This is a genomic window from Rhizobium mesoamericanum STM3625 (assembly GCF_000312665.1).
Classification (GTDB): Bacteria; Pseudomonadota; Alphaproteobacteria; order Rhizobiales; family Rhizobiaceae; genus Rhizobium; species Rhizobium mesoamericanum.
The window spans coordinates 579,668-695,010 of the sequence record NZ_HF536773.1; the positions used below are offsets into that span (position 1 = coordinate 579,668).

The 115,343-nt window shown below is 58.7% G+C and carries 96 protein-coding genes and 2 pseudogenes (2 of these 98 running past the window's edge); 52 read left to right on the forward strand and 46 right to left on the reverse strand.

The features are described from left to right. The 6 genes from BN77_RS22995 to BN77_RS23020 form a co-directional block, all read left to right on the forward strand. On the forward strand, positions 1-1,104 hold the 3' portion of the coding sequence (locus BN77_RS22995; protein ID WP_007536552.1) for an ABC transporter substrate-binding protein. Its footprint begins 69 nt before the window's first position; 1,104 of the gene's 1,173 nt are visible here — the last part of the coding sequence; the start codon falls outside the window, past its left edge; the stop codon is at positions 1,102-1,104. Between the two features lie 103 nt (positions 1,105-1,207). Then, a complete protein-coding gene (locus BN77_RS23000; RefSeq protein ID WP_007536553.1) occupies positions 1,208-2,071 on the forward strand; it encodes a branched-chain amino acid ABC transporter permease in 864 nt (287 codons plus the stop codon). Between the two features lies 1 nt (position 2,072). Further along, positions 2,073-3,083, forward strand: a complete 1,011-nt coding sequence (locus BN77_RS23005) for a branched-chain amino acid ABC transporter permease (RefSeq protein WP_007536554.1) — start codon at positions 2,073-2,075, stop codon at positions 3,081-3,083. After that, positions 3,080-3,844 carry an ABC transporter ATP-binding protein gene (locus BN77_RS23010; RefSeq protein ID WP_007536555.1) on the forward strand — a complete coding sequence of 255 codons (765 nt, stop codon included), beginning with the start codon at positions 3,080-3,082 and terminating at the stop codon, positions 3,842-3,844. The genes BN77_RS23005 and BN77_RS23010 overlap by 4 nt, the downstream gene beginning before the upstream one ends. Further along, positions 3,825-4,541 (forward strand): ABC transporter ATP-binding protein, encoded by a 717-nt coding sequence (locus tag BN77_RS23015; RefSeq protein WP_007536556.1) that lies wholly within the window; start codon positions 3,825-3,827, stop codon positions 4,539-4,541. Before BN77_RS23010 ends, BN77_RS23015 begins: the two co-directional genes overlap by 20 nt. A 337-nt stretch (positions 4,542-4,878) precedes the next feature. Beyond that, the gene (locus BN77_RS23020) at positions 4,879-5,709 is read left to right on the forward strand and encodes an MBL fold metallo-hydrolase (RefSeq protein ID WP_007536557.1); all 831 of its coding nucleotides are present in this window, start codon (positions 4,879-4,881) and stop codon (positions 5,707-5,709) included. Here the strand turns inward: BN77_RS23020 and BN77_RS23025 are convergent. Both BN77_RS23025 and BN77_RS23030 read right to left on the reverse strand, forming a co-directional pair. Further along, positions 5,706-6,452, reverse strand: a complete 747-nt coding sequence (locus tag BN77_RS23025; protein WP_007536558.1) for a polysaccharide deacetylase family protein — start codon at positions 6,450-6,452, stop codon at positions 5,706-5,708. The two genes, BN77_RS23020 and BN77_RS23025, sit on opposite strands and share 4 nt — an antisense overlap. Then, positions 6,449-7,537, reverse strand: coding sequence for a glycosyltransferase family 4 protein (locus tag BN77_RS23030; protein WP_007536560.1), 1,089 nt, complete (start codon positions 7,535-7,537; stop codon positions 6,449-6,451). The genes BN77_RS23025 and BN77_RS23030 overlap by 4 nt, the downstream gene beginning before the upstream one ends. Before the next feature lie 193 nt (positions 7,538-7,730). Between BN77_RS23030 and BN77_RS23035 the strand changes: the two genes are divergently transcribed. Together BN77_RS23035 and BN77_RS23040 are read left to right on the forward strand one after the other, a co-directional pair. Beyond that, positions 7,731-9,452: an adenylate/guanylate cyclase domain-containing protein gene (locus tag BN77_RS23035; RefSeq protein WP_007536562.1), complete on the forward strand. Its 1,722-nt coding sequence runs from the start codon at positions 7,731-7,733 to the stop codon at positions 9,450-9,452. Next, positions 9,449-10,327 carry an FkbM family methyltransferase gene (locus tag BN77_RS23040; protein ID WP_007536564.1) on the forward strand — a complete coding sequence of 293 codons (879 nt, stop codon included), beginning with the start codon at positions 9,449-9,451 and terminating at the stop codon, positions 10,325-10,327. The genes BN77_RS23035 and BN77_RS23040 overlap by 4 nt, the downstream gene beginning before the upstream one ends. On the opposite strand, the gene BN77_RS23045 is transcribed toward BN77_RS23040, so the two are convergent. Further along, positions 10,328-10,807: a class I SAM-dependent methyltransferase gene (locus BN77_RS23045; RefSeq protein ID WP_007536566.1), complete on the reverse strand. Its 480-nt coding sequence runs from the start codon at positions 10,805-10,807 to the stop codon at positions 10,328-10,330. It lies immediately after the preceding gene. Positions 10,808-10,931: 124 nt separating this feature from the next. Here BN77_RS23045 and BN77_RS23050 point away from each other — a divergent pair, with 124 nt between their 5' ends. Next, entirely contained in the window at positions 10,932-12,110 is a 1,179-nt protein-coding gene (locus BN77_RS23050; protein ID WP_007536568.1) for a DUF3095 domain-containing protein, read from the forward strand. Here BN77_RS23050 and BN77_RS23055 read toward each other — a convergent pair. After that, positions 12,100-13,440: a nucleotide sugar dehydrogenase gene (locus BN77_RS23055; RefSeq protein WP_007536570.1), complete on the reverse strand. Its 1,341-nt coding sequence runs from the start codon at positions 13,438-13,440 to the stop codon at positions 12,100-12,102. The genes BN77_RS23050 and BN77_RS23055 overlap by 11 nt on opposite strands. 448 nt (positions 13,441-13,888) lie before the next feature. On the opposite strand from BN77_RS23055, the gene BN77_RS23060 reads away from it, so the two are divergent. From BN77_RS23060 to BN77_RS23105, 10 genes are all read left to right on the forward strand, one after another. Continuing rightward, the gene (locus BN77_RS23060; RefSeq protein ID WP_007536571.1) at positions 13,889-15,235 is read left to right on the forward strand and encodes an adenylate/guanylate cyclase domain-containing protein; all 1,347 of its coding nucleotides are present in this window, start codon (positions 13,889-13,891) and stop codon (positions 15,233-15,235) included. A 150-nt stretch (positions 15,236-15,385) separates the two neighbouring features. Further along, a complete protein-coding gene (locus BN77_RS23065) occupies positions 15,386-17,278 on the forward strand; it encodes an ABC transporter ATP-binding protein (RefSeq protein ID WP_007536573.1) in 1,893 nt (630 codons plus the stop codon). After that, positions 17,272-19,182 (forward strand): ABC transporter substrate-binding protein, encoded by a 1,911-nt coding sequence (locus BN77_RS23070; protein WP_007536574.1) that lies wholly within the window; start codon positions 17,272-17,274, stop codon positions 19,180-19,182. The genes BN77_RS23065 and BN77_RS23070 overlap by 7 nt, the downstream gene beginning before the upstream one ends. Positions 19,183-19,185: 3 nt before the next feature. Continuing rightward, entirely contained in the window at positions 19,186-20,184 is a 999-nt protein-coding gene (locus BN77_RS23075; RefSeq protein ID WP_007536575.1) for an ABC transporter permease, read from the forward strand. Beyond that, positions 20,185-21,357 (forward strand): ABC transporter permease, encoded by a 1,173-nt coding sequence (locus tag BN77_RS23080; RefSeq protein ID WP_007536576.1) that lies wholly within the window; start codon positions 20,185-20,187, stop codon positions 21,355-21,357. It begins immediately after the preceding gene. Positions 21,358-21,445: 88 nt separating this feature from the next. Next, positions 21,446-22,654, forward strand: coding sequence for a glycosyltransferase family protein (locus tag BN77_RS23085; protein ID WP_007536577.1), 1,209 nt, complete (start codon positions 21,446-21,448; stop codon positions 22,652-22,654). A gap of 11 nt (positions 22,655-22,665) precedes the next feature. Next, complete coding sequence (locus BN77_RS23090) at positions 22,666-23,913, forward strand: glycosyltransferase (protein ID WP_085989871.1); 1,248 nt, start codon at positions 22,666-22,668, stop codon at positions 23,911-23,913. Further along, positions 23,910-25,043 carry a glycosyltransferase family protein gene (locus BN77_RS23095; protein ID WP_007536579.1) on the forward strand — a complete coding sequence of 378 codons (1,134 nt, stop codon included), beginning with the start codon at positions 23,910-23,912 and terminating at the stop codon, positions 25,041-25,043. Before BN77_RS23090 ends, BN77_RS23095 begins: the two co-directional genes overlap by 4 nt. Before the next feature lie 196 nt (positions 25,044-25,239). After that, positions 25,240-27,954: an ABC transporter ATP-binding protein gene (locus BN77_RS23100; RefSeq protein ID WP_007536580.1), complete on the forward strand. Its 2,715-nt coding sequence runs from the start codon at positions 25,240-25,242 to the stop codon at positions 27,952-27,954. A 93-nt stretch (positions 27,955-28,047) separates the two neighbouring features. After that, positions 28,048-28,518, forward strand: a complete 471-nt coding sequence (locus BN77_RS23105; RefSeq protein WP_007536581.1) for a cyclic nucleotide-binding domain-containing protein — start codon at positions 28,048-28,050, stop codon at positions 28,516-28,518. Positions 28,519-28,791: 273 nt separating this feature from the next. Here the strand turns inward: BN77_RS23105 and BN77_RS23110 are convergent, their stop codons facing one another. From BN77_RS23110 to BN77_RS23120, 3 genes are all read right to left on the reverse strand, one after another. Further along, on the reverse strand, positions 28,792-29,154 hold the full coding sequence (locus BN77_RS23110; RefSeq protein ID WP_007536582.1) for an SPW repeat protein: 363 nt from the start codon (positions 29,152-29,154) through the stop codon (positions 28,792-28,794). Positions 29,155-29,377: 223 nt separating this feature from the next. Further along, positions 29,378-29,680 (reverse strand): DUF982 domain-containing protein, encoded by a 303-nt coding sequence (locus tag BN77_RS23115; RefSeq protein ID WP_007536583.1) that lies wholly within the window; start codon positions 29,678-29,680, stop codon positions 29,378-29,380. A 292-nt stretch (positions 29,681-29,972) separates the two neighbouring features. Next, positions 29,973-31,304, reverse strand: coding sequence for an MFS transporter (locus tag BN77_RS23120; protein ID WP_007536585.1), 1,332 nt, complete (start codon positions 31,302-31,304; stop codon positions 29,973-29,975). Between the two features lie 380 nt (positions 31,305-31,684). Here BN77_RS23120 and cyoA point away from each other — a divergent pair, with 380 nt between their 5' ends. The 5 genes from cyoA to BN77_RS23150 are packed head-to-tail and all read left to right on the forward strand — an operon-like array spanning position 31,685 to position 36,730. Continuing rightward, positions 31,685-32,860, forward strand: a complete 1,176-nt coding sequence (gene cyoA / locus BN77_RS23130; protein WP_007536589.1) for a ubiquinol oxidase subunit II — start codon at positions 31,685-31,687, stop codon at positions 32,858-32,860. Between the two features lie 45 nt (positions 32,861-32,905). Next, on the forward strand, positions 32,906-34,909 hold the full coding sequence (cyoB, locus tag BN77_RS23135) for a cytochrome o ubiquinol oxidase subunit I (RefSeq protein ID WP_007536591.1): 2,004 nt from the start codon (positions 32,906-32,908) through the stop codon (positions 34,907-34,909). A 4-nt stretch (positions 34,910-34,913) separates the two neighbouring features. Further along, positions 34,914-35,534 carry a cytochrome o ubiquinol oxidase subunit III gene (gene cyoC / locus BN77_RS23140; RefSeq protein ID WP_007536593.1) on the forward strand — a complete coding sequence of 207 codons (621 nt, stop codon included), beginning with the start codon at positions 34,914-34,916 and terminating at the stop codon, positions 35,532-35,534. Next, the gene (gene cyoD, locus BN77_RS23145) at positions 35,531-35,932 is read left to right on the forward strand and encodes a cytochrome o ubiquinol oxidase subunit IV (RefSeq protein WP_007536595.1); all 402 of its coding nucleotides are present in this window, start codon (positions 35,531-35,533) and stop codon (positions 35,930-35,932) included. The genes cyoC and cyoD overlap by 4 nt, the downstream gene beginning before the upstream one ends. 45 nt (positions 35,933-35,977) lie before the next feature. Next, on the forward strand, positions 35,978-36,730 hold the full coding sequence (locus tag BN77_RS23150) for an SURF1 family protein (protein WP_007536597.1): 753 nt from the start codon (positions 35,978-35,980) through the stop codon (positions 36,728-36,730). Here BN77_RS23150 and BN77_RS23155 read toward each other — a convergent pair whose 3' ends face one another. After that, complete coding sequence (locus BN77_RS23155) at positions 36,731-38,137, reverse strand: FAD/NAD(P)-binding protein (RefSeq protein WP_007536599.1); 1,407 nt, start codon at positions 38,135-38,137, stop codon at positions 36,731-36,733. Between the two features lie 448 nt (positions 38,138-38,585). Between BN77_RS23155 and BN77_RS23160 the strand changes: the two genes are divergently transcribed. The 3 genes from BN77_RS23160 to BN77_RS23170 all read left to right on the forward strand — a co-directional run bounded on the left by BN77_RS23160 (position 38,586) and on the right by BN77_RS23170 (position 43,774). Beyond that, complete coding sequence (locus tag BN77_RS23160) at positions 38,586-40,394, forward strand: ABC transporter ATP-binding protein (protein ID WP_007536602.1); 1,809 nt, start codon at positions 38,586-38,588, stop codon at positions 40,392-40,394. Positions 40,395-40,533: 139 nt separating this feature from the next. Next, positions 40,534-41,604, forward strand: coding sequence for an IS110 family RNA-guided transposase (locus tag BN77_RS23165; RefSeq protein ID WP_007536604.1), 1,071 nt, complete (start codon positions 40,534-40,536; stop codon positions 41,602-41,604). Between the two features lie 277 nt (positions 41,605-41,881). Beyond that, on the forward strand, positions 41,882-43,774 hold the full coding sequence (locus BN77_RS23170; protein ID WP_007536606.1) for an ABC transporter ATP-binding protein: 1,893 nt from the start codon (positions 41,882-41,884) through the stop codon (positions 43,772-43,774). 233 nt (positions 43,775-44,007) lie between these two features. On the opposite strand, the gene BN77_RS23175 is transcribed toward BN77_RS23170, so the two are convergent. Genes BN77_RS23175 through BN77_RS23185 form a run of 3 tightly spaced genes read right to left on the reverse strand, consistent with a single transcriptional unit; the run spans position 44,008 to position 46,176 of the window. Beyond that, complete coding sequence (locus tag BN77_RS23175; protein ID WP_007536608.1) at positions 44,008-44,877, reverse strand: hypothetical protein; 870 nt, start codon at positions 44,875-44,877, stop codon at positions 44,008-44,010. 24 nt (positions 44,878-44,901) lie between these two features. Next, on the reverse strand, positions 44,902-45,474 hold the full coding sequence (locus BN77_RS23180) for an acyltransferase (RefSeq protein WP_007536610.1): 573 nt from the start codon (positions 45,472-45,474) through the stop codon (positions 44,902-44,904). 3 nt (positions 45,475-45,477) lie between these two features. Then, positions 45,478-46,176: a hypothetical protein gene (locus BN77_RS23185; RefSeq protein WP_007536612.1), complete on the reverse strand. Its 699-nt coding sequence runs from the start codon at positions 46,174-46,176 to the stop codon at positions 45,478-45,480. Between the two features lie 438 nt (positions 46,177-46,614). On the opposite strand from BN77_RS23185, the gene BN77_RS23190 reads away from it, so the two are divergent. Both BN77_RS23190 and BN77_RS23195 read left to right on the forward strand, forming a co-directional pair. Next, positions 46,615-47,352, forward strand: coding sequence for a hypothetical protein (locus BN77_RS23190; protein WP_007536616.1), 738 nt, complete (start codon positions 46,615-46,617; stop codon positions 47,350-47,352). A 370-nt stretch (positions 47,353-47,722) separates the two neighbouring features. Beyond that, on the forward strand, positions 47,723-48,718 hold the full coding sequence (locus BN77_RS23195) for a KpsF/GutQ family sugar-phosphate isomerase (RefSeq protein ID WP_007536618.1): 996 nt from the start codon (positions 47,723-47,725) through the stop codon (positions 48,716-48,718). 160 nt (positions 48,719-48,878) lie between these two features. Here the strand turns inward: BN77_RS23195 and BN77_RS34425 are convergent, their stop codons facing one another. Then, positions 48,879-49,400, reverse strand: a complete 522-nt coding sequence (locus BN77_RS34425) for a 2OG-Fe(II) oxygenase (RefSeq protein WP_208856472.1) — start codon at positions 49,398-49,400, stop codon at positions 48,879-48,881. 792 nt (positions 49,401-50,192) lie between these two features. Here BN77_RS34425 and BN77_RS23205 point away from each other — a divergent pair. Then, positions 50,193-51,224: an aldo/keto reductase gene (locus BN77_RS23205; protein WP_007536622.1), complete on the forward strand. Its 1,032-nt coding sequence runs from the start codon at positions 50,193-50,195 to the stop codon at positions 51,222-51,224. Positions 51,225-51,356: 132 nt separating this feature from the next. On the opposite strand, the pseudogene BN77_RS35700 reads toward BN77_RS23205, so the two are convergent. From BN77_RS35700 to BN77_RS23310, 21 genes and pseudogenes are all read right to left on the reverse strand, one after another. Next, positions 51,357-51,500 (reverse strand): annotated as a pseudogene (locus tag BN77_RS35700) (ATP-binding cassette domain-containing protein); the annotation flags it as partial. 130 nt (positions 51,501-51,630) lie between these two features. Continuing rightward, positions 51,631-52,539 (reverse strand): hypothetical protein, encoded by a 909-nt coding sequence (locus BN77_RS23215; RefSeq protein WP_007536625.1) that lies wholly within the window; start codon positions 52,537-52,539, stop codon positions 51,631-51,633. 625 nt (positions 52,540-53,164) lie between these two features. After that, entirely contained in the window at positions 53,165-54,235 is a 1,071-nt protein-coding gene (locus BN77_RS23220) for an ABC transporter ATP-binding protein (protein WP_007536627.1), read from the reverse strand. Next, positions 54,232-55,059: a carbohydrate ABC transporter permease gene (locus BN77_RS23225; RefSeq protein ID WP_007536629.1), complete on the reverse strand. Its 828-nt coding sequence runs from the start codon at positions 55,057-55,059 to the stop codon at positions 54,232-54,234. Before BN77_RS23225 ends, BN77_RS23220 begins: the two co-directional genes overlap by 4 nt. Further along, positions 55,056-55,958, reverse strand: a complete 903-nt coding sequence (locus BN77_RS23230; RefSeq protein ID WP_007536631.1) for a carbohydrate ABC transporter permease — start codon at positions 55,956-55,958, stop codon at positions 55,056-55,058. The genes BN77_RS23225 and BN77_RS23230 overlap by 4 nt, the downstream gene beginning before the upstream one ends. A gap of 285 nt (positions 55,959-56,243) precedes the next feature. After that, positions 56,244-57,482 (reverse strand): ABC transporter substrate-binding protein, encoded by a 1,239-nt coding sequence (locus tag BN77_RS23235; protein WP_007536633.1) that lies wholly within the window; start codon positions 57,480-57,482, stop codon positions 56,244-56,246. Positions 57,483-57,549: 67 nt separating this feature from the next. Continuing rightward, positions 57,550-58,452 carry a sugar phosphate isomerase/epimerase family protein gene (locus BN77_RS23240; RefSeq protein ID WP_007536635.1) on the reverse strand — a complete coding sequence of 301 codons (903 nt, stop codon included), beginning with the start codon at positions 58,450-58,452 and terminating at the stop codon, positions 57,550-57,552. Positions 58,453-58,463: 11 nt separating this feature from the next. After that, positions 58,464-59,543 carry a Gfo/Idh/MocA family protein gene (locus BN77_RS23245; protein WP_081593594.1) on the reverse strand — a complete coding sequence of 360 codons (1,080 nt, stop codon included), beginning with the start codon at positions 59,541-59,543 and terminating at the stop codon, positions 58,464-58,466. 287 nt (positions 59,544-59,830) lie between these two features. Next, on the reverse strand, positions 59,831-60,823 hold the full coding sequence (locus BN77_RS23250; protein ID WP_007536639.1) for a dihydroxyacetone kinase subunit DhaK: 993 nt from the start codon (positions 60,821-60,823) through the stop codon (positions 59,831-59,833). 54 nt (positions 60,824-60,877) lie between these two features. Next, positions 60,878-61,288: a hypothetical protein gene (locus BN77_RS23255; RefSeq protein ID WP_007536641.1), complete on the reverse strand. Its 411-nt coding sequence runs from the start codon at positions 61,286-61,288 to the stop codon at positions 60,878-60,880. 1 nt (position 61,289) lies between these two features. Next, positions 61,290-62,867 carry a putative PEP-binding protein gene (locus tag BN77_RS23260; protein ID WP_040678349.1) on the reverse strand — a complete coding sequence of 526 codons (1,578 nt, stop codon included), beginning with the start codon at positions 62,865-62,867 and terminating at the stop codon, positions 61,290-61,292. Further along, a complete protein-coding gene (locus BN77_RS23265) occupies positions 62,851-63,195 on the reverse strand; it encodes an HPr family phosphocarrier protein (RefSeq protein WP_007536645.1) in 345 nt (114 codons plus the stop codon). Before BN77_RS23265 ends, BN77_RS23260 begins: the two co-directional genes overlap by 17 nt. Then, positions 63,195-63,590, reverse strand: a complete 396-nt coding sequence (gene dhaM, locus BN77_RS23270) for a dihydroxyacetone kinase phosphoryl donor subunit DhaM (RefSeq protein WP_007536648.1) — start codon at positions 63,588-63,590, stop codon at positions 63,195-63,197. The genes BN77_RS23265 and dhaM overlap by 1 nt, the downstream gene beginning before the upstream one ends. After that, on the reverse strand, positions 63,587-64,201 hold the full coding sequence (gene dhaL / locus BN77_RS23275) for a dihydroxyacetone kinase subunit DhaL (RefSeq protein ID WP_007536650.1): 615 nt from the start codon (positions 64,199-64,201) through the stop codon (positions 63,587-63,589). The genes dhaM and dhaL overlap by 4 nt, the downstream gene beginning before the upstream one ends. Before the next feature lie 27 nt (positions 64,202-64,228). After that, positions 64,229-65,866, reverse strand: coding sequence for a dihydroxyacetone kinase subunit DhaK (locus BN77_RS23280; protein ID WP_007536652.1), 1,638 nt, complete (start codon positions 65,864-65,866; stop codon positions 64,229-64,231). A gap of 47 nt (positions 65,867-65,913) precedes the next feature. Beyond that, on the reverse strand, positions 65,914-66,921 hold the full coding sequence (locus tag BN77_RS23285) for an ABC transporter ATP-binding protein (protein WP_007536654.1): 1,008 nt from the start codon (positions 66,919-66,921) through the stop codon (positions 65,914-65,916). Continuing rightward, on the reverse strand, positions 66,914-68,011 hold the full coding sequence (locus BN77_RS23290) for an ABC transporter ATP-binding protein (RefSeq protein ID WP_007536657.1): 1,098 nt from the start codon (positions 68,009-68,011) through the stop codon (positions 66,914-66,916). The genes BN77_RS23285 and BN77_RS23290 overlap by 8 nt, the downstream gene beginning before the upstream one ends. A 3-nt stretch (positions 68,012-68,014) precedes the next feature. Then, a complete protein-coding gene (locus BN77_RS23295; RefSeq protein WP_007536658.1) occupies positions 68,015-68,227 on the reverse strand; it encodes a hypothetical protein in 213 nt (70 codons plus the stop codon). Then, positions 68,224-69,177 carry a carbohydrate ABC transporter permease gene (locus BN77_RS23300; RefSeq protein ID WP_007536661.1) on the reverse strand — a complete coding sequence of 318 codons (954 nt, stop codon included), beginning with the start codon at positions 69,175-69,177 and terminating at the stop codon, positions 68,224-68,226. The genes BN77_RS23295 and BN77_RS23300 overlap by 4 nt, the downstream gene beginning before the upstream one ends. Further along, positions 69,174-70,142 (reverse strand): carbohydrate ABC transporter permease, encoded by a 969-nt coding sequence (locus BN77_RS23305; protein ID WP_208856473.1) that lies wholly within the window; start codon positions 70,140-70,142, stop codon positions 69,174-69,176. Before BN77_RS23305 ends, BN77_RS23300 begins: the two co-directional genes overlap by 4 nt. A 101-nt stretch (positions 70,143-70,243) precedes the next feature. After that, the gene (locus BN77_RS23310) at positions 70,244-71,569 is read right to left on the reverse strand and encodes an ABC transporter substrate-binding protein (protein WP_007536666.1); all 1,326 of its coding nucleotides are present in this window, start codon (positions 71,567-71,569) and stop codon (positions 70,244-70,246) included. Positions 71,570-72,077: 508 nt separating this feature from the next. Between BN77_RS23310 and BN77_RS23315 the strand changes: the two genes are divergently transcribed. The 5 genes from BN77_RS23315 (at position 72,078) to yghU (ending at position 78,561) form a co-directional block, all read left to right on the forward strand. Next, positions 72,078-73,058, forward strand: a complete 981-nt coding sequence (locus BN77_RS23315) for an HlyD family secretion protein (RefSeq protein ID WP_007536668.1) — start codon at positions 72,078-72,080, stop codon at positions 73,056-73,058. A 1-nt stretch (position 73,059) separates the two neighbouring features. After that, on the forward strand, positions 73,060-74,277 hold the full coding sequence (locus BN77_RS23320) for an ABC transporter permease (RefSeq protein ID WP_007536670.1): 1,218 nt from the start codon (positions 73,060-73,062) through the stop codon (positions 74,275-74,277). Further along, the gene (locus BN77_RS23325) at positions 74,274-75,425 is read left to right on the forward strand and encodes an ABC transporter permease (protein ID WP_007536672.1); all 1,152 of its coding nucleotides are present in this window, start codon (positions 74,274-74,276) and stop codon (positions 75,423-75,425) included. Before BN77_RS23320 ends, BN77_RS23325 begins: the two co-directional genes overlap by 4 nt. Positions 75,426-75,492: 67 nt before the next feature. Beyond that, entirely contained in the window at positions 75,493-76,974 is a 1,482-nt protein-coding gene (locus BN77_RS23330; protein WP_007536674.1) for a cyclic nucleotide-binding domain-containing protein, read from the forward strand. Positions 76,975-77,640: 666 nt separating this feature from the next. Beyond that, the gene (gene yghU / locus BN77_RS23335) at positions 77,641-78,561 is read left to right on the forward strand and encodes a glutathione-dependent disulfide-bond oxidoreductase (RefSeq protein WP_007536676.1); all 921 of its coding nucleotides are present in this window, start codon (positions 77,641-77,643) and stop codon (positions 78,559-78,561) included. A 202-nt stretch (positions 78,562-78,763) separates the two neighbouring features. On the opposite strand, the gene BN77_RS23340 is transcribed toward yghU, so the two are convergent. Beyond that, the gene (locus BN77_RS23340; RefSeq protein ID WP_007536678.1) at positions 78,764-79,660 is read right to left on the reverse strand and encodes a DMT family transporter; all 897 of its coding nucleotides are present in this window, start codon (positions 79,658-79,660) and stop codon (positions 78,764-78,766) included. A gap of 84 nt (positions 79,661-79,744) precedes the next feature. On the opposite strand from BN77_RS23340, the gene BN77_RS23345 reads away from it, so the two are divergent. The 8 genes from BN77_RS23345 (at position 79,745) to BN77_RS33670 (ending at position 89,511) form a co-directional block, all read left to right on the forward strand. Then, positions 79,745-80,674, forward strand: a complete 930-nt coding sequence (locus tag BN77_RS23345; RefSeq protein WP_007536680.1) for a LysR family transcriptional regulator — start codon at positions 79,745-79,747, stop codon at positions 80,672-80,674. Between the two features lie 668 nt (positions 80,675-81,342). Then, positions 81,343-82,296, forward strand: a complete 954-nt coding sequence (locus tag BN77_RS23350; RefSeq protein WP_007536685.1) for a sulfonate ABC transporter substrate-binding protein — start codon at positions 81,343-81,345, stop codon at positions 82,294-82,296. A gap of 817 nt (positions 82,297-83,113) precedes the next feature. Beyond that, positions 83,114-84,043 carry a TauD/TfdA dioxygenase family protein gene (locus tag BN77_RS23355; RefSeq protein ID WP_007536687.1) on the forward strand — a complete coding sequence of 310 codons (930 nt, stop codon included), beginning with the start codon at positions 83,114-83,116 and terminating at the stop codon, positions 84,041-84,043. Positions 84,044-84,175: 132 nt separating this feature from the next. After that, on the forward strand, positions 84,176-84,727 hold the full coding sequence (locus BN77_RS23360) for an OsmC family protein (RefSeq protein WP_007536689.1): 552 nt from the start codon (positions 84,176-84,178) through the stop codon (positions 84,725-84,727). Positions 84,728-84,931: 204 nt separating this feature from the next. Continuing rightward, a complete protein-coding gene (locus tag BN77_RS23365; RefSeq protein ID WP_007536691.1) occupies positions 84,932-85,867 on the forward strand; it encodes a cyclase family protein in 936 nt (311 codons plus the stop codon). A gap of 291 nt (positions 85,868-86,158) precedes the next feature. Then, positions 86,159-87,187 (forward strand): NADP-dependent oxidoreductase, encoded by a 1,029-nt coding sequence (locus BN77_RS23370; protein ID WP_007536694.1) that lies wholly within the window; start codon positions 86,159-86,161, stop codon positions 87,185-87,187. 183 nt (positions 87,188-87,370) lie between these two features. Beyond that, complete coding sequence (locus BN77_RS23375; RefSeq protein ID WP_007536696.1) at positions 87,371-88,576, forward strand: MFS transporter; 1,206 nt, start codon at positions 87,371-87,373, stop codon at positions 88,574-88,576. Between the two features lie 725 nt (positions 88,577-89,301). Next, positions 89,302-89,511, forward strand: coding sequence for a CYTH domain-containing protein (locus tag BN77_RS33670; RefSeq protein WP_157224501.1), 210 nt, complete (start codon positions 89,302-89,304; stop codon positions 89,509-89,511). 304 nt (positions 89,512-89,815) lie between these two features. On the opposite strand, the gene BN77_RS23385 is transcribed toward BN77_RS33670, so the two are convergent. Next, positions 89,816-90,190: a hypothetical protein gene (locus tag BN77_RS23385; protein ID WP_007536700.1), complete on the reverse strand. Its 375-nt coding sequence runs from the start codon at positions 90,188-90,190 to the stop codon at positions 89,816-89,818. A gap of 686 nt (positions 90,191-90,876) precedes the next feature. Here BN77_RS23385 and BN77_RS23390 point away from each other — a divergent pair. Then, positions 90,877-92,124: an arsenic transporter gene (locus tag BN77_RS23390; protein WP_007536703.1), complete on the forward strand. Its 1,248-nt coding sequence runs from the start codon at positions 90,877-90,879 to the stop codon at positions 92,122-92,124. Between the two features lie 61 nt (positions 92,125-92,185). Here the strand turns inward: BN77_RS23390 and BN77_RS23395 are convergent, their stop codons facing one another. Both BN77_RS23395 and BN77_RS23400 read right to left on the reverse strand, forming a co-directional pair. Beyond that, a complete protein-coding gene (locus tag BN77_RS23395; RefSeq protein ID WP_007536706.1) occupies positions 92,186-92,578 on the reverse strand; it encodes a response regulator in 393 nt (130 codons plus the stop codon). Continuing rightward, on the reverse strand, positions 92,565-96,491 hold the full coding sequence (locus BN77_RS23400) for a chemotaxis protein CheB (protein WP_007536708.1): 3,927 nt from the start codon (positions 96,489-96,491) through the stop codon (positions 92,565-92,567). Before BN77_RS23400 ends, BN77_RS23395 begins: the two co-directional genes overlap by 14 nt. 245 nt (positions 96,492-96,736) lie before the next feature. Between BN77_RS23400 and BN77_RS23405 the strand changes: the two genes are divergently transcribed. Together BN77_RS23405 and BN77_RS35705 are read left to right on the forward strand one after the other, a co-directional pair. Further along, a complete protein-coding gene (locus BN77_RS23405; protein ID WP_007536710.1) occupies positions 96,737-97,246 on the forward strand; it encodes a ferritin-like domain-containing protein in 510 nt (169 codons plus the stop codon). A 51-nt stretch (positions 97,247-97,297) separates the two neighbouring features. After that, positions 97,298-99,952, forward strand: coding sequence for an erythromycin esterase family protein (locus tag BN77_RS35705; RefSeq protein WP_007536712.1), 2,655 nt, complete (start codon positions 97,298-97,300; stop codon positions 99,950-99,952). A gap of 339 nt (positions 99,953-100,291) precedes the next feature. On the opposite strand, the gene ggt is transcribed toward BN77_RS35705, so the two are convergent. Continuing rightward, complete coding sequence (gene ggt / locus BN77_RS23415) at positions 100,292-101,899, reverse strand: gamma-glutamyltransferase (protein WP_007536716.1); 1,608 nt, start codon at positions 101,897-101,899, stop codon at positions 100,292-100,294. Positions 101,900-101,952: 53 nt separating this feature from the next. Between ggt and BN77_RS23420 the strand changes: the two are divergent. After that, positions 101,953-102,195, forward strand: a pseudogene (locus BN77_RS23420) (histidine/lysine/arginine/ornithine ABC transporter ATP-binding protein); the annotation flags it as partial. Between the two features lie 174 nt (positions 102,196-102,369). Here the strand turns inward: BN77_RS23420 and BN77_RS23425 are convergent. The 4 genes from BN77_RS23425 to BN77_RS23435 form a co-directional block, all read right to left on the reverse strand. After that, on the reverse strand, positions 102,370-102,861 hold the full coding sequence (locus tag BN77_RS23425; protein WP_007536721.1) for an SRPBCC family protein: 492 nt from the start codon (positions 102,859-102,861) through the stop codon (positions 102,370-102,372). After that, positions 102,854-103,204, reverse strand: coding sequence for an ArsR/SmtB family transcription factor (locus BN77_RS23430; RefSeq protein ID WP_007536723.1), 351 nt, complete (start codon positions 103,202-103,204; stop codon positions 102,854-102,856). The genes BN77_RS23425 and BN77_RS23430 overlap by 8 nt, the downstream gene beginning before the upstream one ends. A gap of 232 nt (positions 103,205-103,436) precedes the next feature. Next, positions 103,437-103,727, reverse strand: a complete 291-nt coding sequence (locus BN77_RS34980; RefSeq protein ID WP_007536725.1) for a hypothetical protein — start codon at positions 103,725-103,727, stop codon at positions 103,437-103,439. Positions 103,728-103,987: 260 nt separating this feature from the next. Then, entirely contained in the window at positions 103,988-105,424 is a 1,437-nt protein-coding gene (locus tag BN77_RS23435; protein WP_007536727.1) for a basic amino acid/polyamine antiporter, read from the reverse strand. Positions 105,425-105,960: 536 nt separating this feature from the next. Here BN77_RS23435 and BN77_RS23445 point away from each other — a divergent pair. Beyond that, positions 105,961-106,272 (forward strand): DUF736 domain-containing protein, encoded by a 312-nt coding sequence (locus tag BN77_RS23445; RefSeq protein ID WP_007536729.1) that lies wholly within the window; start codon positions 105,961-105,963, stop codon positions 106,270-106,272. Positions 106,273-106,548: 276 nt separating this feature from the next. On the opposite strand, the gene traG is transcribed toward BN77_RS23445, so the two are convergent. The 3 genes from traG to traC are packed head-to-tail and all read right to left on the reverse strand — an operon-like array spanning position 106,549 to position 109,058. Then, positions 106,549-108,555: a Ti-type conjugative transfer system protein TraG gene (gene traG, locus BN77_RS23450; RefSeq protein ID WP_007536732.1), complete on the reverse strand. Its 2,007-nt coding sequence runs from the start codon at positions 108,553-108,555 to the stop codon at positions 106,549-106,551. Beyond that, entirely contained in the window at positions 108,542-108,757 is a 216-nt protein-coding gene (traD, locus tag BN77_RS23455) for a type IV conjugative transfer system coupling protein TraD (protein ID WP_007536734.1), read from the reverse strand. Before traD ends, traG begins: the two co-directional genes overlap by 14 nt. 4 nt (positions 108,758-108,761) lie before the next feature. Then, positions 108,762-109,058, reverse strand: coding sequence for a conjugal transfer protein TraC (gene traC / locus BN77_RS23460; RefSeq protein WP_007536736.1), 297 nt, complete (start codon positions 109,056-109,058; stop codon positions 108,762-108,764). Positions 109,059-109,312: 254 nt separating this feature from the next. On the opposite strand from traC, the gene traA reads away from it, so the two are divergent. The 4 genes from traA to BN77_RS23480 are packed head-to-tail and all read left to right on the forward strand — an operon-like array spanning position 109,313 to position 114,983. Beyond that, positions 109,313-112,636 carry a Ti-type conjugative transfer relaxase TraA gene (traA, locus tag BN77_RS23465; RefSeq protein ID WP_007536738.1) on the forward strand — a complete coding sequence of 1,108 codons (3,324 nt, stop codon included), beginning with the start codon at positions 109,313-109,315 and terminating at the stop codon, positions 112,634-112,636. Continuing rightward, positions 112,633-113,199 (forward strand): conjugative transfer signal peptidase TraF, encoded by a 567-nt coding sequence (gene traF, locus BN77_RS23470; RefSeq protein WP_007536740.1) that lies wholly within the window; start codon positions 112,633-112,635, stop codon positions 113,197-113,199. Before traA ends, traF begins: the two co-directional genes overlap by 4 nt. Then, complete coding sequence (locus tag BN77_RS23475; RefSeq protein ID WP_007536741.1) at positions 113,189-114,352, forward strand: conjugal transfer protein TraB; 1,164 nt, start codon at positions 113,189-113,191, stop codon at positions 114,350-114,352. The genes traF and BN77_RS23475 overlap by 11 nt, the downstream gene beginning before the upstream one ends. Before the next feature lie 16 nt (positions 114,353-114,368). Further along, positions 114,369-114,983: a TraH family protein gene (locus BN77_RS23480; protein WP_007536743.1), complete on the forward strand. Its 615-nt coding sequence runs from the start codon at positions 114,369-114,371 to the stop codon at positions 114,981-114,983. Positions 114,984-115,268: 285 nt separating this feature from the next. On the opposite strand, the gene BN77_RS23485 is transcribed toward BN77_RS23480, so the two are convergent. Next, positions 115,269-115,343, reverse strand: partial view of an alpha/beta fold hydrolase gene (locus BN77_RS23485; protein WP_007536745.1) — the 3' portion only. It continues 744 nt past the right edge of the window; 75 of the gene's 819 nt are visible here — the last part of the coding sequence; its start codon lies beyond the right edge, outside the window — the gene reads right to left on this strand; it ends in the stop codon at positions 115,269-115,271.

Here is a 115,343-nt window from a genome sequence, read left to right on the forward strand (position 1 = left end):
AAGGTGGGTGTCGTCGGACCGTTCTCGGGTCCATTTGCCCTACAAGGTAAGAACTTCAAGGCCGGCATCGACGCCTATATGGCGATCAACGGCAACAAGGTCGGCGACAATACCGTTGAGGTGATCTACCGCGACCTTCCGGCCGCCGATCCGGCAAAGTCCAAGGCACTGGCGCAGGAGCTGGTTGTCAAGGAAAAGGTGCAGTACCTCGCCGGCTTTTATTTCACGCCTGACGCGATGGCCGTGACGCCGATCCTGCAGCAGGCCAACACCCCGCTCGTCATTATGAACGCCGCCACATCGGCGATCGTTACCAAGAGCCCCCTGGTTGTGCGCACGTCGTTCACCACCTGGCAAACCTCGACGCCCATCGCAAAGGTTGCTCATGATGCCGGCGTCGGCAAGGTGATTTCCGTCGTCAGCGACTACGGGCCGGGCGTCGATGCCGAAAATGCCTTCAAAGCGGCCTTCGAGAAGGAAGGCGGTCAAGTTGTCGAAGCAATCCGCATGCCGCTCTCGACCAACGATTTCAGCCCGATCATGCAGCGCATCAAGGATTCCGGTGCGCAGGGCGTCTTCGCCTTCCTGCCGTCCGGTCCGACCACGCTTGGCTTTGTCAAGGCTTACAATGAGAACGGTCTCAAGGCTGCCGGCATCAAGTTCTTCGCGCCAGGCGACCTGACCCAGGAATCCGACCTTCCGGCGTTGGGCGATGCAGCGCTCGGCATCCAGACGACCTTCCACTATGCCGTCTCGCATGACTCGCCAGAAAATAAGGCATTCGTCGAAGCCGCGGCCAAGGCAATCGGCAACAAGGCAGAGCTGTCTTTCCCAGCCGTCGGCGCTTACGACGGCATGCATGTCATCTACAAGATGATCGAGGCCACCGGCGGCAAACAGGACGCTGCCAAGGCAGTCGAGGCCGTCAAGGGTCTGACGTGGGTTAGCCCGCGCGGCCCGGTCTTGATCGATCCGGAAAGCCGCCACATTACGCAGAACATCTACCTGCGCGAGGTCACCAAGGCTGATGATGGCACCTATTACAACAAGGAAGTCCAGACATTCGAAAAGCAGGGCGACCCTGGCCTTAAAGCTGCGAAGTAAGGGCGTCTGATACCGGCGGCAGACCAGATATGGGTTGCAGCGCGCAACGCGCGCTGCAAGCACCAAATATGCCGGCCCGCTCCAACAGCATCGGGATAGCCTCATGCAAACAGTCTTCAGCATAGCCGTCGATGCGCTTGCCTATGGCATGGTGCTGTTCGTCATCTCGATCGGTCTGTCCGTGACGATGGGACTGATGCGTGTCGTCAATCTTGCGCACGGTGCATTTGCCATGATCGGGGGATACATTGCATCCTATGCGGCACATGACCTCGGGCTCGGCTACGGCGCTGCCGTGATTGCCGCTGTCGTTGGTACAGTCGTCATCGCAATTCCTGTCGAACGCTTCCTCTATCGGCGCATCTACGGGGCGCCGGAACTGACGCAGGTGTTGATGACGATCGGCATCACGTTCTGCATCATCGGTATTGCGAACTACGTCTTCGGCCCGACCCTGAAGACAATCCCCTTACCGTCAGGCCTTCAGGGCTCGGCTGATCTTGGCTTCAGAACAATCCCCGTCCACCGCTTGTTTGCGATCCTATGCGGTCTCGCTGTCGCAGGCGGGCTTTGGTACGCGATCGAACGAACAGGCTTCGGGGTAAAGCTGCGTGCCTCCGTTGACAACGCCGCGATGGCGGCAGCACTTGGGGTGCGTACCGAGATCATCTACGCGCTAAGCTTTGCCGTGGCCGTTGGGCTTGCGGCTTTTGGCGGCGTTGTCGGCGCCGAACTGCTGCCGGTCGAGCCATACTATGCGCTGCGGTACATGGTGACCTTCCTCGTCGTCGTCTCTGTCGGCGGCGCGGGGTCGATCCCGGGCGCATTGATCGCCTGCCTCGTGCTCGGCGGCATCGACACGACAGGGCGTTACCTGATGCCGGAGTTCGGCGAATTCTTCTTCTACCTCGCGGTCATTGCCATCATCTGTGTCTTCCCGCGCGGTCTTGCGGGAAGGACAAAATAGAATGGCTATCGTCATGGACACCGAAGCAGCGCTTTCCACCTCCGCCCGGCCCCGGCGCTCATTTGGGCGCGACGTGGCAGGCGTCGCCACCATAATCCTCGTTGCTGTCATCGGCTATCTCCTGTTTCCGGACAATCTTGCACTGCTCACACGCATCGTCGCGGTAGCCTTGCTTGTCCTCTCACTCGATCTCGTCACCGGCTATTGCGGTGTTGCCACCCTCGGCCACGCGGCCCTCTTCGGATCAGGTGCCTATGCGGCCGGCATCCTCTCGGCTCACTACGGCATCAATGATCCGCTGCTGATGACGCTTGCAGGCGTGGTGGGCGGGGCAGCAGCCGGATTGGTCAGCGGCGCCATTATCCTGCGTGGCCATGGCCTGCCGCAGCTCGTCCTGTCGATCGCGCTGATCAACCTCTTCCACGAGTTCGCCAACAAGGCGTCCAGCTGGACCGGCGGCAGTGATGGCCTTTCGGGCATCTCAGCTGATCCGATCTTCGGCTACTTCGAATTCGATCTCTACGGCCATACCGCCTATGTCTTTGCGCTCATTCTGTTGCTGATCGTCTTCGTCATCCTGCGCCTGCTCGTACGCTCGCCCTTCGGCATGCTGTGTCGCGGCATCAAGGAGGATCCGATACGTATTCGCGCGATGGGAGCCTCGCCAAAGGCCGCCCTGATGAAGATGTATGTGATCTCGGGTGCGGTCGCCGGCGTCGGTGGGGCGCTTAACGCCATCACCACACAGGTCGTCGGCCTCGACAGTCTGTCCTTCACGCTATCGGCCGAAAGCTTGGTCATGCTTGTCCTCGGTGGCACGGGTTCACTGTTCGGCGCGCTTTCGGGAACCGTCATCTTTATGCTGTTTGAGGACTATGTCTCAGCGGCAAATCCGTTCCATTGGCTGACGATGGTCGGTGCGCTTTTGATCGGCGTCGTCCTGTTTGCGCCCAAAGGGCTCTATGGTTCCACTGCCGGCTTCTTCCGCCGCAAGAGGGAGTCTGGACGATGAGCGCCGTCTTCGAAGTTATCAACCTGAAGAAATCCTTCGGGGGCCTTGCCGTGACGAATGACGTCTCGCTGACAATGGCGCCAGGCGATCGCGTTGCACTGATCGGGCCGAACGGTGCGGGCAAGACGACATTCGTCAACCTGGTGACGGGCAACCTGCAGCCGGATTCCGGTGATGTCCGTCTTGCCGGCGAAACAGTCACGAAGGTCGGGGCCAATGGCCGCGTCAAACGCGGACTGGTGCGATCTTTCCAGGTTACCCGGCTCTTCCTTGAGATGACGCCGGCCGAGCATGTGGCCCTTGCCATCCTTGAGCGTCAGGGACGCACGGGTCGCATGTTCGGAAATTATCTTGCCATGCCCGACGTCATGGACGAGGTGAACGATCTGCTAGGCACACTGGGGATCGCTCAGCTCATGCATCGCAGGGTGAACGAGATCGCCTACGGCCAGCAGCGTCTCCTGGAGATCGCCGTTGCCATGGCGTTGCGCCCGAAAGTCCTCTTGCTTGATGAACCAGCCGCGGGCGTTCCCCAAAGCGATACTGGCCGCATCGAGCAGGCGCTTGCCGATCTACCCGCCGATCTCGCCGTCCTGATGATCGAGCACGACATGGATCTTGTCTTCCGTTTCGCCAAGCGCGTCGTCGTTCTCGCCGCGGGCGCAATCATCTTCGATGGATCGCCCGCCGATGTCACCAAGGATGCCCGCGTTCGCGAGGCCTATCTCGGGAGCTATGCCAATGCCAGCCACGCCGCTTGAGGTCGAAAACCTGTCCGCCGGTTACGGACCGACACGCGTTCTCGAAGGCGTGTCGTTCTCCGTTCCCGCCGGCGCGCGCCTCGCCGTTCTCGGTCGTAACGGCATGGGCAAGACCACGTTGCTTGCAACACTTGCCGGACAGACCAAACGCTACGACGGCAGGATCCGAATTGGAGCTGCTGACGTAACCGCAATGCCGAGTGCGGCACGCGCACACAAGGGACTGGGCTATGTGCCGCAGGCGCGTTGCATCTTTCCGACACTGACTGTCGAGGAGAACCTCTTCGTCGGTTTGAAGGACCGGCCGAGGAGCGCGATCGAGGAAGCCTACGGCATGTTCCCGCGTCTGAAGGAGCGCCGCCGCAACCTCGGTAACCAGCTTTCGGGTGGCGAGCAGCAGATGCTCTCGACCGCGCGCACGATCCTCGGGCGTCCGTCGGTCCTTCTGCTCGACGAGCCGCTCGAGGGGTTGGCGCCCGTCATCTGCGAGGAGTTGATGGCCGCCTTCGCCGAGCTCGCAAAGACCGGTGACATGACCATTTTGCTGGTCGAGCAGCGTATTCAGAGCGCGCTGGATTTTGCCGACCACGTGATCGTCCTGGAGCGTGGCCGCCTTGCCTGGGCTGGTGCGCCGAAGGAACTGTCTGACGATCACGACGTCGTGGAGCGTCTGCTGGGTGTTGGCGGGCTTCACTGAACGCAGGCGATCGATCCTCCAGCGTCCCGGCACCTCATACTATTGGTGAAGGAGGCGACAATTGTATTTGAGGGACCGAGCAACCATCTATTAGACAGAAATGCGGAACATGCAGCTTCTGTACTGCCCAAATGTCATGATCCGTTTACCGAAAACAAACCATAGGCAGTTGCTTTCCGAAGCAAAAATCGATTGCTTAGGAAAATCTACCAGTTGACCTGATAGCCGATAGAAACGGCACCAACGATATGGGGTCGCCCATGGAATTCCACGCTTCGCTTGCTAATCATTATATGATTACGGTAGCGTTGTGGGGTCGGCCCAATTTGAAGACGCGATGAGTAAAGATCTGTTTCAGGTAAAGTTTTGGGGCGTTCGCGGCAGCATCCCGGTCTCGGGCCCCGAATTCGATCGCTATGGCGGTAACACCTCGTGTATCGAAATCCGCTGCGGTGAACACCGGATGATCTTCGACGCCGGATCAGGCGTACGCGAAGCCGGGCTTGCCATGCTTAACGAGGATGTCCGGGACGTCGACCTCTTTTTCAGCCATTGTCACTATGACCACATCATCGGTCTGCCCTTCTTCAAGGCGATCTACTACCCCACGATCGATCTTACGATCTGGTCCGGTCATCTCGATGGCAAGATGAGTACGAAAGAGATGATCGAGCAGTTCATCAGTCCGCCATGGTTCCCTGTCAAAACCGACATCTGCCAGGCGACGATGAGCTTCCGCGACTTTCACGCCGGCCAGACGCTGGAGCCGCGGCCCGGTGTCAAGATCAAGACCTTTATGCTGAACCATCCGGGCGGCGCGATCGGCTATCGCATTGAATGGAAGGGACGCTCGGTGGCCCTGATCTACGATATCGAGCATATCCCCGGCGTCTATGACCCGGTTGCGCTCGAGATGATGAAGGACGTCGATCTCGCCGTCTACGACTGCACCTATAACGAAGACGAAATGCAGCGTTTCAAGGGCTTCGGCCACTCCACCTGGCAGCATGGCGTCGAGCTCGCAAAAATGGCCGGCACCAAGCAGTTTGCCCTCTTCCACCATGCGCCCTCGCGAACGGATACGCAGCTGGAGCAGATGGAAAAGGAGGCCCAGGCGGCATTCCCAGGAGCGTTTGCCGCAAGGGACAATCAGGCCCTGGAGATCTAGCTCGATAGATCGCGCGCCGACATCCAGACGGCGCCCGGATGATGCATCGTTTCCGCGAAGAGACGGGTGAGGAATTCCCACTCCGATGCGCCATGCACCAGATGGTGGGTGAGTATGCCGACAGCCTCATCATCCGAACCAAAGCGTGCCTGCAACTGCGCCACCAATTCTGCGACCAGATCCGCATGCGGACGGTCCCCACGCTTTCCGCGGGTATTGACGACATCAACATGCGTATTCAGCAGGCGCATCGGGCTGCCAGCCTTGGCTTTGCCGAACACCGACAGCACATCGAAACCCTGCGCGCTGAGCTGCGGAACCAACTCTTCGCTAATCCTGTTCCAAGGCGGCACCAGCATCGGGATAAGCGTTTTGCCGTACAGTCTTTCAAGAGCGACAAGACCATCGCGCAACTCGGCAAGCACGACTTGCGCTTGCCGATGGCGGCCGAGCTCCTGTTTCTTCTCGTCCGAGCCGGCATGGTTTGCGTGCGACCAGCCATGAACGGCGACAAGCGCGTGATCTTCAAGGGACAGTCGTGTTGCTAGCGCTTCGCCGGTGAAGGCCGGGATGACCGCAATGGTCAGCGGGACAGACGACTGACGCGTGATCCTGAGCAGGGTCTCGAGCTCCTCAGTCGGCTCAATCGCGTCATCGTCGCGCAACCAAAGCCGTGCCTGTCGACCCGCCAACCGCCAGCGTTCCAGTTCCTGCCGCAGAGGTACCCATTCATCGTCGGTCATGCTTTTCGTCTCACATAGGTTTGCAGGATGGCATCGAGCGCTTTTGCTGCGACCTCTAGCGAACGCTCCTTAAGAACGAACTGACGCGCGCTTGCGCCCATCGTCGAGCGCCTGACGGGATCGTCAAGCAAGGCCGCGACTGCTGCTGCAAACGCCCTTGTATCGCCCGACGGTGTCAGGTAGCCGCTCACTCCGTCGATCACGACCTCGGGAACCCCCGCAGTCTTTTGCGCGATGACAGGGAGTCGCGCTGCCTGTGCCTCCAGATAGGCAAGCCCGTAGGCCTCCCCGCAACCCGGCCACACGTAAATGCCCGAGCGGCCAAGCTCATGAGCGATTTCTCCGGCGTTGAGTTCTCCGAGCCATTCGATGCGATGGGCTTCAATGGTGCTAAACAACCGCTCCACGTCGGCCCGCATTGGTCCATCCCCAGCAATTGCCAATGTCCAGGGACGATCGCCAATGAGCCGGAGCGCCTCTGCGAGCATCGTGTAGCTCTGCATCTTGTCGCCGCTGCGCATCATCGCAGCGGTGATCAGGCGCTGCGGCTTCGCCTGCGAAAGGGCGGTCGCAAAAAGTGTTGTGTCGATGAAGGGCTTCAGGGTGGCGAATGTAGCTGTCGGCAGGGCTTGTGCGAGCCCTGTTCGGTCACGCTCGGTCAAAACGATATTGACGGCTGCCTGGCCAGCGCCATCCACGACCAGTCGTTGTTGCTCGCCCCATTCCGTCGTATCTCTTTTGGCGGAGTAGGATGCCTCGGCTGTGACGTACGGAATTGCAAATTCCCGGCAGAGTGCAGGTCCGAACATGTCAGGCGATTTATAGTAGGGATGATAACAGAACCAGACATCGGGGCGCGGCTTGATCGACCAGTCCTGGCGCAGGCGCGAAAGCTCTGCTTGTGCGGCAGAGCGCCGGGCATTCGCCTCTTCCGGGGTCGCCGCGAAACTGCGAAATTCCGAGACTATTTCGACGCAATGCCCGCCGAGTTCGAGAGCCCGCATGATAAGACGCGCCATCAGTCTATCGCCCGACGGCACGGGGTGGTTCGGCGATTTCAAGGGTGCGTAGAACGCAATCCGCATTTCCGCACCTCCATCGACACACACTGTTCACAATCGTTGTATGGGTGTGCCACTAGAATTTCCGCTATTATCGGCTTTCGTAAGTTCTGCTGATAAACATGTGAAAGGCGATCGCAATCGGAGTGGCGGCAATTCCACCTCATTTCCGTCCTCTCTATTGTATTTGTCATTTGGTATTCAAGAACGGGAATGAATGGCGACGGTCGCTGCCACCAGTATTTTTTCAGAGCGTTCGATCAGAAGAGCCAGGCTTGGTTCCGGGCTCGTCATGTTCCTGTTCGTTCTCTTGCATCTCTCCAACCACGCGCTCGGCCTGATTTCAGTCGCCGCAGCCGACGATGGGCGAAGGTTTTTCCTGTCAATCTGGCGCAACCCCGTCGGAACGGTGGTGTTCTACGGTGCTGTCCTTGTTCACATCACACTGGTTTTGCGTTCTGTCTACGGGCGCCGGAGCCTGGTGATGCCAGCCGCAGAGATGGCGCAGATTGTGCTCGGGCTCGCGATTCCGCTTTTGCTGATCGATCACGTCATCGGCACGCGGATTGCTCACACGCTCTTCCAGCTTCGGGATGACTACGAGACAATCGTTCGCCTGCTCTGGATCACCTCCCCCGGCAATGGTTGGCGCCAGGTCATTGCGCTTCTTGCCGTCTGGATCCACGGCTGCATCGGCCTGCACTTCTGGCTGCGCTACCGCCCCTGGTACGACAAGGTCGCCCCAATGCTTTTAGCCGTTGCGATCCTCTTGCCGGTGCTTGGCATACTCGGCTTCATCGAAATGGGTCGAACGATTGCGGAACCTGCCTACGAAGGCATGGTCGATACCCATCGCTATCAGGAAAACCTCAACATCCGCTACTATTCGGACCCGCAAGCGCAGCGGCAGATCGCGATCATCCGGGCGGGCCTGTACGGGTCGTTTTCCGGTGCGCTGTTGATTGTCGTCGGTGCACGGACTTTTCGGCGATGGAGGGAGCGGGTCAATCAAATCACCGTGCGATATCCAGGCGGAGAGGCAATCAGCGTGCCGCGCGGCTTCACGGTTCTGGAGGCAAGCAGGCTCGGTGGCGTGCCGCACTATTCCGTCTGTGGCGGCAAGGGGCAATGTTCGACTTGCCGTGTCCAGATTCTTAGCCCCCATGACGATCTGCCACCCCCCGACAAGCTGGAGCAATCGACGCTGAAAAGGATCAAGGCCGCGTCCGACGTGCGCCTTGCATGCCAGCTGCGACCAACCCATGACGTGACGGTCGCGCCGCTGCTCGTTGCGGCATCGGAGACGACATTGCCACCCAACACCCAGGAGACGAGCCCTGGACGTGAACGCGAGATCACCGTCCTCTTCTGCGATATCCGTCATTTCACATCACTGACGGAAACTCGGCTTCCATTCGACATCGTATTTCTGCTCAACCGCTATTTTGCGCTCGTCGGCAATGCCGTCGAAAAGGCCGGCGGACGCATAGACAAGTTCATCGGCGATGGCGCCATGGCGCTCTTCGGCATTGGCAGCTCTCCGCAGGAGGCCTGCCGTCAGGCGCTTGTCGCGGCGGCGACCATCGTGCGTGACATCGAGAAGCTCGGAGCCGAGCTTTCGGACGAACTCTCCATGCCGCTTCACATTGCCATTGGCATTCATGCCGGCCCCGCAGTCGTCGGAACGCTTGGCTACGGCCGGGTGCGCAGCGTGACCGCGATCGGCGACACGGTCAACGTTGCAAGCCGATTGGAGACAGCTGCCAAGGAATTCGATGCAGCCATTGTCATTTCCGAAACCGTCGCGAGCCTTTCGGGTGCGGATACGGCGGGCGTGGAAAGCCGTGAAATCAGTGTGCGCGGTCGTGCTTTGCCCTTGAAAGTCTATGTCATTCCGAGTGACAAAGCCGTCGAACTGGTCGAAGGAAAAGATGTATGACGAGCCGCGGCTGGCTCAAGCCCAAATTCTGGCAGAAACGCCTGCGCAAGGCGCGCAATGCTGTCGCAAGCAGGTTCTTCAATACCCGCACCGGCAGGCGGTTGCTGATTGAGAACATCGGGCCGCGGGTCGTATCGATGACGGTCGATGCGGGTGATCATCTGATGACTTTTTCGCCCTCCGACTACATCGGCCGCAAGGTCTTTCGAAAGGGGCACTTCGAGCGCGACAAGGTTGACCGGCTGATCACGGTGCTGCGCGAGCGCGGCCTGATGCGCAAGAACGGCTATCTTCTGGAAATTGGCGGCAACATCGGAACGCAGACCGTCTACTTCGCGCTGAGCGGCGCCTATGCCCACATCGTCAGCATCGAACCCGATCCGCGTAACTTCGCGTTGCTGCAGAAGAATATTCGCCAGAACAAGCTCGATGGAACGGTGACGCTTGTCAATTGCGCTGCCGGGGCAACCGCAGGCGAGATCGACTTCTTCATGAACGCCCATAATCATGGAAAAAGCAGCGCGTACCGAAAGAGCGCCAGCGATGAGAAGACGAGGGTCGCAGTCAAGCCGGTGACAGAGGTTCTCGACGAGCTTTCTATCAATCCTGCCGATATAGGCCTGGTCTGGATGGATATCGAAGGCTATGAGCCCGTCGCCTGCCGCTCCATGCTGCCGCTCCTGTCGCGCCGCGTTCCTCTCTACATGGAGTTCACACCGCTCTTCTATGGTCCTGAACAGACCCGCGAATTCATCAAGACCCTTGCCGGATTCTATGAGAATTGCCTGGTCTTCTTCGAGGAGGAAGAGCAGGAGATGAAGGTCGCCGACCTGCCTGGCAGCATCGAACAGTATGACGTTTTGTTTCTTCCCTGATTATTTCCGGCGATAAAGAAAGTAGCGGCCTTCCTTTACGCCCGCAGGAAGCGCCAATGGTTGAAGCTCCGGGCGATCCAGCGGCAGACCGCTGACCGCTATTCCGTCTTTTGCAAGAACGCCGACCATCAGTTGCGGCAGCCATGTCAGTGTAACGGCGTCAATATCGTCATGGCCGGTACCGATATCGGCATGTGCGAGCGCTGCCCCGATCCCGACGAAAGACTGGCCGGATTGGCGGATATCGCCTGTTACCATATTTTCTGCCGGCGGCGTTGAGGACGAATACGAGCGGACCTCACGGTCGAAGGCAATAATGCGGCGCTCTGGAAAGAGCTCACGCAGATGATCGTAGGTGCGGCCGTTGCCAAGGCCAAATTCCAGCACCGGGCCTTCGGTGCCGTTCACAAGCTCGACGATAGCATTGAGGATATCGCGCTGAGCCGCCAAACGGCGGATGAAGCTGTCCAGACGGCTCATCTATGTTCTTGTCCATTCAACCATTTTTCGACAGCGGTGCTAGCACACGAAACTATATGAAGTCGATTGCCGTAGTTGCAAAATGACGTTGCAGTCACAGCATGGGTGTGTCTAGGCTCCTCAAATGAACGACGTTTCGAATGAAAGATTCTTTGCTGACGTGCCTGTCTTCACCGACTTCGAGCGGGTGACGGATACGAGCAACTATCACCCGCTTCCGGACGGCTGGTTCCTGGCGTTGGCTGACATCGTCAGTTCGACACAGGCGATCGCGGCCGGCCGTTATAAGGACGTGAACATGGCGGGCGTCAGTGTCATCTCAGCCATCCTGAATGCGGTTGACAAGGGCGATTACCCCTTTGTGTTCGGGGGCGACGGCGCCGTCGTCGCGCTGCCAGGGAACCTGGAAAGTGCCGCGCGCGGGGCATTGGCAGCGGCGCAGCGCTGGGTTGAGGAGGAAATGGGCCTGAGCCTGCGCATTGCGGTCGTACCGATCGCGGATATTCACAAGGAAGGTCTCGACGTTCGCGTCGCACGCCATGCAGCCAGCCCGTTTGTCAGCTACGCAATGTTTGCCGGAGGCGGAGCAAGTTGGGCCGAGCGCCAGATGAAAAATGGACGCTACAATGTCGAGCCGGCGCCGCCGGGTACGCGGCCGGACCTGACCGGTCTGTCATGCCGCTGGAGCCCGATTGCGGCACGCAACGGCGAAATCGTCTCAATCATCGCGGTACCGGCCGAGGGCGGCCGTCCGACTGCCGAGTTTCGCAAGCTCGTGATGGATGTCGTGGCAGTCTCCGCCGAACAGGGACGTGGCGGCCACCCCATCCCCCCGGATGGCCCCGACTTTGCCTTTTCGATGAAGGGTGTCGATCGCGAGGCGCGGGCGACCGCGCCGCCGAAAAGGCGCCTGAGACAGAAGCTGTTCATCCTCCTTCAGATTGCCCTTGTGGTCGTCCTGCACCAGTTGGGTGCGAAGCTCGGCCGCTTTGATGCCCGGCGTTACACTCAGGATGTTTCCGGCAATTCCGATTTCCGCAAGTTCGACGACGGCCTGAAGATGACGATCGACGTCGACGCGGATCATCTCGGCCGCATTCAGACGCTCCTCGAGGAGGCGAAAGCAAAGGGCGTTGCCCGCTACGGCCTGCACCGGCAGTCCTCTGCGCTCATGACCTGTTTCGTTCCGACGCCGCTTTCGCGTGATCACGCCCACTTCATCGACGGCGCCAGCGGCGGCTATGCCGTGGCGGCCAGCCAGATCACGGGAAAGCAGCTATCGGGCGTAGAAATCACGCCTTGACGATGTGGTCGGCGGATAATCGAAGACGCGCAAAGACATTGCGAGTGTCGACGATCAGCCGTGCACTGTTTGCGATCAGCGCGTAGTCGAGATTATCGTGATCAGTCGCCACCAGAACGGCGTCACAGGCGTCCAGCAGCTCTTGTGTGAGGTCGACCGATTTGCGGCCTTTCAAGTGCTGGTACTCGCGTGTCGAGGGGATCTCGCCGACATGAGGATCGTGGTAGTCGGCCTTGCCGCCCCGCTCTTCGATGATCTCCATCAGGCGCAGCGAGGGGCTCTCGCGTATGTCGGCGACATTCTTCTTGTAGGCCAGACCAAGAACCAGCACGCGTGAGCGACTAAGCGCCTTTCCGGAACGCATGTCGAGTGCCTCGGCAAGTTTGCCGACGACGTAGCGCGGCATTGCCGAGTTGATCTCGCCAGCGAGCTCGATGAAGCGCGTCGGCAGCTCGTATTCGCGGGACTTCCAGGTAAGGTAGAAGGGATCGATCGGGATGCAGTGACCACCGAGCCCCGGCCCGGGATAGAAGGGCATATAGCCGAACGGCTTGGTCTTTGCCGCCTCAATCACTTCCCAGACATCGACGCCCATGGCGGCATAGACTGTCTTCAACTCGTTGACGAGCGCGATGTTGACCGACCGGAAGATGTTCTCCGTCAGCTTGACGGCCTCAGCCGTTGCGTTGGACGACACCGGAACGACGGTCTTGACCACCGCTCCGTAGAAGCCTTTCATGAGCGCCAACGCCTGCGGACCGTCGCCAGCGACAACCTTGGGGATCGTCGCCGTATGATAATGCTGGTTGCCCGGGTCCTCACGCTCGGGGGAAAAGCCGACGAAGAAATCCGTGCCGGACTTGAGGCCGGTTTTCTCCAGAATAACCTTGACGACATCGTCCGTGGTGCCCGGATAGGTCGTAGACTCCAGAACCACAAGCTGACCGGCCCGCAGATGCTCGGCAATCGATCGGGACGTCGCCTCCACAAAGGACAGATCGGGGTCGCGGTGTTTGGTGAGCGGTGTCGGAACACAAATGACGATGACATCGCAAGCCGCGAGCCCGGCAAAATCCGTGGTGGCGGAGAAGCGCCCGCCGTCCATCTCAGTGGCGAGATCATCGTTTGCGACGGCATCGATATAGGAGTGCTGCGCATCCAGGGAGACGATTTTCTTCGGGTCGATGTCGAAGCCGGTGACAGCAAAACCGCTGCGGGCAATGGCAATTGCCAAGGGCAAGCCGACATAGCCGAGCCCTATGACGCCGGCTTTGGCGCTTCGTGTTTCAATCTTGTTTGAAAGGATGTCGTAGGCGAAGGAGCTGGCCAAGGCAGGTCTCATCTGAGTGCTGAAGGTATTCCTGATCTAATGGAAGACCGAGGCAATTGAAACCGCGAAGAGCTCACTGAGGAGTGACGGGATCGTGAAATTTCACGCCGTGGCTGTGCCTCGATCTCCCCACAGGTCCCGCCAGTGTGACCAAAAAGACTCGGGTACGCCAAGAGATTGCATCGCAATGGCAGAAAATGCGCGGATGCCATTGTTTGAGGTCGGGGCGATGCTTACTTATGTTTAATAACGAACCACGAGAAAGGATTGCCTGTTCCGCCCGCTTTAACAAGGGTTTGACAGGTGCCGCTGCCGGGCTCCCGGCAGATCGTTGACACAATATTACCGCTCGTCCATCCTCTTTCCCCGCCCTGCGCACGGCGTTGCTGCAGGCAGGGGTGCCGATGTCTTTCGGGAATGGACGTGCTTTATGAGGATACTACCGAGAATGGGCACGATTGAATCCACCGTCTCCACTATCTTGCTGGATCGGGTCGCGGAATGGCTGACAAATTCTTCGTTGGCTGGCGATGACCTCGAGACCATCGTTCGCGGATTTTGCGAGCGTATCGCGGCAGCGGGCTTGCCGATCGTGCGCGTGCACCTGACGTTTTCGATGCTGCACCCGCTCTACGACGCGCTGGGCTTCACGTGGCGACGCGCAAGCGGCGTTACGATCGAGGGGTTTCGCCATAGCGCGGCGGGACAGAAGCCCGACCGCTTCCTGCAGAGCCCCTACTACTACCTGTTGGACAACAATCTGCAGCATATTCGCCGCCGGATTCCGGCCGATGGACCGGCTGAGTTTCCGGTCTTCATCGATCTGCGGCAGGAACGCATCACCGACTATCTGGCTTTCGTTCAGCCGTTCGGCGACGGCTCTGTTCAGGGCATGATGGGGTCGTGGTCAACCGATAGCCCTACCGGTTTCTCTGATGACATGATCGATGCGCTGCTGCGCATGCAGAACCACCTCGCCGTGGCCGCCAAGATGGCGGTTCTCGGAAAGCTCGCCAACAACATGCTGACCACCTATCTGGGCGGCGATGCTGGCAAGCGGGTGCTTAACGGCCAGATCCGTCGTGGTGACGGCGAGACGATCCGTGCCGCGCTCGTCATGGGCGATATGCGTCAGTCGACCATGTATGCCGAGAAGGAGGGCAGGCAGGCCTACATCGAGACGCTGAACCAGTTCTTCGATGCGATCGCTGCGCCGTTCAATCGCAATGGTGGCGAGATCCTGAGTTTCCTCGGGGATGGGTTTTTGGCGGTCTATCCCTGCGGCCGACACAAGGACCCCTCCAAGATTGCCTGTCAGGCCGCACTTTCGGCCGTCCATCAGGCGCAAGCGCGCGTTGCGGAATTGAACCGGGAACGAATGGATGCGGGCCTGAGCAAGGTTTCCTACGGGATCGGCCTGCACGTCGGCAACGTGATGTTCGGCAATGTCGGCCTGAAGGACCGGCTCACCTTCTCCGCGTTCGGCTCGGCTGTCAACGAGGTCCAGCGCCTGCAATCGCTGACAAAGAAATATTCGAGCGAGGTTGTCGCAAGCCAGGCATTTGCCGGCTACTGCGGTGGCGAGTGGCGCACCTTGGGCGAGGAAAAGCTGCGCGGCGTCCGCCAAAAGGTCACCGTCCTGCAACCACATGTGCCAGCCCCCGTCCTGCATGTCGAAGAGAAATTCCGCGAGGTTGCGCCGACTGGCCTTTCAGAGGCGGAGCAGGTCATCATGCTTCATCGCGATGCTCGCAAGCAGGCCAATAAGCCAACAGTCGAGAAGTTCATGCAGTAGCGGCACCGCTCCTCAAGACGGGTCCAGATTTCATCTTGCACTGCGCAAGACATACGCCGGTTTTTCCGTGTCCGTCATCAACTGGACACCCCGATTGCGGTACGGTAGTGTGCCTTAACGGGAACATAAAAACTGGGGAATTTCATTGGTATGGCGTCCGCCTCGGATCTGTTGCGCATCGAGAATCTTGACGTTTCTTTCTCGGTCTTCGGCGATCGTCTGCGCGTCGTAAAGAACGCGAACATCCGTATTTTGCCGGGCAAGGTCACTGCGCTTGTCGGAGAATCCGGCTCAGGTAAATCGGTGATTAGCCAAAGCATAATGGGTATTCTCCCGAACCCGGCTGCTGCCGAGGGGCGTATCCTTTTTACCGACCCGTTGAACGGCAAGACGACGGACATTCTTCGCTACTCGCGCGACAGTGAGGAGATGCGCGACCTGCGTGGCCGCCGCATGGCGACGATTTTTCAGGAGCCGATGACCTCGCTGTCACCGATCCACACGGTCGGCAATCAGATCAGCGAAGCGCTCCTCATCCACACCGATGCCGACAAGAAGCAAGCGCGCGAGAAAACCGAGGAGATGCTGGGTCTCGTCGGCTTTGCCAATCCGAAGCGCACGTTTGACATGTACCCGTTCGAGCTGTCGGGTGGCATGCGCCAGCGCGCGATGATCGCAATGGCGCTGATCTGCAATCCGGCGCTCTTGATCGCCGATGAGCCAACAACTGCGCTCGACGTGACGATCCAGGCGCAGATCCTGGAACTGCTGCGCGATCTCCAGCACAAGCTCGGAATGGCGATGCTGTTGATCACCCATGATCTTGGCGTCGTCGCCAACATGGCCGACGAGGTCGTGGTGATTTATCACGGCGAGATCATGGAGGCGGGGCCGGTCGAGTCGATCTTCCGCAATCCTCAGCATCCATATCTCAAGGGCCTGATGGCGGCCGTTCCGCACTTCGACATGAAGCCTGGTGAGCGCCTCAAGGCGCTGCGCGACGTGCCGGTCAATCTCGAATCCCTGATCGGCAAGAAGAAGGTGAAGGCGGAGGGGCCGGAAATCCTGCTTTCGGTTAACAACCTGTCGAAGACGTTCAAGACGCGTAATCGCGGGCTGTTCGGAACACGCGAGGCCGCGCTGGTTCACGCCGTCGATGACGTCAGTTTTGATATCCGGCGCGGTGAATGTCTTGGACTTGTTGGCGAATCCGGATGTGGCAAGACGACCGTCAGCAAGATATTGATGCGTGCCGTAACTCCGGACGGTGGCACTGTTATCTTCAACGACGGCAAGGATGTCATCGACGTCTTGTCCGTCTCGGGTGACGATCTGCAGGAATTGCGCACCAAGATACAAATGGTCTTCCAGGATCCGGTCTCTTCGCTGTCGCCGCGCATGACGGTACGCAACATCCTCAGCGAGCCTCTGGAGATCCATGATCGCGGAGATGGCGCCGAGCGCAAACAGCGCGTGGAGGCGCTGATGGGCGCAATCGGCCTCGACCGACGCTATCTGAACCGTTATCCGCACAGTTTCTCTGGCGGACAGCGCCAGCGTATCGGTATTGCGCGTGCATTGGCACTCGGGCCGAAGCTTATCATTCTCGACGAGCCAGTGTCGGCGCTCGACGTTTCCGTCCAGGCCCAGATCCTCAACCTGCTCAAGGACCTGCAAAAGGATCTCGGGCTCACCTATCTCTTCATCTCGCACAATCTTGCAGTCGTCGACTACATGGCCGACCGTATCGCAGTCATGTGCAAGGGGCGCATCGTCGAGATCGCACCGCGCGAGATCATTCTTCGCGATCCCGTGCATCCTTATACGAAGTCCCTGTTGGCGGCTGTGCCCTTCCCCGACCTGAACCGGCCGCTCGATTTCGAGGCGCTGAGAAGGAATGGCGCCGCAGACAAGCAGAATTGGGGTATCACCTTTACTGCGGAGCATGATGAGGCTTCCGAACTGGCCTATGCAGATCTCGGCAATGGCCATTTCGTTCGAGCCCGCAAGGGTGCGGACGCAAAGGAGCTTCGCTCATGGTAACGCGACGCACGTTTCTCGGTGGCCTTGTTGGTTCGGCGGTGCTGCCTTCGCTCGCCAAGGCGGCGGCCGATCGCGACATCGAGCCCGAATTCCTCAGGGATTGGCTACGAGCGGGCCGTATTCCCGCCATGGTCGATCGCCTGCCGACCCATCCCCGCATCGTCAACATGAAGGAGACGGGGCGCCAGCCCGGCGTTTATGGCGGCACGGTGCGCACGATCATCGGCAGCCAGAAGGACATTCGCTACATGACCGTCTACGGCTATTCTCGCCTGATCGGTTATGACAAGCACCTGATGTTCCAGCCGGATATTCTGCTTGGTTTCGAATCCAAGGACGACACGGTCTTCACCTTCCATCTTCGCGAGGGACACCGCTGGTCTGACGGCGCACCCTTCACGGTCGACGACTTCCGTTACTGGTGGGAAGATGTGATCCTCAACAAGAACCTGACGCCGGGTGGCGGTGCGCTCGAACTCAGACCGCACGGCAGTTTGCCGAAGTTCGAAGTCATCGACGCCTTGACTGTTCGCTATACCTGGGAACGGCCCAATCCGATGTTCATGCCGGCCCTCGCCGGTCCGCTACCGCTGGTGATCTGTGGACCCGGACACTACCTCAGGCAATTCCACAAGAAATATCAGGACGATTTCCGTCTTTCGGCGCTGATGAAAGAAAACCGCGTCAAGAAGTGGGCGGACTTGCACATCAAGATGTCGCGGGCCTCGCGCCCCGAAAACCCGGAATTGCCCACACTCGATCCGTGGCGCAACACCACGCCGTTGCCAGCCGAACAATTCGTCTTCGTCCGCAACCCATTCTTCCATCGGGTTGACGAGAACGGGGTGCAACTTCCCTATATCGATCAGTTCGTCCTCAACGTCAGCTCGTCTTCAATCATTGCCGCCAAGGCGGGCGCCGGTGAATCGGACTTGCAGGCGACTGGTGTTGACTTTAGCGACTACACCTTCCTTAAGGACGCAGAAAAGCGGTTCCCGGTGAAAGTCAACCTGTGGAAGCAGGTGCGCGGATCGCGTGTTGCGCTGCTGCCGAACCTCAACTGTGCCGATGAAGTCTGGCGCAACCTCTTTCGCGAGGCACGGTTTCGCCGCGCGCTGTCGATGGCGATCGATCGGCATGAGATCAACATGGTTGCCTTCTATGGTCTCGGCACGCCAAGCGCTGACACCGTTTTGCCCGATAGTCCGCTCTTCAGGCCCGAATATGCGGACGCCTTCATTGCCCACGATCTGGATCAGGCAAACGCCCTTCTTGACGAGCTCGGACTGACGAACCGTGGCTCTGACGGCATCCGTTTGTTGCCGGACGGTCGCCGCGCCGAGATCACGGTGGAAACGGCCGGCGAAAGCAATCTCGACACCGACGTCTTGGAGCTGGTGCGCGACCATTGGCTTGAGGTCGGTCTCGCTCTCTACACCCGCACCTCGCAACGCGACGTTTTCCGCAGCCGTGCCATGAGCGGCACCATCATGATGTCGATCTGGTACGGCATCGAGAACGGAGTCGCAACCGCAGACATGTCTCCGGGGCAGCTTGCGCCAACGCTTGACGATCAACTGCAATGGCCGCTTTGGGGGATGTACCACCTGTCTGCCGGCCAGGAAGGCAGCGCACCCGACCTGGAGGAAGTGCAGCAGCTGGTCGATCTCCTCAAACAGTGGGGCGATACCACGCGGTTCGAGGAGCGCGAGGTGATCTGGCACAAGATGCTGGCGCTCTATACTCAACAGGTCTTCTCGATCGGCCTCATCAACAGCACGCTGCAACCGATCCTCAGATCGGCCAAATTGCAGAATGTCCCTGAGCAGGCCCTCTACGGTTTTGATCCAACGTCCTATCTCGGCCTCTATATGCCGGATACCTTCTGGTTCAAGGAGGCTTGAGGGATGCTGAAATACATCCTTTGGCGCATTGCTGCGATGGTGCCGACGCTGTTCATCATCTCGGCACTGGTCTTCACGATCATCGAACTTCCACCAGGCGACTTCTTCGAGAGCCAGATCGCCGAGCTGCGGGCTCAGGGCGAGAGCGCCAATCTTCAGGAAATCGAAGAGCTGCGAAAGCAATACGGTTTCGACAAGCCTGAGATCGTCCGCTACTTCTTCTGGGTCGGCGGCATGCTGCGCGGCGACTTCGGCTATTCGTTCGAATATCAACTGCCGGTCTCCGAAGTCGTTGGCGATCGTCTCTGGCTGACGATCCTCGTCTCCTTTTCCACGATCCTGCTGACCTGGTTGATCGCGTTTCCGATCGGTATCTATTCGGCAACCCACCAGTACAGTTGGGGCGACTACGGGTTGACCTTTCTGGGATTGCTCGGCATCGCCATCCCGAACTTCATGCTGGCTTTGATCCTGATGTACTTTGCAAACATCTGGTTCGGTGTCTCTATCGGGCACTTGATGGACCAGAAGTTCCTCAACGAACCGATGAGCTGGGAAAAGGCTCGCTCGATCCTCTCGCATCTCTGGATTCCGGTCATTATCGTCGGAACAGCCGGAACGGCCGGCATGATCCGGCGGCTTCGGGCCAATCTGCTCGACGAGATGCAGAAGCAGTACGTCGTCACCGCCCGCGCCAAGGGGCTCCATCCGCTTCGCGCGCTCGTGAAATATCCCTTGCGCATGGCGCTTAACTTTTTCGTCGCCGACATCGGCTCGATCCTGCCGTCGATCATCTCGGGGGCCGAAATCGTCGCGATCGTATTGTCGCTTGAAACGACCGGTCCAATGCTCATCAAGGCTCTGCAGAGCCAGGACATGTATCTCGCGGGGTCATTCCTGATGTTCCTCGCCTTCCTCAACGTGATCGGGGTACTCGTTTCCGATATCGCCCTCGGTTTCCTTGATCCGCGTATCCGCCTGCAAGGCAGGAGCACCAAATAAATGTCGCCCTTGCCACCGCCCGGCGCACCGATGCCGCACTACGTTTCAACCGCACCCTTCGATCCGATGGCGACGGAAGGGATGACGGCTGCGCAATCGCGTATCCACCTTGCCTCGCAAAAGCAGTTGATGTGGTGGAAGTTCAAGCAGCACCGGCTCGCGCTTGTCTCCGGCATTTTCCTGCTTGCCCTCTATCTCATGATCATCATTGTCGAATTCATTGCGCCCTATGGGCTGCATACCAAGAACGTCGACTTCATCCATTCGCCGCCACAACGTGTCCACTTCTTCAGCAACGGCAGGTTCATCGGCCCCTTCGTCTATGGACGCAGCATGTCACTCGACATCGATACGCTTCATCGACTCTACGCCGACAAGCCAAACGATGTGCAGCCGATCCGCTTCTTCTGTCGCGGCGATCCCTACAAGTTCTGGGGATTGATATCGTCTGACCTGCACCTGGTTTGCCCGGCGGTCGGCGGCCAGATGTTCCTGCTTGGCACCGACCGTCTCGGCCGCGACGTGCTTTCCCGCATTCTCTATGGTGCGCGCATTTCGCTGACGATTGGCTTGATCGGTATCGCCATCAGCTTCTGCCTCGGCATCGTCATCGGCGGTCTTGCGGGCTATTGGGGAGGCGTCTTCGATCTGATTGTCCAGCGCCTCATAGAGGTGCTGCAGTCGCTGCCAAGCCTGCCGCTCTGGATGGCGCTGGCAGCGATCATGCCGGTGACGTGGAGCCCGATCGTCATTTATTTCGGGATCACGGTCATTCTCGGGATCATCGATTGGACGGGACTTGCGCGTGCCGTGCGATCGAAACTCTTGGCGTTGCGCGAAGAGGACTACGTTCAGGCAGCCCAGCTAATGGGTGCCAGCACGCCCCGCATCATCGGCCGACATCTTGTGCCCGGCTTCATGTCCCACCTGATCGCCTCGGCCACGATTTCGATACCAGGCATGATTCTTGGCGAGACGGCGCTGAGCTTCCTTGGCCTCGGCCTACGCCCGCCGATCACCAGCTGGGGCATTCTGCTGACAGAAGCAAAGAGCGTAAGTGTCATCGCGTTCTATCCTTGGTTGCTTTTTCCAATTATACCGGTGGTTCTAGTTATTTTGGCGTTCAACTTTCTGGGAGACGGCTTGCGCGATGCGGCAGATCCCTACAAATAGCGGCCAGCCCGGCGGAGCGTTGCTCTGTTGCGTGACGGCCAACAAAACCGGCGGTGCTAGTATGAACGACAGCGCAGAAGGAGTGCCCATGGCACGGCGCCTGGAAGATGCCCGCATCCTCATGTACAGCCACGACACGTTCGGCCTCGGTCATCTGCGCCGCTGTCGCGCGATCGCGCATGCTTTGGTCGAGGACTATCGCGGCCTCAACATTCTGATTATCTCCGGCGCCACGATTGCAGGCGCTTTCGATTACCGCGCGCGCGTCGACTTCGTGAAGATCCCAAGCGTGATCAAGCTTCGCAATGGCGAGTACACGTCGATGGCAGGCCATATCGACCTGCATGAAACCCTGAAGATGCGCGAGGCGAGCATTCGCCACACCGCCGAGACCTTTCAGCCCGACATCTTCATCGTCGACAAAGAACCGATGGGACTGAAGGGCGAGGTCGAGGACACGTTGGCCTATCTCAAGGCACGCGGCACCGTTCTCGTGCTTGGCCTGCGCGAAATCATGGACGCGCCGCACCTGCTTGATGCCGAATGGAAGCGCAACGGCATCATGCAGAAGATCGACCAATATTACGATTCCGTCTGGGTCTACGGTCCGCCGGATTTCTACGATCCGCTGGTCGGCCTTGATGTTCCGCCAAGCGTGCGCAGGAAAATGGATTTCGTCGGCTTCCTGCAACGCAATGTCTCCACGAGCAAGACCTCGATCAATGCGCGGTCGGACAACTACATCTTGGTCACGACCGGGGGTGGTGGCGACGGGTCAGATCTCGTACACGACGTCATGAACGCCTACGAATATGATCCGACCTTGCAACAAAAGGCCCTGGTGGTTCTCGGGCCCTACATGCCCGCGGCCGAGCGCGCCAAGCTGGTCGCCAAGGGATCCCGCATCCCCTACATCGAGGTGATCGAGTTCGACAATCACATGGAAGAGTTGATTTCAGGGGCAACGGGTGTGGTCGCCATGGGTGGATACAATACCTACTGCGAGATACTCTCTTTCGACAAGCCTGCCCTTATCGTTCCCAGGGTAAAGCCGCGTGAAGAGCAGCTGTTGCGTGCAAAGCGGGCAAGCGAGCTCGGCCTTGTCGATATGTTGCTGCCAGATCAGTCCGCAAATCCGACGGTGATGTCTGAAGCTTTGAAGCGGCTGCCGGAGCGCCTGCCGCCATCCAAGAGTGGCTGTACCCTGCAACTGAAAGGCCTTGACCATATCTCGCAGACCGTCGCTCACTGGCTCGACGGCCGCAGCCCTCATTTGTCTGTCGTCGGAGCCGAGTGAAGGCCAGGACGTTGTTGCACCGCCGTAAGATTCTCGTCGTGCTGAAAGGCTACCCGCGCCTTTCGGAAACCTTCATCGCCCAGGAGCTGCTCGGCCTGGAGAAGGCCGGCTTTGACCTGACCTTGATCTCGATGCGTCGCCCGACCGACAAGAAGCGGCATCCGGTCCATGACGAGATCAGGGCACGCGTCATCTATCTGCCGGAGTATCTCCACGAGGAACCGATCCGCGTCCTCAAGGGGTTTTTTGCAAGCTTTCGCAAGCCGGGAATCAAGGCGCTGTGGAAACGCTTCCTAAAAGACCTGGCGCGTGACCTCTCTCGCAATCGCTTCAGACGCTTGGGACAAGCGCTGGTGCTTGGCCGCGAGTGGCCGGACAATGGCGAATGGTTGCACGCGCACTTCATCCATACGCCTGCCTCGGTGACCGAGTATGCGAGCATCCTGACAGGCGTACCCTGGACTTGCTCTGCCCATGCCAAGGACATCTGGACATCGCCCGATTGGGATCTGCACGAAAAACTTGGCAGCGCACGCTGGACCGTGACCTGCACACGAACCGGTTATGAGCACATGCGTACGCTGACAGCTCGCAAGGAAGCCGTGCATCTGAGCTACCATGGCCTCGACCTTGCGCGTTTTGCCCATTTTGGCGGCCAGCGATCTCACCGTGACGGCAGCGATCCGGCCGACCCAGTGCTCATTCTCAGCGTTGGGCGAGCGGTGGAGAAGAAAGGCTACGAGACGCTTTTGAGGGCACTTGCACTCCTGCCCCGCGAGCTTAACTGGCGGTTCGAGCATATTGGTGGCGGCGACAAATTGCCGAAGCTTAGGGCTCTTGCTGCGGAACTTAACATTTCAGATCGGATCAGTTGGAAGGGCGCGCTCGCGCAGGAAGACGTGCTCGACCACTATCGCCGGGCAGATGCTTTCGCGCTTGCCTGCCGTATTGCGTCAAATGGCGATCGCGACGGCCTGCCGAATGTGCTGGTGGAGGCATCGAGCCAGCGCTTGCCTTGCGTCTCGACCGCAGTCTCAGGGGTGCCTGAACTCCTTGTCGACGGCGAGAATGGAATGGTGGTTCCACCGCAGGATCCTGTGGCGTTCGCCGGCGCACTTGAGACTATGATCCGGGACCCAGCCTTGCGCCTGCGGCTCGGTGATGCCGCCGAACGGCGCGTGCGAGAGCATTTCGATCACGAGGCAAGTATCGGTCAACTTGGCCGGCTATTTGAAGAGGAATGGCAGAAAGCCTCATGAGCATGCCCCGCGTTTTCTTTTACGTTCAGCATTTGCTCGGCATCGGGCATATCGCGCGCGCAAGCCGCGTCGCTGGTGCACTCGTCCGCGACGGGTTCGAAGTGACCGTCGTCACCGGCGGTCTACCAGTGCCTGGCTTTCCCGAAGAAGGCATCCAGACAGTGGCGCTGCCGCCAGTCGTGGCGAGCAATAAAGGTTTTTCGGGACTTGCTGACCAAAACGGCATAGCCGCCGACGAGGCTTTTTTGAGCCGGCGGCGCGATCTCCTGCTTTCCGCCTTTTTCAATTCTGCGCCCGATGTCGTCATCATCGAAGCGTTTCCGTTTGGTCGCCGGCAAATGCGCTTCGAGCTGCTTCCGCTTCTCGATGCTATCAAGAAGGCGCATCCAAGGCCGAAGCTTTTCAGCTCCGTGCGCGATATCCTGCAGCAAAACCGCAAGCCCGGACGCGACGAAGAGACGGTCGCACTGGTCCGCGAGCATTTCGATGGCGTCCTCGTCCACGGGGACCCAAACTTCGTTCGTTTGGAGGATACCTTTCCTCTGACATCCGATATTGCATCCAAGATCCGCTACACCGGTATGGTGGCTACAAGGCGTGCGGCTGAGCCGGAGGAAACCTTCGACATCATAGCATCCGCAGGTGGCGGAGCCGTCGGTCTCGATCTGCTTCGAGCCGCCAATGCAGCTGCCGCCATGCTGCCGGCGAAGCTGCGGTGGCTACTGATCAGCGGGCCGAACCTTCCGGAGGCTGATTTCGCCAGTCTCGCGAATGAAAGGCCGTCGAACGTAACCCTTGTCCGCTTTCGCAAGGATTTTCCCTCGCTTTTGCGCGGCGCGCGCGTTTCCATCTCGCAAGCGGGTTACAATACCGTTGGCGACCTTTTGCAAACAGACTGCAGGGCGATCCTCATCCCATTCGTGGCTGGTGGAGAGACGGAGCAGTCGGTTCGCGCCGAGCGGCTCAAGGCGCTCGGCCTTGCAGACATCCTGCCGGAGGCTGATTTAACGCCCACGCTCGTTGCAGATGCCGTCAGGGCCGCACTTGCAGCGCCGCAGACAGCCCCGGTGTTGCTGGATCTCGGCGGCGCGGAGAAAACCGCGGCGATCATTCGGTCAATGATTGCCTGAAACCCTCGCACTTTGCGAAAATCATGTGATATAAACAACATCCCGGCGAGAATCGGCATGACGACGGCAAGCCGATTCGCCTTGTTTTCATTACGAGATCCGGTGCTCCGGTTGCATGGTCCTGTTTTCGGCATCCCTCTTTGACTTGCCGCAGGTCACTGCCCCCCGAGATCTCCCAGGCAACTGACGGTTAGCAATGGAAAAAAGCCTCGCGCGTTACATCTGGTCGAACACGCGGCTGCAGCAGCTTTGGATCCTAACGGTCGTTGCAGTCTCGATGATCCCCTATTTTCTGTCCTTCGATCTGCCCAAGCAGATCGTCAACGGGCCGATTCAGGGTTCGGGCTTCGAGGGAGAAGGGGCAACGCAGACCTTCATGCGGTTGGCCTACAAGTTTCCGATCATTGGCGAGGTTGAATTCTTCAAGGGCCTCCAGCTTGACCGACTGCAAATGCTGATGGGGCTGAGCCTCGTCTTCCTTGCGCTGGTCGTCCTGAACGGCCTCTTCAAATTCTACATCAACACTTACAAGGGCCGGCTTGGCGAGCGAATGCTGAGGCGCATCCGCTTCGAGCTGATCGACCGCGTGCTGCGCTTTCCGCCGGCACACTTCAAGCGCGTCAAGTCGGCTGAGATCGCGACGATGATCAAAGACGAGGTGGAGCCAATGGGCGGCTTTACCGGCGACGCCTTTGTCTCGCCGGCTTTGCTCGGCGGCCAGGCTCTTACGGCGCTAGCCTTCATCATCGTTCAGAATTTCTGGCTCGGCATGATCGCAGCGGCGATCGTCGGCGTACAGGCGGTGGTGATCCCTCGCATGAGAAAGCGCCTGCTTGAACTTGGTCGCGCGCGACAGCTCACTGCTCGCGAGCTGTCAGGTCGTGTCGGCGAGATTGTCGATGGTATCGGCACAATTCACGGCAACGACACGTCGAATTTCGAACGCGCAGACATCGCCACGCGGCTTGGGCTGATCTTCTCGATCCGCTATGACCTCTACCAGTGGAAGTTCCTGGTCAAGTTCCTGAACAACTTCCTGGCCCAGGTTACCCCTTTCCTCTTCTACGCGATCGGCGGCTATCTGGCGCTGCAGGGACGGCTGGATATCGGCCAGCTTGTCGCCGTCATCAGCGCCTACAAGGACCTGCCAGGGCCGCTCAAGGAGCTGATCGACTGGGATCAGATGCGCCAGGATGTCCAGGTCAAGTATCAGCAGGTCTACGAACAGTTCAATGTGGAACCGCTAATCGACGGCAAGATCCAGGAAATTCCGGCAGAGGCGATTGGAACATTGTCCGCTCCGCTCGTGGTCACCAATCTGACGGTAAGCGACGATAGCGGCGCGCGGCTTGTCGATCACGTCTCCGTCGAGATCAACCCGAACGAAACGGTTGCCGTCGTCGGCCCGAATTCCAGCGGCGCTGAAGCTTTTGCCGAAGCGCTCGGGCGGTTGGTGTGGCCGGACTCCGGTCGCGTGACGATCGACGGCAAAGACCTTCTAGACCTGCCCGAATCCATTACCGGCCGTCGTATTTCCTACGCATCCGCCGACACCTATTTCTTTCACGGGACGTTGCGAGACAATCTTCTCTACGGCTTGAAACATGCTCCCCTGCGGGAGCCTGAGTACGACGGCAACCAGGCTCAGGAAGCCAAGTGGCATGCCGAGGAGGCTGCCAAAGCCGGCAACCCGACGATGGATATCAACAGCGACTGGGTTGATTATCAGGCAGCCGGTGCGACTGGCCCCGGGGACATTCTGACGGTGATCCGTCCGGTCCTCGATGCCGTGCTCATTTCGCAGGATATTCTCGATCTGGCACTTCGATCGACGGTCAACACGAGTGTGCATGTCACGCTCGCAGGCCACATTGTCGACCTGCGAACGGCGCTTCGCAAGCGCATGCAGGAGTCCGATCTCGGCAATATTGTCGTTCCATTTGATTTCGATGCTTTCAATCCGCAGGCCACCGTCGGCGAAAACTTGCTCTTCGGTTCGATGAAGCGACCGCTGATGACCAATCGCCGGTTGGCGGCACACCCCTATTTCCAGACGCTCTTCCGCGACACCGGCCTCAGCAACGAACTCTATGCTATGGGGCTTGAGATCGCAGAAAACACGGTCGAACTATTCCATGATCTGCCGCCGGATCACCCGTTCTTCCAGCAGCTGACTTTCATGACGGCCGACGATATCCCGACCTATCAGGCGCTACTGCAAAAACTGCAGAGCCGACATTTCGATGATGCGACGCCCGAAGAGCGTTCCGCAATTATCCGCCTCAGTTTTGCTTACATCGAGCCGCGCCACCGTTTCGGTCTCCTGACCGACGAACTGATGGCGAGGATCGTCAGTGCGCGAAAACAGTTCCATAAGAATATTCCGGATGATCTCGCCGCTGTGATCGAGCGATACGATCCGGAGCGCGTCGTCTCTTCGGCAAGCCTGATGGACAATGTCTTGTTCGGTCGTATTGCCTATCAGCAGGCCGACGCGTCCGACCGCATTCGGGCCATCATGGGCGAGCTGTTCGATTCGCTCGAACTCTTCGACGACGTCTTGGCGATCGGGCTAGAATTCGACGTCGGGTCCGGCGGAAAGCGCTTGACGATGGTGCAGCGGCAGAAGCTGAACCTCGCCCGTGCGCTTCTCAAACGTTCCGACTATTTCATTTTCAACAGGCCGCTGTCGGCACTCGACCAGCGCATTCAGGACCAGATCACCCACAACATCGTGCAAGGGCTGCACAAGGAAGGTGAACGTCCGACGATCATTTGGGTGCTATCTAACGCTCGGCTTGCAGAAATCTTCGATCGCATCCTGCTCTTCGACCGCGGCGCCTTGGCTGAAGCAGGCAACTTTCCGCAGCTTTCCGAACAAAACGGGATGTTCAAGGAACTGTTATCGTAATACTCTATTAGAGGGACAATAAGATGGCGCCCCTTGAGAGGTGCCACGATCTAACGCCGCGCACCGAACAGCGCGGCAGGGGGTATGACGTTTATGCTGTTGAGAGACGAAGTCGAAATGCTGCGGCGGGTGCCGATCTTCTCGAGGATTGCACCTGCAAAACTCAAGCTGTTGGCGTTCACTTCTGATCGAATGACATACAATGTGGGTCAGGACCTTTTCCGTCAGGGGGATCCCGGCGATGCCGCCTACGTGGTCCTTTCCGGCACTGCCGATATTCTCGTCCACTCCTCTGCCGGCGACATCAAGGTCGCAGAAGTAGAACTTAACTCCATCGTCGGCGAGATTGCCATTCTGTGCGATGTCTCCCGTACAGCGACCGTTCGCGCCACGTCGCCCCTTGAAGTTCTGCGCATCAGCAAGGAACACTTCCTGAAACTGCTCAGCGATTTCCCTGAAATGGCCGTCGAGATCATGCGCGTGCTGGCCGATCGCCTGAATCACACAACGGCGGAGCTGACCGCCGCCCGCGCCGCCAAGCAGCCGCAAGCGGCAGCGATGTAATATTTCCATGTCTGAAGCAAAAGGCCTGCCCCGCTAACGGGGGAGTGACACGCCGAACGGAGTCGATCTGTATTTCCCGTCCCGCGCTGACCGCCAGAGCTGCGCGGAAACGACATCAACTGAAATACACCGTCGTAAAGCCGGCTTATCCCCGTTGCCTTGCTATCGACGCTCTGCTGGCAAGCTCAACTCTTCACGTGACCCACACATCAAGACCCATAACCGGGGATGGCCCGCCGCCGAAGTGGCAGGCCATACCTTACTTTTTCTCGATCATACATGAGCATGCGGGTTCTGATGTTCGTCCCACAACGCCCAAGCCGATATTGCCGCAACGAGCAGGCCCAAAACCACGTGTGTCCACATCGCATTCATATTCGCGGCAAAATTGAGCAGCCAGGGCGAGACGAGCAGCCAGATCCCGATTATCATGTTCGCCCATTCCTCCCATTCCGAGAACGCGGTCAAAGTGGCGAGCGCCAAAGCACCTATGACGATGCCAACGATCCACGCGTTCCAGGCGGCCATGAACTCACCAGCGAAGCCCATCACCCAAGGCGAGACGAATAAGGCGACTGCGAGAGCCAGGTTGAGCCAATCCTGTGCTTTCTTGCCTTCCATCATTCCATTTGCCATGACAACCTCCACGAATGAAGCTTGATCAACGGTGTGCGTGCTACGCACGCTGTAAACGATTTAATTTTGCGCATATTGATTCTTCAAGATCCCGATTGTCTCCGTGATGGGGGAGAACAACCATGACCGCGAGACCCCTGCTCCCTTGCCGATGGTTGGCCAACAGCGCGGGGGAATGCGCGAAAGTCGGAGGGGCACTATCGAGTGCCCCAGCCCAGTCATTCTAGGCAAGCGAGTGTTGGCCTCCTGCCCCAGTCTTCGCCCCTTGCAGTTCATCCGCGACCGCCGACATGCCCGCATCCTGGCAGGCGTCAATGAACGCCTCGCGCGCGATGGCGACTGGCGTCATTCGGTTTAGGGCGCGGCGGCACGTTTGAACCGCCCGGTTATAGTTTCTGCCGCGATAGATGGCCCAATCGCCTTCCAGAAAATCGAGCGCATCGTTGACAGAAGCGAAAACCTGGTGCGCCCCATCCTTCATACGGACCGTGACGGGCGACATCCAAAGCAGTTCCGGATTGAGCATGATGTCCTCCTTTCGCATTCAAGCCGGATGAAAAAGAAGTGAAAAAAATATCGGCGCCGGCAGAGTGAATTTCAAGACTTTCCGCTTTGCCGATCCGAGCGAGAAGACCGCCGCCTGCCCTCTCAATACACACCGGCTTCACAGCGGGCCCAGGGTACCCCTTCCCCGCCATGACAGTCGACGGTTTGCGCAAAGAAGGACGGTGTCGGGGCGAACCCCGACACAACAGGATTTCCCTTAGGGGGTCATTTCGCCCCGAAACCAACCCCCGTATTTCGGGGCGGGGACCAAATTAGTCGCGCTGTTCGAGTGCCCTGCTGAACGCCAGCGCAGCAAGCGTGCACAAGGCGCCAGAAAGCAGGTAATAGCCGACGAAGGGCAAGCCGAACCGGCTGGACAGGGTCAGCGCAACGAGCGGCGCAAAGCCTGCGCCGACGAGCCATGCAAGGTCGGACGTAAAGGCCGCGCCGGTGTAACGATAGCCCCTGCCGAATCGCGACGAAATCGAGCCGGTCGCCTGGCCGAAAGACAGGCCAAGCACGCCGAAGCCGATGATCACGAAGGCACTCTGTCCCCCGGAGCCGGCTGCCATCAGGAGCGGGCCGATAAAGCTGAAGATCGCAATCAGCACGGCACAGATGGCAAGCTGGGCACGCCTGCCGATTAAGTCTGCGATCATGCCGGATACGACGATGGCGACGAGACCAACCGCGGCGCCAATGATCTGCACAACCATGAAACCGCCGATCGGCTGGGTTCCGTAGAGATACACCCAGCCTAGCGGGAAGATGGTCACCAGGTGGAACATGGCAAAGGTTGCGAGCGGCACGAAAGCGCCAAGCAGGATGTCGCGTCCATGGACACGCAGAACATCGCGGATCGGTGCCGCTTCGAGTTCATGCTGTTCGAGCGCCGAGCCGAACTCCGGCGTCATGACAAGACGCAAACGGGCAAAGAGCGCAACCACGTTGATCGCGAAGGCGACAAAGAACGGATAACGCCAGCCCCAGCTCAGGAAGTCTTCGCTGGACAGGTTGGCAATGAAAAAGCCGAACAGCACGCTTGCCAACGCAAATCCGATCGGAGCGCCGACCTGTGGGACCATCGCGTACCATCCGCGGTGGTTTGGTGGTGCATTGAGCGCCAGAAGCGAGGCAAGACCATCCCATGCCCCGCCAAGGGCAAAGCCCTGGCCCAGTCGGAATAGGGCAAGCAAGGCGATCGACCAGGCACCGATCTCATTATAGCCGGGCAGGAACGCGATCGACGCGGTCGACCCGCCAAGCAGGAACAGTGCGATGGTCAGCTTGACGCCGCGGCCGTAGACGCGGTCGATGGTCATGAACACGACAGATCCGACCGGGCGCGCCAGAAATGCGAGCGAAAAGATCGCAAAGGAATAAAGCGTTGCCGTCAGTCGGTCGGGAGCAAAAGGAAAGACAAGTTGAGGGAAGACCAGCACCGATGCCAGGCCATAGACGAAGAAATCAAAAAATTCGGACATGCGCCCGATGACGACGCCGATCGCGATGCTGCCGGGTGATACCGGCTTGTCGGCGTGAATTCGCCGCGCGTCCTCTTCCATCGATGTGGACGATGGTCCGTAGTGTGTTGTACTTGCCATTAAACGCCTCCCTCGTTGAGGCACCCTGTGGCAAAGCGCCTCACTAGCGATCTTGATCAAACCACTGCGCTTATCAAGTCCGATCGACGTAAATAGTTCATCATCCTCCTTGAAAATTAGATGTGGACGAAAAATCGGAGTCCGCACTGTCAAATCGGGCTGCAAAAGGCTGGCATGATCGGCCTTCGCGGTTATATTAGCCCTTCAAAAAAGGTTGGGCGCGAAAATCCTTCGCATTGCCATCAGGATTTTGACATCCTGCGCCACGTGTTTTATCCCGCAGTGCGGCATTTCTGCTGCACTGCGACCAAACACCTCATGTTGCTATCAGGTACGGTGCTTTAGTCGCGGTTTGGACGAAACAACAAGAGCATAGAGACGTGCAAAAACTGCCAAAGTTTTCCCGCCATCTCCTCGTTCTGCCACTGCTTCTGGCGCTGGCAGGATGCAATATGGTGGTCATGTCGCCCTCAGGCGACATCGCCATGCAGCAACGCGACCTGATCATCGTATCGACCGTTTTGATGCTGCTGATCATCGTTCCGGTGATCTTCCTGACGCTGCTGTTTGCCTGGCGCTATCGCCGTTCAAACACGGCTGCCACTTATGATCCCGAATGGCATCATTCCACGCGCCTGGAAGTGGTCATCTGGTCTGCGCCACTGGCGATCATCATCGCGCTCGGCGCCATCACCTGGATCAGCACGCACAAACTCGACCCGTTTCGTCCTCTCGATCGGATTGACGCTGAGCGCGCCATTCCGGCCGATACAAAGCCGCTAACCGTCGAAGTCGTCGCACTCGACTGGAAATGGCTGTTCTTCTATCCCGAACTCGGCATTGCGAGCCTCAACGAAATGGCAGCACCAGTCGACGTTCCGATCAGTTTCAGGATCACCTCGTCGTCGGTCATGAACTCCTTCTACGTGCCGGCGCTCGCCGGCCAGATCTATGCAATGCCCGGCATGGAAACCAGACTGCATGCCGTCATCAACCAGGAAGGCGCCTTTGACGGCTTTTCGGCAAACTACAGTGGTGCCGGCTTCTCGCACATGCGCTTCAAGTTCCACGGCGTCGACCAGAAGGGCTTCGATCAATGGGTGGCGCAGGTAAAGGAAAAGGGCACCGCACTGAACCGGGACACTTATCTGAAGCTCGAGCGCCCAAGCGTGAGAGAGCCCGTGCGTTACTTCTCCTCGGTCGAAAAGGGTCTCTTTGACGCGATCCTCAACATGTGCGCAGCACCTGGCAAGATGTGCATGAACGAAATGATGCACATCGACAGGATGGGTGGCGGCGGCAAGGAAAGCGCCGAAAATCGTGAAAAGCTGCGCTACGACGACCGTCATGCCGACCAGACCGGTGGCGAACACGGGGCTCTGGCGGGCGAAGGCAACGATGGCATCGAAACCAAGCCGTCAAACGCTGCGAATGGCGGTGGCGAGACCGATGACATGCAGAACATGCCGGGAATGCAACATGACGGGCATGCAATGCCCGGCATGGACCACGGCACCGGCGACGGCACGGCGCCTGCGCAATCAAACAGCAATTAGACCTGGCGCTTTGCGTCGATACGACATCAATGAACGGGTTCATCCATGTTTTCCAATCCTGACCTCCTGAAGTTCATCTTCGGTCGGTTGACCCTAGAATCGATCCCCTATCACGAGCCGATCCTGGTCGTGACCTTCGCGGCGGTCGCCCTCGGTGGCATCGCGCTTCTAGGTGTCGTTACCTATTTCAAGCTCTGGGGTTACCTCTGGCGTGAGTGGCTGACGAGCGTCGATCACAAGAAGATCGGCATCATGTACGTCATCCTTGCGCTGATCATGCTGCTGCGCGGCTTCTCAGACGCCATCATGATGCGCCTCCAGCAGGCGATCGCCTTCAATGGATCGGCCGGTTACCTGCCGCCGCATCACTATGACCAGGTCTTCACTGCCCATGGCGTCATCATGATCTTCTTCATGGCGATGCCGTTCGTGACGGGCCTGATGAACCTTGTCGTGCCGCTGCAGATTGGTGCACGCGACGTCTCCTTCCCGTTCCTGAACAATTTCTCATTCTGGATGACGACTGCAGGCGCGATCATCATCATGATCTCGCTGTTCGTTGGGGAATTCGCCCAGACCGGCTGGCTTGCCTATCCGCCGCTGTCGGGATCCGCCTACAGCCCGGGCGTCGGTGTCGACTATTACATCTGGGGTCTGCAGGTGGCCGGCGTCGGCACGACGCTCTCGGGCATCAACCTGATCGCGACGATCGTGAAGATGCGTGCGCCCGGCATGAGCTTCATGAAGATGCCGGTCTTCACCTGGACGTCGCTCTGCACGAACATCCTGATCGTCGCGACCTTCCCGATCCTGACGGCAACGCTGGCGCTCCTTTCGCTCGACCGTTACGCCGGCACGAACTTCTTCACGAATGACCTTGGCGGCAATCCGATGATGTATGTCAACCTCATCTGGATTTGGGGTCACCCGGAAGTCTATATTCTGGTGCTGCCCGCTTTCGGCATCTTCTCGGAAGTTGTCGCTACCTTCTGCGGCAAGCGTCTCTTCGGTTACGCGTCGATGGTCTATGCCACCTGCGTGATCATGATCCTGTCCTACCTCGTGTGGCTCCACCACTTCTTCACGATGGGTTCGGGCGCCAGCGTCAACTCCTTCTTCGGAATCACGACGATGATCATTTCGATCCCGACCGGAGCAAAGATGTTCAACTGGCTGTTCACCATGTACCGGGGACGCATCCGCTACGAAGTGCCGATGCTGTGGACGCTCGGCTTCATGGTCACCTTCGTCATCGGCGGCATGACGGGCGTTCTGCTCGCCGTTCCGCCAGCCGACTTCGTGCTGCACAATTCGCTCTTCCTCATCGCTCACTTCCACAACGTCATTATCGGCGGCGTTGTGTTCGGGCTGATGGCGGGCGTCACCTACTGGTTCCCGAAGGCGTTCGGCTACAAGCTCGATCCGTTCTGGGGCAAGATGTCCTTCTGGTTCTGGCTGATCGGCTTCTACTTCGCCTTCATGCCACTCTACGTGCTCGGCCTCATGGGCGTGACACGGCGCGTGTCGCAGTTCGAGGATCCGTCCTTGCAGATCTGGTTCATCATCGCCGCCTTTGGCGCCGTCCTGATCGCGATCGGAATTGCGAGCTTCATCATCCAGCTCGTCGTCAGCTTCTTCAAGCGCGAAGAGCTGCGCGATACCACTGGCGATCCGTGGGATGGGCGTACGCTGGAATGGTCGACGTCTTCGCCGCCGCCGGACTACAACTTTGCCTTCACGCCCGTCGTCCACGATCATGATTCCTGGTACGACATGAAGGCGCGCGGCTATGCCCGCCCGCTGGAGGGCTTCAAGCCGATCCACATGCCAAAGAACACCGGAACCGGCGTTATCCTTGGCGCGATCAGCGTCGTACTGGCCTTCGCCCTTATCTGGTACATGTGGTGGCTCGCCGCCTTGTCATTCGCCGCCATGCTGGCCGTCGCGATCGGTCATACCTTCAATTATAAGCGCGACTTCTACATCCCCGCCGAGGAAGTCACGGAAACGGAAGGCAAGCGCACGGCGCTGCTTGCTGAGCAGGTGTAAGACCATGAGCGGTACAGTGATCGACAAGGCCAACAAGCCCGAATTCTATGTCACCGAGGAGCACCATCCGGAAGGCAGCACCATGCTGGGCTTCTGGCTCTACCTGATGAGCGACTGCCTCATCTTCGCGGTGCTGTTTGCAACCTTTGCCGTTCTTGGCCGCAACTTTGCGGCCGGGCCATCACCAGCCGATCTCTTCGATCTGCCGCTGGTCGCCGTCAACACGTCGATGCTTCTTTTGTCTTCCATAACCTACGGCTTTGCCATGCTGCAAATGGAACGGAAGGAGAAGGGTGCGACGCTGTTCTGGCTCGCCATCACCGGCATCTTCGGTCTCACCTTCCTTGGGATCGAACTTTACGAGTTCGCACATCTGATCCAAGAGGGCGCTGGCCCGACGCGCAGCGCCTTCCTGTCGTCCTTCTTCACTTTGGTCGGCACGCACGGCCTGCACGTCACGTTCGGTATCGTTTGGCTCGTCACGCTAATGGTGCAGGTGTCGATGCGTGGTCTCATCGTGGAAAACCGTCGCCGCCTGATGTGCCTGTCGATGTTCTGGCACTTCCTCGACGTCGTCTGGATCGGCGTCTTCTCCTTCGTCTATCTTATGGGAGTTCTCAGATGACCGCTAACGCACCCGCGACCGAGGACGCGCACGAAGCCCATCATGGTCACAGCCACGGACACGAGGCGGCCCATGGTACCTTCAAGAGCTACATGATCGGCTTTGTACTGTCGGTCATTCTGACGGCGATCCCATTCTGGCTAGTCATAGCCGGCGTGTTCGAAAGCTCGACCGTCACCGCCGCCTGGATCATGGGGCTCGGTGCCGTGCAGATCCTCGTTCATATGATCTTCTTCCTGCATATGAACCCGCGTTCGGAAGGCGGCTGGACAATGATGGCACTGATCTTCACGCTGCTGCTCGTGGCTATCGCGCTCGCCGGCTCCCTCTGGGTCATGCATCATCTCAACACAAACATGATGCCGATGAGCCCGGAAATGATGAAGACGATGCCTTAAAGGCAAAGCGGGCGGCGTCAGCGCCGCCCGTAAGGGTATCTGGCCATGGCCGACATTGCCTCCGACAGACAAAAGCAGCGCAGCGCTGCTTGGCTCGCGACATTCTGCACCCTGATGGTGCTGCTGATTGCTGCCCTGGTTTTCCTTGGTATCTGGCAGATCCAACGCCTGTCATGGAAAGAAGACCTGATTGCCCGTATCGATCAGCGCATCCATGCGCAGCCAGTTCCCGCTCCGCCGCGTGCCGCATGGGGTCAGGTCAGCCGCGCTGGCGACGAATATCGTCAGGTGACGGCCGAGGGCACGCTTCGAAACGACAAGGAAACGCTGATCTACGCGTCGACCGCCCTTGGCCCTGGTTACTGGGTGATCACCCCGCTCACGCTGCCCGACGGGACATCGATCCTGATCAATCGCGGCTTCGTGCCGACGGACAAGCGTGATCAAACGACACGCAGCGAAGGACAGCTTGCTACCCCGGTGACGATTACGGGGCTCCTGCGGATCACCGAGCCGAGGGGCACGCTGATCAAGTCCAACGATCCGGCCAATGATCGCTGGTATTCGCGCGATGTGAGCGCGATCGCCGAACGTCGCGATGTCACGGATGCCGCTCCCTACTTTATCGATGCTGATGCGACGCCCAATCCGGGCGGCCTGCCTGTTGGCGGGCTGACGCAGATCGCCTTTCCCAACAACCACCTGGTTTACGCCATTACCTGGTTCGCATTGGCGATCATGGTTGCCGGACTGCTCGGCTTCATCATCCGCAGCGAGTTCCGCGCTCGCCGGGCCTGATCAAACAGCCTTGCTCTGCGGATAGAATTGCATCGCGATACGCTCGCCGACTGCATAAGCCTGGTTAACGATCTCGGGCACGAGATCGATGTCAGGCAGACTGCCGAGGCCAAGCGGCCCGACGGCAAACAGGCCCTCGACCACCGATCCATCATCGAGGCAAGGCTGACCGCACTGATTGACCGCCAAACCAAGCGACAATTCGTCTGGCAGGGCCAGTCCCTCGTTGAGCAAGCTGGCAAGCAGTGGTGATGTCAATTGCGGTCCGCGGCAACGGCAATCCAAGATTCGCTCGGCATGCACGATTTCGTCCGACTGCGAGCCGGCGGGCCGGAAAAAGAGACCGCCCAAGCCCTGTCGGCCGCTGGTGCCACGGCGAAGGATCGTATTGCCACTGGCGAGTTCTGTCTGAAGGCGCGCATAGATAGCCTCCGGCAGGCGGTTGCGATGGCTGTCGTAGATGGCCCGCAAATGCCGATTGAACTGGCGCTTCTGATGGGCCGGCAGCCCACGCCATAAAGAGCGGGCATGCCTGCGCAATCCATTCATGACCGATTGCCAACTTCTGCCCTCCCTCTCTGCCTCGTGGCAGGCCGTGCGGATGAAACGCAGGATCTCGGGAAGGTTCGAAGGCAGAGCCTCCGCCGGGAAAACCGGATCGGCCGAGTTCGGCGTGTGGCTCTGCGGCAGAAAACCGTGCCGGGAAAGGATGGTGATCTGTCCCGCGTAGCCGGCATCGCGAAGCTGCAGGAGTTGATCAACCACCCTGATGCCGCTGCCAAGGAGAACCGTGTGGGGGCGCGCAATCAGGCGCTGGGCCCTGACTGGAGACAGATCCTGTCCGGGCTCTTCAGTCCCTGGCAGACCGTAGCCAGTCGCAAGTACGACCATGTCGAACAGCGGATTGGCGCAACTGCCACTCTCGAGAAGGAAGCGGCTGCCGTGGCTCCTTCGGATCGCCACAACCGGTTCGGGACAGACCTGGACGGTGATATCCTTGCGGGCAGACAGGGCTTCGGAAAACCGTTTGTAGACGTAGTCGCTGAAGATCTCTTTCGGCACGAAAATTTGGCGGAAGCCCGGGATAGCCGCAGGTACGGCAGCGCGGAATTCCGCGTTGCTACAGAGCCAGTCGTTGAAATCGTCGGCATCGCCAGCGGAAACGGAAAGGTCGCGAACGCGCGTGTTCAGGATCGTCGAGGCCGGCGCCGAAGAGAGCGCCTGCCCACCGCTCACCGAAGAGTTGGGATCGAAGAGCTGCAGATGAAAAGGCGTGCGCACGGTCTTCATTAGCGCGATCGCCGTCATCATTCCGGAGAAGCCACGGCCGACTATGGCAAAACGCGGCTTGGCGGAGATCTGTGCCGCCGCCGCCGACTTGGAAGAAAACAGGCCTTGAACCGTCATCTCAACTCCCCTGCGACTCCTGCGCATCGTGTCTCGATTGATTTCAACGCGGCAAAACTCGCTGGCGCGTTGGGTTGGTTCACATGGTTTTGAACCGCCTATAGTCTATAAAACTGGTCGTGTATGAAAGCCCGAAAAGACGATTTAGGCAAGCCCTTTGTCCCACCCCCACCAGCTCCAGGAGATAAGTGTAGGAAACCGCGTCGATATTTTGAGCGTGGACCGCGCCGTTTTTGGGGCCATTCTTGTCGTTTTCCAGCTCACGATAAAATAACCAGTTGGTGAATTCTTGACTTGAAGGGCCGAAGGGAATCGGCAAAAGTAAGGGCGCTAATCAATCCTTTCACGGATTCGCCGTCTGCGGACCAGCGTCCGACCACACTTCTGTTTTGGGAACATGACCGTGAGCAGCGATGCTTTAACACGCGCGACGTCGCCATCGGCTTCGATGGCGAAAGTGACTGCGGCAGGCTGGGGCAAAGGCCTCTTCACGCTCGTCCGAATTACCGTCATGGCGTTTCGCCATCCCTGGCAGTCCGGTTTCGCAATTGGCGCAACCCTGGTGGCCTCGACCTTTCAGCTGATGATCCCTCGCCTGCTCGGCCGCGCAGTCGACCACACGCAGGTGGCGATGGAAGGCGGCCAGGCGGGACAGATCGCGCAGGATGCCCTTTTGACCACGGCGCTGATGCTGCTTGGCGCCAGCGTCTTGCGAGGCATCTTTACGATGGTCCAGAACTACTACAGCGAGAGCGTCGGCCACCATATCGGCTATGAGCTGCGCCTTGCCTGTTACGAGAAGATCCAGCGCCTGTCCTTCAGCTTTCATGACAGCGTCCACTCCGGCGACCTGATCACCGTCGGTCTGCTCGACCTTGAAGGCGTGCGCATGTATTTCTCGACGGCGCTGGTGCGCATGGTGCTGTTGACCATGCTGATCGGGATCGGCGCCTACATGCTGCTTTCGACCGATCTCGTCCTCGGCCTGCTTGCCTTAAGCTTCGTGCCTTTCGTCGCCTGGCGTTCATCGGCCACACAGCTAAGGTTGCGCGCGACCTGGCTCGACCTGCAGGAGCGGCTGTCGGTGCTGACACGCATCATGGAAGAGAATTTAGGCGGCATCCGCGTGGTGCGTGCCTTTGCCGCGCAGGCCCATGAGATGATGAAGTTCGAGGACGCTTCCAAGAACGCCCTTTCGCTCGCTCACCAGCGCGTCGGCATCCGCGTCGTCAATACCAGCGCGATGACTTTCTCCTTCTTCGCAGCCATGGGCCTCGTGCTCTGGATTGGCGGCGGCAAGGTGATGTCCGGCGAGATCACTGTCGGCACGCTGGCATCGTTCCTGACCTTCATGACGATCCTGCAGATGCCGGTCCGCCAGCTTGGTCTGATGGTCAACGCTTTTGCGCGTGCGTCGACCTGCGGCACCCGGCTCTTCAACCTGCTCGATCTCGAAATAGCCGTGCGCGATGCGCCTGACGCTACGGATCTGGCGCTCACCGAAGGCACGCTTCGCTTCGAGAACGTAAGCTTTGCCTATCCGAGCACGCCCATGCACGAGGTTCTCTCCAATGTCTCCTTCGAAGCAAAACGCGGTGAGACAATTGGCATTGTCGGACCACCCGGTAGCGGCAAGTCGACGCTTGCCCACTTGATCCCGCGCTTCTACGACGTCACGAAGGGCAAGATCACGATTGACGGGCAGGATGTGCGCAGCGCAACGCTGCAGTCGCTTCGTCGGGCGGTCGCGGTTGTCCAGCAGGATGCCTTCCTGTTCACCACCTCGATCGAAAACAACATTGCCTATGGCGATCCTTGGGCAAAGGAGAGCCGCATCGAGCGGGCGAGCGAAAGTGCCCAATTGCATAACTACGTGCTTGGCCTGCCGACCGGCTACGGGACGGTGGTCGGCGAACGCGGCGTATCGCTATCGGGTGGGCAACGCCAGCGCCTGTCGATCGCCCGTGCACTGATGCTGAAACCCGCGGTGATGGTCTTTGACGATTCAACGGCGGCGATCGATGCGGCAACAGAACAGCGCATCCGCGCGGCAATGCGCAAATACGCCGCCGATCGCGTGACGATCATTGTCGCACACCGCTTGAGCTCGCTGATGCATGCCGACCAGATCCTGTTCGTCGAGAACGGGCAAATCGTCGAACGTGGCACGCACGACGAATTGCTGGCTTACGGCAGACGCTACAAGGCGCTCTACGATCTGCAGGTGCGGCCAGGCGACGATGCGCTCAGCGCCTAAGGAGGTGGCATGAAAGAGGCCGCGCCCAGCATTGAGAGAACGGATTTCTGAGATGCAGATGATCTTGGGGCAGTCACGCCTTGCGCCGATTGGCTTACCTTTTGTGGGTTTCCGCAAACTCATCAAAGGAGAGCAAAGCGTGACTGCACCTTATGATTATCACATCGGCGTGGATTACCACAAAAGCTACAGCCACCTGGTCGTGCAGGATTCTGCCGGGAAGACACTGCGATCCGGGCGTGTGAAGAACGATCGTCAATCGCTCGGCTCGTTTCTGGAGCGGTATCGGGAGAACAGCCACGCTGTTGTCGAAGCGACGCGCAACTGGATGGTGATGTACGACTGGCTCGACGACATTTGTGATGATGTCGTTCTCGCCCATCCCTTGAAAGTGAAAGCGATCGCCGACGCCAAGATCAAGACGGACAAGATCGACGCGACGGTGCTGGCACATCTTCTTCGGGCCGACCTGGTGCCGGAGGCGTGGGCTCCCGGAGAGAAGGCGCGAGAGCTTCGCATCGCCCTTCGCGAACGGATGTTCTACGTGCGGCTGCGCACGATGACGAAGAACCGGATCGTAACGGTATTCGACCGCTATCCGGAACAGACGGCGCAGTTGAAGAAGCTGGGCGATCTGTTCGGCAAGACCGGCCGCCAGCAACTCGCCACGATCAAGGTGTCGGATATCGACCGCATCCAGATCGACCGAGGGCTCGACTTCATCGGTGACATTGACGGGCGGATCAAGCAGTCGGAAGTGACGATCCGGGCGATGACGAAGACCAACCGCAATGTGAAGCTGCTGAAGACCATCCCCGGCATCGGAGAGTTCTTCGCTCGGCTGATCGACGCGGAGGTCGACGACATCTCTCGCTTCCGCAATCCGAAGAAGCTGGCCGCTTATGCCGGACTTGTTCCCTCGACCTATTCGAGCGGCGGCAAGACCTACCATGGCAAGATCATCAAGCAGGGCAACAAGTGGCTGCGCTGGGCTTTTGTGGAGGCTGTCGCACCGGCTATCGTCACCGACCCGCAGCTCCGTTCTCAGTATGAGCATCTCAAGTTCAGAGGAACAAACAAGGCGCGTGTTGCGATCGCGCGCAAACTTTTGACGATCGCCTTCCAGATCCTGAGTGAACAGCGCGCTTACGAGCGGCGCGGCTCAATTGGAGAGGAAAGCGTCTCGTCTACGATATCCCGGCCGTCCTGATAGCATTCTAGCGAGCCCGGCAGGACTGGGCTGCGCTCTTTAAGGAGAATGGGAAGCCGGGAGCCGAACGCCACTCTGTGACCGAAGCCGAAAGCAGATCGGCGTTAGGGTCACGAATTGGAGAATGGTTCAGCGCCGCAGGACGGAAAAGCTTCGTCCTGCGAACAAAGAGGATTTAGTCGATCGGCTGAAGGGCCGGTCAAAACATAACCGAACCCAGGGAAAGCCACGCAAAACAAGCGTTTTTGCCCTTGAGTTCTTTCATTGGAGGAATGATATGGCCGAGGAACTGGAAACCGAGCGCTCCGACGTTCGCGACGATGGACGTCGGCCGCCGCGCGCAGTCGTCGGCTCCCACCGCGTCGAGGAAGAGATGTTCGGGAAGGCCTTCGACGGCAACATCATCAAGCGCATATGGACGTTCGTGCATCCGTATCGCCGCCAGGTTCTATTGTCGGTGGCCGCGGTTTTGACGTTCACGGCCATGCAACTGCTGATCCCGCTGATCATCCGCTACGCGATCGATCACGGCATGCAGCCGGGAGGAAGCCGTTCAGCGCTGACATGGGCGATGATCGCCTTTCTCGCTGCGATCCTGATCAACTACATCGCGAGCTACTGGCAGGAGACACTGGTCGGAAACGTCGCGGAGGAGGTGCTCTTCGACATCCGTAAGGCGATGTTTTCGCATCTGCAGCGGGTCTCGCTATCCTTCATGGACAAGACCGAGGTCGGACGCCTCATGTCGCGCCTGCAGGGCGACGTGAATTCGATGCAGGAGTTTCTGGAAACCTCAGTCCTGTCGGTTGGCGATATTGCGCTGTTGTTCGGCATCGTCTTCGTGATGCTTTATCTCGACTTCAAGCTCGGTCTTCTGACGCTCTCGGTCCTGCCGATCCTGTTTGTCGTCCGTCTCTTCTGGCTGCCCTTGGCACGCAAGTCGTTCATGGCGGCGCATGAGACCAATTCCGTGGCCAACGGCGCATTGGCGGAAGCGATCCATGGGGTGCGCGCAGTCCAGAGCATGGACCGCCAGGGCGTCAACTTCATGCTCTACGACGACAAGGCAAAGGCGAACCTGAAGACGCACCTGAGCGCAGCACGCTATGCGCAGGTCATGGTGCCGATCGTGGATTCGTTGACCGGTGTTGCCATGGCGCTCGTCATCGTCGTCGGCGGTGCGCGTGTTCTCAACCAGGCGCTCGATGTCGGCGTGCTCGTCGCCTTCCTGTTCTACATCCAACGCTTCTTCGACCCGATCCGCTCGCTGACGCTGCAATATTCAGTGATGCAGCGCGCCATGGCCTCTGGTCAGCGGCTGACCGAAGTTCTGGATGTTCCCGTCGAGATCAAGGACGCGCCAAATGCCAGGGAACTGACCGCCGACATGGACGGATCCGTGGAGTTTCGCGACGTCGTCTTCGGCTACCATCCGAAGCATCCGGTTTTGAAGCACGTCAGCTTCAAGGTGAACCCCGGCGAAACGGTTGCCCTTGTCGGGCCAACAGGTTCCGGCAAGTCGAGCTGTATGTCGCTAATCCATCGCTTCTACGATGCCCAGCAGGGGCAGGTTCTGGTCGGCGGGCATGATGTGCGTGATCTGACCCAGGATTCGCTCGGCAACCAGATCGCCATGGTTCTGCAGGAGCCGTTCCTGTTTACCGGCACGGTGTTCGAGAATATCAGGTATCATAAGGCGCAAGCGACCCGCGAGCAGGTCATCGAGGCGGCCAGGGCGGTTGGTGCTCACGACTTCATCATCCGTTTGCCGCATGGCTACGACAGCATGCTCGGTGAGCGCGGCGGCAATCTCTCGCTCGGCCAGCGCCAGCTTCTAAGCTTTGCCCGTGCGCTGGTTGCCGACGCGAAAATCCTGGTGCTCGACGAGGCGACGGCCAATATCGACAGCTATACGGAGATGCTGATCCAGAAAGCGCTCGTCAAACTGCTCGAAAACCGCACGGGCCTGGTCATCGCTCACCGCCTTGCCACCATCAGGGAAGCGGATCGTATTATCGTCCTGCAGAACGGCGAGCTTATCGAGAGCGGCAACCATCAGGAGCTGATGAACAACCGCAAGCTCTATTCGCGCCTCTATAATCTGAACTACGCGTCCTTCGACGACATTCCAGACGCGATGCTCTCCAGGGAGCCACCGATAACGTCCTAAAGTCAAAAACATGCCAAATATTAAACAGGTGGCCTCCACCTCTAGCTGCAAAGGAACACTGGGGACGCAGGATCAACGGCCGCTCGCTTGGCGGGAGCCCTCCAGCTAGGCGAAGTCGAGGTCCCCATGATGACGAGATTCCGCACCGTATTACTGAGTACCGCTGGCCTGGCTGGTTTCAAAATAACCTGTCAGCTCACAGGTGCCGACGCCTGGTGGCGAGGCGTGAGCACCTATTTGCCTTCCATCGCATCCCAACGCCGCTGCTTCCCCGTCTTCGGCTTTAGTTTCTTGTAGGTTCTGTCGATGAAACGCAGAAACCTCGTGACATGCATCAGCCGGTCAACGATCGAGCTCAGATTGACGAGGCGCTCCGACAGCACCTCGTTCGCTGTCAGGGCTATTTCGCCTGGAGAATATTCCGGAAAGTGTTTTGCCAGATCGGCATAAGGATTGGTTCGTTCGCGGCCGATGATGTCAATCTTCCCGCGCCGATACATCAGCCGCAACACCACCTGCTCAAACGTCCAGTCGTGAACGTCGAGAACCTGGTAGCGTTCACTTCGCTTGGAGGAGAAGCCAGCCAGGGTGATCGTCGCTGGCAGTTGAAGGTTGGCGAGCCAGAAGGCCAGCGCAAATCCGCTCGTAGGAAGACTGGTCTTCGGATAAAAAGGAGCAAACAGGGCCGTCAAATCGAGATGCCTGACCGCCACACCTCCAAATTCAGATTCTGCGCTAAACTTTTCGCGATCACCGATTGCCAAATTGATGATGCCGAGGAAGCTTTTTGTGTCGAAGTACTGGAGGACTCTCGACACTTTGTCGCTCTTGACGAGGTTTGCTCCCAACGTGCCGCTTCGCGACACCAGTACGGCATTGCGCGTAAACGGTTCGCTCAGGACCTTGTACACCTTGTTGAAGAAGATAAAGAGCGTCGTCTCGGGAAACCGCGTGACAAGTTCGTTGATATCGACCTCATCGCTGTTTGCAACCAAGACGATGTGACTATAGCCGAGAAAAAACGAGTTCCATTCCTCCGAGTTGATTTCCCTCGGAGGAACTGCCTTCGCCGCTTGTAAATCGTTGGAGTTAGGTCCTGTCATCGTTCAACCGTATGTCTTGCCTTCCTAGCCAAACGCTTGCGCCGGAACGGGACGATCGACGGTCACTGATCTCGCATGTTTGCCCGCCCTTGTTTTTACAAGACGCGCAGGCGCTCCCACATACACACCATAAGGAACCGTTCTCCCCTTTACCACACTGTTTGCCCCAATGACGGTGCCACGAGCGATCTCGGAGCCTGCAAGTACCTTCGCACCCGCTCCGATCCATACATCGTCGCCGATCACAACAGCCCCTTTTCTGATGGATTGCTGGCGTATCGGGATCACCGGATCCTCGTAGTTGTGCTCGAATGCAGCTACGACGACGTGCCCGGCAATGCGCACGTTGTCGCCGATGCTAATGCCGCCATGTCCGAGTAGGATGGAATAGTCATTTAAGGAGACGTCATTGCCTATTTTGATGTGCCCGCTTTGTGAATCGATAATCGCACCGCAACGCGTAGTAAACCTGTCGCCGATTTCAATCCGACCTCTGCCTCGGAAGCGAGGCCAATAACGCATGTTCGGCGCCTTTCCGATCTTTACGAATCGGCGCGAGAGCATCCAGCGGAGCTTGACCAGATAGCCGAGATTCAAGCGTCACACCGGAGCGAACCGAGGATCGATGGAGAGCGCCTTGTCGAGCCACTTCTCAGCGTATTCAACCTCCTGCCAGTTCTTGAACCACGGGCCTCCATTGGTGTAGTGGACCCCCTTGGGATAGCCGGCGGATGGCTTTGAACTCCAGCCTTCCAGCCAGTTCCACTCTTCCGGAATTTCTCCGATCTCGCGGTCATCTGCCCATTGAAGGCGGTGCAGAAACGCTCCCGTCTCAGCATTGATGAGTGCCGGCGTCAGCTTGCGAGTTGATGGATGGTCACAATTGAAGAGCATGAACGACGACCAGTTCTTACGCGGATATGTCGTCTGGATCTTGCCATCCATCTTTACGCCTTCCTTTGGCGTGTAGTCATGATGTACGCATGCAACGGCCTGATCCTCATTCCGATACTGCAGCAGGTCAGCGACGTCTCCAAAGAACAGGAAATCGCAATCGCAGAAAAGCGCCCAGCCCTTGTAACCGGCAAGCCACGGTGTGAAAAAGCGCGAATAGGTGAACTCGGTCGAGGCCAGGGGATCAACCGGTCGCGTATAAACACCGCGATCAACGAGCTCCTGCAACTTGATCGGGTGTACATCTACGTCGATCGACGCATGCTCCAGCAGTGATTCCTTCGCGACCTGGTAGGCAATATCTTCTCGCGAATCCCAACCAATATAGACCGACAGTTCCGCCACACGAGTTCTCCTTGGATTAGGTTCTGTGAAGATAGACGATGAGGGGTTGCGAAAGTCATAGACGAGTACATGGGCGCCGTGAAGGCTTGTTTGGGAGTAAGTCACCGAAATAGTCCGTGCGGTGACGTTCGAGTCCCGTGGCGCAGGGGGGCGGATCCTCCTTGTTCCAGGCAATGCTAAGCCCGATCCTGAAGCGATCCCGCTTACCTGCTTCAGTTCAAAGGAACGATTGGCAGCGACGCCCTCTAACCGCCACCCCTACCCCAAGGTCGTCTTCATTGTGTCGCGCCTCGACCTGATGGCTTCTGCGGCGAAAGACTGGCATGCGAAGCTAAATCACCTTAAATCGGGGCAAGTCAGCTTGTCTTTGCACCCGGTTTGTTCAACGATCGCACCATTCGCGGAATCAGGATGTTTCGAATTGAAGGAATTCTGAGCATGTTGGACGTTGATGGACTGACGCGAACCAGGCGCTATTTTACGCGCTGGGTGCGGTATCGGCTGGCGGCACCACGAGTTCCTAACCTGGAGCGCCTCCTTCTTGGAAAGAACGTTGTCGTTGTCGGCTCTGCGCCTTTCTCTACCAAGCCTCTGGGCTGGGACGATTCGTTTCGCGTATTGACCATCAACGCCTCCCAGATTGCAGCTCAGGGCTGGCTGCCTCACCCGCCGGATGTGACATTGATGCAGTTCAATCAGATTGAAGGGCTCAATCCCGCTGCCGTCGAGGTTCGCCGGGTGCTACAGCATCAGAAAACCGGACTTCTTTGCCTTCTCAATTGGCGACATGAGCGGGAGCGACTCGTTAGAGGACTTGAGGCGTTCGACTACCGTTACAACGAACTGACACTGATCAGCCGCCATGAACGCATTGCCCTGATGCATCGGGTGACAGGAAGATTGAATCTGGAACTCGAAGGCGAAGCCAAGTGGTCAAACGGCATTGTCGGAGCGGCTCTTGCGCTGGCGAGCGGGGCAGCAAACGTGGTTCTCACCGGTATCGACCCTCTCTCCAAGGGACACAAATACAACTCATTAGATCTCTCTCGCATGCATCAAGAAACGGATTTACAGGCTCTGCAGATATTTCGGGACCAGAGATTACCCGTCTTCACGGCTGATCCGAACGTTGCCCAGACGGTCGGGTTACCCCTATGGGATCCGCGAGCGACCTAAGCTTCTTCGATGGAACGCATCCTGCCCGGTCGCGCCGGTGCGCCAATTTCGTTGTCATCTCGGGTAGTTCAACCCAATCCCGCAGCCACGACAGATAGTCTTCCGCCAGGGCTTCAGCCAGCTTCAACGCGCCTCGCCAATCACGACTGGAGCGTTCCCGCCTATCCCCGGGCGACGGCCACCGCAGGAACTCCAATGAGATGAATCGATAGCGCAGCGGCCGCCTTGGGCGTGACCACTTCCTGTTCGTTGTGCTCCAACAACGAAGCATTGCACCAGCAGCGGACAATTTTGCAGCTCATCTATTTAGAAAGCAGAGTGCGTCGCTCGCGAAATAGACTTGGCGGATGAAAACCGCTAACACCGCACCATGAACAAGACAGCAATAAATGTCATCGAGGATAGTGTTCTGGGGTCTGCGAAGCGGACGGTTAGGACCGAGAGACAGGCTCTTGAGGCCCTGGAGCGTGCTTTTGAAGATGGTCTCGCTGCTCCGTTTACGCGTGCCGTCGAAACCATCAACGGGATTGCCGGTCGTGTAATCGTCACCGGTGTCGGCAAGAGCGGACATATCGGGGTGAAGATCGCGGCCACTCTGGCTTCGACCGGCACGCAAGCGTTCTTTGTCCACGCTGCGGAAGCAAACCATGGCGATCTCGGGATGATCAGCACCACCGACGTGGTTCTTGCATTTTCGAAGGGCGGGGAAAGTGCCGAAATTCGCAGCATCGTTGCCTATACGCGCCGCTTCTCGATTCCTCTGATCGCCGTCACCTGCTCGGAAAAGTCGTCGCTTGCAACAGCGGCCGACATCATTCTCCTGATGCCGAACGAGGCGGAAGCTTGCCCGCACGGACTTGCTCCGACGACGTCAACATTGATGCAGCTCGCTTTGGGCGACGCGCTGGCAATTGCGCTTTTGGAAGCGCGAGGTTTCTCCGCACGCGATTTTCATGTTTTCCACCCGGGGGGCAAACTCGGTGCAAGCCTCAGCCATGTCGCTGATATCATGCATACGGGCGATCGCGTGCCGTTGGTGCGCAGGGGGACGTCAGTCCCGGAAGCCATTTCGACGCTCTCACGCAAGCACTTCGGTTGCGTCGGGATCATGGAGGATGACGGTCGTCTCTGCGGTATTGTCACGGAAGGCGACCTGGCTCGAAATCTGACGCGCAATCTCTCCGAATTGCTGGTTGACGATATCATGACCCGAACGCCGAAGACTGTGAAGCCGACCGTGCTGGCAACCGCGGCGCTGGCGAAGCTCAATCAGCACAGCATCGGGGCACTGATTGTCATCGACGACGAGAACCGACCGATCGGCCTCGTGCATTTCCACGACCTCCTGCGGATTGGCGTAGCCTGATCAATTCGAGGGAAACGCGGCTCGTTTAAATTGGATAAGAGCGTGTCGCACCTATTCGGCCTCAGCGTCTTGACCCCGATCAACGGCGAAAGATCGGATGGAAAAGGCTCCTGATTGCGTGCTCCGGTGCGACCCGCGTGAAGTGCCGGTGTGGCGGCTACTAACTTGGCAGCGCGAACATCGCGCGTGCGCGATCGACTAGCTTGCGCCCGACGGAGCGTCTTGAGGTTTCAAAAATGATGTTGAAGAGGCGGCGGTAGCTGCCGTCGGGAGAGGTAAGGGCTGTAGCGCCGTGCCAGGCCGACGACGTGTTCTTGAAGAGAAAACTGTGGTTGTCGGTGATGCGAGCCGCAGCGCTCGTCTCGAAATCCGCAAAATCCGGATTCATAGCTTCGATCTTCTTGCCGCCGAGTACCAGAGTGGAACCACCCCACTCGGGGTTCCAATCAACGCTCGTATTAAAATAGAGAATGTGCGTCCCGATCTTTGAAGGGCTGTCGAGATGTGGCGAAACCTCGGATCCCTTCGAGCCAACGTGCCAGGCATAGCGCGGGATGAAATCGGAAATTCCGAGCGCACGGCGAATGAAACGACGGTATTCGTCGCTCGTCTCAAGTTCGTCCATGAAACCCTGCCAAGCCGTTGGTAGTTGCTCGCGACGGACGAGGCCGCCGGCGTCCATGGGCGGCCCATCCTTGTGATAGATCGAGTTCTCGTAGGCCAAGTAGTGTCGGTTGTGCGGGCGCTGATCGTGGGTCCGTCGCCTATTGCTGTGGTATTCGAAAAGATCAAGCGATGGGAAATTTGTATAAAGGGAATGAAATCCCTCTTGGGTTAAAAAGCCTCCAATGTCCTCCCAAGGAAAGGGTGACCTTTTCTTAAACGCATCAATGTCGAACCGCCGCAGCAGTTCGTAGTCAATAAAAGTCCCCTTCATAGAACACCTCGCGTTGTTTCGTCCCCAAACTTGTACTCAAAAATTGCGTAAATTGCTGACCCGAACCTGAAGGCGGCAGGGGGTTGACGTAATTACCGGATGTCCTTTCGCCTTCGCTGAGTTATCGCGACAAATGCCTCACCATTGAGCGGGCGCCCTTGTGCCCACACTTGCACCGCATGATGCTGGCGAGCTGGCCGAGCGTCAATCCTTCACAACCTTCTTCCCCCAGCGATCGATCCGCTTCCCGACAATACGCCAGGAGCATGCGGCCGGCGACAGGCCCTGCCGTCACAACGGCTTAATAATGCAAACTTGGCACATGAAAATTCATCAATGTTTTCAGTATCATGGTTGATTTGGACTGTTGCTATTGCTATTTGGGTCGTCAGCACATGGTTTGAAATACCGATTCCAAGGGTTAATTGGGTCATAATTGTTGGCTCCGTCTATGCTCGAAGCGACCACGACGCACAGTTCATCGACATAAGATCAAGCTTTCCAAAGAACGCCACTATTCGACGAGGAGGATCTTCCATGGATTACCGCAAGCTTGGCCATAGCGGAGCAGTCGTGACCGCCTACTGCCTCGGCACGATGACGTTCGGCGCGGAGGCCGACGAAGCTGCATCGCACAAGCTGCTCGATGATTACTTCGCCTGGGGTGGAAACTTCATCGACACAGCCGACGTCTATAGTGCCGGCACGTCAGAAGAGATCATCGGGCGATGGCTGAAGTCGCGACCGACCGAGGCAAAGCAAGCCGTAATCGCGACCAAGGGGCGGTTTCCGATGGGACCTGGTCCGAACGACGTCGGCCTTTCGCGCCGGCACCTGAATCAAGCGCTTGATGCCTCCCTTGCTCGGCTCGGCATCGAACATATCGATCTCTATCAGATGCATGCCTGGGACGCACTGACCCCGATCGAGGAGACGCTGCGCTTCCTTGATGATGCCGTTTGCGCCGGCAAGATCGGCTACTACGGCTTTTCCAACTATGTCGGATGGCAGATCGCCAAGGCAGCCGAGATCGCCAAGGCACGCGGCTACACTCGTCCGGTGACGCTACAACCGCAGTATAACCTGCTGGTGCGCGACATTGAACTCGAGATCGTCGCTGCATGCCAGGATGCCGGCATGGGTCTCCTGCCATGGTCGCCGCTTGGCGGCGGCTGGCTGACGGGCAAGTATCGGCGCGACCACATGCCGACGGGTGCCACCCGTCTCGGGGAGAATCCGAACCGCGGCATGGAATCTTATGCTCAACGGAATGCGCAGGAGCGGACATGGTCGATCATCGAGACGGTGGAGGCCATCGCAAGCGCCCGCGGCGTCAGCATGGCGCAGGTGGCGCTTGCCTGGACGGCAGCGCGGCCGGCTGTGACTTCGGTCATTCTCGGAGCGAGAACGAGTGAACAGCTCGCCGACAACCTTGCCGCGGCAAGTCTTATCCTTTCAGAAGAAGAGATAACGAAGCTTAGCGATGTCAGTCAGCCTCATCTGTCCGACTATCCGTATGGGGCTAGCGGCACAAACCAGCGTCATCGCAAGATCGAAGGCGGACGGTAGCCGGAATTTTTCGGCCGCTTTGTTCTTCAGAGACGCACGCCTCTGTTTCGTCGAAGAGCTGGAGTTGCGACGGATCGACGGTTACGCAGACCGTCTCGCCCGCCCTCGCGGTGCCGCGACCCAATCTCGACGATCGAGGTTGGAGAGGGGCTCGTCGAACACTAATGCTTTCGGATGGCGGATGATGGCACGGCTCATTGCGACGCGCTGGCGCTGGCCGCCAGGAAGCTCGCGCGGGTAACGCTTCTCCGCCCTTGCTTCGATTAGGGGTGGTAGTTGCCGATGTAATCCGAGCCGAAAGAGATCAACGTTCTCCACCATCATCAGAAGCTGCGATGCTGATCGCAGCATGCGCTCATAATACCGGCCGGAATGTTTCAAATCCGCATTCTGGCATCCAGTTCGTCTACCTCACGCTCGCTCGATAGTTCTTCCTGTGAATGCCACGTTCGATGCGAAGAGCTTCGTTGAACAGGCGCGACGGAAACGGGGCAGGATTGACGGCCGGCCCCATGGGTTCGAGCCAGGTGCAAAGTTGCGGGTGCGCCTCACGAAGGTCAGAGATGAAGGACGGCCAATATGTCGGGCTCATGGAATTATGCAGATGAATGACCTTGGCCGATCGCAATCCTTTGATGTCCATCTTGATCGATTCGATCACTGGATAATTATAACTCAGAGGAAGATCTCTGTAGGTAAGGCCGCGTTTGATCACCATGATACCCAACAAGACCTGGTCGATAAAATGCTCTCCGCCGCCGCAAGTGGAGCCGACATGCTCGCCGAGGACGCTCTCCGCAAGCTCCAAAAACGTTCTTCCAAGTTTTGTTTCGCGCCGATAGGAGAAAACACCCGAATTCCAGTACAGTCGAATCCTGGCGCCTTCCATCAAGGTCGTTACCCACGGCAGCTCGTCTAAGTCGAGCCCGACGACATCGCACATCCGCGACCAGAAATGATCATGTTGGCTGTCGCGGCCTGTCGAGCCAACTACGCCGAGGTCAACCGGGCAGGCCACAAAATCGCAATCGTTCAATTCCAGTAACGTCGGTTCCCCCGAGATGAGGATATCGGAGTCTACAAAGGTGATCTGTGCGGTCTGGGCGATGGTTTCGACATAGGTGAGCGCCACCATCTTGTTCATATAATGAAACCATGCGTATTTCGCATGGGATGGCAAGCGAACATAGGTGACGTTGAGAAGATCGAGGGCCTCTCGGGTTTTGGCGGCCAGGGGAGCTCCTCGCCGCGGCGTTACGGCAAATACTGGACAAGAAGCAAAACGGCCTCCATGCGCACGCAAGCTCGTGATCATTCGGACCGCCAGTGGTTCGAGCAATCCAGATTCTATACAACAAACAAAAGATACGGAGGGAGTTTCTGTGCTAATCGTCCTTTGATTCATGTAACATGCCACCAAAAGTTAAGACATATTGGAGATATGCAGAGATAATTCAATGTCTCCGTAAATCTATAATTGGAAAGGCGACGTAAATCCAGAGGGATCGAATATTTCTACTGTGTTTGTTTCCGCTTGCCTGTATACAAGAAAACAATCAGTGACCTATCCCGCGACATTATGCGCTGGCCGATTGAGGCCGCGCGCTAACCAGTTCGGGATCATCGGGCGCCTTTGATTTGCCGCGCACGCGCGGCGCTGATCGAAGCGTCTGTTTTCTTTCACGAGCCGACTGAAAAATGACGAGAGCGGCTACCAACGCTGGTCCAGATAACCCACGGCCATATCGCCGCGGAGATCCTATTCTGATCGTGAACCAGTCATGCTCTTGCGGATGATCTTGGAATGGTTAGCTAACATGTCAAAACAATAAATGCTGAGGTCTACTGAATCCCGTTGGTCGCAATTGGAGCGCCAGCGGCAAGCCGGAAAGGGCTAAGATACGATGGGCGGCGATCACGTAGATCACCGCCTCGTTTTTCTAGATGCGAGCGCCGCTCGTTTCGTCGAAGAGATGCAGCTGCGACGGATCGACGGTCACGCCGATCGTCTCGCGTGCATGTGCGATGCCTCGGCCTGTTTCGACGACCGTCAGTTCGGGTGTGGTCGCCGCCGTGACGAAGGTGGATGAACCGGTCGATTCCACCACGGCTACCGGCACGTCGAACGTGCCCTGCCCTGCTGGCGTGATCCTAATATGCTCCGGACGAAGGCCAACGGTGACCTTGCGGCCAGCCTGGACTTGATGGTCGATCGCGATCGTGTGCTTTACACTGCCGAGGTCGATCGTCAGGCTCTTGCCGTCCTCTGCAACGACGGCCGGGATGAAGTTCATGGCCGGAGAGCCGATGAAACCTGCAACGAACTTGTTGGCGGGCCTGTCGTAGAGGTCGAGCGGCTTTCCCTGCTGCTCGATCACGCCGTCGCGCATGACGACAACATGGTCGGCCATGGTCATTGCCTCGATCTGGTCGTGGGTGACATAGACCGACGTCGCGCCGAGCCGGTCGTGCAGCGCGCGGATTTCCTTGCGCATCGACACGCGCAGTGCCGCATCGAGATTGGACAGCGGCTCGTCAAACAGGAAGGCCTTGGGATGCCGGATGATTGCGCGGCCCATGGCAACGCGCTGGCGCTGACCGCCGGAAAGCTGACGTGGATAGCGGTCAAGAAGTCCGGTAAGACCGGTTATTTGCGCCACCTCGTCTGCCTTTTTTCTCGCTTCATCCTTCGATGCGCCGCGCATTCGCAACGAATAGGTGAGGTTTTCGGCCACCGTCATATGCGGATAAAGCGCATAGGACTGGAACACCATGGCGATGTCACGCTTGCGCGGCGGTACGTCGTTCATGACCTCACCGGCGATCTGCAAGGTGCCTTCGGAAATCTTCTCCAGCCCCGCCAGCGATCGGAGCAAGGTGGATTTGCCGCAGCCCGACGGACCAACTAGTGCCACGAAACTGCCCTTTGGAATCCTGAGATTGATATCCTTCAGCGCATGGTAGGCACCATAATACTTGTTGACGCCGGTCAATTCGATCTGTGTGGTCATTTCAAAGCTCCGGAAGTCAGGCCGGAGACGATCCGGCGCTGTAGAAGAACGAAGACGGCGAGGATCGGCGTCACATACATCGCCGCGAAAGCCATGATCTTGTTCCACTCACTGGTATTTGGGCCGATGAAGGAGTAAAGGCCGACACTCGACGGCTGCAGTTCAATGTTCTGGATCATCGACTTCGAATAGACAAATTCGCCGAAGGCCTGCATGAAGATCAGGATCGCTGCGACCAGGATGCCGTTGCGCGCCAGTGGCAGGACGATGTTGAAGAAAGCGCCGACACGCGAATTTCCGTCGACCAGGGCCGCCTCCTCGAGTTCCTGGGGCACGCTCATGAACGTGGCTCGCACAAGCACCACGAAGAAGGGCATGGTTTTCGCCGCTGTCGCCAAAATCACGGCAAAGCGTGGGAAGCCGAGAACGCCAATTTGCGAAAACCCGACGAAAATCGGCGTAATCATCAGTGAGGCGGGTAACACCTGCAGCATCAGGACGAGGAAAAGACCGATATCGATCCAGATGTTGCGGTAACGCGCCAACACATAGGCAAGCCCAGTGCCCAGTATCGTCACCAGTGCGACGGTGCCGGTGGCGATCACCACCGAATTCCAGATGTAGCGGCCGATGTTCAGGCCCAACCAGACGTCACCATAGACTTGCCATTGCGGATTGCTGGTATGGAAAGTCGGCGGCGTCGCGAACATGTCGGACGTGGTCTTGAGGCTGTTCAGATACATCCAGTAGAGCGGGAAGAGGTAGACAATTGCCAGAACAACGGCAATCACGAAAAGCAGGCGGTATTTCATGGTCTCGCTCATCCGCGCACCTCATGTCGGGTCGAACGTACATAGATGACCGAGGCGATCATCACGACGATGATCATCACTACTGAAATCGTCGCACCCTTGGCGAAATCATATTCCTTGAAGGACCAAAGCCACGCCCAGTATTGCGCCACGTTGGAGGAATTGTTCGGGCCGCCAGATGTGATCACCGCAAAGAGATCGAATTGCTGCAATGTGAAGATCATGCCGAGCGAGATGACGGCACCGATCGTCGAACGCATCATCGGCAGCGTAATGGTCCAGAAGCGCTGCCAGCCATTGGCGCCGTCAAGTTCGGCCGCCTCGTAGAGGTCGCCCGGAATGGAGGAGAGACCAACAGACAGCAGGATCATGTTGAAGGACACGCCGAGCCAGATATTGGCGATAATCACCGCCCAGAGCGAATAGACGGGATCCGAGCGCCAGAAAATATTGGCATTGGTGATCGAAAGGCTCTTGAGCAGGTAGTTCAGGACGCCGAAATCGCCCGACAGGATCAGATTCCAGATCGCGCCGACGACGAGCCCGGGCATTACCCATGAAACAAGAAACAGGCCGCGCAGCCAGGACGATCCGGGAAATCCGGTCCAGAAGAACAGCGCCAGCCCGAAGCCGATCAGGAACTGTCCGGCGATCGATGCGACGACGAAGATCACCGTGTTCTTCATCACCAGCCAGGCTTCCGGCCGCGCGAACACTTCCTGGTAGTTCTTCAAGCCGACAAAGGGGCGAAACACCTGCGCGAGACTGAACATATCGACCTGTTGCAGGCTCATCAGCACATTGTAGACAAGCGGCAAGAAAGACAAAAAAAACAGAAATGCAAAGGGAATTGCTGCAAGTGTGACGTCAAACCCCTTTCCGTCTCTTATTCCGCTGGCAACAGTGCCCATACTCCAAGCCTCCTCACCCATACATTCGACGCGATGGGCTTCGAATGTCCATGTTTACTGAATGCTCCTTCGGGCACCTTCCTCTCAAGGAAGAGAGCAGATGCTTGCCGAACCGCGACGTCAAGATTGGTGCCGCGCAAGCAAGAGCAGAGAGTGCCGGGAGGGAGCGCCACCACAGTCTCCACCCTCTCCCTTGAGAGGAAGATGTCCGAAGAACAATAACACGACAATCCGTGTCCTTGGCGGTGCCGCCAGACTTCCGTCCAGCGGCCCGTCAGGCCGATCTCAGCCCTCGCCGAGAATACCCTTGATGGTCGCGGCTGCCTGGTCGAGCGCAGCCTGCGGCGTGGCCTGTCCCGTCAGCGCGGACTGGATTGCGTCCTGTATCGCCTTGGAGATCTTCGGCCACTGCGGATGCGGACCGCGCGGCTTGGCGTACTTCAACTGCTCGAGGAATACCTTGAGTGCAGCATCCTTCTTCTCATTGCCAGTCGGCGGAATCGTAATGTCCGAACGGGCCGGTAACTGACCAAAGTTCTTGAACATCTTGTCATCCTGGGAAGCGAAATATTCGAGCGCCTTGAAGGCCTCGGCCGGATGCTTGGTGCTGGCGAAGATCGCCCAGTTGAAGTCGCCCATCGCCGAAGACGGCTCGACGCCGTCCTTCGGCACCGGCATCAGTGTCACGCGCCAGTCGAACTTGGCTTCCTGCGACATGCGATCGAGTTCCCAAGGGCCGGAAATCACCATCGCCGCATTGCCGGAATTGAAGGTGCCTGTCGAGTCCCACTGTCCGCGGGTCAGGGTGTCAGGCGAAGCAAGCTTCTCGTCGAGGATCGTCTTCCAGGTTTCCAGCGCCTTGACGGCGCCTGGTGCGTTGATGTGGTCATAGCCACCCCCGCCCATCTGCGCCCAAGGCAGGAACTGGAAGGTGCCCTCCTCGTTTGCCTTGGCGGAGAAGGCAAGACCATAGACGTTCTTTGCCGGATCATTCAGCTTGCGGGCCGCATCCAACAGTTGATCCCAGGTGTGCGGCGGCTTGTCGGGATCGAGGCCCTTGGCCTTGAACATGTCGACATTGTAGTAAAGGGCAATCGTATTGGTTGCTTTCGGTACGCCGAAGAGCTTCTTGTCCCACGTGACCGAGTTCAGCGGACCAGGGAAATAGTTTTCCTTCTTGATCACCGAGGACTTGGCGATCATGTCGGTGAGATCGAGGAACGCCCCATGCGAGGCAAACATCGCATGCTCGGGATTGTCGACGGCAATGATGTCTGGCGCCTGACCCGTGGAATAAGCGCGCATTGCTTCACTGACGACATCATCGAACTGGATCTCGCGATATTCTATCTTGATGCCATTGTTCTGCGCGTTGAATTCCCTGATCAGGCTCGGTGCCGGCTGGTTTACCTTGTCCAGCGACCAGAGGGTCAAGGTGACGTCCTCGGCCTTGGCGGCGAGACCAAAGAGAGAAACGCCTGCCAGCGCCAAGGCGCCGATCACTGCAAATTTGCGGATACTCATAGTTCTCCTCCTTTGTGGTTATCCTGTCGCAAGCCGGCGATTCCTCCTCGCCGGCCCCACGATGTCGTCAAACCGGGTCGACGATGAAATTGCCGCCCCGGGCATGCTTGAGATGGTTCAATGCGTAGACCTGGCCGGTCATTTCCAGTTCGTCGCGATAGACCGGGTCATGCCAGCCTTCGATGTCGATCGAACCGGACCAGCCGGCAAGCCGCAGTTCCGAAATGATGTCTGTCCAGTTGCTGTCGCCAAAGCCCGGAGTGCGCATGAACACGAACTTCTCCTTGCCGAAGATGCCATGCTCCTTGATGACATCCCAGCGGATTGTCGCGTCCTTGCCGTGCACATGGAAGATCTTGCTTGCCCATTTGCGGATCTGCGGCAGCGGCTCGATTAGGTAGACCATCTGGTGGCAGGGTTCCCACTCAAGGCCGATGTGGTCGTCGGGCGTTTCGTTGAAGATCAGTTCCCAGGCGTCCGGGTTGTGCGCAATGTTCCAGTCCCCGGTCGCAAAGTTGCCATCCATGGCGCAGTTTTCGAAGGCAATCTTGACGCCCTTGTCGGCTGCGCGCTTTGAAAGCTCGCTCCAGATCTCCTTGTAGCGCGGCAGGCTGTCGGTCAGAGGCCTGTTGCGGATGCGGCCGGTGAAGCCTGCAACGCAGTTTGCGCCGAAATGATGTGCATTGTCGATGCAGTCCTTCCAGCCTTGCAGCGTCTGCAGATCCATGTCCGTGGTCTCGAGCGGATTGCCGAACATGCCAAGCGTCGAAATGGTGATGTCGCGATCACCGATTGCATCGAGACAGCGCTTGCCGAGTTCGGCGAGATTCTGGCCGTTCGTCGTCTGCCAGAAGAAGGGTTCAAAGCTTTCAAATCCCATCTCGGCGATCTGGCCGATGCGCTTGTCGGCGCCGCCTTTGGAGGCGCTGACCATGGTGCCGATACGAATGGACTTGGCGGGGTTGCTCACGTCATTATTCCTTATGCTGAAATTTCAATGCGCTTGCCGGTCTTGGCGCTTTCGATCGCACCGAAGACCATGGCGAGGCTTCTGATATTGTCGGAACTTGCCGTCTCGGGCCGCTTGCCCGTTTCGATAGCCTCGACGAAGCCCGAAATAACGCTGGCATGACCGTGCGTTTCTTCCTCGTGGGCTGGTTCGGGAACGTTTACGGGCGTAAAGCCATGCAGGAGGCCCGGCTCGTTGCCGGCAACCGCTGCATTGAACGTGTCGCCGCCGTCCCAGGTCAGCATGCCCTTGGAGCCGACGAGACGCCATTCGCTTTCCCAACTCGTGCGCTCCCCTTCTGCGCACCATGAGCCGCGGTAGGTAAAGACGACATCGTCGGAAAACTCGAATGTGGCGTTTGCCGAGGCGCCATGCTTGTACCAGGAGCCTTTCGGATTGCGCTCGATGCAATAGACCGCGAGCGGCTTCTTGTCGGCGACATAGCGCGCTGCGTCGAATGTATGGATTGCCATGTCGAGCAGCAGAACGTTGTCCATTTCCTCACGGAAACCGCCGAAATGCGGGCCGAGGAAGAAGTCGCAATGGATGGCCGTCAGATCGCCGATCACCCCGCTCGCGACGAAGCGGCGCATGCGACGCACGCCAGAAATGAAGCGGCGGTTCTGAATGATGGCGTGGATCTTGCCGGTCTCGGCAGCGAGATCGATCAGCGCTGCCCCTTCTGCAAGCGATGTCGCCATCGGTTTTTCGCTGAGGACGTGGCAGCCAGCCTTCAGTGCCGTGGAGACGACATTGAAACGGGCCGTCGGAATGACGACGTCGAACACGATGTCAGCGCTTGTCTTGGCAATGACGTTGGCAAGATCGCTGCCGATGACGGCGCCCTTAAGGCCGAACTCGGCGGCGAGCGCTTCGGCTGCTGCCGGATTGACATCGACAAGCCCCCTCACCTCGATGGCGGCTGCGAGAGCCGGGGTTTGCTTGATGGCACGCAACCAGCCCTTGGCCATGGCTCCGCACCCGCATAGAACGGCATTCAAGATCACGATTTCCTCCGCTGGACCGTTTCCGGTTTCCCTCCCGAAACGCATCCCGTAAACGTTTACGATACTAAGCGGAAACGTTTCCTGCTGTCAATGCTGTGTGTTTTTTGCAAAAATGCTGCGGAAAACACGTGAAAACGTAGTGGCTTAGGCCCATATATTTCGCACTGCGGCATGAAAATATTCAACGGAATTTCTCTGGCTGCCACTCAACCGACGAGCATCGCGGGACGACGGCAGCCAACGGCGTCGTCCCTTCCCCCAGCAATTGCGCGAGAACGGGTGAAATCAGCGGCTGATGGCGCTGCGGAAACGCTTGGCAACCGCGCCAGCGCCTAGCAACCCCAGCGCAACGCAGCGGTTGCAACGGGCGAATCCCACAGAGAAAGCTCCTCGTCTGTTAGGAAAGCAAGCGTGATCGAAAGGCCCTGCATGTCGAGCGAGGTGGCATAGGTGCCAACAAGCGAGCGCTCAATCCGCACGCCGTGCTCCGAAAGGATGCCAAGGGCGGAGTTGTAGGCAAGATAGAGTTCGGCCGGCGGTGTGCCGCCAAGCCCGTTTACGAGAAGCAGTCCTTTGTCTGCGCTTCGACTGATGTCGCTGAGGATCGTCTCGCTAAGACGTCTCACGATGGTATCAACGTTGCTGAAGGGCTCTCTTGAATGGCCCGGTTCCCCGTGAATGCCCACCCCCATTTCTATCTCGTCCGGTCCAAGCGTGAACGTTGTTCGCTGCGTATGTGGCACTGCGACACCCGTCAGGGCGACACCCATCGATCGAATGCGTGAGGAGAGGCTGTCGCCAATGGCCTTCAGCTCGGCAATGGGTACGCATCGCTCGGCAGCTGCTCCAAGAAGCCTTTCTGTGATCAGCGTGCCGGCTACACCACGCCGACCACGACCATCGCCGGCCCTTGCCGTTTCGATATCATCGCAGGCAAGTACCATTTCAATTCTATGTCGGCCTGACGCCATCTCTGCCGCCATCTCGAAGTTCATGACGTCGCCGTCATAGTTCTTGACGACCAGCAGACATCCAGCGCCGGTATCTGTCTCCTCTATCGCGCTCACGATCTGGTCCGGCGTCGGAGACGTGAAGATATGTCCAACGCAAGCGGCATCGAGCATGCCGTGACCGACGAAGCCGATGTGCATGGGTTCATGACCCGCGCCACCGCCGGAGATGATCGCGACCTTGCCAGGAACCAGGTGGTGGCGGCGAATGAACTTGCGCTCCGCGCCGAACACAACGAATTCCTCATGGGCGCGCACGAAGCCTTCGACGCTTTCGGCGACCATGGTCTGCGCTGTGTTCATGAACTTCTTCATCAAGCCCCTCCCAAGGCGATGATCGTTTCAGTCTGGTCGCGCTTTCGCGCAGCGTCACTCCGGCGGTCCGGAAATTGCGGCAATCTTCTGCACCAGATCGGCGATCGCCTCCTCCAGCAGCCGGTTGCGCCGCTCGTCGCCGAAATCGGGCACCATCAGCGAAAGATGCCGCAGCTTTTCCGTGGCGCCAAGCTCCGGCAGTTTGCCCGGATGTGCGGCCTGGTAGGCATCCACAAAGCGCTCCTGCTCGGCGGCGCTGAAATGGCACACCCGGAAGATCGTCGCGAGATGTCGGGCAGGAAGAGGCGTCGCATAGGTCGGGCTTGTTATCTGGGTGACGAAGCTTCGATGCTTGCCAAGTTCGGTGGCCAGCCGCTGACGCGTTCCGGAAGGTCTGTTGTCGATGATCTGCGCCAAAATGGACTTATAGGCGATAATGGCGTCTTCGGTGTCTTCGCGCGCCATCTTACTCTCCGGCTGCCCTTGTTCCATCGGCGTGCAAGCCGCCGATTGCCGACCTTATCGCGGGAAGTTGGGCAGGCGCCACGGAAAAATGCCGGATGCCAACGGCCAGCAATGCGCCTGTTCTGCGCTGATCGCCGGCCATGTCGCCGCAGATGCTGAACGGTTTGCTCCCGCCAAGGTTCACGGCATAGGCGATCAGGCGCAGTACGGCCGGCACAGCTTTCTCGCTGTAAGCGGCAAAATCGGTATCGTCACGAGCCGAAGCGGCAACATATTGCAAGAGGTCGTTGGTGCCGAACGAAAAGAAATCAGCGTCGAACTGGTCGAGCATCAGCGCAGCCGCCGGCACTTCCACCATCATGCCGATCGGAGGGTCTCGATGCGGTATGGCGCGGCGCGCAAAGGCGGCGGCCTCCTCCCGAAAGATCTGCCTGATCTCATCGACATCGGAGGGAAAAGTCACCATCGGCAGCATGACGCGCAGATTGCCGAAGATTGCTGCACGCAACAGGGCGCGCGCCTGAACACGCGCAATCTCAGGCCTGGCAAGGAGAAGGCGTATGCCGCGAAGGTCAGGCGATGTTTCAAGGCCAGAGAGCGGCTTGTCGCCACCCACATCCAGCATGCGGATCGTCACTGGTCTGGTGCCAGCCCAGTCAAGCAGGCGCCGGTAAATGGCCAACTGCTTATCCTCGTTTGCAGCATCGGCAAGTGACGTTACCGCAAATTCGGAGCGCATCAGTCCGATGCCGGCGGTCGACGCTGCGCTGATCCTTTCGATTTCATCGGGGGCATTGACGTTGATGGACAACAGCACCTCTAAACCGTCGGCCGTGCGCGCGCTGCCATTGTCGGTTATCGCCGCCGCACTCGTCGTCGGATGCTCGGCTTGCAGCGGGCGGGCGTTCTCCTTGCCTGCTTGAAGAATAACGGCTCCGCTATCGCCATCAACGCCGATAAGTTGCCCTTCTTCGATCGCGAAGCGACCGGCCCCTATAACCATCGGGACTGACCGGGATCTTGCAAGCAGCGCAACATGGCCTGCAGCGCTTCCGCCATAGAGCGCAATGCCGCCACCAGCGGACCAGTCATGTGCAAGAAAGCGGCTGGGCTCCATGTCCTTGCCGACATAGATGGACCCAGGTGGAAAGTCTCCTACCGGCGTTCCGGTGAGCGCGGCGAGGACACGATTCTTGATATCGAGAATATCGACGGCACGTGCCCTGAGCTGCTCTTCGTCAGCGCTTTCCAATTCGCGGACATATCCATCGAGTGTCGCCACCCATGCAAAAACTGCGTTCTCGCCTGCATCGATCCGCGCGCTCGCCATCTCGGTGATCGTCGGATCGCGAAGCACCTCGATCTGGAAATCGATGATGTCGCCACCTTCTGCGTCAGCGCCAGCAGCCAGGTGCTGGAGCTCGCCGATGGCGGTCTCGATGGCGCCCGCAAGCTCCGCGCGCTCCGAAACGGCAGGCGGTGACATGAAAACTGTGGCCGGCGGTTCCGCGATGTAAGCCGGCCCGGTCGCAACACCCGGCGACGCGCTGGTGGCTTTCAATCTATGCGGTGCGGCCATGCTTCTTCTCTTCATCGAAGTTTCGCTCGATGAGATCCTTCAACGCCCGGACTGCCTCTTCTGCGAGGATTCCGTCGGCGCGGATTTTCAATATCGAACCCTTGCGGATCCTGGCACCCATGATCTTAATGATGCTCTTGCCGTTCAGCCAGACGTCACTGCCGTTGACCGCGACTTCGATCAAGCAGGGGAACGACTTTGCCAGCCGCGTGAACGTCACGGAGGGGCGAGCGTGCAATCCCACGCCGTGCTTCACCTCGACTTCCGTCTGGCACCTGGCGTGCACGTGTTCGGCCTCCCGGTTTCCTATGCGCAATCCGCCGCTCATCAGGGTGACAGTTCCTCCGCCGTTGCTACGACCTTGGCCAGCGATGCTCCGCCGGAGGCCTCCGCAGCGGCGATGACCGCGCCCTCCACCACGGGAGCATTGCAAATCGAGACGAGCTTCGCGCGCGGCAAACCGAGCATCTCAATGGCCATCTCGCTGTTGGTTTCGGCGCCACCAAGATCGACGAAGACAGCGACGCCTGCCTCCGACCACGCCTCCTCGATGGCCTTCAGGATGCCGCGGGCATCGGTGCCGAGTTCGCCGTGACTGTTGCCACCCGACCAGGCGAGCGGAACACTGTCGCCGACCATCTGCCGGACCATGTCGGCCGTGCCCCGCGCAACGAGCGGCGAGTGGGAGACGATCACGATCCCAACGTTTGGCTTCAAGTTCATGCCTGGTGATACTCCATGAGATAGCGGCAGATCGCGGTTGTCAGGAGAGCACAGCTCGAGGCGCCAGGATCGACATGGCCGATCGACCGATCCCCGAGATAGGAGGCGCGCCCTCGCATGGCCTTCATGGCCGCAGTCAGCTCGGCGGAAAGTTCAGCCCGACGCGCGATGTCCGTCAAAGGCGAACAATGCGCGAGTGCATCCTGAACAGGATAGAGAACATCAAGAAGGGTCTTGTCGCCGGCATGCGAGCGACCGCGACAGGCGACCGCGTCGATTGCCTGCTTCAGAACCGAAGGGAAATCCCGCTCCTCGTCCAGTGTGCGAAGCTCACGCCCCATCGCCATAAGCAGCGTTCCATAAAGCGGGCCGGCCGCGCCGCCGATACTCATCACCAGTGTCAAACCGATCTTCTCCAGCGCGTCCGGCAAGGGGAGACCTGCGAGCGCGGCCTCTTCGGCGCTCACCGCTTCGCAGCCGCGCCGCATGTTGGTTCCGTGGTCACCATCACCGATTGCGCGATCGAGAGCGCACAGATGATCGCTGTTTGCCGCAATCGTCGCACGGCAGGCTTCAATCAATCCAGCAAGAAGAACCGGTTCTGCCTGCATCTGATGCCCTCCCGAGCGCCCGCCAATTCATCCGAGCGTTGCCATCATTTCGAATGCGCCTGCCACAGCGACGGCTCCAGGATCCGGCACTCCCTCAAGATCCTTCTCGCCAACGTAGGAGGCCCGTCCTGCCCTTGCCTTGCGCATGACCTTGGTCGACTCGGCGCCAGCTGCTGCAGCTCTTGCCGCAGCCGCGACATCGCCTGCTGTGAGGGCGGCGAGCGCCGGAGCCAGTGCATCAACCATCGTGCGGTCACCGACGCCGGCCCCGCCATAGAACGTCATCCGATCGAGCCCGGCAAGCAGGGCAGTAGCGATATCCGTCTTTTCCGCCATGGCTTTAGAGGCCGCCGTAAAGAAGATTGAAAGCAGGACGCCACTGGAACCACCCATGCTCGTGCTCAGGATCTCGCCGAGCGAGGCCATCAAGGCGGCTGGATCCTTGAGTGGCAGCGTATCGATGCGCGAAAGGATGCTGCGTGCGCCGGCAGCAACGGTGGAACCGGTATCGCCATCACCAACGCGGCCATCCAGGCGATTCAACTCCGCTTCGAGCGAAATCAGATGCTCGCAAAGCGTCGTCAACAAAAGACGATTGCGACTGTCGTCGCTGGCCGACGTCGCTGCATCCCGCGCCGCCACTTTGGGAACAGGAACGATAGCGATCTCATGTCGTTCGCTCACAGGCGGCCAGGCATGCGGGTCCACGGCGGCCTTCAGCGCGGCTTGGCGACCAGCATCCAGCCGGATTAGCGATAGCGAGAAGCCGTTCATGTTGAGTGCGGTCATCATAGCTGCCGGCCCGATGACCAACCGAACACGGCCGGAAAGCGGTGAGGACAGCACCGCATTGGCGATCACGCCCATCTCGAGTGGGGGCACAGCGCCAAGGTTGTTGATCAGCAGGCAATAATCCTCTGTTTCCTCAATCTTGGCTGCCAAGCGCTCCGCGATGGTCGCCACCAGATCGGCAACCGGCTGCAGCGCAATGCGTTCTGCCCCTGGCTCGCCGTGGATGCCAAGCCCGAGCTCCCCTTCGTCGGCACCAAGCCGGTCCTCATGCGCTTGGCCAGGCACATTGCAGGTCGAGAGTGACATGCCGAGCGAAATGATGTCGCGCGCTGCGGCGCTCGCCTCAGCTGCGACCGTCTTAAGATCGGCTCCGGTTTCGGCGTGATAGCCGGCGATCTTGTGTACGAATAGCGTACCGGCAACGCCACGAGGCTGGTTGATCCCGGGAATTGCGATGTCGTCTGCAACGATTACCATCTCGACATCGAAGCCTTCGGCGCGCGCCTTTTCAGCGGCAAGGCCGAAGTTCAGGCGATCACCGGTATAGTTCTTGACGACCAGAAGAGCGCCCTTCGGGCCGGTTACGGCGCGGATCGCCGTCAACACCGCGTCCACACTGGGTGAGGCGAAGATTTCCCCTGATACTGCGGCCGTCAGCATGCCCTTGCCAACGAAGCCTGCATGCGAGGGCTCGTGGCCGGCACCGCCACCGGAGATGACTGCGACCTTGGACTTATCCCAGTCCGCGCGCAGGATCACCTTGATCTCGGGGAAGGTATCCAGACGGGCGAGCCGACCGGCGCCGCTTGTCAGGAGCAGGCCGTCCAGGGCTTCGGTGACGATGGTTTCCCGGCGATTGAAGAAATGTTTCATGGAGTGGGATCCGTCTTTCATGCCAGTGTATTTGTTTCGTTCATTGCTTATCCAAGGCGCTGGCCGCTGGCGTCGAAATAGAGCGGGTCGCGGAGCGTCAGGCTGATGCTATCACCTGGCCGGATCGCGAGATACGGATCGGCAAGTGTGACGAGCTTGTGGTCGCGCACCTTGATGTGAAGGTGGTTCTGGTCTCCCAGGTGCTCGATCCAGTCGATCTTGGCGTTGGCGTTCTGATTGATGACGATATCGAGATGCTCGGTTCGCGCCCCGATCGTCTTCGTTCCCCGCGGCGGATTGGCGCCCGGAAGGAGATCGGTTGGCAAGAGGTTTATGTGCGGCTGACCAAGCCGTGCAGCCACATGAAGACTGGCAGGATTGCCGTAGATTTCGCGGGGCGTCCCGACCTGCAACAGCCGTCCCTCCGCAACGATGCCGATCCGGTCGGCCATCGTCATGGCTTCGACCTGGTCGTGCGTCACATAGAGCAAGGTCGAACCGAGCTCCTTCTGGATGCGCTTCAGCTCCAGACGAAGTTCCGCACGAAGTTTCGCATCGAGCGAGGAAAGCGGCTCGTCCATCAGATAGATGGCGGGGCGGCGCACCAGCGCCCGTCCAATCGCAACGCGCTGCATTTCGCCACCCGACAGACGCGTCGAACGGTTCTCCAGCTTGTGGTCGATCCTCACCATGCGTGCAATTTCGCGCACGCGACGGTCGATCTCTTCACTCGTGAGCTTGCGCGCCGGCGCGCGCAGCGGAAAGGCAAGGTTGTCGTAAACCGTCATGTGGGGATAGAGCGAGTATTGCTGGAAGACGAAAGCGACATCCCTGTCAGCCGGAGCTTCGCCTGCGACGTTGCGACCGGCGATTTCAATGCGGCCGCTGTCAGGGCGTTCCAGTCCCGCAATAAGGCGCAGCGTCGTCGTCTTGCCCGCGCCCGTTGGCCCGAGCAGAACGACGAACTCACCGTCTCGGATCGAGAGGTTCAAGTCAGCGAGTGCCTGTGTATCGCCAAAGCGTTTGTTGAGACCCTTCAGAATAATGTCAGCCATGACGCCCCTCCGAATAGAGTTCCGAGGCAATGGCACGGCCCGACTGGCAGTTAAACAGCGCCAGCTTGGCCGGATTGAACTCAAGGCCAACGGTTTCGCCGATGCCGAAATTGCGGTTTGCCGGGACACGCGCCTTGATGACGCCGCTCGCCGTCTCGATTGCCACGACCTGGTTGGTACCGAGATACTCGCTGCCGTAGACTGCGCCGCGCAAGGGAGAGGTGTCACTGAAGCGAATGTGTTCCGGCCTGACGCCAAGCGCCAGTTCGGCCTCGGCCAGGTCCTGATGTATCTCTGGAACGCTGACATCAACACCATGAAGCGATATCGACCGTGCTCCCGTCTTAAGGCCCGAGGTAAAACGCATGAAGTTCATCGGCGGCGAGCCAATGAAATCGGCGACATACATGGTGGCTGGCTTGCTGTAGATCTCCTGCGGTGTCCCGAATTGCTCGATGACGCCATGATTCATGACAGCGATCTTGTCGGCCATTGCCATGGCCTCGTGCTGATCATGCGTCACGTAGACCGTCGTCGCATGAATGCGGTTATGCAGTTCGCGCAGCTCGTGGACCATGATCTCGCGGAATTCCGCGTCGAGCGTGCCAAGAGGCTCATCCATCAGAAAGCACTTCGGACGGCGTACGATCGCGCGACCGAGAGCCACGCGCTGGCGATCGCCGCCGGCAAGACCGGAGACGGATCGTTCAAGGATATGATCGATCTGCAAAAGCCGCGCGGTTTCCTCGACGCGCTTTCGGATCTCGGCCTTCGCCATCCCCTGGGAGAGCAGTGGAAAGCCGATGTTCTTGCGCACGTTCATATGCGGGTAGAGCGCAAAGAGCTGGAACACGAAGGCGATGTCGCGGGCGCTGGCGCGGTTAAACGTAACGTCTTCGCCATCAAGGTAGATCTTGCCGCTGGTCGGCAGTTCAAGTCCCGCAATCATGCGAAGCGTCGTCGTCTTGCCGCAGCCCGACGGTCCAAGCAGCGCCAGGAACTCCCCGTCATGGATGACGAAGCTCGAATCCTCGACGGCGACGAAGTTGCCGAACTGCTTGCGGAGATTTTCGATCCTGATGTCGGCCATCGCTCACTCCGGAAACTTCGAGACAATGATGAACATTGCGGTGCCTGCAAGCAGCATCACCAGCGAATAGGTGTAGAGCACCAAAAGGAACGGCTGGAAGAGCATAAGGAAACCGATGGCGATCAACGTAGTTGCGATGTTCTCCATTGGTCCCCGACGCAGGAAGAAGGGACGCTTGGGGCGCAATTTACGCGGTGTTTCCATGAGATGGGTCATTTGCGGACCGCTCCGAAGGTGATGCCACGCAAGAGCTGCTTGCGCAGAAGAATGGTAAAGACAAGGATCGGGATGAGAAAGATCGTCGTTCCAGCCGCGACTGCTGGCCAGTCCTGACCGCCTTCGCCGATGATTGTCGGGATGAACGGCGGCGCCGTCTGGGCTTCACCCGAGGTCAGCAGTGCCGCGAAGGCATATTCGTTCCAGGCAAAGATCAGGCAGAAGATCGCGGTGGCGGCGATGCCGGTGGTTGCCTGCGGCAGGACAACCTTCCAGAATGCCTGCAGCCGGGTGTAACCATCGATCATCGCAGCTTCTTCGTATTCGCGCGGGATCTCGTCGATAAAGCCCTTTAATAGCCAGACGGCGAGTGAGACGTTGACCGCCGTGTAGAGCAGGATCATGCCGAGCGCCGTATCGGAAAGGCCAAGCTGCCGATACATGAGATAAATCGGGATGGCGACGGCAATCGGCGGCATCATGCGCGTCGACAAGATGAAGAACAGCAAGTCGTCGGCAAGCGGCACCCTGAAACGGGAAAAACCATAGGCTGCCAACGTTCCCAACGATACGGCCAGGAACGTCGAGCCGAAGGCAATCACCAGCGAGTTGGCAAAGCGCGGCAGAAAATTCGAGGGGCCAGCAATCACCATGTTGCGTTTGCGCGTAACCTCATCGCAGGTACCGCTTGGCGCCGGCAGGGCAGCGATATATTCCGGCGTTTGCCTCGTTCTCGTCGTCAGAAGGTTGCAATAGCCTTCAAGCGTCGGCGTGAAGAAGATCTTCGGAGGATAGCTGATGGAATCCGGCGGCGACTTGATGCTGGTCAGGAAAATCCAGACGAGAGGGATCATCGTGATCAGAGCGTAGAGGATCACGATGGCGCCGGCGATGCGCTTGCTGGTCGGGCTCGGCTCGACGACCGAATGGGCTGAGGTAACCGAGTTCATCGCTGCTTCACCTTGTTGAGCGCTTTGACGTAGATGTTGGCAAGACCGAAAACGGCAACGAAGAGGACGATGGCGAAGGCCGATGCGCGTCCGGTCGCCCAGCTCTCGAAAGCGGCCCGCTTCAAGGTGATGGAGGCGACCTCGGTGGTCGAGCCCGGACCGCCACCCGTCAACAGCGTGACCATGTCGAACATCTTGAAATTCTCGATGCCGCGAAACAGCACGGCAAGCATGATGAAAGGCAAGGCCATTGGCACCGTGATCGACCAGAATTGCCGCCATGCGGAGGCGCGGTCGACCTCGGCCGCCTCATAGATATAGTCGGGGATGGAACGAAGGCCCGCCAGGCAGATCAGCATGACGTAGGGCGTCCACATCCAGGTGTCGACGATGATGATCGCCCAGGGCGCCAAAGTGACACTGCCGAGCATTTGGATATCGCCTGTCGGGATGCCGGTGAGGAGAGAAACGGCGTAGGCGAAAAGACCGATCTGCGGCTCGTAGAGGAAGCGCCAGAAATTCCCGACGACGGCTGGAGACAGCATCATCGGTATCAGGATCAGCGTCGTCCAGAACGCGTGGCCGCGAAACTTGCGGTCGATCAGATAGGCAAGCGCAAAGCCGATAACCGTCTGAAAAAGGATCGTCCAGAAGACAAAGTGCGCCGTCGTCTGCATTGCCTGCCAGATATCAGGGTCGGTGAGCACCCGCTCGTAGTTGCTCAATCCGACGTTCAGGACCGGCGCATTTGGACGGTTGGCGCGATAGTTGGTGAACGAGAGATAGATCGCCCAGATCAGCGGGAAGATGTTGATGGCGAGAAGCAGGATCATGGTTGGGGCGATAAACACCCAGGCGATCGCTCGATCTGACAATCCGCGGACGCGGCGGGCGATTGATGTCGGCGTCGCCCTTGCGGTTGCGTCTACTGTCTTCTCGACCATGGATGAAGAGGAAATGTTCAAGGTATCACCCGGTCTTGTGGTATGTGAGTGACGCGGCGGCCCGGCAGTCTTGGCAATCCGGGCCGCCACTTTGGCAAGAATAAATTGCGTCCAGGTGGACACTAGATCTTGCCGTCGTCCTTGAAGACTTCGGTCCAGTCCTTCACCAGCCCGTCAAGCGCTTCCTTGGCGGTGCCGTTGCCGGCCACGACATAGTTGTGAACGCGCTTTTGCATATCTTGGAGGAGGGTTGCGTAGCTCGGCTCGGCCCAGAAATCCTTGACGATCGCCATGGAGTCCAGGAACGCCTGGGCATAAGGCTGGCTGGAGGCAAAGTCAGGCGCATTCACCACCGATTTCAGACAGGAATAGCCGCCGAGCTTCCACCATTTGGCCTGGACGTCCGGCTGGGCGAACCACTTGATGTATTGCAGAGCGGCGTCCTTCTTGTCGGAATAGGAGACCACCGAGATGCCCTGCCCGCCAAGCTGCGCAAAATGCTTCTTTTCTGCTGGATTGGGGAAAAAGCCGATCTTGTCGCCGCCCACCTTCTCGTCCTTGTAGAGGCCGGGCCAGGTAAAGGCGAAGTTCATCTGCATCGCGACCTGGCCGGATTTGAAGGCATCGGCGGACTCGACCATGTAGACGTTGGAGCTGCCGGGCGGGGTGCAGCAATCATAGAGCGCCTTATAGAATTCCAGACCCTTGACTGCGTCTGGCGAATTGACGAAGCCTTCCATCTCATAGGGCTTGTCCGGGTTGTCGTACTGGAAGCCCCAGTCATAGAGCACGTTCGTCACGCCCATGGTGATGCCTTCAGAACCACGCTCGGTGTAGATCGAAGCGCCGTAGACGGTCTTGCCGTCGATTTGACGCTTCTGGAAGAACTCGGCGATGTCTTTCAGTTCGTCGTAGGTCTTAGGCGCCGCGAGGTCCCGGCCATACTTTTTCTTGAATTCCTTCTTCAGCTCCGGCCTTTCGAACCAGTCCTTCCGATAGGTCCAGCCGACCACGTCACCCATTGCAGGCAGAGCCCAGTAGTTCGGCGTATTCTTCGGCCACTCCGAGTAGCCAACCACCGTCGCCGGCACGAAGTCATCCATCTTGATGCCTTCCTTGTCGAAGAAGTCGTTGAGCTTGACGTAGTGACCGTTTTCCGCCGATCCTCCAATCCATTGGCTGTCGCCGATGATCAGGTCGCAGAGTTTTCCGTGAGAGTTCAGTTCGTTGAGGAAGCGATCTGCATAGCTCGTCCACGGGACGAACTCGAATTTCATTTCGGTGCCGGTCTTGGCCGTGAAATCCTTCGACAACTCGACAAGCGCGTTCGCCGGGTCCCAGGAGGCCCAGCAGAGTGTCAGTTGGTCGGCTTTCGCAAGGTTGGGCAGCGCCGACGACATGATGAATGCTGAGGCTAGCCCGAGAAGGGCTTTCGATTTCGTTTGCATACGTTCCTCCCAGAACCAAGGCCAGCTCCCCGCTGGCCGCGCAAATCCACCAATTTCAGAGAATGCCTACATGAACTCCTCAACTCTCATGTTTAGCACTGTGTTTAGTGATAGACGGTTTTCTAAACATTGCAAGTGACAATCGTTGTTGCGCTGCACACGCGTGCGGGACCCGCCAGTACCTTTCTTCGGCTGAATCCGAGTTACCGCGCCCGGAACCACAAGCAAGTGCCGCGATGCGAGAGCTGAACCTGGCGCGTCCCGGGATGATCCGGCCAAGGCAGCGGTGATCTGGCTACGAATTCAGGCCCGAGACGATCCTGACCGAAGGCGTCGCGATCGCGCCAGGTAATCGGCGCATTGCCAATTCCTGTGACGACGGCAACGATTCTGGCTGTGCGACCTCAAGCTAGGCCGTACCTGGTTGGGATTCGCTGCGCGGGAATTTGGCTGTTAAAACAATTCAATTGCGCATAAGCTGACCCTGTTTTTGGGGAGACGGGCTTGAATGTTGCGATTGGTTCGTGCGCTGTTTGGTCTTGCCGTTCTCGTTGGTCTAGGTGTGCTTCTCTGGTTTGCAACCAGACCGCCGCCGCTCATCGTTCAGGGCGAAGTTTCGGCCAATAGGGTCGATATCAGCCCACGCGTCTCCGGCAGGATCGCCAAGCTCAACGCTGACGTCGGCGACAATGTCGAGAGTGGCGCGATTATCGCGGAGTTGGAAAGCCCGCAGCTTGTTGCAGGGCTGCAGATGGCCAAGGCTGCTCTTGCAGTTGCCGAAGCGGATCTTGTTCGGGTCAATAGCACCCGACCAGAAACGATCGCCGCGCGGAAGGCGGAACTGGCTGCGGCCACCGCCGATGTCACCTTGTATCAGGAGGATTTCGACCGCCAGGCAAAACTGGTCGCGACCGGAGCCTCCTCGCAATCGCGCGTTGACGAGACGACGCGCAACCTCGAGGCGGCCATCCGCAAACGCGAGTCAGCCGAAGCCAACCTCGCACTCGCGGTCGCAGGAGCGAGCAAGGAGGAGAAGGCCCTCGCGGCTACCCAGGTCGAGCGAACAAGGTCGTCGCTCAACCAGCAACAGGTCGACATTGCGGAACTGACCATTCGTGCACCGATCTCCGGCCAAGTGACGACTCGTGTGGCTGAACTTGGTGAGAATTTTTCGGCCGGCGCCCCGTTGTTTTCGCTGATCGACCTGCAAAATCCGTGGTTTACGTTCAACTTGCGCGAAGATCTGCTGAAGGGCCTGAAGATCGGAGACAGCTTCGACGTCATGGTGCCGGCAATGAACAACGCCAGAATTCCGGTCAAGGTCACGACGATCAACGCGCAGGGGCAGTATGCGACCTGGCGCGCCACCCGCGCGACCGGCGATTTCGATCTCCGGACCTTCGAGGTGCGGGCAAATCCGGTCAACCCAATGCCAGGACTGCGCCCCGGCATGAGCGCCATCGCATCGTGGCCGCCCGCGGAGCATTGACATGACGGCGAAGGGGCGGCTGCGCCCCAGCTTCCAGGTTGTCTTCAGAAGGGAATTCGACCGCTTCTCCCGTCGACGCCTCCTTTTGTTTCTAACAACCGTCCTGCCGCTGCTGCTGATGGGGATTCTGGCAAGTGTCTTCAGCGCCGGCCTTGCGACGCGCCTCCCGATCGCAGTGCTCGATCTCGACGGCACGGACCTGTCAAGGACGATCATCCGCACGGTCGATGCAACACCGGATACAGCCGTCGCGCGGCGTGTCAGCGATCTTGCGGAAGGCAGGCAGTTGATCCTGTCGGGTCAGGTTCGGGGTCTCCTGATGTTGCCACTAAATCTGGAGCGCGACGTTTATGGCGGACGCCGGCCGGAGGTCGTCTTTTTCTACAACACGCAGACAATGACGTCAGGCAACCTCGTGCTGCGTGGCGTCAATGCTGCCGTGCCGGCTGTTGCTGCCGGCATTCGCCTGTCCTTGCGAACAGCGGAAGGGCAACCTCTCGAGGCCGCGCAAGCTTCGCTCGCCCCGATCCCCGTTCAGATCAATCCGCTGTTTAACCCGACACTCAACTATGCGCATTTTCTCCTCGCAGCGTTGCTGCCGAGCGTCCTACAAGTCATCGTCGTCACGACCATGGCCTATGCCGTTGGGCTCGACGTCGAAACTCCCCATCGTCTTCGTGTCCTCAGACGCTTGGGCGGCGGTTTGTGGCCGGCAATGGCCGGCAAGATTTTGCCCTACACCCTGCTTTTTCTGGTGGTTCTCGGAATTGCGGATTGGGTTCTTTTCGGCGTCCTCGAGATGCCGTTGCGCGGCAATCGCTATCTGCTGATCCTTGCCGGAATCCTGTTTATCCTTGCCGACCAGTTCATCGGCGTTCTGCTTGCATTGCTGCTGCGGCCGATGGCGAGTGCCATCAGCATCGGCACCCTGCTGATGGCGCCGGCCTTCGGTTTCATGGGCATCGGCTTCCCAAGAATCGGCATGAATGCGTTTGCCTATAACTGGGGACAGATGATCCCTGGCACCTGGTATCTGATGGCACGCATCGATCAAACGATAAGAGGAACTCCGCTCGACCTCTCCTGGAAGCCGATTGCCGTCCTGCTTTTCATGGTGCTGCTCTTTGCAGGCCTGACTGCGCTGCGGCTGGAAATCATTCGCGCGCCGAACCGGCCCCGACGGTCCCAGCAAGCGACAGTCGAAGGAGCCCCGGAATGAAGGCCATCCTGACAGTCTGCCGCATCGAGTTGGCGCGTATTTTCCATCTAAAACCCGCCTTCGCAGTTCTGGTGGTTGCATCCGTCATCTATGCCGCGTTTTACCCGCAGCCCTATCGGACAGAAGCCTTGCGGGACGTGCCGATCGCTGTCGTCGACCTCGACGGGACAGCCAGCAGCCGCGAACTTGCCCGACGCGTGGATGCCTCCGCAGATGTCGCTGTCAGCGCGGTCTTTCCCGATCAGGCCGGTGCAAGGCGGGAGGTCTATACACGCAACCTCTATGGCGTGCTTGTCATCCCTCAGTATTTCGAACGGGATTTGCTGCACCATCGCCAATCGCCAATCGCGCTCTATGCAGATGCCAGCTACTTCCTGATCTATCAGCGCTTGTCCGGTGGCGTCGTGGCAGTGGCGCGCACGATGGGCGCAGAAGTGGAAACTGCCAGACTGATTGCCGCCAAAGTGGACCCCGTGCTTGCCGCAGCCGCCGCCGACCCGATGCCGTTGACAGCAGTCCCCCTGTTCAACCCCCAGGGGGGCTATGCAACATACATCCTGCCTGCCGCCTTTGTGCTGATCCTGCAGCAGACGCTGTTAATTGGGGTCGGTCTTCTCGGCACTTATAAAAACAATCAACTCAGTAGCGAGCTGACCGCAGCGGCCAGCCCCGCCGGCGTCGTTGCCGGAAAGCTGCTGGCTTACCTCATCCTCGAAACCGTCATTATGTCGTTCTACTTGATTGCGCTTCCCTATCTCTACAGTATTCCGCGCCTGGGAACACCGCTCTCGATCTTCGCCTTCGCGCTGCCCTTCGTGCTTGCGGTCAGTTCTTTGGGATTGGTTCTGGCTGGCCTGTTTCGCGATCCCCTGACGGTGCAGCTTGTGTCGGCCGCCTTGGGAATACCGTTCCTGTTTCTGGCCGGCTTTTCATGGCCGACGGAAGCAATACCTCCTTTTCTGCATGCAGTGGCAACGCTGTTGCCAAGCACCTCCGCGATAAACGGCATGGTCGCCATTTCACAGTTGGGCGCGTCCATCCCGGATGTGCGCCAACCTTTTCTGACACTGTGGATATTGGCTGCGATTTACACCGTAATCGCCATTTTGCTCGAAAGCAGAAGCCGGCGGACCATGGTCGCGTTATGACAGCGCTAAAGCCGCGACATTGTGGTGTGCGATGCCCCCGGCTGGTCCGAGATGGGACGATAATGTCATGAATGCTGCCCTTTGGACCGATCCGATTGTTCAGTTTCTCGCTCTCGCCGTTCTCGGCCTGATCCTCAGCCGCCTGGTGCTTCGTGGGCATCCCGTTTGGCGGCTTATTGCCCACATCACCTTCTTGATCGTCCTGACAACGCTCCTGATTTACAACGGCATCGAGCCCTATGCACCCGACACCCACGCTGGTGATGTGTCTCGCCGCATCTTTGTCGGCTTCGCCAAAGCCGTCTGGTGGATCGGCGGAGCGATGGTGCTGATCAGCTCGGTTCGCCTTTTCCTCATTTTTGAGCGCAAGCCACGAGAAGCTCGCCTCCTCCAGGATTTAGTCGTCGGCCTCATCTATCTCGGAACCGCGCTCTCCGTCATTGCCTACGTCTTCAGCGTCCCTGTCGGTACGTTGATTGCCACGTCAGGCGTCTTTGCGATCATCCTGGGCCTTGCACTGCAGAGCACACTGGCCGATGTCTTCTCGGGCATTGCCCTGAACCTGGGGCGACCCTACTCCGTCGGCGACTGGATCGTGCTCGACAGCGGCGTCGAGGGACGTGTCATTGAAACCAACTGGCGGGCCACGCATCTGCTGAGCGGTACGAATGACCTCATCGCAATCCCCAACAGCCAGCTCGCCAAAGCAAACCTCACCAACCTCAGCAGTCCTGACGAGAGTCACGGCATCTCGATCAAAATAAGGGTCGCGCCGGCGCCACCGGCTAGCATCGAGGAGGTCATGCGGACGGTTCTGTTCAGTTCAAACAACATTCTCAAATCGCCCTCTCCTTCGGTGACCATCAAGGGCCTCGATGGCCAGGCGGTGGAAGTGGAGCTGAGTTGCCGGGTGAGAAACATGGCACAGATGCCGATTGCCACCAACGAAATCTACGATCTCATATTCCGCCACTGCAAGGCCGCCGGTTTGGCGCTGGCGGTACCGGTGACAAGCGGAGTCAGCCAAGAACAGAATGCAGCCTATTTGCAGCATCCAAGCACCGCATGGCGCCTGCTAAACGCAATACCGCTCTTTTCACCGCTGACCGAGGATGAGAAAGAAACGCTGGCCGCAAGCATGACGCGACAGACATATCGCAAGGACGCGATCATCGCAGAACAAGGCTCCAAGCTCATGTCCCTGATGTTGATTAGAAGCGGTGTCGTGGCAATATCACGAAAGGAAGGCGATCGGGAGATCGAGCTTATGCGTCTTTCACCAGGCGACTGTTTTGGGGAAGAGGGAATGCTGACAGGCTCGCCATCGCCCGGAAGCGTGAAGGCTCTGACGTTTGTGGTTGCTTATGAAATCACGCAGGAGCGCCTTGCCGCTCTTATGCATGACCGCCCCGCACTAGCCGACGAACTGGGCCTCATTTTATCGCGACGGGTTGAGGCAGAGCGCCTCCAAACAATGGAACCTCTGTCGCGCGGTGAGGAAGCAGCAACATTTGCGGCTCGGATCCGGAAAATTTTCCAGCTATCATAATGCTGGCTCTCGCGGTCGAAAGGTGTTGGACCTTGAAGACAACAATTTGTTGAACCTCGGGCGAGCGCAGCCGCGGCTGCCATTGCACGGTTAATCAATCTCAAACGTGAAAAAATGGCCCGTCGCATTCCTTGTGTCCGGGCAGCCAACGACTGACGATGCAGTCAAATCGCTCCAAAATACCTAGATCGCTTCAGCATCTACGTGCTGCGCTGACTGCCGACGAACTGGACGGCGTGGATCGTCATGGACTGATCGAGCTCTGGCTGGCCAATCTACTATGCAGTGGCCATTCGTGCCTCGTAGCACTTTCTTGGCCACTGTCGCGCTGCGAGCCAACGCCAGAGCGGCGCGAGTCAATGCCTGCTCCTGGCCGTACGTTATGCGCATGGATATCCGGCACAACCGCCCCGTCAGTCGTTATACAGCTAATTTATTTATTTTATAGACTATTATCAAGGTGCTCGTTTCCGGTATTCTGTGAAAAAGCCATCCCGTCAGTAGCTGAAGAAGTCAATTGTCTAGAAAGGACGCGTCGATAACTGTGAAATTGGTATCTGATGAGAAAGCCGCAACGATTTTGCCGCAGGCCAATAGTGAGACCAGAACAGATGGGTCTTTCGCCACGTCCAGTTTCGTACGACTTCCCAAAAAAGGATCGATGTGATGACCGAGAAGAATCCCGCCGACAACTTCCCCGCCGGATATGAAGTACCCAAGGTATGGACCTGGGAGAAAGGCAATGGCGGGCAGTTTGCCAACATCAATAGGCCAATTGCTGGCCCCACTCACGATAAGGTTCTGCCCGTCGGCAAGCATCCCCTGCAGCTCTATTCGCTCGCGACGCCAAATGGTGTCAAAGTGACGGTCATGCTGGAAGAACTGCTCGCACTCGGACACATGGGCGCCGAATACGACGCCTGGCTGATCAAAATCGGCGAAGGCGAGCAGTTCGGATCCGGGTTCGTGGGGGTCAATCCGAACTCAAAGATCCCTGCCCTTCTGGATCGGTCGACGCCCGAGCCCACGCGCGTTTTCGAAAGCGGATCGATCCTGCTCTATCTGGCGAAGAAATTTGATGCCTTCCTTCCGAAAGAGCACAAGGCGCAGACCGAAACGATGAACTGGCTGTTCTGGCAGATGGCATCGGCGCCCTATCTCGGTGGCGGCTTCGGCCATTTCTATGCCTATGCGCCGGTGCAGATCAAATACGCCATCGATCGCTTCTCGATGGAGGTGAAGCGGCAGCTTGATGTGCTCGATCGTCATCTTGCCGGCAACAGGTTCATGGCAGGCGAGGAATATTCGATCGCAGACATCGCCATCTGGCCCTGGTACGGCAACCTCGCGCAGGGCAAGACATACGGCGATGCGGGAAACTTCCTGGATGTGCAGAGCTACCGGAACGTGCAGCGCTGGACGGCCGAGATCGCCGAACGTCCCGCCGTCAAGCGCGGCCGCATGGTCAACCGGATAAACGGCGATCCATCGGAACAGCTCCACGAGCGTCACGACACCTCCGACTTCGAAACGAAGACGCAGGACAAGATCGGCAGCCAAGCCCAAGACCAGCCCGCAGCGCCATGATCAAGCCGCCAGGACGGCCGGTAAGAGGATACGTCGGGCAAGCTCCTGAGAGGCGGAAGATGTGGCCACCTCGACGATCTTCCGGTGGACCGAAAGCAGAGTGGTGGAAAGGCCGAGATAAACAGGAAAGGAGACAACCCCTGTCGCGATCAGCCTGCACCCAGGCAATCTAGCTGGAGGCCATTGCTTGATGGGATGGCCGTCACTTCGAGCGCATCAGATTGACAATAAGTACCCCTAAGATAGCCGTGGCGCCACCAATTGCACCCATCACAGACGGCGTTTCTCCGAGCCAGACGAAGCCGATGAGGGTCGCGGTCGGAGGGACACCATAAAGAAAGTTCGAAGCCCGCGCGGCTGAAAGACGTTTCAGGGCGATCGCCCATGTAACATAGCCGATTGCGGTTGGAAAAATCACCAGATAGGCAACACTCCAGTTGACGATTGCCGGTGCTGCAGCGAGAGCCGAGACGGTCGCAGGGACCGCCGGAAGAAGCGGGACCGAACCAATGAGCAGAACCCACGCGGTCACGGTCAATGCCGGCATGCGGCCGAGAACGGGCTTCTGGAGAACGCTTGCGACCGCAGAGCATAAAGCGGCACCGAGGATCAGGATGGCATTGGGGTCAACGCTCAATTGACCCTCCGCGCCAGCGGCGATCAGCGCGACGCCGCAAAACGAAACGGCCGTACCACCCCAGCCCCAAAACCCAAATCGCTCCCCAAGTGCAAAAGTGGCAATTAGCGCCGTAAACACGGGCATCGTGTTGATGATGAAACTCGCGGGTCCGGCTGGCACCGTCTGCTCGCCGGTATTGAGGAGAACGGCATAAGCAGCGATGAAAAGCACGGCCGCAACCGAAATCCGGATGAGATCTATCTTGCTCGGCGCGGTCCACCGGAATGCCAGGTAGCCTAGAGCCACGAGGCCTGCGGTAACGTATCGGGCAGCAGCCAGCTGGACCGGGGTTAAAGGGCCAAGACAGACACGGATAACAACGAACGAGGAAGCCCAAAAGAATATCGTGACACCGATCGCGAAGAGGGCCGGCAAGTCAAACTTGGTCTTCGCTTCGAAGTCAGCCGCCGTCACAGTCATTTGCGCCTCCGTGGGTTAATGCTACTGAATTAAGCTGTTTAGGGGCGGCTTGAAAAGCACTTCAATCGATGATCTGATGTGCCCATGGTTCACAGCTCCCAAACTCTGCCACCCCTCGATACGCTGGAAGCGTTTGCTAGCGCCGCGCGCCTCGGTTCGTTTTCCGCGGCGGCCGAAGAGAGCGGCATTACCCATGGCGCCGTGTCCCGGCAGATTTCGCGATTGGAACGCTGGTTGGGTGTGCGTTTATTTGCACGCCAGGCGCGGGGTGTCAGCCTTACACCCGAGGGCATGCGGTTCTTTGCTCGAGCCCAGGAGGCCCTTGCTCTACTCAGCGATACCGATGAGCGTTGGATCCCTCGTCGGCACAAGACCACTGTTCGTCTTTCTCTGACACCTTCTGTCGCATCCCTGTGGCTCTTCTCACGGCTACCAAAACTTGAGGGCGACGACATCCATCTCGAGCTGGTTCTCGAACACCGGTTGGCAGATTTTGGCGAAGGGACCGACTTAGCCATCCGATGTGGGAAGGGCCCGTGGGCCGGTGTTCGTGCGGTTCCCCTCTGGCATGAAAAATCGTTTCCAATCGCGGCTCCCGCCCTTGCTGCGAGGATTGGGGCGGACTGCAGTTCGCAAGCATTTCTGACAGCGCCTATCTTGCACGATTCGAATATCGAGGGTTGGCGTCGCTGGTTCGCCGCAGATGGCATCGAGTATCTGCCCCGTGGCCAGGACCGCCGGTTCGAAGATTACAATTTAGTCATCGACGCCTGCGTCCAGGGCGTCGGCATCGCTTTAGCCCGGCCGCCTCTATCGGATGCCGCGCTGGCTTCCGGCCGCCTGGTTCAGCTTTCGCAAAGATGGTTGGAGTATCACGTCTCGTTTCACCTTGTCCGGCCCGATGGTGCCTTGAGTGGGCCGTCGGTGGAACTTGCCCGACGTCTTTTGTACGAAGCGGGCCATGATAAGGCATCGATCGCCGCCTTCACGGCGCCCTCAAGGGCCAGGGCATAGCGCCCAACAGTCCGGCCCCTGGGGCAACACATGCATAACTGCCACCAGCCGCTTGGTGTAATCATGTTGTGGCTGACCGTAAATCGCTGCTCTTGCGCCTTGCTCGACGATTTTCCTTCGATGCATGACTGCCACTCGATCACACACATGTCAGACGAGCGAAAGATGGTGGCTGATAAAGACAAGCGACAGACCCAATTGCTAGCGCAGCAAGGACGCCGAGTCCGTCGTAACGTTGCTTGAATATGCGCGCTTTTCTTCCGCGGATTCGTGGGGCGTTCTCGGGCAATCTGGTCTGTCTGAGGCCCTCTAAGGAGCAGCCGGAGGCGCTGGAGCGCGTTGCGGCGCGGTCTCGCGTCATCACGATCAGTGCAAGGTCGGTATGGCGCCGGTGCTCACCGAGGTCGTCGACGGCATGGGCGAATGCGACTTGTTCGGGGCTCTCAATCTGCGCCCCCGATATCGCACCTTTCGACTTGAGGAGCTCCGCCACCGGCCGGCTGAGTTCGTCGTGTTGAAATCGGGATCAGCACGAGCGGCAGTTCTTTTTTCTCGTTGTCGCGACAGAACAAAAAGCGAATCGCGGAGAAGCGGACGCCAGAGCACATATATTCTATGAAAAACGTAGAGAAAGTTTAATTTGAGCCCGTGTTATTCCGGAGGGTATGATGAAGATCACAAGACGCGCTTTCACTGCGGTGGTGGCAGGTGCCATCGCCACACCTTTGACGCAGGGTAGACTGGCTCATGCTGCTGACAAGGTCGTGCGTATCGGGTACCAGAAATATGGAACTCTCGTGCTTCTCAAGGGCAAAGGGACGTTGGAGAAGAAACTTGAATCCATCGACTACAAGGTTGAATGGACCGAGTTTCCGGGCGGTCCTCAGCTCCTCGAGGCCCTGAACGCCGGTTCCGTCGATTTCGGATCGACCGGCGAAACGCCGCCAATCTTCGCCCAGGCCGCGAACGCTCCGCTTGTCTACATCGCACACGAGCCGCCCGCCCCCCGCGGCGAAGCCATACTTGTCCCAAAGGACAGCCCCATAAAGTCCGTCGCGGAGCTGAAGGGCAAGAAGGTCGCCTTCAACAAAGGCTCGAACGTGCACTACCTGCTCGTCAAGGCGCTCGAAGAAGCCGGCTTGACCTATGAGGACGTGGAACCATCCTTCCTGGCCCCGGCCGATGGCCGCGCAGCCTTCGAAAAGGGCGCGGTGGATGCATGGGTCATCTGGGATCCCTTCCAGGCAGCTGCGGAAGTGGCGGTCGAAGCGCGAGAGCTCAGAAACGGCGAAGGCATCGTTCCCAATCATCAGTTCTATCTCGGCACCAGGGCGCTGGTCGACGGTCACGCCGACGTAATTGATGTCTTAATCGACGCCATTTCCGAGATTGACGAATGGACCAAGTCCGACACCGCGGCTGCGGCTGCCAAGCTTTCGCCGACGGTCGGGATTCCCGAACCTGTCCTCGTCAAGGCCCTCGAGCGCCAATCCTACGGGGTCAAGAGCCTAGACGACACTGTCGTCGCGCAACAGCAGAGCATCGCCGACACCTTTTTCAAGCTCAAGCTCATTCCCAAGGAAGTGACGATTGCGGACGTTGTCCGCAAGGGCAAGGCGTGATGCCGTCGTCAAGATCCCTGAGCTACCGGCGTCAGCGAGAAGGCCAGGGCGCCTTCTCGCATGAGATATGGCCAAGGCGCTGGAAAGACTCCGGGGTGTTGCCCCAATAATTCACCAAGGCGCTCTTTGGGATCACCTGTCCAGGCCTTGTTGTGATGATCGGGGGCCTGGAAATGACATCTTGCGGAGGACGCATGCCGAAATCAGATCTCGATTCGATCTGAGTGAACTGAGCGCGCGCGCTCGGGCCGGTCTTCCATCGCGGAGAGTTTGGCACGAACCGTGAAGAGCTTACGGCCGCTTCCTCGGCGGCAGGAATGCTCATAAATCCGGGCGGCGCAAAAGGTCAGTTGTGCTGGCAGATTGCGGAGCACTGAAGTTCATAGGGTCCATTCTGAAGTGCAGGACCGGACACAGGGATTGCAAGGGCCGCGGGTTCAGTAGCCTTGACGCTATTGCTCGCGGTTAAAACCTTCTCAGCCATTCCTGATTTGAGGCGAGAATGGGAAGCGTAGCGGTCTTTTCTAGAAAGATCTGTCCGCGACCATCGCACGGCTGCCGGCCATTGGCTCCTTCGTCCTCATGGCCGAATGCTCCCAAAAAGAACGACAGAGAGAATCCATGAGCGGGACCATAAAAGCAGAGACGACATGTTTCGCAAGACACCATATATTTAGAAAATTTTATCTATAGAATCTATGGGTTATTCTATTCCATACGCCTGTCGATCTTAACGATGAACCTTCCAGCGTCCCGCCGAATATCGCTCGGGCTAATTCGAACTGCTGACTTTATCCAGATCAACCAGGAGATTTCCATGAGCAATCCAGTTCTCGTCAATCAGATCATTCCCGATTCCGACGTCGTGCCGCTGACCGGTCGCGTCGGAGCCGAAATCAGGGGTATCCGGCTCAGCGGAGATCTTTCGGACGCAACGGTGGCAGCCATCAATCAGCTTCTCCTGAAATACAAGGTCATCTTCTTCCGCGACCAGGGACATCTTGACGATTCCGAACAGGAAGCCTTCGCACGCCGCCTGGGCGACCTCGTGCCTCATCCAACTCAAGGTCCTGTGGCCGGCACGGCTTCCATCCTCAATCTCGATTCCAGCCGCGGCGGCGGCAGGGCCGACCAGTGGCACACCGAGGTCACCTTCGTGGATGCTTATCCGAAATTCTCGGTCCTTCGCGGCGTCGTCATTCCGGCAGCAGGCGGCGATACGATCTGGTCCAATACCCACGCCGCATACGAAAGTCTGCCCGCGTCGCTCAAATCGCTGGCGGATAATTTATGGGCCATTCACAGCAATGCCTACGACTACGCAGCCGTGCGCCCTGGCGCCACCGCTGAAGAGAAGAAGCATTTCGAGGAAGTTTTCACGTCGACCATCTACGAGACCGAGCATCCCGTCGTTCGTGTCCATCCCGAAACCGGCGAGAGATCGCTGCTGCTCGGCAACTTCGTTCAGCGCCTGGTCGGCCTGTCGAAGAGCGACTCCGCTAAACTCTACGAGGTGTTTCAATCCTACGTCACAGCCCCGGAAAATACCGTGCGCTGGCGCTGGAGAACCGGGGATGTCGCGATCTGGGATAACCGCGCGACCCAGCACTACGCGGTCAACGACTACGGCGACCAGCATCGGGTCGTGCGCCGCGCCACCGTTGACGGCGACGTCCCCGTCAGTGTCGACGGTCGCCGCAGCGTAACTCACGTCAAGGCCGCCAAGGCGAAAGCGAAGGCCGCGTGACCGCGGCTGGACATCGAAGCGACCATGAAATTCTAGCGCTGCCGCCGCCTCGCCTGGCTCCGCCTCGGCCGAAGATCGACCACCCGCTAAACTATCCGGCACCGGATTAGACAACAGGAATAGCAGCAAGCAATGACGACATTGAATGAATTTCTCCAACAGAAGCGCGAAGCGCTCCTCGATCGGCGAGCGCGCATCAAAGCGGGCGAACTGGGGGCGGCTGCATTGAAGGCCAGTGCGAGCGCTGAAGGCCGCAGTGGCGTACGGCGTATCAGAATTCGGGATTTTCAGGTTATTTCCGACAGTCCACCCGATTTCGCCGGCTATAATCTGGGGCCATCGTCTCCGGAACTGCTTCTCGGCGCGCTTTCGAGCTGCCTGACCCACACCTTCCTCATCCATGCTTCCGATCAGGGCGTGCCCTTGGATTCCTTGCATGCGGAGGTCTCCGCCACGATCGATCCGCGCGCAGGTGCAGAAGGACATGAAGATATTCCGGTCTATCCCCAGGAGATCAGCTACCTCGTCACGCTGGTATCTCCTGCAAGTCCCGCTGAAATCGCCAGACTGCAGGCAACCGTGGAAAAGCTCTGCCCGATCCTCAATCTCCTGAAACGCGGCAACGAGGTTCGTGGGCAGGTGGACCACCGGCAACCCGGCCATCAGACCGCAGGCGCCGATTGATGGGCGATCGCGTCATTCACCGGCACGTGCTCTTGACTTCGTCTCCTTTGGCGAAACCATTGGAAGGCGGTGACTGCATAGATCTTAAAATTATGCCGCCATTCAAAGTGCTACAGCGCCCCTTTTCGCGGCTGAAAGACGGGCGGCGCTGTCCTAGATTTCAAGTCAGTCGACTATTTCATGAAGGCGGAAGGGAGATTATCGATGAGGCGATTTGTGACACGCGTTGCGATGGTTTGCGGGGTGACAATCTTCTCGGCTATTGCCGTCGCCCGGGCCGACGAGCCGGGGCTTTGGAAGGTTTATAACGACGCCTTCAAGAGCGCTAAATACGTGGATCTCACCCATACGATCACCCCGAAAATCCCAGTTTGGGCAGGTTTCGGCAATTCAACCTTTTCGCCGGCAAAGGCGGGTGCGAATTTGGAAGGCTTCGCCAAGCTGGGCGACGTCTACACCTACGACACGCATGGTTTCGAAGCGACGAGCTACCTGCTGACGACTGATCAGCTCGGCACGCAGCTCGATCCGCCCGCCCATTGGGCGCCGGAATATGCCGCAATCGACGAGCTGCCGGCGACCTTCGCGGTGCGCCCGCTCGTTGTCATCTCCATCGAGGACAAGGTGAAGGTCGATCCCGGCTATCATCTGCAGGTCTCCGACATCAAGGATTTCGAGGCGAAGCACGGAACGATTCCCGAAGGATCAGTTGTCTTCGTCCGCTCTGGCTGGTCAAAGAAATGGCCGGACCCGGCGCTTTCGACCACCACGCCTTTTCCGGGCGTCAGTCTGGATGCGCTGAAATTCCTGCATCTGCAACGCAAGATCCTGTTTCACGGTCATGAGCCGCTCGATACCGACACCACACCGAACCTCGAGGGCGAACATTGGTTGATGCACAACGGTTTTGCACAGGCAGAAGGCGTTGCCAACCTCGATCAGGTCCCGGAAACGGGTGCATTGGTGGCGATCGGTTATCCGAAATTCGGTGGCGGGCTTGGCGGTTACGCCCGCTATATCGCCATCTGCCCCCCGGATTGGCCGCATGGCGTGACTATCGGCTCGGTGCCGGAGGCGCCGCTTGAAAAATTTGACAAGCCTCTTCACTACGATGAAGCGGCAGGCATGCGCGTTCGATAGAACGGGCGGCTACGTCAAGACCGCTTGCCGAGCTCATTTCCTTTGCCGGGTATGCCGATACATAGGAAGATGTCCGCGTCCTGCGGCTTCGATTGCACAATGGCGAGCTCGATGACAATGATCGAGCTCGTTTTGTCGTTTCATCGATCAGCGGTTTCGAGGGCGCGACGACGAATGCACGGTTGCAAACCGGAGCTGCGCGACCCTGTTCCGGCACGACGCTGACGGCAGGCGCCCAATCGAAACGAATTCCTGATACACCAAGGAAAAGTCAGAAGGAGGAACGCATCCATGACCGGTCAACCCGTTGCCACCCGCATCGTTCTTGCATCGCGCCCATCCGGAAGGCCGGTGGCGGCGAATTTTCGGCTCGAGCGGGAGACGGTCCCGGACATCGCCGAGGGCGAGGTTCTTCTCCAGACGCTTTATCTTTCCCTTGATCCCTACATGCGAGGCCGCATGGACGATGCTAAATCCTATGCCAAGCCTGTCGAAATAGGCGACGTGATGGAAGGGGGCACAGTCGCGCGCGTCGTAGGCAGCCGCAACACGGCGTTCAAGACGGGGGATACCGTCCTCTCGCATTCCGGCTGGCAGAGCTATGCGATTTCAGATGGTACGAACTTGCGAAAGCTCGATCCGGAAACCGCGCCGATCACGACGGCACTCGGCATTCTTGGAATGCCCGGTTTCACGGCCTATGCCGGGCTTCGCAATATCGGCAAACCCAAAGCCGGCGAAACGCTTGTTGTTGCCGCAGCGAGCGGCGCGGTTGGTTCGGCGGTGGGGCAGATGGCAAAGATTTACGGTGCGCGTGTTGTCGGAATCGCGGGCGGTCCCAAGAAATGTGAGTATCTCTGCAAAGAGCTCGGCTTCGACGCCGCCATAGATCATCATTCGAACGATTTTCCGGCAGAGCTCGCAGCCGCTTGTCCGAGCGGCATCGATGTTTACTTCGAAAATGTGGGCGGCCACGTCTGGAACGCGGTGTTTCCGCTGCTGAACGACTTCGCGCGCATACCGGTCTGCGGGCTCATCGCGCACTACAACGAGGGATCCTCTGTCTTGAGCGGACGTGATCAGCTTCCTGCGGCAATGCGCGCCATCCTCCGGAAAAGCCTCACCATACGAGGCTTCATACAGCGCGAATTTGCCGATCAGCGTCCTGACTTCTATCACCAGGTTGGAGCGTGGATCTCTGAAGGGCGGCTAAAGTATAAGGAAGATATCGTTGACGGACTTGAAAACGCCCCGGAGGCTTTTCTTGGCCTGCTGGAAGGGAAGAATTTTGGAAAGCTGATCGTGCGCGTCGCTTCCTGAAAATCGCCTCGGCGTCGCAGAAATTCTTCGAGGCAGCGGACGCAACGAAAAAGCGCGAAGAGTCGGTGGGACCGACGACGTTCCGAGCAGATCCCGGGACCGGGGCCGATCCAAGCAGGTGTCGGACCCAGACTAACCCTGGACTAGCCCCGCCTCCACAATAGCAGGACGCGATCGAGAGCAATGATACAGGCGCAAAGCATACAGCCGGCCACATGGCTTTTCGGGGCGCGCTCCTTGCGCGACTTTGGCGATGGCTTCATGGCCATCCTGTTGCCGGTCTATCTGCTCGCTTTGGGATTTTCGCCGCTGCAAGTCGGCATCATCGCGACGGCGTCCCTCTTCGGCTCTGCGCTGTTGACGATCATCATCGGCTTCCTTGGCGCGCATCATGATCTCCGCCGTTTGCTGCTGGCGGCCGCCGGCCTGATGGTTATCACTGGCGCCGTCATGCCAATGATCAACGACTATACGCTGCTACTGGCAGTCGCGTTCGCTGGTACGATCAATCCATCGGCCGGCAGTGTCAGCATCTTCGTACCGCTTGAGCATGCGGTGCTCGCCCGCGAGGTGTCCAGCATCGATCGAACAAAGATGTTCGCCCGCTATAGCCTCGCCGGGGCTCTCGCAAGCGCTGGCGGCGGGCTCGCCGCGGCCCTGCCCGACCTCATGGTGCGATTGGGGATAGTGCAATTGTCCGCCATCAAGCTGATGTTCGTTCTCTATGCGATCGTTGGCGTTCTCGGCGGCCTTCTTTATGCTCGCATACCGCCTCGCCCGATAACGCATCAAGCCGACAAACCGGCCGTACAAGGCCCCTCGCGCAACATTATCCTGAAGCTCGCGGCTCTCTTCAGTCTCGACGCTTTCGCCGGAGGCTTCGTGGTTCAGTCGCTGCTGGCGCTCTGGCTTTTCGAGCGATTTGATCTGTCGCTCTCCGAGGCGGCTGTGTTTTTCTTCTGGACGGGCGTGCTGTCGGCGTTCTCGTTTCCCATCGCCGCATGGCTATCGAAGCGCATTGGCCTCATCAACACCATGGTTTTTACCCACATTCCGTCCAGCATTGCCTTGGCTCTCGCCGCGTTCGCACCAAGTTTGCCGCTGGCTGTCGGTTTGCTCCTCATTCGAGCGGCACTCTCGCAGATGGACGTGCCGACACGCTCCTCCTATGTGATGGCCGTTGTGACGGAGGCAGAGCGAGCCTCGGCCGCAAGCTTCACATCCGTGCCGCGCAGTCTTGCCGCGGCGGCGAGCCCTGCGCTCGCGGGCGCACTTTTTGCTGCGTCCTTCCGAGCCTGGCCACTCCTGATCTGCGCCGGACTGAAAATCACCTACGACCTGCTACTGTTGCTGCAATTCCGACATCTCAAACCGCCTGAGGAACGCTGAAGCTTTCCTTAAATGCTGAGCGCTCCCCCGAGACAACGCAGTTCGGGCCAAAGGATCTGCACTGACTTATCCGAGCCTCGAGTCCAGATGTCGTGAAATGCGGCACAATTATTGAAGGAGAATGCAGCCTAAGACCCTTCATCCAGCCGTGAGCGGGCGACGATTGCACATCGCACCACCGGTAGCGCCCGTGCACCCCATTAGCGATACCAGAAGCTTTCGACGGCGCCGCGCCGGAATTGGAGGGCCGGCGCACCGCGCTGCTCGGCTTTTGGTCAGAGGTATAGATTCGCAAGAGCTCTTTAGTTCTCGCCTCAATGCATCAGAGATTACTTTAGGAGGCTACATCAAGGTCTGGATATCGTGCCGCTGTCGCTGTCGCTGCCGGGAACCCTTGCAACGGCTGGACTGTTTGTGAAGGTAGCTGAAGAAGGCTACTCGTCATGGCTTTGGAAATTGAACGATAGTTCCTCGTCGTGAATGATGGATGGCGCGAAGCAGCCGGTTCAAGGCTTCACATTGTTGATCATCTGGTTGTTCAGTTTGACCTTGGAAAAGCGCGAATTCGCCTCTGCGATCATTCAGCCACGTTGACCATAAAAGGCCTGAGACGCGGCTTCACGCGAAGCGAGTATCACCTCTCTCTATCAAATGCGGACGCCAGGTCGATGGTCGAGGAATTCGCCAAAGGCCCGGGTTTGGAAAAGTGGCGACATGAAGTCGTAATGCAGGGACTTGTTTGGCAGGTCGACGAGTATACGGGTCCCCTCATCGGTCTCGTAACGGCGGACGTTGAACTACCAGCCGAGGACCATCCATTGCCAATTCCCGATTGGGTGGGACGGGAGATCACCGGTGACCCCAGGTATTCCTCAGCTCAGCTTGCCAGCGTTGCCCGCGCGAATGAGACTGCCGCCGGGATCGATTGCCCTTAGAAAGAGGCTTGCAAGCTTGGCGCCTGGACGGAATAACGCTACCGCTCGTACTTGCGTATCAGCAGGTTCCGCAATTCCGCCAAACCAACTTTCCCACCTTCGCTTGCTCCTGAGGCAAGAAGTTCGGCGGCGATGAACGGGTGCCTGCGCACGAGCCGGCGGGCTGCCTTGAGGCAGGCAGCGATCAGGATACGTTCGACAGGTGTTCGGCCGTAGCGATTGATTACCTTGTCAACCCAGTCGCTCTTTTCAAAGTCGGGGGTTGGCTGCGGTTCCGGTGCCGGCGTCGCGGGTACTGCGGGTACTAATGAACCACGCCGGCTCGGGAAGGGCGGTCCTCCGCCTCCTTGGGCTTCTTTGGACGCATCTTTTTTGGCAAAGCATCACGTGCGGAGTCCTTGACAACGGACACAGCAGCCTCTGTCGCACGTGAAATTGCCTCGCCGGCGATCCCCATGGCGCGTGCGCCTTTGCGGGTTCCCGTCTTCGCCGCATCGGTGACTTCCTCGTGATCACCGATGAGAACCCCAGCCGCAGCGCCAGCTCCCGCAGTAATGGCGTTGGCAAGGACCTTACGACCAATGTCGCTGGCGAGCAGAGCCTTGAGTATTGGCGACTTGCGGATAGCTTTCGGGACCTTATAACCGGCAATCGCCTTCGGGACTTTATTTTTGGCCATGATCGTTTTTCTCCTTTGTCCCTGAGAACTGTTAGCCCCCGAAGATCGTTCCACGGCGGTCGGATTGTTCCAATAAGGGGCTCGTTCCCTTTCCCACTCTGCCTCAGATATTCCCGTATACTTCAGCTGAGTGTGCCAAATCATCGTGTTCTGAGTGCTACTATGCGTTTGCTAGCCATGTCGGCAGCATCAACGGTCATCTCGTGAGTTTCGCCGAGTTGGACCCTGGGCTGCGTCGTTCGGCGCCGATAACTGCGTGATCATTGATCGTTGGTGACCTTCGTTTGGGGCGGGCTGGTTGCGCCTCCTACGCCAAGGCTCCTTGCTGGCCGATGCATACCAAGCATGGGAAAAGGGGGACCCTTATTGAAGGGCGGGATCAATTCGGGCTTTGCTACGATGCCCGATAACGGTAGCTGCCTTGCAGTGGCCTTCGATGTGAAAATCGATAATCTCGGCAAGGCGCATGAGAAGCAGGACGACCGATGGCGGCTCCGCCAGCGCCACGCAAAGCCCAAAGTCTCCCTCGCTACTGGTCAGCCAGCTGATAACCCTTTATAGGACCCCCCTCATCTACCTGCTGCTCGCCAAGCTTCGCAGACGCGGCCAAGGAGCAGCTTGCATGAAGATGACCGCCCGTTAGGCCGCAGGACCTTGCGATCACACCCGTCAGAATAAGGCATACCATGAACGCAGCACTCTATACGTCCGTCATCGCCGCCGCCACTGCGACCGGCGTCGTCGTCCGGCCTTTTCGGCTGCCGGAAGCCGTCTGGGCTGGCGCCGGAGCCCTGCTGATTTTGGTTCTTGGCATCATCACACCAGCCGACGTCTGGTCCGGGCTCGCCAAGGGTTTCGACGTCTATCTTTTTCTGGTCGGCATGATGCTGCTATCGGAACTTGCCCGCCGCGAAGGTCTGTTCGACTGGATCGCCGCCATCGCAACATCTTACGCAAAGGGATCCCCGCGACGGCTGTTCGTGCTTGTCTATATCGTCGGTATCGTCGTGACCGCGTTGCTTTCGAACGACGCGACTGCCGTTGTTCTCACACCGGCGGTCTATGCAGCATGTCGCGCGGCCAAAGTTAAAGACCCGCTCCCCTATCTCCTGATCTGCGCGTTCATCGCCAATGCTGCAAGCTTCGTGCTGCCTATTTCCAATCCCGCGAATCTCGTGATCTTCGCGGGCGGTGATATGCCGCCTCTGTCTCGTTGGATGGGCACATTCCTGGTGCCCTCCATCGTGTCGATCCTCGTGACGTTCGTTGCACTCTATTGGACGCAGCGCGTTGCCCTGGCTGATGATGCGATCGCCTTTGATGTCGAACGCCCAAAGCTGACAACATCCGCCAAACTGGCAGGTGGCGGTCTGATTGTTACCGCGGTTTTGCTTTTGGCCGCGTCCGCGATGCATCTGGAGCTCGGTTTGCCCACCTTTGTAGCCGGCGTCCTGACGACCCTGCTCGTACTGGCGCTCGTTCGGCAAAACCCGATCGGCATTGTTCGTGGTGTCAGCTGGAGCGTGCTGCCTCTGGTGGGCGGCTTATTCGTGATCGTCGAGGCAATCAATCATACCGGCGTGACAGCGGCTCTTGCCCAACAGCTAGCGACCATCAGTTCGCAGTCAGATGGTCAGGCTGTAGCAATAGCTGGTCTCGGCGTTGCATTTCTCTCCAACGTCGTTAACAACCTGCCCGCCGGACTGTTTGCCGGAAGCGCCGTTCAGGCGGCGCATGTTTCGGATCGCGTTGCGGGTGCGGTTCTAATCGGTGTGGATCTCGGCCCGAACCTGTCTGTGACAGGTTCGCTCGCTACGATCCTATGGCTGTCGGCTCTTCGCCGGGAGGGACTGACCGTCAGCGCAATCTCATTCTTGAAGGTCGGCGTTGTGGTGATGGTTCCAGCACTCATCTTGTCGCTCGTCGCGCTCTGAATAATTTGCAGGGGATTAGGCGAATGATGGAAAGTCAGGTGGCTACCTATGTGGCCGCTTTCTACGGCCGGGTATCTAACCGTTTCCTCGCTACTATCCGGCTGATCTCCTGGCAGAGCTTTGACATGCTGGTTGGCTTGCCAATGCATCCGATGTTCTTGAACCGGCTCGGAATGATTGACGCATCATACCCTGTCGTGAATAGGAACGGGACATTTCGCTCACTGAGCTTGTCAGCCACCGGAAAGACCATGTCTCCTTGCAAATTCGCGTCAAGGATCGCCCCATCGATGCGGGGCTCGGTTTCGATCAGTGCGAGCGCATCCTCTATAGTCGCAACGGGCCCGACAACGTGTGCGCCTGCGTCAGCGAGGTAGCTACCAAGCTCCATCGCGAGCAAGTACTCATCCTCAACGACCAGAAGGGCGAGATTGCCGAGCTCACCGTCCTTCATCGTCCGCTTTCAAGGATTTGGTCGCTGAAACCGGAATCGCAATCGTGCAATAGGCGCCTTCCGACCTTAAAGTATAACTTGTCTTGGCGCCAAGCTGGTAAGGCAGGGCCTGTTCGATTAGTTCCCGGCCCTGCCCCTTCACGGAGGATCCCTCTGGCGGCATCCTTACGCCGCTTTCCTGCCATTCGATATGAAGCCATGGGCGCCCATCAGGCCCGTCTTCCTTGAGCGACCAGTTGATGGACAACTTGCCGCTCGGCTGTGCCAGGGCACCGTATTTTGTAGCGTTTGTCGCAAGCTCGTGAAGTGCCATCGCCAGCGTCTGGACCGTGGAAGAGCGTAGCCGAACCCCCCGAGGTCCTTCGAGGATGATTTGATCAGCGCTACTATCCACCGCCGAAAGCTCGCCTTCGATCAATTCATCAAAGCTGACGCGATCGTGGTCATTCAGACGAGACAGCAAGCCTTGAGCGCGTGCCAAGGCATCGAGCCGATCTCGAAACCTCTCCCGAAAGTCGTCAAGGTCGCTGCTGGCGCGGGCAGACTTGTCGGCCGTCGAGCGGATGACGCCGATGAGATTTCTGGTCCGATGTTGAAGCTCGGACACGAGCACTTCCTGTCTTGCCTGCATTCCGCGCAAATCATCAACATCGGTGGAGGTACCTAGCCACTCAACAACAGCGCCGGCCGCGTCCCGCACCGGTGTCGCACGGGTGTGGAACCAGCGATAGTTGTTGGAGCCAGCCTGGCGGATCCGGTACTCAACTTCGACCCCACCAGATTCGACGGCCTTGGACCAAGTGCCTTGGGCCAGCTCCCGATCGTCGGGGTGTACTGGCTCAAGCCAACCAAGGCCATGGCTTTCTATTTCGGTTTGGCCGGTATACTTGGTCCACTGCGGGCTCGACCAGGTCCATTTTCCTCCGTCAACAGCCCGCCAGACAAGCTGCGGAATTCCTTCGAGGAGAGCGCGCTGACGCTGTTCAGCAGCCGCAAGTGCCTCCTCCGCAAGCTTCATCTCGGTGATGTCATGGCCGATACCACCAATATGGGCAATCCGCCCGGTTTCATCCCTGATGGGAAAGTCGGTATTTCTCAACCAGCGGATATCACCGTCGGACGGCCTCTGAATACGGTACTCGAAGGTGACCCATTCGCCATTGCGCACCCGCTGCAGGTTTTCGGCCACCCGTTCGCGATCCTCCGGCACGACCAGTTCGAGCCAGCCAACCATATTGTCGCCACGCAGCGCTGCCTCACGATCGAGCCCGTAGATCACTTCGAAGGCTGGCGTCAAATAGGACCACTGAAACGTTTCCGCATCCCGGATCCACAGGATGTCCTGGGACGCCTCGCCGAACTGGCGCAACCGATCCTCGCTTTCGCGCAAAGCCGCCTCGGCGCGCGCGCGATCCGTTATGTCGACGAAGGTGACAACCGTCCCGTCGATCCGATCTTCCACCGTCCGGTACGGCCGCAGACGCATCGAAAACCGCTGGCCGCGTCGGCTCAAAACTTCCCGCTCTATCGGGATAAGATCCTTTAAGACCGTGCGGGCATCAGTCTCGATATCATCGTAATCCAACTGATGAGTGAAGTCTGTGATGGCCCGCCCGATGTCATGGCGAGTGATATTGAACAGTTCCGCAACTGGCGCCGTAAACATCTTGATACGCATTTCAGGATCGAGGAACAGCGTCCCGATTTCGGTCGCCGCCGAGAGATTCTGGAGATCGCTGTGGGCAGCCGAGATGCTCTCGAGTTTGCTCTTCAATTCGGCGTTGACCGTATGAAGTTCCTCGTTGATGGACTGCAGCTCCTCTTTCGATGTTTCCAGCTCCTCGGCGGTCGAGCGATATTCCTCATTCATCGATTGGAGTTCTTCGTTGGCTGCACGAAGCTCTTGAACAACCGCATCATGGCCGCTGCGGCTAACCATCAAGGCTTCCTGTGAAGCCTTCAGCTCCGCATAAACGCGCCTTACTTCGTCGGGCCGTGCGTCAGCTAGCGGCTCGAGCTCGTCGCTTTCCAAAACGACGCCGCCGTCAAGGAAGAAAACCAGCGCCTGGGTCGCCTTCTGAGCGCCAGTTGCAACCGGCGTGACCTGCATTGAAATTCTACGTTTGCCATGGTCGAACGCAACGACAGCCGGTAGCGTGATGCTGGGCTCTCCTTTGTCGAACGCCCGCGATAACGCAATTCCCAGATCCAGACGAAGCTCGGGCCTGACGATGGCTGTGATGGTCTTTGACACCGGCCCGGCTGAGTGGAGGATAAAACGCCCCGCGGTCGGCGACAGATGCAGGATGTTTTGACCATCGTCGACGAGTATGCTCGCAGGGGCACTGTTTTCGAGCGCCGCAACATGAAGGGCGGCTGGCATTGCTGATCGCTCTGGGCTGATCGGCGCTGGCCTATCACTGGTCATCGTTTGCTGCGGAGCCGCAAACTGGGGCAGAATTGGCAGAAGCTGGCTCCCATGCGGGCGAGCGCTGTAAATCCGCGCTTGCCTGTCGACGGGTGCAAAGAGGTCGGCGGCGACGTCGACCGTCTCGGCCGACCCCAAGAAGAGGTATCGTCCGGGCCGCAAGCCGTAATGGAAGATCGAGCATACCTGCGCCTGGAGAGCGCGTTCCAGATATATCAGCAGATTTCGGCATGTGATCAGATCAAGCCGCATAAAGGGAGGCTCTTTCAGCACGCTGTGCTTGGCAAACAACACGCTCTCTCTCACTTCCTTTCGAACGCGGAAATGAGTTCCCTCATCAATGAAGAAACGGGCGAGACGTTCTTCCGACACATCAGCTTCAATCGCTCTTGGATATAGTCCTTCTCTTGCGGTTGCCAGCGCTCCCTCGTCCAGGTCGGTAGCAAAGATCTGGACTGGAATTTTCACATTTTGCCTGGACATCTCTTCGTGGAGAAGAATAGCAATGCTGTAAGCCTCCTCCCCCGTCGCGCAGCCCACCACCCACACCCGTATGCTTTCGTCGCTCTCCGGATTATAGGCCTCGAATAAAGGCTTGATCGCTTGCCTGGCCAGCGCTTCGAAGGCCTGCTCGTCCCGAAAGAAACTCGTCACCGATATCAAGAGATCAGAGAAGAGGTTCTGTGCTTCCTCCGGCGTCGTCAGCAGGTAGTCAGCATAGTCGGCCAGCGTATCCATGCGGCACACCTGCATTCGACGGACAACGCGCCGCATTACGGTCGCCCGCTTGTAAGCGGAAAAATCATGTCCGGTTCGCGCTCGCAACAACGCTACGATGCGCCGCAGATCGTTCGCGGCACCGGCCATATCGAGCGAGCGAACAGCTTCCTTGCTGCGGGCGACCTCGGCCAGTCGCTCCACAAGTCTTGGGATCGGCGCTACGAAATCGACAGCTCCAGTTGCGATCGCGTTTTGCGGCATGGAGTTGAAGCCGGCTTCGGCAGGCTCCTGCACCATGATCACGCCGCCAGCTTCCTTGATCGCGGTAACGCCGATCGCGCCGTCAGCGCCTGCCCCCGACAAAACGATAGCGACCCCGTCACCGCGGGCAGCCGCCACCGAACGGAAGAACATATCGATCGGCGCGCGGCGTCCTCTCGGCGCACTGAATGGCCGCGCGGATATGCTGTCGCCTTCGATCACCAGCTCCCTGTCGGGCGGAATGACAAAAACACAGTTTGGCTTCAGGGTTGGAGTGTCGTCGATTTGATGCACAGGCATCCGCGTGCAAACAGAGAGAATCTCGCTGAGCGAGCTCGGCTCATCCGGCGAAAGATGGACGATGACGACGTAGGCGAGGCCAAGGTCGGCCGGCAGTTGGCGGAACAGGTTCTGCAACGCGGGCACACCGCCGGCCGAGGCCCCGATCGCGCAAATCGGCACGAATGTCTGCTGGACCTGTGATCTGAGTTCCTCGTCTGCCATCTTGATGCCACTCACGTTCTAAAATCGGGTTAGTTCAAATGTCTCGGTCATTATACTCCATTAGTGAATGCGTCGCAGAATTGTTTCCGGCTGATTTATCTCGCACCTCCCTTACCGTCTGCTGAGGGATTTGCTGACCTGCAACGTGCTTGATCGTATTTGAATGAATCCTTCTTCTTCCCCTCGATGATGGAACATCAAAGCAGCTTCCTGGTTCGTTTCTTCTCAGCGAAGGAGAACGACAAATGCCAACAAGCGCACGCGATAACCTGATCGCCTGGCTTCGAGACGCCCACGCAATGGAGGAGCAGGCCGAAACGATGCTGAGTTCCCAGCATAGAAGGCTGGAGAACTATCCCAAGTTGAAGGCCCGCATTGGCCAGCACCTCGCGGAGACGAAGCAACACGCCGCGCTGCTGAAGGGTTGCCTCGAGCGGATGTCCGGCGGCGCTTCGACGATGAAGGACACCGCCGGAAAGCTCACCGCCATTGCGCAAGGGCTGAGCGGCGTCTTCGCCAGCGACGAGGTGGTGAAGGGCTCGCTCGCCAGTTACACCTTCGAGCATATGGAGATCGCCAGCTACCGAATCCTAATCGCCGCCGCCGAATCGCTTGGCGACGCCGAAACGGTTTCCGTGTGCCGGCGCATCCTGGACGACGAGGTCGCAATGGCGAAGTGGCTGGAGGAGCACATCGGTGCCGTCACGCTTCAGTTCCTGAGCAGGGACGAAAGTGACGCCGATGCCAAGCGCTGATGGCGTAGGTACTTAAGGGTCAACTCCTCCAAGACGGCGTATATTTATTCGATGGCTCGACAACACTTTCAGTTCCTGGACCGGATAGATGCTGGTCGTCAGCTTGCAACCAAGCTCGTCAAGCTGAAGCTCGATCGTTCAGTCGTCTATGCCTTGCCACGCGGCGGTGTGCCGGTGGCGCTGGAAATCGCCCGCGCTCTAAACGCTCCGCTCGATTTGATCCTTGTCCGCAAGATTGGCGCGCCGGGCGCGCCTGAGGTCGCGCTGGGCGCCGTTGTGGATGGTGAAAGCCCCGAGACGGTCGTCAACCAAAATGTGCGGCTGGCGAGTGGTGCTGACGATGCCTACCTTGAACGCGCCCGACAGCGCGAACTTGTCGAACTTGAGCGCCGCCGCATGCTGTACCTCGGCAACCGCGCGCGAGTAGACCCCAAGGGTCGCACCGCAATCATTGTCGATGATGGACTTGCCACGGGGGCGACGGCGAAAGCGGCGCTTACTGCCATGAGAGGCCAAGGTGCCACAAAAATCGTTCTCGCCATTCCAGTCGCGCCGCAAGAAACACTTGCCGAGATGCGTCAATATGCCGACGTAGTCGTATGCCTTCATCCCGCCAAAGATTTTTGGGGCGTTAGCTCCTTTTACGAAGATTTCCACCAGCTCACCGACGAAGAGACGATTGGACTTCTGAGGCAGGGACGGACCGAATTCGAGAAAGCCGAGCCGAACCCCAGCAAACGGCAGATTGCTGTCCCGCCACTCGGTCTAGTTGGCGATTTGAGCGTTCCGCCGGAGCCGCGCGGGATTATCCTGTTCGCCCATGGTAGCGGGTCGAGCCGGCTCAGTCCACGGAACATTGCCGTCGCCGACAGCTTGAATGACGCGGGCTTTGCAACCCTTCTCTTGGATCTGCTAACGGCGGATGAGGCAGAAAACCGTCGCAACGTCTTTGACATCCCGCTTCTCGCGGAGCGTTTGCTCGAGGCTTCCATCTGGATTGGTGCTGAGCCGGATATCGCTGATTTGCCGTTAGGCCTGTTCGGAGCAAGCACCGGCGCAGGAGCAGCAATGCTAGCATCGGCGGAGCTTCGGGAGCGGGTATCGGCGATAGTTTCGCGTGGCGGTCGTCCAGATCTGGCTGGGCGACGGCTGACCGAGGTCGAAGCGCCAACGCTATTCATTGTCGGTGGCAATGATGAGCAGGTTCTCGCTTTAAACCGCGAAGCCCTTGCCGCCCTGACCTGCGAAAAACTGTTGAGAGTCGTCCCTGGCGCCACCCATCTGTTCGAGGAGCCAGGCGCGCTTGAGGCGGTGACCGAGATGGCAAGTGCCTGGTTCCAGCATTACCTCACCCCGAAAGCCCTCATCCACGGATCCGCGGCCACAGCAAAGCAGCCAGTATCACAGGCATCGATAACGGAAGTGCTACGGTCCGCCGCCGAGCCTTTGCCTCCGCTGGACGATCCGGCCTTCGCCGACGCCTTCGACCGATTCGGCCAGGCTCATGTAGTGTTGCTCGGTGAAGCGTCGCATGGAACCTCGGAGTTTTACCGAGCGCGCGCTGCCATCACGCGCCGGCTGGTCGAGAAACACGGCTTCACAATTGTCGCAGTCGAAGCTGACTGGCCGGATGCGGCAGCGATCGACCGTTATGTGCGGGGGCGCCCGCATCGGCAGATGAACCCGATGCCGTTTACCCGCTTTCCGACCTGGATGTGGCGCAACCAGGATGTTGATGCCTTTATCGGATATCTGCGCACCCACAATGCCTTGAAACCGCTAGCCGAGAAGGTGGCATTTTATGGCCTCGACCTCTACAACATGACGGCATCGATAGCCGCTGTGCTTGCCTATCTCGATCGCGTCGATCCTGAGGCCGCGAAACTGGCACGTGGGCGATACGCGTGTCTTTCGCCGTGGTCGCGAGAGCCGGCCGCCTATGGCCGCGCATCACTGAGTGAAGGATACGCCCTATGCGAGGGGCCGATAATAAGGATCCTGATCGATCTTTTGCAGAAGGAGCTCCAGTACGCCAGGCAGGATGGCGCGGACTTCTTCGACGCCTTACAGAACGCCCTCCTGGTAGCAGATGCGGAGCGCTATTATCGCGCCATGTACTACGGCGCCCACGAGTCATGGAATCAGCGTGACAAGCACATGTTCAATACGTTGAAGAACATCCTTGAAAAGACAGGCTCAAATAGAAAAGCCGTCGTTTGGGCACATAACTCCCATATCGGAGACGCCCGATTTACCGATATGGGTATGGAGCGGGGTGAACTGAACCTTGGCCAGTTGTGCAGACAGACCTTTGGAAACGATGCAGCCCTGATCGGCTTTGGTACGCATGCCGGTACCGTCGCGGCAGCGTCGGAATGGGACGCACCGATGGAAATCAAGGCCGTCCGACCATCTCGCCACGACAGTTATGAAGCGCTATTCCACGACGCCGGCACCGAGCGTTTCCTTCTGGATCTTCGCGCCGGCAAACATGAAGATCTTCGCCGCGTCATGGCTGAACAACGACTTGAACGCTACATCGGCGTTGTCTATCGGCCCGATACAGAGCGCTGGAGCCATTACAGTTATGCATCGATGCCCGGCCAGTACGATGCGTTTGTGTGGTTCGATCAAACAAGTGCTGTGCTTCCACTGCCGACACAGGTAACCACCGGCGAAGATGAGACTTATCCATTTGGCGTGTGATCTTGCAAGAAAGCGGTCTGACCTTCGGCCACGCGTTCATGAGGCCATCCATGCCGAGATGGCGGTCGATGTTGATGGCCGGCCGGAGTCGCTCCGCCAACAAATACAATGGCGGCATTTTACTGATATGGAGCAGCCTTCAGAAGGTTATGCGACTGTCCGCGCAGCGCTGTCCTCCAACGTCGTACGGGCCTCCTCGGGCAACCGATGCGCTGTCTGAGAGGCCAACTCCGAACCAATCATGATTGAAAGCCGTTCATTCGACCCATCGCGCCAGGCTCCGTTAATGAAAAGCCGGATATGCGGATCTTCCGACATTCACTCCCCCAATCATTGTCATCAGTAGCCAAGGGCGCAGCCGTCCTTGCGATGATCGGAGGCGCCAAGAAGCGTCCCGTGCTCGGCGTTAATCCAAACCGCTTGAGCGCCGCCAATGGCCGAGGCGGGTTGAGCGACTTTAAATCCCCGCGCGTCAAGATCCGGCCCTATTGAGGTGCGCAGAACCTCCTCCGCCTCGACGGTTGCGGTTCCGGGCAGAGGAAAGAGGCGCGGCAAATCGATTGCCGCTTGCATGTCCATGCCGTAGTCGAACAGCTTGGACAGGAAGTGGGCATGGCCCATCGCCTGGTAGTGCCCGCCCATGACGCCAAAAGACAGAACAGTTTTCCCGTCGCGCGTTACGAGGCCCGGTATGATCGTGTGCATGGGGCGCTTGCGCGGCCCGATCGCGTTCGGATGACCTGGTTTGACCACGAAGCTCTGGCCGCGGTTGTGGAACAATACGCCCGATTTGGGAGCCATCAGACCGCTTCCGTAGGCATTGAAGATCGAATTGATAAAGCTTACCGCATTGCGATCCTTGTCGACGACTGAGATATAGACCGTGTCGGCGTGTTCGATCCCGTCGACATGGGCGTAAGCGTCGCTTGCTCTTGTGAGGTCGATCTGGACTGCAAGAGAATCGGCAAGCCCTTCCGACAACAGGAAGTCGGTCGGAACGTTCGAGCAAGACGGATCGGCGAGCCAGCGGTTCCGGGCAGCATAGGCCAGACGGGTCGCTTCGATTTCGACGTGCAGGTTGTCCGCACTCAATGGATCTCCCGCGCGTTTGAACCGCTCCAGGATTTTGAGGATCATCAAGGCGACGATGCCCTGGCCGTTCGGGGGGCACTCGTAAACCGTCCATCCGCGATAGCTGGCGGAGATCGGTTTGACATATTCTCCAGCGGCAGACGCAAAGTCTTCCAGTGTGTGGAGTCCTTCAAGCGACCTCAGCCGAGCAACCATGTCCTGCGCCACGGCGCCGCGGTAAAAAGCGTCGCGTCCGAATTTGCCGATGGCTGCAAGTGTATCGGCGAGCTCCGGCTGCTTCTGAAGCGAGCCGATCGCAGGCGGCTGATCCCGGTCAAGGAAAATGCGGCGCGTAGATGGATCCTTCGTCAGCAAGTCGCGCTGCTGGCCAATGTCGGCGGCCACTCTTGGGGTAATCCCATAGCCGTCTCGTGCAAGCGCGATTGCCGGCGCGAGAATTTCGCTCATCGACATTCTGCCGTGGTCGGCAACGAGCCGTGTCCACGCGTCAACAGCACCCGGGATCGTCACGGCATGGGGTGACGAGCGCTCAATCGTCGTCATCCCGCGATCGAGATACCACTGCAATTCAGCCGCTTCAGGCGTACGTCCCGAGCCGTTGTAAGCGATGACGTCATCGCCTCCGTTCGACGTCAGCAGCACGAAACAATCACCGCCAATGCCGGTCGACCCAGCCTCGACGACGCATTGGACGGCGCAGGCAGCAACAGCGGCGTCTATGGCCCGACCGCCGCTCTTCAGGATATCGATGGCGGTGAGGGTCGCCATCGGATGGGATGTGGCCGCCATTCCGTTCTTGCCGACGGCAAGCGAACGTCCGGGGCGTTCGAAGTTGCGTACGTTATTCAGCTGCATCTTGGTAGTGTCCGTTTGCCATGGCCTAGTTGAAGGTGTCCGAAAGTTATGCTTTCGATGGACCCACATCAGCGCTTGACCCGTTCTCCGGCGATGTTCCTACGGTCATGCGGTCGCTTGCAGAGGTAGGGCAAACAATGCTTATTGTAACCCACGAGATGGCATTCGCCCGCGACGTGTCCAGCAAGGTCATTTTTCTTCACAAAGGCCTCGTCAAGGAAGAGGGCACTCCGGAGCATATGTTCACGCACCCGAACTCCGCCCGGTTCAAGCAATTTCTGCCCAATGTAAGATGACGGTCAGATTGCAAGCAGGACACGTGTATGTCCCCTTGCCTTCTGACGATCAGCCATCCGCCGGAAGCGGAAATCAACGGCGTCAAACAGCGGACTTCCAGAAGCAGTCACGCTCTTCCAATTCCCTGTGTCGTCCCTGTTTGAGGGTTGGCCGATTGAGTTGACGGCAGGCTGTCACACGCTTGCGCCGAGCGTGATGAGAAGTTCATCCAACTGCTCGAACTGCTCGGGCATGACATCTTCCATGCCGACGAAAGCCTCGTCGAGCGCTTCCGTCGAGGGATAGAGTTCTTGCAGGACGAGAAGCGTCCTGCCGTCCTCTTCCTCGAAGGTCACGGTGGTGACGGCGGCGTTATCGCTTTCGTCATTGGTCCAGACGAGGCGCGAAGGAGGCAATACATCGACATATTTGCCGAAGAAGACCATGGAGTCCGAGGCGTCGTGTCCAAACGCGATGCGATAGCTGCCCCCGGTGCGCACATCCATCTCGCAGGACAGTATGGGGACGCCCATCGATTTCGGCGCCCACCACAGCTTGAACAACTCGGGCTTGGTCCACGCGTCGAATACGAGGCGAACCGGAGCGTTAAAGGTGCGCGTTACGACGAGCTCGCACTCGGACCTCCGCTCGACCACCGTGCGGCCGTTACTCGCTCTGTCACCCATCGCCTTTCTCCTTCCGTTTTAAGGCCTCGACAACTTCGTCCAGCGCGTCGAAGCGTGCGTTCCAGATCTGGCGGCGCGCTTCGATCCAAGCCGCCTCTTCCTCAAGCCCGCCCAGGCCGAGCCTGCAAGTCCGCACGCGCCCGACCTTCTCCGTCGTAACCAGCCCCGCCTGTTCCAAGACGCCGACGTGCTTTTTCATGCCCGTGAGGGTCATGTGGAACTTTTCTGCTAGCTCCGTGATCGAAGCATCCCCACTCCCGAGCCGCTCCAGAATGCCGCGCCGGGTGGCGTCCGAGAGCGCGGCAAAGGAGGCATCAAGGCGAGCTGTCGAAAACTGAACCATATGGTTCAGTCTTTAGCATGCGGACCGGCGTCACACAAGGGCGCGCCTGTGACCGGCGGCCGGGTATCAAGGAGGCTGCTAGGAATGGACATTCGAACTTCGCGGCCGAAAACGACCGGGCGCGCAGGATGCAACTGGAATAGAACTCACCTGGCCCAGCCACCGGGTCGGGCGCGCTGTTGCAACTGGCCAACGGCGAGATTGTGGTGCCCAACCACTACCGCCCGAATTTCTAGCGACGGCTCCAAGCCAAGAATGGTCGGTAGTGACGTTCTACGATGCGTAAGGATCGGTCAGGCTGAATGACGTAGATCTCCTCGACTTCGCGTCCCGTTTGATCCGTGAAGGTATGGGGGAACGAAGAACCGATCGGCGACTTCGTGAGCTTCGTCCGCGGCTGCCCACTATAGGTTATACTGCCTGGGATGGGCGCTAGACCTTCAGACGAGTAAGAGCCTGAAACCACCATACAGCCTGCAAGGAGCAAGGCCGTCACGGCCAACGTTCCAATCTTCTCGATCATCGATCACCTCAGACTTATCGCGCGTGTGGAGCGGTTCGCAATTTCATGAAATCTTTAGCAGATATTGGCAATTCACTCACCACCTAAACCATCCCAACGAGTGTCTCCGTCGTGTGATTGCCTTGATCCGCAACCGCAATGGGCTGATGACCGGCGATGGCAACTGCTGGGATAGCCCCCGGGCCACCAGAGAACATGCCGCATGCGTTTAGGGCTCCAGCATTCGTGGCAGGTGTGGCTTTTCCCGTAGGAGGCGTCAGCTATATGCTAAGTCTCCCGTTTGCAATTTCGAATATAGCCGCGGCGGCACTTAAGAACAGTATCGCGAAAGCGGCCCTTTCCCAAGAGTTGAAGGTTCCTTTGCCCTGCTCCCTCCTCGCCAAATAAAAAAGAACCGTACCGGGGCAATAAAGAAGACTGGCAAGGAGCAGATGCTTCGCGCCTGCTGCATATATCAGACCGCTCGTATAGATCAGCGCCAGCAGAGATTGCACAAATTCGGATCGACCGGAGGTCCGTCCCGTTTCTCTGAAAGGTGTCGCCCTCCAGCTGAGTTTGACGCCGAAGGCTGCAACAAAAAAATATGGGATCAGTATCATCGAACTCGTCATCGCTACCGCCAATGTGAAGGCGTACTGCGTGAAAAGCGTGACGATGAGAAACAGCTGCACAAGAATATTCGTTAGCCAAAGCGCATTGGCAGGCACGCCCCGGCTGTTTTCCCTCGATAGAAAGCGAGGCATCGTTTCGTATTTTGACGCGGAGTAAAGGATCTCTGCGGCCAGCAGAACCCAGGCGAGATACGCGCCAGCCACAGAGATGATCAGTCCCAGGCTGACGAACACGGCCCCCCACGGTCCAACTGCTGCGGCAAGGACACCTGCCATGGACGGGTTACGAAGTCGGCCAAGTTCAAAAGGTGAGAGTATGCCGTAGGACAGGAGTGTGACGGCAAGCATCAAGCCCAATACGATGAAGAAACCGCCAACCGTGGCGATCCCGACGTCAGACCTTCTCTTTGCATATCGTGAATAAACACTTGCACCCTCGATGCCAACGAAGACGAAAACAGTGATCAACATCGTCCGGCGTACCTGATCCGCAATGGCTGTAAAGGTGCGATCTCCACTTCCCCAGAATCCGCTGCTGAAGGCCTCCCATTTGAAGGCAAGGAGAACCAGAACGATGAAAACCACAATGGGAATGAGTTTTGCCGCAGTAACCACGGCGTTTAAGGCGGCAGCTTGGCGGATGCCTCGAAGAATGAGCCAGTGCATTCCCCAGAGCAGACACGACGATGTCATCACCGCAACGACCGTATTGCCATCTCCGAAAATTGGAAAGAACAAGCCGAGGGTCGATTTTATCAGAACAAAATACGATACATTCCCTAAAAGGGCAGCGCTCCAATAACCGAATGCCGACAAGAAGCCGGCATAGTCGCCAAATCCCTCCTTGGCATATGCATATATGCCCGCGTCAAGGTCAGGTCGCCGCTCTGAAAGGGTTTGGAAGACGAAAGCCACCATCAGCATCCCGACACCGGCAATCGTCCACGCAATCACCGCGCCCAGCGGTCCGGTCGCACTGCCGAACGCCTGAGGCAGGGAAAAAATTCCTGCGCCGACCATGGAGCCAACCACGATTCCCATCAGGGTCCAGGCGGAAAACTTAGTCTGAGGAGAAGGACTGGACATGTTTCCTCCTTGAACTGGCTGTCGCCACGTCTAACGAATGACCTTACGCTGATCTCGCATTCGCAATCTTGTTTCTTCGGACCAAACAGCCGCGCCTTGAGGCCGCCTCGCGCTGAGTAAGGACGGGAAGATTGAAAAGCACCAAAGCACCAAGAAGAACCTCAAACACGGCATTAGTCAGCGAGCCGCGCCCGCAGTCTCTATTTCTGCGTGTAGGAATATTGCGCGGTAGCAAAAAAACAAAGGCCTTCTCGGCACCGTTCTTTGGCAGTCCGTTGCCCATCGCCGTCGTTGCGTTCCTTTCCTCCTTTCCGGCGCTCCGCCTGCGATTTCAGCCCTCAGCACGGCACACCCATTCCGCGCCAACCAACAGATCTGCGACTTGCCGCCCTCCACGTCTTTGCGGCCCTATGAGCCACCCCATTTGCGCGAGCGCAACGGGGACCCCGGGGTGCGGTCCGATCGCCTCCGGCCTTGTGACAGCCATCGAGGCCGCAATGGTGCGGCCCCGAGACAGCAAAAAAGGAACTTGGACAATGGCAACCATCGGCATCTTCACGACCACCGAAAACGGCTTCGACGGCTCGATCCGCACGCTTGCCCTCAACATCAAGGCGCGCATCGCCCGCATCGAAACGCCCTCCGACAAGGGACCGCATTTCCGCATCTACGCCGGCAACGTCGAGTTTGGTGCGGCCTGGCAGAAGCACTCCAGCGAAAGCAATCGCGACTATCTCTCTGTCAAACTCGATGACCCGAGCTTTTCCGCTCCGATCTACGCAACCTTGGCAGAAGTCGAAGGTGAAGAAGGTTATCACCTGATCTGGTCCCGCCCGAACCGGGATTAAAATTAATGAACCTGGCCTCGCCGCAAATGGCGGGGCCAGGCTAAAAACAATGCCGTCAAAATGGCTTAGACGAGCGGGCTGTGGCACGCAGAAAACCACGCTTGGATTGCTCGACGAATTCGAGCAGGATCGTTTTAGAGGCTGACCAGGCGAGCTGATTAGCGCCTCCAACGTCATCCCGACCCTAACGGCGATCCATCATTCCCCCGCACCACACCGGCGGGTGGCGCCGCCATGCCGGGTTCCTTGCAGCCCGCGTCGATGACCCAGTGCCACTCAATCCTGCGACTTTGTATTGGACGATTGGCGCGATTTCGTCTCCACCACCTTTCCCGGATCGATCGAATCCGCCCGACCAGACCTCCCCTCTTCCGTCGAATGGAAACGGTTCGTCTCGACGCAAGCCTTCATATCGGATCGTCGGAACCAGATCGCCCGTCCGCATCGAAGAGGCGGGTTCCCTCCGGTGAAAACGATCTGCTCATCGGCTCGCATCGACAACACCTCATGCGGTTGGATCAACGGTCGGGCCGCAAGTTGTTTCGAGCGGGTGCGCGACGATCCCCTCGACTGGAAGCTATGGCTGACCTGGTCGATCTCGACCGTCGTCGTGCCGCAACGCCGGGAGATATAGTCCGCTGTCTCAGGATCGTTGATTGCCGAAAAGCTGATCCAGCTTGCACTCTCGAACCACTTGCTGGTCGCGTCGCGCCCGCCATAGGTTTCACGCATCTGACCAATCGACTGGTAGATCATCGTCAGTGTGACCCCGTACTTACGGCCAGCGTCGCGTGCGGTCTCAAGAATGCGCATGAAGCCCAGCCTTGCGGCCTCGTCGAGGAGGAAGAGCGCGCGTCCCTTCATTGCCCCGTCACGGTTGTAAATCGCGTTCAGGAACGAGCCGATGATGACCCGTGCTACGCCGGCATGGGTCTCGAGTGTCTTCAGATCGAGGGCCACGAACACGTCGGTATTGCCGGACGCGATCTCATCGGTCTTGAAGGTCGATCCGGCAACCAGTGCGGCATAGTTCGGATAGCTCAGCCAATGCGTCTCCTTGATGGCGTTGGCATAAACGCCGGAGAAGGTTTCTGGCGTCATGTTGACGAAGGCTGCAACATTTTCTCTTACGAAGTCGGATTGTGAACTGTCATAGATCGCCTGAAGGCGCTGGCGCAGTTGCGGCTCTGGCTCGGAGAGATTGGCGCGCACCTGGCGAAGCGTCTGGTCCTTGATTTCGGTATGCCCGGACAGGCACACATCGGCGATGATCGCGGTCAGTAACTGCAAACCGGAGGCACGAAAGAAGTCATCGCGAACGCCACTGACGCGGCCGCTGTCGCTCATGATCCAGGACGCGACCGCAGCGATATCCTCTTCCTTTGTTCCGCCCTGCTGTCCGATCCAGTCCAAAGCGTTGAACCCGGTCTCAGGATGCTTGGGGTCGAGGATCCTGATGCATCGGTCGGCGCCCTCGCGATGGCTGGACACCATCGGCGCCACCTCGTTCGATGGGTCGAGAACGATGAGCGTGCCACCCCATTTGAGGGCCGTCGGGATTGTCACTGACGTCGTCTTGAAGCCGCCCGATCCGGCAAAGACGATGCCGTGCGAGGAGCCGAAGGAACCGTCAAAGCAAAGGAGAGGCGACTTGCCGCCGGCGCCCCATGTCCGCGGATCGTCGGCACGGAACCAGCGTGCGGCCGTACTGTCCCGGTCTACGCGATAGCGCTCGCCGATAACGATACCGCCAGCTTCGCCAAACAGCTTCCCCGCATCAGTCAACGTCATCCAGTCGGCTTCGCCGTGCATGGCGCGTTTTCCCCGTATCCGCTTCGGTCTGCTCGGCGCGAAAGCGGCATTGCCTGTCAGCCCGACACGGAGCGCGAAACATCCGGTCATGAGTACGGCTGCGGCGCCAATCCCGATTGCAGGATCGACATAAGTGAAGATGGACTTTCTCGTCGAAGCCTCTCCCGCAAAAGCAGAAAGGTAAGCCGTCGCCTGAACGGCTGCGATCAGGATCGTTGCAACGCAGCCGGCAACAACGCCCCAGCCAACAGAGCGGATGCTTTGCGAACCGGCAGAAGCAAAGAGGATAACGACGCCCACTCCGGCCGCCGCGATGTACGGGGCCGCTATTGCGACCCTCGCAAGCACAAGCTTTTCTGGCTGCGTCTTGCCAAAGGCCAAGAGCCAGTGCTCGATCCCCGTCATGCCGATGGTGACGACGCTCATCAGGACGATCGACAACACGAAGAGTGCGGCCTTATTCGCCGTCATTGCCGAAGGCCTCCGCACCGATTGCCGTAAGACGCGTCCTTTCGCTTTCGTCCAAGGTCAGGCGGCGATTGAGTTCGATCAACGCACCGAGAAGAAGGGCACGCTTCTCATATCGGAGGCCTGCTTTGACGATCAGGCCACCGAGTTCGATCTTGTCGCGCGTATCTTTCTTGCGCGCTTGCATTGTCATCGTGCGCTGCATCCGCTCAAGCCTCGCCAGCGCTGCTCTCAGCCGCGCCAGACGTGACAGGCGCCATCTCCGTGGTGCTTGTGCTGCCTGGCCCTGCCCTCTCCATTCCATTCGATAAAGCCTTGCCTTTGCGAAACCGCCCGGCCAAATCCGCCAACGCTGCATGAAGATCAGCTTCCTCGACTTCGATCTCGCCAAGTCCGGCCTTGAGCGCGATGCGGCCGATGCGTTCGGCGTCCTTCGTCTCTGCCTGTTTCAACTGGTCCTGAAGCTTGGCGATATCTTCGCGGATCCTTGAGGCTGACTTCTTCATTCGGATCGTCCTTTCGTGCCGGTTTAGATCGTGAACAGCACCAGAGTCGGCCAAATCGGGCCGTCGATCTACCAACAGAAATGCGAGTTGGCGTAGCCAACGCCATTGAGCATGATCCCGGCCGGTTCGAAGGAGCTTCATCCAAGGGCGCAATTATACGTCGCTGGCGCGACGCCCCTGCTTTTGGCGCCTGACGGCGCTGCCGCTCTCAACGAACCAGATGATTTTCTTCGTTTGAAGGAGCATTCGCCGCCGTGGCCGTCCCTCATTTCTCCGTCAGCATCGTCGCCCGCGGCTCCGGCCGCAGCGTCGTGCTGTCGGCGGCCTACCGGCATTGCGCGAAAATGGAATACGAGCGGGAAGCGCGGGTCATCGACTACACCCGCAAGCAGGGCCTGCTCCACGAAGAGTTTGTCATTCCGGCCGATTCACCGGAATGGTTGAGGGCGATCGTTGCCAATCGCTCCGTCTCAGGCGCTTCTGAAGCTTTCTGGAATAGGGTCGAGGCCTTCGAGAAGCGCAGCGATGCTCAGCTTGCCAAGGATGTCACCTTGGCGCTCCCGGTCGAATTGACAGCCGAGCAGAACATCGCGCTTGTGCGCGATTTCGTTAAACAACATATCACCGCCAAGGGTGTGGTTGCCGACTGGGTCTATCACGATGCACCAGGCAATCCTCATGTTCATCTGATGACGCCGCTTAGGCCTCTGGCCGAAGACGGCTTCGGCGCGAAGAAGGTCGCGGTTCTCGGGCCGGATGGCAATCCGATACGCAACAATGCCGGCAAGATTGTCTATGAGCTTTGGGCCGGAAGTGTCGACGACTTCAACGCGTTTCGAGACGGCTGGTTTGCCTGCCAGAACCGCCATCTGGCGCTCGCCGGTCTGGACATCCGCATCGATGGACGCTCCTTCGAAAAACAACACATTGCTCTGGAGCCGACCATTCACCTCGGCGTCGGCACCAAAGCGATCGAGCGCAAGGCGGAACAATCCGGGTGGAAGCCTCAATCCTTGGCTCCCAAGCTGGAACGCCTCGATCTTCAGGCTCAGCGCCGCGCCGAGAATGCCCGTCGGATAACGCGCCGTCCGGCGATCGTCATCGACCTGATCACGCGGGAAAAAAGCGTCTTCGACGAACGCGATGTCGCAAATATCCTGCATCGCTACATCGACGATGCCGCTCTGTTCCAGAGCTTGATGGTGAGGATCCTGCAGAACCCGGAAACGCTCCGCCTCGAAGGCGAGCGGATCGACTTTGCGACGGGTATTCGGGTGCCAGCGAAGTATACGACGCGGGATCAGATCCGGCTTGAAGCCGAGATGATCAACCGGGCGATTTGGCTGTCGCGCCGGGCTTCTCATGGCATCCGCGAGACGGTGCTTGAGAGAACCTTTGTTCGCCATTCGAGTCTGTCGGATGAGCAGCAGACGGCGATCGCCCACATGACCGGCAGCGAACGGATTGCCGCCGTCATCGGCCGCGCAGGCGCCGGCAAGACGACGATGATGAAAGGGGCGCGCGAGGCTTGGGAAGCGGCCGGTTATCACGTGGTCGGCGGTGCGCTCGCCGGCAAAGCGGCCGAGGGTCTTGAGAAGGAAGCGGGCATCGCCTCGCGCACGCTCGCATCCTGGGAGCTTCGATGGAATGCGGGTCGCAACCAGCTCGACGACAAGACGGTGTTCGTCCTTGATGAGGCTGGAATGGTGTCGTCGCGGCAGATGGCCGTGTTCGTCGAAGCCGCAACCAGATCTGGGGCAAAGCTTGTCCTGGTCGGTGACCCGCAACAACTTCAACCGATCGAGGCGGGCGCCGCGTTTCGCGCGATTGCCGATCGGATCGGTTATGCCGAACTGGAAACGATCTATCGCCAGCGCGAACAATGGATGCGTGATGCTTCGCTCGATCTTGCCCGCGGTAACGTTGGCAAAGCGGTTGATGCATACAGGGCGAACGGGCGCTTTGTCGGGTTGGAGCTCAAGGCACAGGCGGTTGAAGTCCTGATTTCCGACTGGAACCACGACTATGATCCTTCGAAGACCAGCTTGATCCTTGCACACCTTCGCCGTGACGTGCGGATGCTGAACGAAATGGCGCGCACCAAGCTGGTCGAGCGCGGCGTTGTTGCCGAGGGCTTTGCCTTCGAGACTGAGGACGGCACCCGCAAATTCGCCGCCGGCGACCAGATCGTGTTCCTCAAGAACGAGGGGAGCCTTGGCGTCAAGAACGGTATGCTCGCCAAGGTCCTTGACGCCGGACCTGGCCGGCTGGTGGCGGCCGTCGGCGAAGGCGAGCATCGCCGGCTGATAGCGGTCGACGAGCGCTTCTACAACAATGTCGATCTCGGCTATGCAACGACGATCCACAAGAGCCAGGGCGCCACCATTGACCGGGTGAAGGTGCTCGCGTCCCTGTCACTCGATCGCCACCTCACCTACGTCGCCATGACGCGCCACCGCGAGGATCTCACGGTCTATTACGGCCGCCGCTCCTTCGCCATATCAGGTGGCCTCGTCCCGATCCTGTCGCGCCAAAATGCAAAAGAAGCGACGCTCGATTACGAGCAGGCGTCGTTCTACGCCCAGGCGCTGCGCTTTGCGGGGGCTCGCGGCCTTCATCTCGTCAACGTCGCCCGCACGATCGCCCGCGATCGCCTCGAATGGACAGTTCGGCAGAAACAGAAACTCGCCGATCTCGGCGCACGCCTTGCAGCCATCAGTGCTGCGTTCGCACTGGTAGGCGGCAAGAACAAGCAATCCATCTCCGGCACGATCAAGGCCAAGCCGATGGTTTCAGGCATCACCACCTTTTCGAAATCGCTCGAACAGGCTGTCGAGGACAAACTTGCCGCCGATCCCGGTCTGAAGAAACAGTGGGCGGACGTGTCGGCCCGCTTTCATCTCGTCTACGCTCAGCCGGAAGCGGCCTTCAAGGCGATCAATGTCGACGCCATGATCAAGGACCGGTCGGTTGCGCAATCCACTCTTGCAAGGATTGCTGCCGTTCCCGAAAGCTTTGGTCCATTGAAGGGCAAGACCGGTCTTCTCGCCAGCCGTACCAACAAGCAGGACCGGGAAAAAGCCATCGCCACCGTGCCGGCGCTCGCCCGCAATCTTGAGCGTTTTCTTCGTGAGCGGGCAGAGGTCGAGTTGAAACATGAGACGGAGGAGCGCGCGGTCCGTCTGAAGGTTTCGATCGACATCCCGGCGCTCTCACCAGCGGCCAAGCAAACGCTCGAACGCGTCCGTGATGCAATTGATCGCAACGATCTTCCGGCCGGGCTCGAATACGCGCTTGCCGACCGGATGGTAAAGGCCGAACTCGAAGGGTTCGCCAAGGCCGTCTCCGTGCGTTTCGGGGAGCGGACCTTCCTGCCTCTGGCCGCGAAAGACACGGACGGCAAGACCTTCGAGACTGTCACGGCAGGACTGACAATTGCCCAGAAGGCCGAGGTCCGGACCGCCTGGAATTTTATGCGAACTGTCCAGCAGCTTGGCGCTCATGAACGAACGAGGCTGGCGCTGAAAAAGGCCGAGACATTGAGGCAGACCCGCAGCCAGGGGCTCTCGCTAAGATGACCGGATGGGCTCGATCGCGTCGAAGAGCAAAGCCGCAACAAGCCCAAGTGGCGGTGATCCTGTCGACGGCACTTTTGGCCATCGTACTTGTTGTCGTGGCCGGCCTCACCAGCGGCTACCGCATCAATCTGACGCCGAGCGAACCACTCGGCCTGTGGCGCATTGTTCCACTTAGCCGTCCAGCAGCTGTCAACGACATGGTTTTCATCTGCCCGCCTGCAACGGCTGATATGCTGGAGGCACGAGCACGTGGTTATCTCCGGTCCGGTTCCTGCCCAGGCGGTGTAGCACCGTTGATCAAGACGGTGATTGCCATAAAAGGACAGCATGTCGAAATCGGCGCCAGGGTTAGCGTAGACGGCCGGGACGTCTCCTCCTCCGCTCTCGCGCAAAGAGATGGCAGGGGTCGACCGCTGGCGCCGTTTCCAAGTGACATCGTACCGCCAGGACATGTCTTCCTGCATTCCCCGTTTCCCGGTTCCTACGACTCCAGGTACTTCGGTCCGCTGCCAGCCTCCGGCATTCTCGGTCTGGCGCAGGAGGTTCTCACCTATGAGCCGTGAGTACCATCGCTCGACGCTGCTCATAATCGCTTCGATCGCGATCGGCGTGGTGGGTTGGAGCGGCCATGTGGCTCTACTGCCCGTCGCAATCGGCTTTCCCGTTCTGTGGTCGCTGGCGAGAACGAGATTGGTCGCGGCACTTGTCTCCGCCGGGTATTTCCTGGCCGCATCCCGCGGTCTGCCGCAAGGCGTTACCGCCTACTATTCGTCCGATATCTGGCCCGGCCTGCTGCTCTGGTTGTGCGCTTCCTTGAGCTTTGTCATGGTCCACACCGTCCTTTGGACGCAGAATGCAAGCGTTCGTCCGTTTCGATATCTTCTCGCAGCCGCCGTGATGGCCATCCCGCCATTCGGGATCATTGGCTGGGCGCATCCTGTCACGGCTGCCGGTGTTGTGTTCCCAGGGTGGAGATGGTGGGGACTTGGGCTTATGACAGCTGGCCTCGCAGGCCTCGCAACCCGCGTGTGGCCAGCTGCCGCCATTGCCCTGACGGGCTTTTGGCTTTGGTCCGCCGCATCTTGGACCGAGCCGCGTCTACCCGACGGCTGGCGCGGTGTCGACCTCGATTTGGGCGCTACGCTTGGTCGGGATGTCGGTCTTCAGCGCCACCGTGACTTGATCGCAACGGTGCGCACTGTAGCCGGCAACGGCGCGCACTTTGTGGTGCTGCCAGAAAGTGCGCTTGGCTTCTTGACCCCAACCGTGACGCGGCTTTGGACAGGCGCCTTTGCCGATGCCGATACCACCATCATCGCTGGCGTTGCGGTGATCGACCATGGCGGCTACGACAACATCCTCGTCGCGATCGACCGGACGGGCGGCCGCATCCTCTACCGTGAACGCATGCCGGTTCCAGGTTCGATGTGGCAACCCTGGCGGTCATGGTTTGGCGAAAGTGGCAGCGCGAGCGCAGATTTCTTCGCAAACCCGGTTGTCTTGGCCGGCGGCAGTCGGGTCGCTCCGCTGATCTGCTACGAGCAACTGCTCATCTGGCCCGTCCTACAATCCATGTTGCACGATCCCGACTTCATCCTTGCTGTCGGAAATGGCTGGTGGACCGAGGGGACATCGATCGTTGCCATCCAGCGGGCCGCGACCACTGCATGGGCGAGGCTCTTCGATAAACCGCTTGTCTTTGCCATCAACACCTGAAGTCCGAGGAGACGCCATGCTGGACCCAGCGCTGATCAAAGAATGCGCCGACCCTTCTCTCAAGCCCGCGATCGTGGAGCAGTTCGTTATGGCGGTAGGCTCTGGCGATCCTCTGGCGGTCACCGTCAAATCGGGCGGACGGTTGATCCTCGTGCCGAAAGCGACGTCGGCCGAGGAGGCAATGGCGATCGTGCGGCAATATGCCGGCCAGGCCGTCGTCCGCGTTGGACTTACACAGTTCCCTGCTGGTGTTGGCGTCAAGCAAGCGAGTGATCTCAAACCAGACCTCGTCGATGCTTGCGACAATCTGCGTAAAGGCACGGCGATGTTTGCCAAGGTGCTCCGGATCGTTGCCAAGTGGTATGGCAATCCCACGAGTAAAGAGGTGTTCCCGCAGATATTCGAGGACGCGATCTACGCATGGAAGAGCGGGGAGTTCGAGGGAGTCGGGGTGTTTCGGGCGGAGGATCCGGGAAAAGCGGTTGAAGTGCCGCAGCCAAGTGAAGAGAAGATCCCCGCCATGGAGGAGAACGCCGATCCGAAGCCAAGAAAGGGAGAGTCCGAGACGGAGCAGGACATAGGCCGCGCCGGGATACGGATCGATCTTTCTCGCATTGGAGGTCAGCAATAGCGTCAGTTCTTCAGCATAAAGATAGTGTGGCTCCAACATGCCACGGTTGCCCTCAAGCCCGCCTGGCAAACAGGGAGCGAGGCGCGAAGCCGACGCTGGAACGGACCTCCGTCAAGGCCGAGCAAACGCTGCCAGGGCCGCCGCTTCGACAGGGCCCTGGCCGACGAATTTTCGAGGAAAATTCGAGCTTCCGTTTCGTTCCTTCGTCACCACGACGAAACCCGAACCCTTCTCAAGATACACCCCTAAATGTCTACCATAGGCGATAATGGATGAGCGATGTCCTCAGGACCTGATGAACGAGAGCAGGTCGGGGTTGAGGACATCCGCATGCGTGGTGAGCATGCCATGAGGATAACC

Bases quoted from the DNA above. Each gene is read 5' to 3' on its own strand.
- BN77_RS23150 (WP_007536597.1), top strand. From the start codon at position 35,978: ATGGCCGACATTGCCTCCGACAGACAAAAGCAGCGCAGCGCTGCTTGG.
- BN77_RS23195 (WP_007536618.1), top strand. From the start codon at position 47,723: ATGAACAAGACAGCAATAAATGTCATCGAGGATAGTGTTCTGGGGTCT.
- BN77_RS23065 (WP_007536573.1), top strand. From the start codon at position 15,386: ATGGCGTCCGCCTCGGATCTGTTGCGCATCGAGAATCTTGACGTTTCT.
- BN77_RS23230 (WP_007536631.1), bottom strand. From the start codon at position 55,958: ATGGGCACTGTTGCCAGCGGAATAAGAGACGGAAAGGGGTTTGACGTC.
- BN77_RS23280 (WP_007536652.1), bottom strand. From the start codon at position 65,866: ATGAAACATTTCTTCAATCGCCGGGAAACCATCGTCACCGAAGCCCTG.
- BN77_RS23405 (WP_007536710.1), top strand. From the start codon at position 96,737: ATGCCAACAAGCGCACGCGATAACCTGATCGCCTGGCTTCGAGACGCC.
- BN77_RS23250 (WP_007536639.1), bottom strand. From the start codon at position 60,823: ATGAAGAAGTTCATGAACACAGCGCAGACCATGGTCGCCGAAAGCGTC.
- BN77_RS23060 (WP_007536571.1), top strand. From the start codon at position 13,889: ATGGGCACGATTGAATCCACCGTCTCCACTATCTTGCTGGATCGGGTC.
- BN77_RS23480 (WP_007536743.1), top strand. From the start codon at position 114,369: ATGCTGGACCCAGCGCTGATCAAAGAATGCGCCGACCCTTCTCTCAAG.
- yghU (WP_007536676.1), top strand. From the start codon at position 77,641: ATGACCGAGAAGAATCCCGCCGACAACTTCCCCGCCGGATATGAAGTA.
- BN77_RS23105 (WP_007536581.1), top strand. From the start codon at position 28,048: ATGCTGTTGAGAGACGAAGTCGAAATGCTGCGGCGGGTGCCGATCTTC.
- dhaL (WP_007536650.1), bottom strand. From the start codon at position 64,201: ATGCAGGCAGAACCGGTTCTTCTTGCTGGATTGATTGAAGCCTGCCGT.
- BN77_RS23295 (WP_007536658.1), bottom strand. From the start codon at position 68,227: ATGACCCATCTCATGGAAACACCGCGTAAATTGCGCCCCAAGCGTCCC.
- BN77_RS34980 (WP_007536725.1), bottom strand. From the start codon at position 103,727: ATGATCGAGAAGATTGGAACGTTGGCCGTGACGGCCTTGCTCCTTGCA.
- cyoD (WP_007536595.1), top strand. From the start codon at position 35,531: ATGACCGCTAACGCACCCGCGACCGAGGACGCGCACGAAGCCCATCAT.
- BN77_RS23085 (WP_007536577.1), top strand. From the start codon at position 21,446: ATGGCACGGCGCCTGGAAGATGCCCGCATCCTCATGTACAGCCACGAC.
- BN77_RS23005 (WP_007536554.1), top strand. From the start codon at position 2,073: ATGGCTATCGTCATGGACACCGAAGCAGCGCTTTCCACCTCCGCCCGG.
- BN77_RS23345 (WP_007536680.1), top strand. From the start codon at position 79,745: ATGGTTCACAGCTCCCAAACTCTGCCACCCCTCGATACGCTGGAAGCG.
- BN77_RS23015 (WP_007536556.1), top strand. From the start codon at position 3,825: ATGCCAGCCACGCCGCTTGAGGTCGAAAACCTGTCCGCCGGTTACGGA.
- BN77_RS23370 (WP_007536694.1), top strand. From the start codon at position 86,159: ATGACCGGTCAACCCGTTGCCACCCGCATCGTTCTTGCATCGCGCCCA.
- BN77_RS23010 (WP_007536555.1), top strand. From the start codon at position 3,080: ATGAGCGCCGTCTTCGAAGTTATCAACCTGAAGAAATCCTTCGGGGGC.
- BN77_RS23050 (WP_007536568.1), top strand. From the start codon at position 10,932: ATGAACGACGTTTCGAATGAAAGATTCTTTGCTGACGTGCCTGTCTTC.
- BN77_RS23375 (WP_007536696.1), top strand. From the start codon at position 87,371: ATGATACAGGCGCAAAGCATACAGCCGGCCACATGGCTTTTCGGGGCG.
- BN77_RS23025 (WP_007536558.1), bottom strand. From the start codon at position 6,452: ATGACCGACGATGAATGGGTACCTCTGCGGCAGGAACTGGAACGCTGG.
- BN77_RS23170 (WP_007536606.1), top strand. From the start codon at position 41,882: ATGGCCGAGGAACTGGAAACCGAGCGCTCCGACGTTCGCGACGATGGA.
- BN77_RS23040 (WP_007536564.1), top strand. From the start codon at position 9,449: ATGACGAGCCGCGGCTGGCTCAAGCCCAAATTCTGGCAGAAACGCCTG.
- BN77_RS23400 (WP_007536708.1), bottom strand. From the start codon at position 96,491: ATGGCAGACGAGGAACTCAGATCACAGGTCCAGCAGACATTCGTGCCG.
- BN77_RS23175 (WP_007536608.1), bottom strand. From the start codon at position 44,877: ATGACAGGACCTAACTCCAACGATTTACAAGCGGCGAAGGCAGTTCCT.
- BN77_RS23390 (WP_007536703.1), top strand. From the start codon at position 90,877: ATGAACGCAGCACTCTATACGTCCGTCATCGCCGCCGCCACTGCGACC.
- BN77_RS35705 (WP_007536712.1), top strand. From the start codon at position 97,298: ATGGCTCGACAACACTTTCAGTTCCTGGACCGGATAGATGCTGGTCGT.
- BN77_RS23120 (WP_007536585.1), bottom strand. From the start codon at position 31,304: ATGGCAAGTACAACACACTACGGACCATCGTCCACATCGATGGAAGAG.
- BN77_RS23435 (WP_007536727.1), bottom strand. From the start codon at position 105,424: ATGTCCAGTCCTTCTCCTCAGACTAAGTTTTCCGCCTGGACCCTGATG.
- BN77_RS23190 (WP_007536616.1), top strand. From the start codon at position 46,615: ATGTTGGACGTTGATGGACTGACGCGAACCAGGCGCTATTTTACGCGC.
- BN77_RS23030 (WP_007536560.1), bottom strand. From the start codon at position 7,537: ATGCGGATTGCGTTCTACGCACCCTTGAAATCGCCGAACCACCCCGTG.
- BN77_RS23045 (WP_007536566.1), bottom strand. From the start codon at position 10,807: ATGAGCCGTCTGGACAGCTTCATCCGCCGTTTGGCGGCTCAGCGCGAT.
- BN77_RS23340 (WP_007536678.1), bottom strand. From the start codon at position 79,660: ATGACTGTGACGGCGGCTGACTTCGAAGCGAAGACCAAGTTTGACTTG.
- BN77_RS23325 (WP_007536672.1), top strand. From the start codon at position 74,274: ATGAAGGCCATCCTGACAGTCTGCCGCATCGAGTTGGCGCGTATTTTC.
- BN77_RS23095 (WP_007536579.1), top strand. From the start codon at position 23,910: ATGAGCATGCCCCGCGTTTTCTTTTACGTTCAGCATTTGCTCGGCATC.
- BN77_RS23220 (WP_007536627.1), bottom strand. From the start codon at position 54,235: ATGACCACACAGATCGAATTGACCGGCGTCAACAAGTATTATGGTGCC.
- BN77_RS23300 (WP_007536661.1), bottom strand. From the start codon at position 69,177: ATGAACTCGGTTACCTCAGCCCATTCGGTCGTCGAGCCGAGCCCGACC.
- BN77_RS23155 (WP_007536599.1), bottom strand. From the start codon at position 38,137: ATGACGGTTCAAGGCCTGTTTTCTTCCAAGTCGGCGGCGGCGGCACAG.
- BN77_RS23020 (WP_007536557.1), top strand. From the start codon at position 4,879: ATGAGTAAAGATCTGTTTCAGGTAAAGTTTTGGGGCGTTCGCGGCAGC.
- traF (WP_007536740.1), top strand. From the start codon at position 112,633: ATGACCGGATGGGCTCGATCGCGTCGAAGAGCAAAGCCGCAACAAGCC.
- BN77_RS23365 (WP_007536691.1), top strand. From the start codon at position 84,932: ATGAGGCGATTTGTGACACGCGTTGCGATGGTTTGCGGGGTGACAATC.
- BN77_RS23350 (WP_007536685.1), top strand. From the start codon at position 81,343: ATGAAGATCACAAGACGCGCTTTCACTGCGGTGGTGGCAGGTGCCATC.
- BN77_RS23215 (WP_007536625.1), bottom strand. From the start codon at position 52,539: ATGATCACGAGCTTGCGTGCGCATGGAGGCCGTTTTGCTTCTTGTCCA.
- BN77_RS23330 (WP_007536674.1), top strand. From the start codon at position 75,493: ATGAATGCTGCCCTTTGGACCGATCCGATTGTTCAGTTTCTCGCTCTC.
- BN77_RS23080 (WP_007536576.1), top strand. From the start codon at position 20,185: ATGTCGCCCTTGCCACCGCCCGGCGCACCGATGCCGCACTACGTTTCA.
- BN77_RS23425 (WP_007536721.1), bottom strand. From the start codon at position 102,861: ATGGGTGACAGAGCGAGTAACGGCCGCACGGTGGTCGAGCGGAGGTCC.
- BN77_RS23320 (WP_007536670.1), top strand. From the start codon at position 73,060: ATGACGGCGAAGGGGCGGCTGCGCCCCAGCTTCCAGGTTGTCTTCAGA.
- BN77_RS23035 (WP_007536562.1), top strand. From the start codon at position 7,731: ATGGCGACGGTCGCTGCCACCAGTATTTTTTCAGAGCGTTCGATCAGA.
- BN77_RS23395 (WP_007536706.1), bottom strand. From the start codon at position 92,578: ATGAAGGACGGTGAGCTCGGCAATCTCGCCCTTCTGGTCGTTGAGGAT.
- BN77_RS23235 (WP_007536633.1), bottom strand. From the start codon at position 57,482: ATGAGTATCCGCAAATTTGCAGTGATCGGCGCCTTGGCGCTGGCAGGC.
- BN77_RS23245 (WP_081593594.1), bottom strand. From the start codon at position 59,543: ATGCGTTTCGGGAGGGAAACCGGAAACGGTCCAGCGGAGGAAATCGTG.
- BN77_RS23315 (WP_007536668.1), top strand. From the start codon at position 72,078: ATGTTGCGATTGGTTCGTGCGCTGTTTGGTCTTGCCGTTCTCGTTGGT.
- BN77_RS23360 (WP_007536689.1), top strand. From the start codon at position 84,176: ATGACGACATTGAATGAATTTCTCCAACAGAAGCGCGAAGCGCTCCTC.
- BN77_RS23385 (WP_007536700.1), bottom strand. From the start codon at position 90,190: ATGGCCAAAAATAAAGTCCCGAAGGCGATTGCCGGTTATAAGGTCCCG.
- BN77_RS23070 (WP_007536574.1), top strand. From the start codon at position 17,272: ATGGTAACGCGACGCACGTTTCTCGGTGGCCTTGTTGGTTCGGCGGTG.
- dhaM (WP_007536648.1), bottom strand. From the start codon at position 63,590: ATGAACTTGAAGCCAAACGTTGGGATCGTGATCGTCTCCCACTCGCCG.
- BN77_RS23160 (WP_007536602.1), top strand. From the start codon at position 38,586: ATGGCGAAAGTGACTGCGGCAGGCTGGGGCAAAGGCCTCTTCACGCTC.
- cyoC (WP_007536593.1), top strand. From the start codon at position 34,914: ATGAGCGGTACAGTGATCGACAAGGCCAACAAGCCCGAATTCTATGTC.
- BN77_RS23225 (WP_007536629.1), bottom strand. From the start codon at position 55,059: ATGAGCGAGACCATGAAATACCGCCTGCTTTTCGTGATTGCCGTTGTT.
- BN77_RS23355 (WP_007536687.1), top strand. From the start codon at position 83,114: ATGAGCAATCCAGTTCTCGTCAATCAGATCATTCCCGATTCCGACGTC.
- BN77_RS23285 (WP_007536654.1), bottom strand. From the start codon at position 66,921: ATGGCTGACATTATTCTGAAGGGTCTCAACAAACGCTTTGGCGATACA.
- BN77_RS23205 (WP_007536622.1), top strand. From the start codon at position 50,193: ATGGATTACCGCAAGCTTGGCCATAGCGGAGCAGTCGTGACCGCCTAC.
- BN77_RS23430 (WP_007536723.1), bottom strand. From the start codon at position 103,204: ATGGTTCAGTTTTCGACAGCTCGCCTTGATGCCTCCTTTGCCGCGCTC.
- cyoB (WP_007536591.1), top strand. From the start codon at position 32,906: ATGTTTTCCAATCCTGACCTCCTGAAGTTCATCTTCGGTCGGTTGACC.
- BN77_RS23310 (WP_007536666.1), bottom strand. From the start codon at position 71,569: ATGCAAACGAAATCGAAAGCCCTTCTCGGGCTAGCCTCAGCATTCATC.
- traC (WP_007536736.1), bottom strand. From the start codon at position 109,058: ATGAAGAAGTCAGCCTCAAGGATCCGCGAAGATATCGCCAAGCTTCAG.
- BN77_RS23110 (WP_007536582.1), bottom strand. From the start codon at position 29,154: ATGGCAAATGGAATGATGGAAGGCAAGAAAGCACAGGATTGGCTCAAC.
- BN77_RS23000 (WP_007536553.1), top strand. From the start codon at position 1,208: ATGCAAACAGTCTTCAGCATAGCCGTCGATGCGCTTGCCTATGGCATG.
- BN77_RS23265 (WP_007536645.1), bottom strand. From the start codon at position 63,195: ATGAGCGGCGGATTGCGCATAGGAAACCGGGAGGCCGAACACGTGCAC.
- BN77_RS33670 (WP_157224501.1), top strand. From the start codon at position 89,302: ATGCAGGGACTTGTTTGGCAGGTCGACGAGTATACGGGTCCCCTCATC.
- BN77_RS23255 (WP_007536641.1), bottom strand. From the start codon at position 61,288: ATGGCGCGCGAAGACACCGAAGACGCCATTATCGCCTATAAGTCCATT.
- BN77_RS23290 (WP_007536657.1), bottom strand. From the start codon at position 68,011: ATGGCCGACATCAGGATCGAAAATCTCCGCAAGCAGTTCGGCAACTTC.
- BN77_RS23445 (WP_007536729.1), top strand. From the start codon at position 105,961: ATGGCAACCATCGGCATCTTCACGACCACCGAAAACGGCTTCGACGGC.
- ggt (WP_007536716.1), bottom strand. From the start codon at position 101,899: ATGCAGCTGAATAACGTACGCAACTTCGAACGCCCCGGACGTTCGCTT.
- BN77_RS23475 (WP_007536741.1), top strand. From the start codon at position 113,189: ATGAGCCGTGAGTACCATCGCTCGACGCTGCTCATAATCGCTTCGATC.
- traG (WP_007536732.1), bottom strand. From the start codon at position 108,555: ATGACGGCGAATAAGGCCGCACTCTTCGTGTTGTCGATCGTCCTGATG.
- traD (WP_007536734.1), bottom strand. From the start codon at position 108,757: ATGCAGCGCACGATGACAATGCAAGCGCGCAAGAAAGATACGCGCGAC.
- BN77_RS34425 (WP_208856472.1), bottom strand. From the start codon at position 49,400: ATGGACGCCGGCGGCCTCGTCCGTCGCGAGCAACTACCAACGGCTTGG.
- BN77_RS23260 (WP_040678349.1), bottom strand. From the start codon at position 62,867: ATGGCCGCACCGCATAGATTGAAAGCCACCAGCGCGTCGCCGGGTGTT.
- BN77_RS23075 (WP_007536575.1), top strand. From the start codon at position 19,186: ATGCTGAAATACATCCTTTGGCGCATTGCTGCGATGGTGCCGACGCTG.
- BN77_RS23100 (WP_007536580.1), top strand. From the start codon at position 25,240: ATGGAAAAAAGCCTCGCGCGTTACATCTGGTCGAACACGCGGCTGCAG.
- BN77_RS23115 (WP_007536583.1), bottom strand. From the start codon at position 29,680: ATGCTCAATCCGGAACTGCTTTGGATGTCGCCCGTCACGGTCCGTATG.